This window comes from Mesorhizobium amorphae (assembly GCF_014843845.1).
Taxonomy (GTDB): domain Bacteria; phylum Pseudomonadota; class Alphaproteobacteria; order Rhizobiales; family Rhizobiaceae; genus Mesorhizobium; species Mesorhizobium amorphae_A.
The window spans coordinates 115,218-224,731 of record NZ_JHQS01000008.1; the positions used below are offsets into that span (position 1 = coordinate 115,218).

General features: G+C 63.6%; 112 protein-coding genes, 1 tRNA gene and 1 pseudogene (1 of these 114 only partly in view). 61 read left to right on the forward strand and 53 right to left on the reverse strand.

The window, feature by feature from the left end; all coding sequences use genetic code 11:
• On the reverse strand, nt 1–521 hold the 5' end (the start) of the coding sequence (locus DH08_RS04625; protein WP_192178117.1) for an NADP-dependent malic enzyme. The gene continues 1,759 nt to the left of window position 1, outside the view; only the first 521 of its 2,280 coding nucleotides appear in the window; it begins with the start codon at nt 519–521; its stop codon lies off the left edge, out of view.
• 239 nt (nt 522–760) lie between these two features.
• On the opposite strand from DH08_RS04625, the gene mutS reads away from it, so the two are divergent.
• Nucleotides 761–3,484 (forward strand): DNA mismatch repair protein MutS, encoded by a 2,724-nt coding sequence (mutS, locus tag DH08_RS04630; protein WP_192178118.1) that lies wholly within the window; start codon nt 761–763, stop codon nt 3,482–3,484.
• A gap of 18 nt (nt 3,485–3,502) precedes the next feature.
• Here mutS and DH08_RS04635 read toward each other — a convergent pair whose 3' ends face one another.
• The 3 genes from DH08_RS04635 to DH08_RS04645 all read right to left on the reverse strand — a co-directional run bounded on the left by DH08_RS04635 (nt 3,503) and on the right by DH08_RS04645 (nt 7,384).
• On the reverse strand, nt 3,503–4,348 hold the full coding sequence (locus DH08_RS04635; protein ID WP_192178119.1) for an aldo/keto reductase: 846 nt from the start codon (nt 4,346–4,348) through the stop codon (nt 3,503–3,505).
• A gap of 91 nt (nt 4,349–4,439) precedes the next feature.
• Nucleotides 4,440–4,832 carry a CopM family metallochaperone gene (copM, locus tag DH08_RS04640; protein WP_192178120.1) on the reverse strand — a complete coding sequence of 131 codons (393 nt, stop codon included), beginning with the start codon at nt 4,830–4,832 and terminating at the stop codon, nt 4,440–4,442.
• A 44-nt stretch (nt 4,833–4,876) separates the two neighbouring features.
• Entirely contained in the window at nt 4,877–7,384 is a 2,508-nt protein-coding gene (locus DH08_RS04645) for a heavy metal translocating P-type ATPase (RefSeq protein ID WP_192178121.1), read from the reverse strand.
• 225 nt (nt 7,385–7,609) lie between these two features.
• On the opposite strand from DH08_RS04645, the gene DH08_RS04650 reads away from it, so the two are divergent.
• The 11 genes from DH08_RS04650 to msrA all read left to right on the forward strand — a co-directional run bounded on the left by DH08_RS04650 (nt 7,610) and on the right by msrA (nt 20,323).
• Nucleotides 7,610–8,404 (forward strand): glycosyltransferase family 25 protein, encoded by a 795-nt coding sequence (locus tag DH08_RS04650; protein ID WP_246800682.1) that lies wholly within the window; start codon nt 7,610–7,612, stop codon nt 8,402–8,404.
• A gap of 185 nt (nt 8,405–8,589) precedes the next feature.
• Nucleotides 8,590–11,391 carry a [protein-PII] uridylyltransferase gene (locus tag DH08_RS04655; RefSeq protein ID WP_192178123.1) on the forward strand — a complete coding sequence of 934 codons (2,802 nt, stop codon included), beginning with the start codon at nt 8,590–8,592 and terminating at the stop codon, nt 11,389–11,391.
• A gap of 46 nt (nt 11,392–11,437) precedes the next feature.
• Nucleotides 11,438–13,048, forward strand: coding sequence for a murein biosynthesis integral membrane protein MurJ (murJ, locus tag DH08_RS04660; RefSeq protein ID WP_192178124.1), 1,611 nt, complete (start codon nt 11,438–11,440; stop codon nt 13,046–13,048).
• A 259-nt stretch (nt 13,049–13,307) separates the two neighbouring features.
• Nucleotides 13,308–13,838, forward strand: a complete 531-nt coding sequence (locus DH08_RS04665; protein WP_192178125.1) for a dTDP-4-dehydrorhamnose 3,5-epimerase family protein — start codon at nt 13,308–13,310, stop codon at nt 13,836–13,838.
• A 1-nt stretch (nt 13,839) separates the two neighbouring features.
• A complete protein-coding gene (locus DH08_RS04670; protein ID WP_192178126.1) occupies nt 13,840–15,201 on the forward strand; it encodes a glycosyltransferase family 2 protein in 1,362 nt (453 codons plus the stop codon).
• A gap of 150 nt (nt 15,202–15,351) precedes the next feature.
• Nucleotides 15,352–16,419 carry a tryptophan--tRNA ligase gene (trpS, locus tag DH08_RS04675; protein ID WP_192178127.1) on the forward strand — a complete coding sequence of 356 codons (1,068 nt, stop codon included), beginning with the start codon at nt 15,352–15,354 and terminating at the stop codon, nt 16,417–16,419.
• 250 nt (nt 16,420–16,669) lie between these two features.
• Nucleotides 16,670–17,161, forward strand: a complete 492-nt coding sequence (locus DH08_RS04680) for a universal stress protein (RefSeq protein WP_006206889.1) — start codon at nt 16,670–16,672, stop codon at nt 17,159–17,161.
• A 187-nt stretch (nt 17,162–17,348) separates the two neighbouring features.
• Nucleotides 17,349–17,918 (forward strand): NifU family protein, encoded by a 570-nt coding sequence (locus DH08_RS04685; protein WP_006206890.1) that lies wholly within the window; start codon nt 17,349–17,351, stop codon nt 17,916–17,918.
• A 434-nt stretch (nt 17,919–18,352) separates the two neighbouring features.
• Nucleotides 18,353–19,060 carry a DUF1223 domain-containing protein gene (locus DH08_RS04690; protein WP_192178128.1) on the forward strand — a complete coding sequence of 236 codons (708 nt, stop codon included), beginning with the start codon at nt 18,353–18,355 and terminating at the stop codon, nt 19,058–19,060.
• A 73-nt stretch (nt 19,061–19,133) separates the two neighbouring features.
• Complete coding sequence (locus tag DH08_RS04695) at nt 19,134–19,424, forward strand: pentapeptide MXKDX repeat protein (protein ID WP_192178129.1); 291 nt, start codon at nt 19,134–19,136, stop codon at nt 19,422–19,424.
• 161 nt (nt 19,425–19,585) lie between these two features.
• A complete protein-coding gene (gene msrA / locus DH08_RS04700) occupies nt 19,586–20,323 on the forward strand; it encodes a peptide-methionine (S)-S-oxide reductase MsrA (protein WP_192178130.1) in 738 nt (245 codons plus the stop codon).
• Between the two features lie 129 nt (nt 20,324–20,452).
• Here the strand turns inward: msrA and DH08_RS04705 are convergent, their stop codons facing one another.
• Nucleotides 20,453–21,457, reverse strand: a complete 1,005-nt coding sequence (locus DH08_RS04705) for a cytochrome d ubiquinol oxidase subunit II (RefSeq protein WP_192178131.1) — start codon at nt 21,455–21,457, stop codon at nt 20,453–20,455.
• Nucleotide 21,458: 1 nt separating this feature from the next.
• Complete coding sequence (locus DH08_RS04710) at nt 21,459–22,820, reverse strand: cytochrome ubiquinol oxidase subunit I (protein WP_192178132.1); 1,362 nt, start codon at nt 22,818–22,820, stop codon at nt 21,459–21,461.
• A gap of 228 nt (nt 22,821–23,048) precedes the next feature.
• Between DH08_RS04710 and DH08_RS04715 the strand changes: the two genes are divergently transcribed.
• The gene (locus DH08_RS04715; RefSeq protein ID WP_192178133.1) at nt 23,049–23,975 is read left to right on the forward strand and encodes an ABC transporter ATP-binding protein; all 927 of its coding nucleotides are present in this window, start codon (nt 23,049–23,051) and stop codon (nt 23,973–23,975) included.
• A 14-nt stretch (nt 23,976–23,989) separates the two neighbouring features.
• The gene (locus DH08_RS04720; protein WP_006206179.1) at nt 23,990–24,751 is read left to right on the forward strand and encodes an ABC transporter permease; all 762 of its coding nucleotides are present in this window, start codon (nt 23,990–23,992) and stop codon (nt 24,749–24,751) included.
• Nucleotides 24,752–24,764: 13 nt separating this feature from the next.
• Here DH08_RS04720 and DH08_RS04725 read toward each other — a convergent pair whose 3' ends face one another.
• The 3 genes from DH08_RS04725 to DH08_RS04735 form a co-directional block, all read right to left on the reverse strand.
• Entirely contained in the window at nt 24,765–25,802 is a 1,038-nt protein-coding gene (locus tag DH08_RS04725; RefSeq protein ID WP_192178134.1) for a phosphatidylglycerol lysyltransferase domain-containing protein, read from the reverse strand.
• Between the two features lie 241 nt (nt 25,803–26,043).
• Nucleotides 26,044–26,268, reverse strand: coding sequence for a hypothetical protein (locus DH08_RS04730; RefSeq protein WP_006200566.1), 225 nt, complete (start codon nt 26,266–26,268; stop codon nt 26,044–26,046).
• A 144-nt stretch (nt 26,269–26,412) separates the two neighbouring features.
• Entirely contained in the window at nt 26,413–28,416 is a 2,004-nt protein-coding gene (locus DH08_RS04735; RefSeq protein ID WP_192178135.1) for a PhoX family protein, read from the reverse strand.
• 194 nt (nt 28,417–28,610) lie between these two features.
• Here DH08_RS04735 and DH08_RS04740 point away from each other — a divergent pair, with 194 nt between their 5' ends.
• The 4 genes from DH08_RS04740 to DH08_RS04755 all read left to right on the forward strand — a co-directional run bounded on the left by DH08_RS04740 (nt 28,611) and on the right by DH08_RS04755 (nt 31,804).
• Nucleotides 28,611–28,952: a hypothetical protein gene (locus DH08_RS04740; protein WP_192178136.1), complete on the forward strand. Its 342-nt coding sequence runs from the start codon at nt 28,611–28,613 to the stop codon at nt 28,950–28,952.
• Between the two features lie 9 nt (nt 28,953–28,961).
• Nucleotides 28,962–29,663: a phosphatase PAP2 family protein gene (locus DH08_RS04745; RefSeq protein WP_192178137.1), complete on the forward strand. Its 702-nt coding sequence runs from the start codon at nt 28,962–28,964 to the stop codon at nt 29,661–29,663.
• A gap of 91 nt (nt 29,664–29,754) precedes the next feature.
• The gene (locus tag DH08_RS04750; RefSeq protein WP_192178138.1) at nt 29,755–30,021 is read left to right on the forward strand and encodes a helix-turn-helix domain-containing protein; all 267 of its coding nucleotides are present in this window, start codon (nt 29,755–29,757) and stop codon (nt 30,019–30,021) included.
• Nucleotides 30,022–30,100: 79 nt separating this feature from the next.
• Nucleotides 30,101–31,804, forward strand: coding sequence for a SulP family inorganic anion transporter (locus tag DH08_RS04755; protein ID WP_192178139.1), 1,704 nt, complete (start codon nt 30,101–30,103; stop codon nt 31,802–31,804).
• A 218-nt stretch (nt 31,805–32,022) separates the two neighbouring features.
• Here DH08_RS04755 and iolE read toward each other — a convergent pair whose 3' ends face one another.
• Complete coding sequence (gene iolE, locus DH08_RS04760; protein ID WP_192178140.1) at nt 32,023–32,946, reverse strand: myo-inosose-2 dehydratase; 924 nt, start codon at nt 32,944–32,946, stop codon at nt 32,023–32,025.
• Nucleotides 32,947–33,033: 87 nt separating this feature from the next.
• Entirely contained in the window at nt 33,034–34,029 is a 996-nt protein-coding gene (locus tag DH08_RS04765) for a LacI family DNA-binding transcriptional regulator (protein ID WP_184872203.1), read from the reverse strand.
• Nucleotides 34,030–34,207: 178 nt separating this feature from the next.
• On the opposite strand from DH08_RS04765, the gene DH08_RS04770 reads away from it, so the two are divergent.
• The 6 genes from DH08_RS04770 (at nt 34,208) to DH08_RS04795 (ending at nt 39,412) form a co-directional block, all read left to right on the forward strand.
• Nucleotides 34,208–35,158, forward strand: a complete 951-nt coding sequence (locus DH08_RS04770; RefSeq protein WP_192178141.1) for a sugar ABC transporter substrate-binding protein — start codon at nt 34,208–34,210, stop codon at nt 35,156–35,158.
• A gap of 105 nt (nt 35,159–35,263) precedes the next feature.
• The gene (locus DH08_RS04775; RefSeq protein WP_010909827.1) at nt 35,264–36,385 is read left to right on the forward strand and encodes an ABC transporter permease; all 1,122 of its coding nucleotides are present in this window, start codon (nt 35,264–35,266) and stop codon (nt 36,383–36,385) included.
• Nucleotides 36,385–37,173 (forward strand): ATP-binding cassette domain-containing protein, encoded by a 789-nt coding sequence (locus DH08_RS04780; RefSeq protein WP_010909826.1) that lies wholly within the window; start codon nt 36,385–36,387, stop codon nt 37,171–37,173. Before DH08_RS04775 ends, DH08_RS04780 begins: the two co-directional genes overlap by 1 nt.
• 78 nt (nt 37,174–37,251) lie before the next feature.
• Nucleotides 37,252–38,046, forward strand: coding sequence for a hydroxypyruvate isomerase family protein (locus DH08_RS04785; protein ID WP_192178142.1), 795 nt, complete (start codon nt 37,252–37,254; stop codon nt 38,044–38,046).
• A gap of 34 nt (nt 38,047–38,080) precedes the next feature.
• On the forward strand, nt 38,081–39,097 hold the full coding sequence (locus tag DH08_RS04790; RefSeq protein ID WP_192178143.1) for a Gfo/Idh/MocA family oxidoreductase: 1,017 nt from the start codon (nt 38,081–38,083) through the stop codon (nt 39,095–39,097).
• 30 nt (nt 39,098–39,127) lie between these two features.
• Complete coding sequence (locus DH08_RS04795) at nt 39,128–39,412, forward strand: MurR/RpiR family transcriptional regulator (RefSeq protein ID WP_210328534.1); 285 nt, start codon at nt 39,128–39,130, stop codon at nt 39,410–39,412.
• A gap of 547 nt (nt 39,413–39,959) precedes the next feature.
• On the opposite strand, the gene DH08_RS04800 is transcribed toward DH08_RS04795, so the two are convergent.
• Entirely contained in the window at nt 39,960–40,817 is an 858-nt protein-coding gene (locus tag DH08_RS04800; RefSeq protein WP_192178145.1) for an SMP-30/gluconolactonase/LRE family protein, read from the reverse strand.
• Between the two features lie 113 nt (nt 40,818–40,930).
• Between DH08_RS04800 and DH08_RS04805 the strand changes: the two genes are divergently transcribed.
• The gene (locus tag DH08_RS04805; protein WP_192178146.1) at nt 40,931–41,731 is read left to right on the forward strand and encodes a helix-turn-helix domain-containing protein; all 801 of its coding nucleotides are present in this window, start codon (nt 40,931–40,933) and stop codon (nt 41,729–41,731) included.
• A gap of 375 nt (nt 41,732–42,106) precedes the next feature.
• The gene (locus DH08_RS04810) at nt 42,107–43,297 is read left to right on the forward strand and encodes an adenylate/guanylate cyclase domain-containing protein (RefSeq protein ID WP_345892345.1); all 1,191 of its coding nucleotides are present in this window, start codon (nt 42,107–42,109) and stop codon (nt 43,295–43,297) included.
• A 69-nt stretch (nt 43,298–43,366) separates the two neighbouring features.
• Here DH08_RS04810 and DH08_RS04815 read toward each other — a convergent pair whose 3' ends face one another.
• Genes DH08_RS04815 through DH08_RS04825 form a run of 3 tightly spaced genes read right to left on the reverse strand, consistent with a single transcriptional unit; the run spans nt 43,367 to nt 45,650 of the window.
• Nucleotides 43,367–44,194: a C40 family peptidase gene (locus tag DH08_RS04815; protein WP_192178148.1), complete on the reverse strand. Its 828-nt coding sequence runs from the start codon at nt 44,192–44,194 to the stop codon at nt 43,367–43,369.
• 41 nt (nt 44,195–44,235) lie between these two features.
• A complete protein-coding gene (locus DH08_RS04820; protein ID WP_192178149.1) occupies nt 44,236–45,180 on the reverse strand; it encodes a CHAD domain-containing protein in 945 nt (314 codons plus the stop codon).
• The gene (locus DH08_RS04825; RefSeq protein WP_192178150.1) at nt 45,177–45,650 is read right to left on the reverse strand and encodes a CYTH domain-containing protein; all 474 of its coding nucleotides are present in this window, start codon (nt 45,648–45,650) and stop codon (nt 45,177–45,179) included. Before DH08_RS04825 ends, DH08_RS04820 begins: the two co-directional genes overlap by 4 nt.
• Before the next feature lie 91 nt (nt 45,651–45,741).
• On the opposite strand from DH08_RS04825, the gene DH08_RS04830 reads away from it, so the two are divergent.
• The 4 genes from DH08_RS04830 to DH08_RS04845 are packed head-to-tail and all read left to right on the forward strand — an operon-like array spanning nt 45,742 to nt 49,446.
• Nucleotides 45,742–46,446: a CerR family C-terminal domain-containing protein gene (locus DH08_RS04830; RefSeq protein WP_192178151.1), complete on the forward strand. Its 705-nt coding sequence runs from the start codon at nt 45,742–45,744 to the stop codon at nt 46,444–46,446.
• Nucleotides 46,443–47,396, forward strand: a complete 954-nt coding sequence (locus tag DH08_RS04835) for an HlyD family secretion protein (RefSeq protein WP_192178152.1) — start codon at nt 46,443–46,445, stop codon at nt 47,394–47,396. Before DH08_RS04830 ends, DH08_RS04835 begins: the two co-directional genes overlap by 4 nt.
• On the forward strand, nt 47,393–48,313 hold the full coding sequence (locus tag DH08_RS04840) for an ABC transporter ATP-binding protein (RefSeq protein WP_192178153.1): 921 nt from the start codon (nt 47,393–47,395) through the stop codon (nt 48,311–48,313). Before DH08_RS04835 ends, DH08_RS04840 begins: the two co-directional genes overlap by 4 nt.
• Nucleotides 48,310–49,446, forward strand: a complete 1,137-nt coding sequence (locus DH08_RS04845; protein WP_192178154.1) for an ABC transporter permease — start codon at nt 48,310–48,312, stop codon at nt 49,444–49,446. The genes DH08_RS04840 and DH08_RS04845 overlap by 4 nt, the downstream gene beginning before the upstream one ends.
• On the opposite strand, the gene DH08_RS04850 is transcribed toward DH08_RS04845, so the two are convergent.
• Entirely contained in the window at nt 49,447–50,430 is a 984-nt protein-coding gene (locus tag DH08_RS04850) for a threonine/serine dehydratase family protein (RefSeq protein WP_192178155.1), read from the reverse strand.
• A gap of 214 nt (nt 50,431–50,644) precedes the next feature.
• Nucleotides 50,645–50,968, reverse strand: a complete 324-nt coding sequence (locus tag DH08_RS04855) for a hypothetical protein (protein ID WP_192178156.1) — start codon at nt 50,966–50,968, stop codon at nt 50,645–50,647.
• Between the two features lie 172 nt (nt 50,969–51,140).
• On the opposite strand from DH08_RS04855, the gene mbfA reads away from it, so the two are divergent.
• Nucleotides 51,141–52,124, forward strand: coding sequence for an iron exporter MbfA (gene mbfA, locus DH08_RS04860; protein ID WP_192178157.1), 984 nt, complete (start codon nt 51,141–51,143; stop codon nt 52,122–52,124).
• 7 nt (nt 52,125–52,131) lie between these two features.
• Here the strand turns inward: mbfA and DH08_RS04865 are convergent, their stop codons facing one another.
• Both DH08_RS04865 and DH08_RS04870 read right to left on the reverse strand, forming a co-directional pair.
• Nucleotides 52,132–52,476: an antibiotic biosynthesis monooxygenase gene (locus DH08_RS04865; protein WP_192178158.1), complete on the reverse strand. Its 345-nt coding sequence runs from the start codon at nt 52,474–52,476 to the stop codon at nt 52,132–52,134.
• Entirely contained in the window at nt 52,473–52,805 is a 333-nt protein-coding gene (locus tag DH08_RS04870) for an NIPSNAP family protein (protein ID WP_192178159.1), read from the reverse strand. The genes DH08_RS04865 and DH08_RS04870 overlap by 4 nt, the downstream gene beginning before the upstream one ends.
• 180 nt (nt 52,806–52,985) lie before the next feature.
• Here DH08_RS04870 and DH08_RS04875 point away from each other — a divergent pair, with 180 nt between their 5' ends.
• Nucleotides 52,986–53,660 carry an ArsR/SmtB family transcription factor gene (locus DH08_RS04875; protein ID WP_192178160.1) on the forward strand — a complete coding sequence of 225 codons (675 nt, stop codon included), beginning with the start codon at nt 52,986–52,988 and terminating at the stop codon, nt 53,658–53,660.
• A 4-nt stretch (nt 53,661–53,664) separates the two neighbouring features.
• Here DH08_RS04875 and ligD read toward each other — a convergent pair whose 3' ends face one another.
• Both ligD and ku read right to left on the reverse strand, forming a co-directional pair.
• The gene (gene ligD / locus DH08_RS04880; RefSeq protein WP_192178161.1) at nt 53,665–56,187 is read right to left on the reverse strand and encodes a DNA ligase D; all 2,523 of its coding nucleotides are present in this window, start codon (nt 56,185–56,187) and stop codon (nt 53,665–53,667) included.
• 11 nt (nt 56,188–56,198) lie between these two features.
• Nucleotides 56,199–57,065 carry a non-homologous end joining protein Ku gene (ku, locus tag DH08_RS04885; RefSeq protein WP_192178162.1) on the reverse strand — a complete coding sequence of 289 codons (867 nt, stop codon included), beginning with the start codon at nt 57,063–57,065 and terminating at the stop codon, nt 56,199–56,201.
• 352 nt (nt 57,066–57,417) lie between these two features.
• Between ku and DH08_RS04890 the strand changes: the two genes are divergently transcribed.
• Both DH08_RS04890 and DH08_RS04895 read left to right on the forward strand, forming a co-directional pair.
• Complete coding sequence (locus DH08_RS04890; RefSeq protein ID WP_006200592.1) at nt 57,418–57,564, forward strand: hypothetical protein; 147 nt, start codon at nt 57,418–57,420, stop codon at nt 57,562–57,564.
• A gap of 179 nt (nt 57,565–57,743) precedes the next feature.
• Nucleotides 57,744–58,205, forward strand: a complete 462-nt coding sequence (locus tag DH08_RS04895; RefSeq protein ID WP_192178163.1) for a DCC1-like thiol-disulfide oxidoreductase family protein — start codon at nt 57,744–57,746, stop codon at nt 58,203–58,205.
• Nucleotides 58,206–58,389: 184 nt separating this feature from the next.
• Here DH08_RS04895 and DH08_RS04900 read toward each other — a convergent pair whose 3' ends face one another.
• The 10 genes and pseudogenes from DH08_RS04900 to DH08_RS04945 form a co-directional block, all read right to left on the reverse strand.
• Nucleotides 58,390–58,677, reverse strand: a complete 288-nt coding sequence (locus DH08_RS04900) for a DUF1330 domain-containing protein (RefSeq protein ID WP_192178164.1) — start codon at nt 58,675–58,677, stop codon at nt 58,390–58,392.
• Nucleotides 58,678–58,705: 28 nt separating this feature from the next.
• Nucleotides 58,706–59,404, reverse strand: a complete 699-nt coding sequence (pyrF, locus tag DH08_RS04905; protein ID WP_192178214.1) for an orotidine-5'-phosphate decarboxylase — start codon at nt 59,402–59,404, stop codon at nt 58,706–58,708.
• 17 nt (nt 59,405–59,421) lie between these two features.
• Nucleotides 59,422–60,018, reverse strand: coding sequence for an NADPH-dependent FMN reductase (locus DH08_RS04910; protein ID WP_192178165.1), 597 nt, complete (start codon nt 60,016–60,018; stop codon nt 59,422–59,424).
• Nucleotides 60,019–60,063: 45 nt separating this feature from the next.
• Complete coding sequence (pmtA, locus tag DH08_RS04915) at nt 60,064–60,669, reverse strand: phospholipid N-methyltransferase PmtA (RefSeq protein ID WP_192178166.1); 606 nt, start codon at nt 60,667–60,669, stop codon at nt 60,064–60,066.
• 165 nt (nt 60,670–60,834) lie between these two features.
• Nucleotides 60,835–61,965 carry a molecular chaperone DnaJ gene (gene dnaJ / locus DH08_RS04920; protein ID WP_192178167.1) on the reverse strand — a complete coding sequence of 377 codons (1,131 nt, stop codon included), beginning with the start codon at nt 61,963–61,965 and terminating at the stop codon, nt 60,835–60,837.
• A 224-nt stretch (nt 61,966–62,189) separates the two neighbouring features.
• Nucleotides 62,190–64,106 (reverse strand): molecular chaperone DnaK, encoded by a 1,917-nt coding sequence (dnaK, locus tag DH08_RS04925; RefSeq protein WP_120017640.1) that lies wholly within the window; start codon nt 64,104–64,106, stop codon nt 62,190–62,192.
• 265 nt (nt 64,107–64,371) lie between these two features.
• Nucleotides 64,372–65,165, reverse strand: a pseudogene (locus tag DH08_RS36785) (inositol monophosphatase family protein).
• Nucleotides 65,166–65,237: 72 nt separating this feature from the next.
• Nucleotides 65,238–66,239: an LLM class flavin-dependent oxidoreductase gene (locus tag DH08_RS04935; RefSeq protein WP_192178168.1), complete on the reverse strand. Its 1,002-nt coding sequence runs from the start codon at nt 66,237–66,239 to the stop codon at nt 65,238–65,240.
• Nucleotides 66,236–67,066 carry an arylamine N-acetyltransferase family protein gene (locus DH08_RS04940; RefSeq protein WP_192178169.1) on the reverse strand — a complete coding sequence of 277 codons (831 nt, stop codon included), beginning with the start codon at nt 67,064–67,066 and terminating at the stop codon, nt 66,236–66,238. Before DH08_RS04940 ends, DH08_RS04935 begins: the two co-directional genes overlap by 4 nt.
• Before the next feature lie 81 nt (nt 67,067–67,147).
• Nucleotides 67,148–68,317: an AI-2E family transporter gene (locus tag DH08_RS04945; RefSeq protein WP_192178170.1), complete on the reverse strand. Its 1,170-nt coding sequence runs from the start codon at nt 68,315–68,317 to the stop codon at nt 67,148–67,150.
• A 381-nt stretch (nt 68,318–68,698) separates the two neighbouring features.
• Here DH08_RS04945 and DH08_RS04950 point away from each other — a divergent pair, with 381 nt between their 5' ends.
• Complete coding sequence (locus tag DH08_RS04950; RefSeq protein WP_192178171.1) at nt 68,699–69,265, forward strand: carboxymuconolactone decarboxylase family protein; 567 nt, start codon at nt 68,699–68,701, stop codon at nt 69,263–69,265.
• Nucleotides 69,266–69,358: 93 nt separating this feature from the next.
• A complete protein-coding gene (locus DH08_RS04955; RefSeq protein WP_192178215.1) occupies nt 69,359–70,204 on the forward strand; it encodes a helix-turn-helix domain-containing protein in 846 nt (281 codons plus the stop codon).
• 31 nt (nt 70,205–70,235) lie between these two features.
• Here the strand turns inward: DH08_RS04955 and DH08_RS04960 are convergent, their stop codons facing one another.
• Nucleotides 70,236–71,297 (reverse strand): LLM class flavin-dependent oxidoreductase, encoded by a 1,062-nt coding sequence (locus tag DH08_RS04960; RefSeq protein WP_192178172.1) that lies wholly within the window; start codon nt 71,295–71,297, stop codon nt 70,236–70,238.
• A 222-nt stretch (nt 71,298–71,519) separates the two neighbouring features.
• Between DH08_RS04960 and DH08_RS04965 the strand changes: the two genes are divergently transcribed.
• Nucleotides 71,520–71,948, forward strand: a complete 429-nt coding sequence (locus DH08_RS04965; protein WP_192178173.1) for a DUF6481 family protein — start codon at nt 71,520–71,522, stop codon at nt 71,946–71,948.
• Between the two features lie 108 nt (nt 71,949–72,056).
• Here the strand turns inward: DH08_RS04965 and sugE are convergent, their stop codons facing one another.
• Nucleotides 72,057–72,371 carry a quaternary ammonium compound efflux SMR transporter SugE gene (gene sugE / locus DH08_RS04970; protein WP_192178174.1) on the reverse strand — a complete coding sequence of 105 codons (315 nt, stop codon included), beginning with the start codon at nt 72,369–72,371 and terminating at the stop codon, nt 72,057–72,059.
• Nucleotides 72,372–72,620: 249 nt separating this feature from the next.
• A complete protein-coding gene (locus tag DH08_RS36795) occupies nt 72,621–72,746 on the reverse strand; it encodes a hypothetical protein (RefSeq protein ID WP_006200611.1) in 126 nt (41 codons plus the stop codon).
• 212 nt (nt 72,747–72,958) lie between these two features.
• Between DH08_RS36795 and DH08_RS04975 the strand changes: the two genes are divergently transcribed.
• From DH08_RS04975 to DH08_RS04985, 3 genes are all read left to right on the forward strand, one after another.
• On the forward strand, nt 72,959–73,768 hold the full coding sequence (locus DH08_RS04975; protein ID WP_192178175.1) for a transglutaminase-like domain-containing protein: 810 nt from the start codon (nt 72,959–72,961) through the stop codon (nt 73,766–73,768).
• A gap of 119 nt (nt 73,769–73,887) precedes the next feature.
• Nucleotides 73,888–74,847, forward strand: a complete 960-nt coding sequence (locus DH08_RS04980; protein WP_192178176.1) for a cation diffusion facilitator family transporter — start codon at nt 73,888–73,890, stop codon at nt 74,845–74,847.
• 35 nt (nt 74,848–74,882) lie between these two features.
• Nucleotides 74,883–75,287, forward strand: coding sequence for a GFA family protein (locus DH08_RS04985; protein WP_192178177.1), 405 nt, complete (start codon nt 74,883–74,885; stop codon nt 75,285–75,287).
• 16 nt (nt 75,288–75,303) lie between these two features.
• On the opposite strand, the gene DH08_RS04990 is transcribed toward DH08_RS04985, so the two are convergent.
• Nucleotides 75,304–76,557, reverse strand: a complete 1,254-nt coding sequence (locus DH08_RS04990) for a DNA recombination protein RmuC (RefSeq protein WP_192178178.1) — start codon at nt 76,555–76,557, stop codon at nt 75,304–75,306.
• A gap of 103 nt (nt 76,558–76,660) precedes the next feature.
• Between DH08_RS04990 and def the strand changes: the two genes are divergently transcribed.
• From def to truA, 4 genes are read left to right on the forward strand one after another with little or no spacing between them, the layout of a single operon-like run.
• Nucleotides 76,661–77,191 (forward strand): peptide deformylase, encoded by a 531-nt coding sequence (def, locus tag DH08_RS04995; RefSeq protein ID WP_192178179.1) that lies wholly within the window; start codon nt 76,661–76,663, stop codon nt 77,189–77,191.
• Between the two features lie 4 nt (nt 77,192–77,195).
• Nucleotides 77,196–78,131 (forward strand): methionyl-tRNA formyltransferase, encoded by a 936-nt coding sequence (gene fmt / locus DH08_RS05000; RefSeq protein ID WP_192178180.1) that lies wholly within the window; start codon nt 77,196–77,198, stop codon nt 78,129–78,131.
• On the forward strand, nt 78,128–78,634 hold the full coding sequence (locus DH08_RS05005) for a GNAT family N-acetyltransferase (RefSeq protein WP_006200618.1): 507 nt from the start codon (nt 78,128–78,130) through the stop codon (nt 78,632–78,634). Before fmt ends, DH08_RS05005 begins: the two co-directional genes overlap by 4 nt.
• Before the next feature lie 20 nt (nt 78,635–78,654).
• Nucleotides 78,655–79,422 (forward strand): tRNA pseudouridine(38-40) synthase TruA, encoded by a 768-nt coding sequence (gene truA, locus DH08_RS05010; RefSeq protein ID WP_192178181.1) that lies wholly within the window; start codon nt 78,655–78,657, stop codon nt 79,420–79,422.
• Between the two features lie 29 nt (nt 79,423–79,451).
• On the opposite strand, the gene DH08_RS05015 is transcribed toward truA, so the two are convergent.
• Both DH08_RS05015 and dapE read right to left on the reverse strand, forming a co-directional pair.
• Nucleotides 79,452–80,057 carry a transporter gene (locus DH08_RS05015; RefSeq protein WP_192178182.1) on the reverse strand — a complete coding sequence of 202 codons (606 nt, stop codon included), beginning with the start codon at nt 80,055–80,057 and terminating at the stop codon, nt 79,452–79,454.
• 19 nt (nt 80,058–80,076) lie between these two features.
• Nucleotides 80,077–81,276, reverse strand: coding sequence for a succinyl-diaminopimelate desuccinylase (gene dapE, locus DH08_RS05020; protein ID WP_192178183.1), 1,200 nt, complete (start codon nt 81,274–81,276; stop codon nt 80,077–80,079).
• A 116-nt stretch (nt 81,277–81,392) separates the two neighbouring features.
• Here dapE and DH08_RS05025 point away from each other — a divergent pair, with 116 nt between their 5' ends.
• Nucleotides 81,393–82,415, forward strand: a complete 1,023-nt coding sequence (locus DH08_RS05025; RefSeq protein WP_192178184.1) for a 2-dehydropantoate 2-reductase — start codon at nt 81,393–81,395, stop codon at nt 82,413–82,415.
• A 4-nt stretch (nt 82,416–82,419) separates the two neighbouring features.
• Here the strand turns inward: DH08_RS05025 and DH08_RS05030 are convergent, their stop codons facing one another.
• From DH08_RS05030 to dapD, 4 genes are all read right to left on the reverse strand, one after another.
• Nucleotides 82,420–83,154, reverse strand: coding sequence for a hypothetical protein (locus DH08_RS05030; protein WP_192178185.1), 735 nt, complete (start codon nt 83,152–83,154; stop codon nt 82,420–82,422).
• Nucleotides 83,155–83,168: 14 nt separating this feature from the next.
• Nucleotides 83,169–83,543, reverse strand: a complete 375-nt coding sequence (locus DH08_RS05035) for a DUF805 domain-containing protein (protein ID WP_167480895.1) — start codon at nt 83,541–83,543, stop codon at nt 83,169–83,171.
• The gene (locus DH08_RS05040) at nt 83,536–83,889 is read right to left on the reverse strand and encodes a DUF805 domain-containing protein (RefSeq protein ID WP_192178186.1); all 354 of its coding nucleotides are present in this window, start codon (nt 83,887–83,889) and stop codon (nt 83,536–83,538) included. The genes DH08_RS05035 and DH08_RS05040 overlap by 8 nt, the downstream gene beginning before the upstream one ends.
• A 72-nt stretch (nt 83,890–83,961) precedes the next feature.
• Nucleotides 83,962–84,816 carry a 2,3,4,5-tetrahydropyridine-2,6-dicarboxylate N-succinyltransferase gene (gene dapD, locus DH08_RS05045; protein WP_192178187.1) on the reverse strand — a complete coding sequence of 285 codons (855 nt, stop codon included), beginning with the start codon at nt 84,814–84,816 and terminating at the stop codon, nt 83,962–83,964.
• Nucleotides 84,817–84,961: 145 nt separating this feature from the next.
• On the opposite strand from dapD, the gene DH08_RS05050 reads away from it, so the two are divergent.
• The gene (locus tag DH08_RS05050) at nt 84,962–85,801 is read left to right on the forward strand and encodes an LOG family protein (protein WP_192178188.1); all 840 of its coding nucleotides are present in this window, start codon (nt 84,962–84,964) and stop codon (nt 85,799–85,801) included.
• An 18-nt stretch (nt 85,802–85,819) separates the two neighbouring features.
• Here DH08_RS05050 and DH08_RS05055 read toward each other — a convergent pair whose 3' ends face one another.
• The gene (locus DH08_RS05055; RefSeq protein WP_006200628.1) at nt 85,820–86,527 is read right to left on the reverse strand and encodes a pyrimidine 5'-nucleotidase; all 708 of its coding nucleotides are present in this window, start codon (nt 86,525–86,527) and stop codon (nt 85,820–85,822) included.
• A 150-nt stretch (nt 86,528–86,677) separates the two neighbouring features.
• On the opposite strand from DH08_RS05055, the gene DH08_RS05060 reads away from it, so the two are divergent.
• From DH08_RS05060 to DH08_RS05070, 3 genes are all read left to right on the forward strand, one after another.
• On the forward strand, nt 86,678–87,439 hold the full coding sequence (locus tag DH08_RS05060) for a GGDEF domain-containing protein (protein WP_006200629.1): 762 nt from the start codon (nt 86,678–86,680) through the stop codon (nt 87,437–87,439).
• A gap of 188 nt (nt 87,440–87,627) precedes the next feature.
• Nucleotides 87,628–87,801, forward strand: coding sequence for a hypothetical protein (locus tag DH08_RS05065; RefSeq protein ID WP_192178189.1), 174 nt, complete (start codon nt 87,628–87,630; stop codon nt 87,799–87,801).
• Entirely contained in the window at nt 87,798–89,237 is a 1,440-nt protein-coding gene (locus DH08_RS05070; RefSeq protein ID WP_192178190.1) for a GMC oxidoreductase, read from the forward strand. The genes DH08_RS05065 and DH08_RS05070 overlap by 4 nt, the downstream gene beginning before the upstream one ends.
• Before the next feature lie 140 nt (nt 89,238–89,377).
• Here the strand turns inward: DH08_RS05070 and DH08_RS05075 are convergent, their stop codons facing one another.
• Entirely contained in the window at nt 89,378–89,545 is a 168-nt protein-coding gene (locus DH08_RS05075) for a hypothetical protein (protein WP_192178191.1), read from the reverse strand.
• Between the two features lie 95 nt (nt 89,546–89,640).
• On the opposite strand from DH08_RS05075, the gene DH08_RS05080 reads away from it, so the two are divergent.
• Nucleotides 89,641–90,123: a MarR family winged helix-turn-helix transcriptional regulator gene (locus DH08_RS05080; protein ID WP_192178192.1), complete on the forward strand. Its 483-nt coding sequence runs from the start codon at nt 89,641–89,643 to the stop codon at nt 90,121–90,123.
• A gap of 4 nt (nt 90,124–90,127) precedes the next feature.
• Here DH08_RS05080 and phhA read toward each other — a convergent pair whose 3' ends face one another.
• Nucleotides 90,128–90,961 carry a phenylalanine 4-monooxygenase gene (gene phhA, locus DH08_RS05085; RefSeq protein WP_192178193.1) on the reverse strand — a complete coding sequence of 278 codons (834 nt, stop codon included), beginning with the start codon at nt 90,959–90,961 and terminating at the stop codon, nt 90,128–90,130.
• A 137-nt stretch (nt 90,962–91,098) separates the two neighbouring features.
• Here phhA and DH08_RS05090 point away from each other — a divergent pair, with 137 nt between their 5' ends.
• The gene (locus DH08_RS05090) at nt 91,099–91,575 is read left to right on the forward strand and encodes an Lrp/AsnC family transcriptional regulator (RefSeq protein WP_192178194.1); all 477 of its coding nucleotides are present in this window, start codon (nt 91,099–91,101) and stop codon (nt 91,573–91,575) included.
• 113 nt (nt 91,576–91,688) lie between these two features.
• Nucleotides 91,689–93,254 carry a magnesium-protoporphyrin IX monomethyl ester anaerobic oxidative cyclase gene (gene bchE / locus DH08_RS05095; protein ID WP_192178195.1) on the forward strand — a complete coding sequence of 522 codons (1,566 nt, stop codon included), beginning with the start codon at nt 91,689–91,691 and terminating at the stop codon, nt 93,252–93,254.
• Nucleotides 93,255–93,262: 8 nt separating this feature from the next.
• Here the strand turns inward: bchE and argB are convergent, their stop codons facing one another.
• Together argB and DH08_RS05105 are read right to left on the reverse strand one after the other, a co-directional pair.
• Nucleotides 93,263–94,156 (reverse strand): acetylglutamate kinase, encoded by an 894-nt coding sequence (argB, locus tag DH08_RS05100; protein WP_192178196.1) that lies wholly within the window; start codon nt 94,154–94,156, stop codon nt 93,263–93,265.
• 106 nt (nt 94,157–94,262) lie between these two features.
• A complete protein-coding gene (locus tag DH08_RS05105; RefSeq protein ID WP_192178197.1) occupies nt 94,263–95,759 on the reverse strand; it encodes an amidase in 1,497 nt (498 codons plus the stop codon).
• Between the two features lie 149 nt (nt 95,760–95,908).
• Here DH08_RS05105 and DH08_RS05110 point away from each other — a divergent pair, with 149 nt between their 5' ends.
• The 5 genes from DH08_RS05110 (at nt 95,909) to DH08_RS37075 (ending at nt 98,805) form a co-directional block, all read left to right on the forward strand.
• Nucleotides 95,909–96,448 (forward strand): sigma-70 family RNA polymerase sigma factor, encoded by a 540-nt coding sequence (locus DH08_RS05110; RefSeq protein ID WP_192178198.1) that lies wholly within the window; start codon nt 95,909–95,911, stop codon nt 96,446–96,448.
• Nucleotides 96,445–97,164 (forward strand): anti-sigma factor, encoded by a 720-nt coding sequence (locus DH08_RS05115; protein WP_192178199.1) that lies wholly within the window; start codon nt 96,445–96,447, stop codon nt 97,162–97,164. Before DH08_RS05110 ends, DH08_RS05115 begins: the two co-directional genes overlap by 4 nt.
• A gap of 223 nt (nt 97,165–97,387) precedes the next feature.
• On the forward strand, nt 97,388–97,945 hold the full coding sequence (locus tag DH08_RS05120; RefSeq protein ID WP_192178200.1) for a fasciclin domain-containing protein: 558 nt from the start codon (nt 97,388–97,390) through the stop codon (nt 97,943–97,945).
• 202 nt (nt 97,946–98,147) lie between these two features.
• A complete protein-coding gene (gene msrB, locus DH08_RS05125) occupies nt 98,148–98,651 on the forward strand; it encodes a peptide-methionine (R)-S-oxide reductase MsrB (RefSeq protein WP_192178201.1) in 504 nt (167 codons plus the stop codon).
• 10 nt (nt 98,652–98,661) lie between these two features.
• A complete protein-coding gene (locus tag DH08_RS37075) occupies nt 98,662–98,805 on the forward strand; it encodes an aromatic-ring hydroxylase C-terminal domain-containing protein (RefSeq protein ID WP_428338281.1) in 144 nt (47 codons plus the stop codon).
• A 119-nt stretch (nt 98,806–98,924) separates the two neighbouring features.
• On the opposite strand, the gene DH08_RS05130 is transcribed toward DH08_RS37075, so the two are convergent.
• The gene (locus tag DH08_RS05130) at nt 98,925–100,520 is read right to left on the reverse strand and encodes a DHA2 family efflux MFS transporter permease subunit (protein ID WP_192178202.1); all 1,596 of its coding nucleotides are present in this window, start codon (nt 100,518–100,520) and stop codon (nt 98,925–98,927) included.
• A 21-nt stretch (nt 100,521–100,541) separates the two neighbouring features.
• Nucleotides 100,542–101,723, reverse strand: coding sequence for an HlyD family secretion protein (locus tag DH08_RS05135; protein ID WP_192178203.1), 1,182 nt, complete (start codon nt 101,721–101,723; stop codon nt 100,542–100,544).
• A 145-nt stretch (nt 101,724–101,868) separates the two neighbouring features.
• Between DH08_RS05135 and DH08_RS05140 the strand changes: the two genes are divergently transcribed.
• Nucleotides 101,869–102,600 carry a TetR/AcrR family transcriptional regulator gene (locus DH08_RS05140; protein ID WP_192178204.1) on the forward strand — a complete coding sequence of 244 codons (732 nt, stop codon included), beginning with the start codon at nt 101,869–101,871 and terminating at the stop codon, nt 102,598–102,600.
• Nucleotides 102,601–102,654: 54 nt separating this feature from the next.
• Here the strand turns inward: DH08_RS05140 and yihA are convergent, their stop codons facing one another.
• From yihA to rpmH, 5 genes are all read right to left on the reverse strand, one after another.
• Nucleotides 102,655–103,314 (reverse strand): ribosome biogenesis GTP-binding protein YihA/YsxC, encoded by a 660-nt coding sequence (yihA, locus tag DH08_RS05145; RefSeq protein WP_192178205.1) that lies wholly within the window; start codon nt 103,312–103,314, stop codon nt 102,655–102,657.
• Nucleotides 103,311–103,949 carry a CatB-related O-acetyltransferase gene (locus DH08_RS05150; protein WP_192178206.1) on the reverse strand — a complete coding sequence of 213 codons (639 nt, stop codon included), beginning with the start codon at nt 103,947–103,949 and terminating at the stop codon, nt 103,311–103,313. Before DH08_RS05150 ends, yihA begins: the two co-directional genes overlap by 4 nt.
• A gap of 360 nt (nt 103,950–104,309) precedes the next feature.
• On the reverse strand, nt 104,310–106,124 hold the full coding sequence (gene yidC, locus DH08_RS05155) for a membrane protein insertase YidC (protein WP_192178207.1): 1,815 nt from the start codon (nt 106,122–106,124) through the stop codon (nt 104,310–104,312).
• Between the two features lie 14 nt (nt 106,125–106,138).
• Nucleotides 106,139–106,492: a ribonuclease P protein component gene (gene rnpA, locus DH08_RS05160; RefSeq protein ID WP_192178208.1), complete on the reverse strand. Its 354-nt coding sequence runs from the start codon at nt 106,490–106,492 to the stop codon at nt 106,139–106,141.
• Between the two features lie 16 nt (nt 106,493–106,508).
• The gene (gene rpmH, locus DH08_RS05165; protein WP_008833937.1) at nt 106,509–106,643 is read right to left on the reverse strand and encodes a 50S ribosomal protein L34; all 135 of its coding nucleotides are present in this window, start codon (nt 106,641–106,643) and stop codon (nt 106,509–106,511) included.
• A 275-nt stretch (nt 106,644–106,918) separates the two neighbouring features.
• Here rpmH and DH08_RS05170 point away from each other — a divergent pair, with 275 nt between their 5' ends.
• From DH08_RS05170 to DH08_RS05180, 3 genes are all read left to right on the forward strand, one after another.
• On the forward strand, nt 106,919–108,406 hold the full coding sequence (locus DH08_RS05170; protein WP_192178209.1) for an ATP-binding protein: 1,488 nt from the start codon (nt 106,919–106,921) through the stop codon (nt 108,404–108,406).
• A gap of 218 nt (nt 108,407–108,624) precedes the next feature.
• Nucleotides 108,625–108,701: transfer RNA gene (locus DH08_RS05175), tRNA-Arg, on the forward strand.
• 361 nt (nt 108,702–109,062) lie between these two features.
• Nucleotides 109,063–109,452: a hypothetical protein gene (locus DH08_RS05180; RefSeq protein ID WP_192178210.1), complete on the forward strand. Its 390-nt coding sequence runs from the start codon at nt 109,063–109,065 to the stop codon at nt 109,450–109,452.
• Nucleotides 109,453–109,514: the final 62 nt, after the last annotated feature.

The following is a 109,514-nucleotide window of genomic DNA, read 5'->3' on the forward strand; positions in this document are numbered from 1 at the left end:
GTGCCGTGCTGGTCGTCATGGAAGACGGGAATGTCCATCAATTCGCGCAGCCGCTGCTCGATGATGAAGCATTCCGGCGCCTTGATGTCCTCGAGGTTGATGCCGCCGAAGGAGGGGCCGAGGAAGCGCACGCAGTTGATGAACTCGTCGGCATCCTCGGTGTCGACTTCGAGGTCGATGGAATCGACATCGGCGAAGCGCTTGAACAGCACCGCCTTGCCTTCCATCACCGGCTTGGAGGCGAGCGCGCCGAGATTGCCGAGGCCGAGGATGGCGGTGCCGTTGGAGATGACGGCGACCATGTTGCCGCGCGTCGTGTAGTCGAAGGCGCGGCTCGGGTCCTCGGCGATGGCGCGCACCGGAACGGCGACGCCCGGCGAATAGGCGAGGCTGAGATCGCGCTGCGTCGCCATCGGTTTGGTGGCGACGATCTCCAGCTTGCCCGGGCGGCCCATGGCGTGGAATTCCAGCGCCTCCTGGGCGCTGACGGAGGGGCCGCTGTTTTCGGTTTTCCTGGCCATGATGCTCTTGATTTCCTCGCCGGTGCGGCACCCTTGAGATGGACGCCATGTTTTTGTGAGCTTCCGGATTAAGGCCACACGAGGACGCTGTAAACCGCCAAGCGATCCGGAAAAGCGCTTCTGGCATGTCACGGACTGTCGGCGGTCCGGCGCCGGCAACAGCGGGTGCGGCCGCTTCTTCCCCTGCTTTTCGAGCCGCCGGCATTAAACCCGGCAAGCACATCTGCTAGCGTGCCGGCATGAACATGCACACGCCAACCGAGCCCGACGCCCCAGAGGCGATGACGCCTGCGACAGTTGCCGCTCCAACGCCGATGATGGAGCAGTATATCGAGATCAAGGCGGCGAACCCGGATTCGCTACTGTTCTACCGCATGGGCGATTTCTACGAGCTGTTCTTCGACGACGCCGAGAAGGCGAGCCGGGCGCTCGGCATCGTCTTGACCAAGCGCGGCAAGCACCTGGGCCACGACATTCCGATGTGCGGCGTGCCTGTGCATGCGGCCGACGACTATCTGCAGAAGCTGATCGGCCAGGGATTTCGCGTTGCCGTCTGCGAGCAGATCGAGGATCCGGCGGAAGCCAAGAAGCGCGGCGGCAAATCGGTGGTGCGACGCGACGTGGTGCGGCTGGTGACGCCCGGCACCATCACCGAGGACAAATTGCTGGCGCCGTCGGAATCGAGTTTCCTGATGGCGCTGGGGCGCGTGAAGGGCGGGGCGGAGCATTCATTCGCGCTGGCCTGGATCGAGATCTCGACCGGCGTCTTCCGCGTCGCCGAAACCACCGCCGACCGGCTGCTGGCCGACGTGTTCCGGGTCGATCCGCGCGAGCTGATCGTCGCCGAACCGGTATTCTACGATCCGGAGCTGAAGCCGGTGTTCGACGTCATCGGCCGCGTCGCCAGCCCGCAGCCGCCGTCATTGTTCGATTCGGCCTCGGCCGCGGGGCGCATCGCCCGCTTCTTCGAAGTGGCGACGCCGGACAGTCTCGGCACGTTTTCGCGCGCCGAGCTGTCGGCGATCTCCGGCACGATTGCCTATGTCGAGAAGACGCAGAAGGCCGAACGGCCGCCGCTGTCGCGGCCCGAACGCGAGGAAGCCGGCTCGACGCTGTTCATCGACCCGGCGACGCGCGGCAATCTGGAGCTACTTCGTACGCTATCGGGCAGCCGCGACGGCTCGCTGTTCAGGGCGATCGACCGCACGGTGACCGGTGGCGGCGCAAGACTGCTGGCCGACCGGCTGATGGCGCCGCTGACCGATCCGGCGGCGATCGCGGCGAGGCTGGATTCGGTGTCGTTCTTCCGCTCGGAGACGCGGCTCTGCCAGGCGGTGCGGACGAGCCTGAAGAGCGTCGCCGACATGCCGCGCGCGCTGTCCCGGCTGGCGCTCAACCGCGGCGGCCCGCGCGATCTCGGCGCGCTGCGCGCCGGCTTCGAGGCGGCGGGCGCGATCGCCGAGATCATTGCCGCGACCGCCCTGCCCCAGGAATTGGCGGCAGCGCTCACCGCCATCAAGGCGTTGCCGCGCACGCTCTCAGAGCATCTCAGCCGGGCACTCAGCGAGGAGCTGCCGCTGCTCAAGCGCGACGGCGGCTTCGTGCGCGGCGGCTATCACGCCGAACTCGACGAGATGCGGGCATTGCGCGACGAATCGCGCAAAGTGATCGCGGCGCTGGAGCGCTCGCTGATCGAGGAGACCGGCATCCGCTCGCTGAAGATCCGGCACAACAATGTGCTCGGCTACTACATCGAGGTGACCGCCAACCACCATTCCATCATGACCGGCAGCGACGGCGCCAAGGCGCGCTTCATCCACCGCCAGACCATGGCCAACGCCATGCGGTTCACCACGACGGAACTCGCCGAACTCGAGACAAAAATCGCCAACGCCGCCGACCGGGCGCTGAGCATCGAACTGGCCACTTTCGACAGGCTGACGGCGGAGGTGGTCGGCGAAGCAGACAGCATCCGCGCCGGCGCCGAGGCGCTTGCCGTGATCGACGTCTCGGCGGCGCTGGCGCTCCTCTCGGAAAGTGAGGCCTGGTGCCGTCCTGTGGTGGATTCCAGCCTCGCCTTCGATATCTCCGGCGGCCGGCATCCGGTGGTCGAACAGGCGTTGCGGCGCTCGGGCGAAGGACCGTTCGTCGCCAATGATTGCGACCTGTCGCCGGAAGGCAGCGCGAAGAACGGCGCGATCTGGCTGCTGACCGGCCCCAACATGGGCGGCAAATCGACCTTCCTGCGGCAGAACGCGCTGATCGCCATCCTGGCCCAGACAGGCTCCTTCGTGCCGGCGCAAAGCGCCCATATCGGTGTCGTCGACCGACTGTTTTCGCGCGTCGGCGCCTCCGACGATCTGGCGCGCGGCCGCTCGACCTTCATGGTCGAGATGGTCGAGACGGCTGCGATCCTCAACCAGGCGGGCGAGCGGGCGCTGGTGATCCTCGATGAAATCGGTCGCGGCACCGCCACCTTCGACGGCCTGTCGATCGCCTGGGCGGCTGTCGAATATCTGCACGAGAAGAACCGCTGCCGGGCGATCTTCGCCACGCACTTCCACGAGATGACGGCGCTGGCCGGCAAGCTGCCGCGGCTGCACAACGTCACCATGCGGGTCAAGGAGTGGGAAGGTGACGTGGTCTTCCTGCACGAGGTCGGCAAGGGTGCCGCCGACCGCTCCTACGGCGTCCAGGTGGCGCGGCTCGCCGGCCTGCCGGAAGCCGTGGTCGGGCGAGCGAAGGAAGTGCTGCACCAGCTGGAGGAAGGCGAGGTTTCGGGCAAGGCCAACCGGCTGGTCGACGACCTGCCGCTGTTTTCGGTGGCGGTGAATCGGGAAGCGCCGAAGCCGGTGAAGAACGACGCACTGGGCGAGGCGCTCGGTGCGATCAATCCCGATGAAATGACGCCGCGCGAGGCGCTGGAAGCGCTGTACCGGCTGAAGGGGATGGCGGGGAAGTAGCCCGTCCGCTCGCGTCGATCAGATCATCTCCAGCCCGCGCTTGCGCGTCGGCGGCGGGAAGGCGCGGTCGAGCTCGGCGACATCCTCTGAACTCAGGCTGATGTCGAGCGCGGCGGCGTTCTGGCGCACATGCTCCTGCCTGGTCGCTTTGGGTATGGCGATGACGCCCGGCTGTGCCATCACCCAGGCAAGCGCGATCTGCGCCGGGGTGGCGTTGTGGCGGGCGGCGATGGCCTCGAGTCTGGCGTTGCGCGCCAACGCGCCCTGCTCGACCGGCGAATAGGCCATCAGCGGAATGCCGCGTTTCCGGCTCCACGGTGCGAGGTCGAATTCGGGGCCGCGCCGCGACAGATTGTAGAGCACCTGGTTGGTCTGGACATCGCCGCCGGCAGGCAGGCCGACCAGTTCCTCCATCTCGTCGGTGTCGAAATTGCTGACGCCCCAGTGACGGATCTTGCCGGCCTTCTTCAGTGTCTCGAACGCCTCGACCGTCTCCGCCAAAGGCACGCTGCCCGGCCAATGCAAGAGATAGAGATCGATGCGGTCGGTCGCGAGGCGTTTCAGGCTGCTCTCGCAGGCCCGCTGCACACCGGCGCGAGAGGCGTTGGACGGCAGCACCTTGGAGACCAGGAAGGTGTCGTCGCGGCGCCCGGCAATGGCCTCCGCCACCACCTCCTCGGCGCCGCCGCTGGCATACATTTCGGCGGTGTCGATGAGGGTAATGCCGAGATCCAGCCCTAGCCTGAGTGCGGCAACCTCATCGGCACGGCGACGTGCATCCTCGCCCATTTTCCAGGTGCCCTGGCCGAGCACGACAATGGCTTCGCCCGAGGGTAAAGTGGTGGTTCTGATCGTTGACGGCATGACGTGCTCCAGTTGGCGCCGGATCGCAGCACAGGCGAGCCGTGAAATCCAGACGAGAGTCCTGTCCGAACGTTCGCGGTTACGCCTGCCGCTACTTCACCGGATGGGCGGCGAGCCAGGCCTGCATCTCTTTGATCTCGGCTTCCTGCGCCGCGATGACGCCTTCAGCCAGCTTGCGGATTTCCGGGTCCTTGCCGTTGGCAAGCTCGACCTTGGCCATGTCGATCGCGCCCTGATGATGCGGGATCATGCCGCGGACGAAATCGACATCGGCATTGCCGGTATATTCGATCGCCATCATGTCGGCGTGCATCTTGTCCATCGCCGCCTTGTAGCCCGCGGCCGAAGGGTTTTCCGCGCCCATCGCCATGCCGGACATGTCGTGCTTCATTTCCTCGGATTGGGCCGGAACGCTTTCGAGGAACACCGCGAGCAGCATTCCCGCCGCCATCAGCAAAAGCACAATCTTCTTGGCCAGATTCATCCGTGATCTCCTGTTGAATGGAATGTCGTATTTGGGAGTTTTGCTCAGAGTTTCAACGTTCTCAGCCGCAACGCGTTGCCGATGACCGAGACCGAAGACAGGCTCATCGCCGCCGCCGCCAGCATCGGCGACAAAAGCGTGCCGGTGAGCGGATAGAGCACGCCAGCCGCGACCGGCACGCCGAGCACATTGTAGAGGAAGGCGAAGAACAGGTTCTGGCGGATGTTGCGGATCGTCGCCTGGGCGAGCGTGCGGGCGCGGACGATGCCGTTGAGGTCGCCCTTGACCAGCGTGATCCCGGCGCTTTCGACCGCGACGTCGGCGCCGGTGCCCATGGCGATGCCGACATCGGCGACAGCAAGTGCGGGCGCATCGTTGACGCCGTCGCCGGCCATGGCGACACCGGCGCCTTTCGAGCGCAATTCCTCGACAAGGGCCGCCTTCTGTTCCGGCAGCAGGCCGGCGCGAACCTCGTCGATGCCGAGCTTGCCGGCTATGGCCTTGGCCGTGCGCTCATTGTCACCGGTCGCCATGATGATCCTCAAGCCCCTGTCATGCAGTGCCTTGATCGCCTCCGCTGTCGTCGCCTTGACCGGATCGGCGACGGCGACGATGCCCGCCAGCCTTTTGCCCACGGCAACGAACATCACCGTCTTGCCGTCCGTTTGCAGCGCCGTTGCCTGTTCACCGAGCGGCGCGGTGTCGATGCCGAGATCGGCCATCATCGCCGCGTTGCCGAGCGCGACCTTGCTGCCCGACACCATGCCCGAAACACCCTTGCCGGTGACCGCCTCGAAATCGCTGGCGTCAGCGAGCTTCAGGCCCCGTTCGCCGGCGCCATCGACGATGGCCTCGGCCAAAGGATGCTCCGAGCCCTTTTCGAGGGCGGCAGCGAGCGCCAGCAATTCATTCTCGGCCATATCTTCGACAGCGAAGACGTCGGTCAATCGCGGCCGGCCCTCGGTCAAGGTGCCGGTCTTGTCGACGATCAGCGTATCGACCGAGGCAAAGCGCTCGAGCGCCGCCGCCTCCTTGATCAGCACGCCGGCATGGGCGCCGCGTCCGGTCGCGGTCATGATCGACATCGGCGTCGCCAGGCCGAGCGCGCAGGGACAGGCGATGATCAGCACCGACACCGCCGAGACGATGGCGAAGATGAGGCTCGGCTCGGGACCGAGGATCGCCCAGGCGACGAAGGCGATGATCGCGACCAGCACGACGGCCGGCACGAAATAGAAGGAGACGCGGTCGGCCAGCCCCTGGATCGGTGCGCGTGAACGCTGTGCCTTGGCGACGAGCTCGACGATGCGCGCCAGCGTGGTCTCGGCGCCGACCTTTTCGGTGCGCATGATCAGCGAACCGTTCTTGTTGAGCGTGCCGCCGGTCAGGGCATCGCCTTCCGTCTTTTCGACCGGCAGCGGCTCGCCAGTGATCATCGATTCGTCGACCGCCGAGCGGCCTTCGAGCACGTTTCCGTCGACCGGCACGGCGTCGCCCGGACGAATGCGTAGCCGATCGCCGGCCTTGACCGTGTCCAGCGGCACGTCGGTCTCGGAGCCATCCGCGCCGATCAGCCTGGCCGTCTTCGGCGCCAGGTCGAGCAAGGCGCGGATCGCCGAGCCGGTCTTTTCACGGGCACGCAGTTCGAGAACCTGGCCGAGGAACACCAGCGCGACGATGACGGCGGCGGCCTCGAAGTAGACCGGCACAGTGCTGCCGTGGCCGCGGAACTGATGCGGAAAGATGTCCGGAAACAGCGTGGCGACGACGCTGTAGAGGTAGGCGGCGCCGACGCCCAGCGAAATCAGCGTCCACATGTTGGGGCTGCGGTTGAGGACCGACTGCCCGCCGCGATGGAAGAACGGGAATGCCGCCCACAGCACCACCGGGCTCGCCAGCGCCAGTTCCAGCCAGGTCTTCGTCCGATCGTCGATGAGGCTTTCGAAGCTCAGACCGAGCATCGGCGCCATGGCGATGATCAGCAAGGGCAAGGACAGCACCACGCTGACCCAGAAGCGCCTGGTGAAATCCACCAGTTCAGGGTTCGGCCCCTCGTCGCCGGTCGGTACGCCCATCGGCTCCAGCGCCATGCCGCAGATTGGGCAGGCGCCGGGCTTGTCGCGGATGATTTCGGGATGCATCGGGCAGGTGTACTGCGTGCCTTTCGGCATCGCCTGCGGCGCTGGCCTATCGCCGAGATATTTCGCCGGCTCCGCCTCGAACTTCGCCTTGCAACCGGCCGAGCAGAAATAGAAACCCTGGCCCTCGTGACGCAAAAAGTGCTTAGCGATGGCGCGGTCGACGCTCATGCCACACACCGGATCGGTGGCCGTCAGGTATTTTTCCGGCTCGGCGACGAATTTCGCACGGCAGCGCTCGCTGCAGAAATGGTGGACCTGGCCGCCATGCTCGGCCATCGGCTTGCTGGCGGCCGGATCGACGGTCATGCCGCAGACCGGATCGCGGATGACGGCCGCCGCGCCTGGCGCGGCACCTTTCGCGGAGCAACAGCCTCCGGCGTGCGCGTGGTGACTATGGTCGGAATGGGCCATCCGAAATGCCTCTTATGTCTCGATCTGGTGAGGAGGTAGGGCTTCCAGTAACTGGAAGGTCAAGGGCCAGTGTCGACTTTTCGTGCCGAGGCGGTCGGCGAAAAAATACCGCGCGCGGTTGCGCCCATATGCTAAGGACGCCCACTTCCCGCAATCGCATCGATCCCCGTTCAAATGAAGTGTCTGGTCATCAACCTCGATCGGTCCCGGGACCGGCTTGCCCACATGACGGTGGAGCTGGCCCGCATCGGCGTTGCGTTTGAACGGGTTGCGGCGATCGATGCATGCAATCCATCCGACATGGCCGCGACAGCGCCATACAGGAATTCGTTTCCATCGAACTTGTCCGATGCTGAGATCGCCTGCTTTTTGAGCCACATTGCATGTTGGCGCATCGTTGCTGAAAGCAATGATGCCTACGCCGCAATCCTTGAAGACGATGTGCTGATTTCAGCCGTGGCCCGCCCATTGTTTGCCGACAGCGACTGGATTCCGGCCGATGCCGACATTGTCAAGCTGGAGACAGTCTTCAGCAAGACCTCTGTCTCCAGAATCCACACTTCCGTCGGTTACGGCCATTCCGTGTCCAGGCTCCTGGGGGCGCATCTCGGCACTGCGGGCTATATCGTTTCGAAACGGGCCGCGCGCGATCTTATCGAGGCAACATATGAGCTCGCCGCTCAGGTCGATTGCGTGATGTTCGATCCCGCCTTCCAGACATCGTGGCGCAAGACAACTTATCAGCTCATACCGGCGCTGTGCATGCAGACCCAGTTCCTGAGCGATGACGAAGCAGTGCTGCCGAGCCAGATCATTGATGCGACACCCAGGGCGCTGGCGACGCCTGCGAGCGAAAAACGAAAGAGGTCTACTCCCGAAAAAGTCCTGACCGAGGTCAAACGGACATGGCACCAAGCCAGCAAAGTTTTCCAGCTGGAGCGGGAAATGATCATTCCGTTCCGCTATCATGGCAAAAGTGTCCGTCCGCCCCGTCCTGGGCATCGTTTGAAGGCGCTGTAGACGGTCACGTTTCTCTTTTCATGCCGCGGCCAGGCCTGGCACGACAGCTTGCCGATTTCTGCCGGCTGCGGCAGCGGAAGACCATCCCGTTCGAACACCAGGGCAAGCGTGTTCGACCGCCCCATACCCAGCACCGCGAAAACGCGCTATAGACGCCGCCGAAAAGGCGAGACCGACCTCCGCATATGGCAAAAATATCCCTGAAACTCGACGAGCTGATCGACGGCGACGCCTTGCGCCGCGAGATGACGGCGCTGACCGCGGCAACGGCCGGCGACGGTTCCGGCCAGGCCACGCGAGGCCGCGTCCTCCAGCTTCTCAAGGGCCGGCTCGCCGACGGCCGCAAGGTCGCCGAGACCATGCTGAAGGACGATGGCGGCGGCACCGCCTGCGCCGCCCGGCTGTCACATCTCATGGACGAGATAATCCGCGCGCTCTACGATTTCGCCGCGACCCATGTCTACCGCGTCAAGAACCCGTCTTCTGCCGAACGCATGGCCGTGGTCGCGGTCGGCGGCTATGGCCGCGGCACGCTGGCGCCGGGCTCCGACATCGACCTTTTGTTCCTGCTGCCCTACAAGCAGACGCCGTGGGGCGAGCAGATCGTCGAATACATGCTCTACATGCTGTGGGATCTCGGCCTGAAGGTCGGGCACGCCACCCGCAACATCGACGAGTGCCTGAGGCTGTCGCGCACCGACATCACCATCCGCACCTCGATCCTGGAAGCGCGCTTCCTGTGGGGCGAGCTGAAACTCTATGACGAGCTTCTGACGCGTTTCGACCACGAGGTGGTGCGGACGACCGGCCCCGAATATGTGCAGGCAAAACTTGCCGAGCGCGACGAGCGCCATGCCAAGGCCGGCGAAAGCCGCTATCTCGTCGAACCCAACGTCAAGGACGGCAAGGGCGGCCTGCGCGACCTGCAGACGCTGTTCTGGATCGCCAAGTATTTCTACCGGGTGCGCACCGGCGAGGAACTGGTCGACAAGGGTGTCTTCACCGAAGCCGAATACCGCGAATTCCTCAAGGCCGAGGATTTCCTGTGGGCGGTGCGCTGCCACATGCATTTCCTCACCGGCAAGCCCGAGGAGCGGCTGCATTTCGACATCCAGCGCGAGATCGCCGAGCGGCTGGGCTACACCACCCATCCCGGCCTGTCGGCGGTCGAGCGCTTCATGAAGCACTACTTCCTCGTCGCCAAGGATGTCGGCGACCTGACCCGCATCTTCTGCGCGGCACTGGAGGAGGAACAGGCCAAGCATGTGCCTGGCTTCAACCGTATCTTCCTCACCTTCTCGCGCCGCAAGCGCAAGCTCGCCGGCACGTCCGATTTCATCGTCGACAACCACCGGATCAACGTCGCCGGCGACATGGTGTTCGAGCGCGATCCGGTCAATCTCTTGCGGCTGTTCTGGTTCGCCGACAAGCATGGGCTGGAGTTCCACCCCGATGCGCTGAAGCTGCTCACCCGCTCGCTCGGCCTGGTCAACAAGTCGCTGCGACGCGACGAGGAGGCCAACCGGCTGTTCCTCGACATCTTGACCTCGGACCGCAACGCCGAGCTCAACCTCAGGCGCATGAACGAGGCGGGGCTGCTTGCCAAGCTGATCCCCGACTTCGGCAAGATCGTCGCCATGATGCAGTTCTCGATGTACCACCACTATACGGTGGACGAGCACCTGATCCGCTGCATCGGCGTGCTGGCCGAGATCGAGCGCGGCGACGGCGAGAAGGTGCATCCGCTGTCGCACACGCTGATGCCGGGACTGAAGAAGAGCCGCGAGGCGCTCTATGTGGCGGTGCTGCTGCACGACATCGCCAAGGGACGCCTGGAGGACCATTCGGAGGCTGGCGCGCGCATCGCGAGGCGCATCTGCCCGCATATGGGGCTTTCGGCGGCCGACACCGAAACCGTCGCCTGGCTGGTCGAGAACCACCTCGTGATGTCGATGACGGCGCAGACGCGCGACCTCAACGACCGCAAGACGATCGAGGATTTCGCCTCGATCGTGCAGTCGGTCGAGCGGCTGAAGCTGCTGCTGATCCTGACCGTCTGCGACATCAGAGGCGTCGGGCCGGGCGTGTGGAACGGCTGGAAGGGCCAGTTGCTGCGTACGCTCTATTATGAGACCGAGCTGCTTCTGACCGGTGGCTTCTCTGAAGTGTCGCGCGCCGAGCGCACTGCCGCCGCGCGCGAGCGGCTGGCCGAGGCGCTGGCGGATTGGCCGGCCAAGGACCGCAAGCGCTATGTCGCCCAGCACTACGAGAACTACCTGCTGACCGTGGACCTCGCCGACCAGCTGCGCCACGCCGAATTCATCCGCGAGGCGGACGCGGCGGGCAAGAAGCTCGCCACCATGGTCAAGACCCACCAGTTCGAGGCCGTGACCGAGATCACCGTTCTGGCGCAGGACCATCCGCGCCTGCTGTCGGTGATTGCCGGCGCCTGCGCCGGAGCCGGCGGCAACATCGTCGACGCGCAGATCTTCACCACCTCCGACGGCCGCGCGCTGGACACCATCCTGATCAGCCGGGAATTCGACCTCGACGAGGATGAGCGCCGCCGCGCCGAGCGCGTCGGCAGATTGATCGAGGATGTGCTGTCGGGCAAGAGCTGGCTGCCCGAAATGATCGAGAAGCGCACCAAGCCCCGGCGCGGCGCCAAGGTCTTCCGCATTCCGCCGCGGGCTGAAATCCGCAACACGCTTTCGAACCGCTTCTCGGTGATCGAGATCGAGGGGCTGGACCGGCCTGGCCTGCTGTCGGAGATCACCGGCGCGCTGTCGGATCTCTCGCTCGACATCGCCTCGGCGCATATCACGACTTTTGGCGAGAAGGTCATCGACACTTTCTATGTCACCGACCTGACGGGACAGAAGATCGACAGCCCGACGCGCATGGCCACCATTCACAAGCGGCTGATCGAGACCCTCGAAGGCACCGCGCCGGAGCGCAACGGCAAGGCCAAGGCGGCCGCCGAGTGAGGATCACCATCACTTTGTCCCATTCCCACGGTCAGTCTCCCCGCGCATGAGCCTTGTCAAGAAATTCGCCACCGTCGCTTCCGGCACACTGATGAGCCGCGCGCTCGGTTTCGGCCGCGAGATGCTGATGGCGGCCGCTCTCGGCACCGGGCCGGTCGCCGACGCCTTCAACGCCGCCTTCCAGTTTCCCAACACCTTCCGCCGGCTGTTCGCCGAGGGCGCCTTCAACGCCGCCTTCGTGCCGCTGTTCGCCAAGGAGATCGAGATCCACGGCACCGAGGGCGCCAAGCGCTTTTCCGAAGAGGTGTTCGGCGTGCTGTTCACGGCGCTGCTGGCGCTGACCATCGTCATGGAACTGGCGATGCCGCTGATCGTGCGCTACCTGGTGGCGCCGGGCTTTGCCGACACGCCGGGCAAGTTCGAGACGACGGTCCGGCTTGCGACCATCATGTTTCCCTACCTGATCTGCATGTCGCTCGGCGCCATGATGGCCGGCATGCTGAATTCGCTGCGCCGCTATTTCGCCGCCGCCGTGGCGCCGGTGTTCCTCAACATCATCCTGATCGGCGTTTTGGCCTATGCCTGGTACAAGGGACTGGACGCCCACGCCGTCGGTTTCGGCCTGTCCTGGGGTGTGCTCGCGGCGGGACTGGTGCAGCTCGCCATCGTCTGGGTGGCGGTGCGCCATGCCGGCATCTCGATCGGCTTTCGCCGGCCGAAGATGACGCCCAGCGTCAAGCGGTTGCTGATCCTGGCGCTGCCAGCGGCGATCACCGGCGGCATCACCCAGATCAACCAGCTGATCGGCACGGCGATCGCCTCGGCGCAGGACAGCGCCGTGTCATCGCTCGCCTATGCCGACCGCATCTACCAGCTGCCGCTTGGCGTCGTCGGCGTCGCGGTGGCGATCGTGCTGTTGCCGGAACTGTCGCGGGCGCTGAAATCCGGAAACCTGATCGAGGCGGCCAATCTGCAGAACCGCTCGGTCGAGTTCACGCTGTTCATGACCTTGCCGGCGGCCGTCGCCCTCTGGGTCATGTCGGAGCCGATCGTGCGGCTGGTGTATGAACGCGGCGCCTTTGCCGCCAACCATTCGACGCCGACCGTGGCGGCGATCCTGGCGATCTTTGGCCTGGGCCTGCCGGCCTTCGTGCTGATCAAGGCGTTCACCCCCGGCTATTTCGCCCGCGAGGACACGCGTACGCCAATGATGTTTGCCGCCATCTCGGTGGCGGTGAACGTCGCGACCGCGCTGACGCTGTTCCCGTCCATGGGCGCGCCGGGCATTGCGGTAGCCTCGGCCGTCGCCGGCTGGGTCAACGCGCTGATGTTGCTTGCCGTGCTGATCCGGCGCGGCCATTGGGGTCGCGACCTGCCGCTCTTGAAACGCATTCCCCGGCTGGCGCTGTCGGCGGCGGTGATGGGAGCGGCGCTCTATTTCGCTGAGCACTGGTTGGCCGTCAGGCTCGGCCCGGGTTCGCCACTGGTCGTCAAGGCAACGACGGTTCTGGCACTGGTCGCCGGCGGGGCGGCGCTCTACTTCGTCACCGCCTTCACTACCGGCGGCGCCGATTTCGGCATGATCCGAAGGAACATCAAGCGCGGTTCGGCAAAGGCGACGGCGCCATCGGTCACGGAACAGTCTCCAGATCCGTGAGCCTGATTTCTTCGGGCCGTGGAAGCATCGGCACGGCTTGGTAACACGCGCGCGCAAGCGCAGTGAAAGCAGTCCGCCGTGTTCAGGCGGATGGCGTTGTTGCGGAACCGCGAGTGGCCTCGATGGAAAGCGAGGTTGCCTCGGGCCGAGGCTGAAGCTCCGCGCTGAGCCGCCATCGCCCATTCGGGGTATTGCCTTTGGCGCCGACCGGACATAACGGAAGGGGCAAGCTCAGACTTGCGCTGACGTTGGGGGTTCGATGGAAACGCTGTCGCTCGAAGATTTCATCGATGACGAACCTTGGGGAGACGACGTTCCGTTTCTGGAGGACATTCCGGGCGAAGATCTGGTAGCGGGCGTGCGGATTCAGCGGTTGGTCACAAGAGGCGACAAGCGTGGCGACCTTACGGTCCTCATGTCGGCACTGCTGGAGCCCATTACCCCGCCGCCGCATGTCTATCTGGTATCGGCCGAGGTGGGATCGATCAGGGCATGGGTCTATCACAAGCGACAGTTCGACCGGCTCGCCTATACAAATGGCGACATCAGGGCCGTGCTCTACGATCTACGCAAGGATAGCCCGACATACCAAAAAATAAACGTTCTCGACGTCGGCGCGGCCAACAAGATCCTGCTGACAATCCCGCCCTATGTCGTTCACGGGGTTCAAAACCGTGGCAAGAGCACCGCGACATTCGTCAACATGCCGACGAACGTCTACGACCCTAAAAATCCGGACAAGTCGCGGGTTCGCTTCGATCACCCGGGCATCCCGTACAAATTCGAATAGCATGACGACGTTTTCCGTCATCATGGCCACCTACAATCGCGGCAGGCATATTCTTCCGTCGATACAATCGGTGCTGCGCCAAACCCGCCAGGACTTCGAACTGTTGGTGGTGGGCGATTGCTGCACGGACGACACCGCGGATGTGGTACGGGCGCTTGCGTCCCCTCAAATCCGCTGGTCGACCCTGTCAGAGCGCGGCGGCAGCCAGGCCTTCCCCAACAATGCGGGCATCGAAATGGCGCGCGGGCAATACGTTGCCTATCTCGGTCATGACGATCTCTGGGCTCCGGACCATCTCCAGGCGCTCGCCGATCTTTTCGGAAGGGATCCGCGACCGGACTTTGTCGTAAGCGGCGCGATCTTTCATGGCCCCAGGGCAAGCAATTTTCTGTGGGTGACCGGCATCTTCAGCGAACCGGACGCCGCTATTAAGCACTTCTTCCCGCCTTCGAGTTTCGGCCACCGACGCGACGTTGTCGATCGGATCGGCAAATGGCGCAGTCCGAAAGAGATAACTGCGCCCGTCGACGCGGATTTCATGTTGCGAGCGGCAAAGTCAGGCATGCATTTTGTGTCGACGCAGCGGATCACCGTCCAGAAATTCGCGGCCGGTCACCGCTATCTAAGCTATATGAGCCAAGGCTCGGACGAGCAGGAACGAATGGCCCGGCGAATGGCCCGGCCGGGATTTGAGGGCTATCTGGCCTCCGAACTGACCAAGGCAAAGGCAGCCAACACTTACATGGTCATGGTCCATCCGGACTACGAGCGCTTCGAGAAGGGTCAGCTCGCGACCCAGATTGCGACGAACAAGGGCATCGTCCGCCCGAATCTGAGCAGCCTCAGGAAGCGCGAAGTCATCAAGCAGGACAACTCGCAAAAGGCGCTCGACTGGTCTCCGCTCCAAGCAGGTGGCGACTGGATCCTCTGGGTCGGCTGCAATCCGCGCCCAAAGCTGCTTGTGCCGTTCAAATATGCCGGCAAGGCACGGATTCGCCTGGATATCCAGCATCCTCAACGCGAGGCGCTGAACAGGCTCAAATTGTCCGTAAATGGCCAGCCGGTCGTGGCAAGCATTTCCGCAATGCGCCAGGAGGGCAATCTCTGGAGCGCGCAAGCGACGTTCGAAACGGCGTTGCGAAAGGACGATCATACGATCCTGGAGCTTCATCTCAACAGATTGCAGAGACGCGCAGGCCGCAACGGCATCGGCGTGGCCGACATCGAGGTCACGCCGCTTGGGTGGCGAGGCCTTGTTGCCAAGGGCAAGCGGTTCCTCGCCAGGTCGGCAAGGGGCAATCGGGTGCTCGCCAAGTTGGCAAGGGGCAAGCGCCTGCTCGCCAAGTTCCGCCCGGCCCGCTGATCCCTCTTGCCGCTTTTTTGGTCTTCGTCCATAAGCGCGCCGTCGCAAGACTTTCGCCGCGCGCGGTTTCCAGCCGCGGGATTGGCTCCAAAAAGTCTGCAACTTTTTGGAATCACGCTTATACGGCCCTCCACAAGCCATGAGGACATCATGACCGCCTTCAAACCACTCGTCTTTTCGGGCGTCCAGCCGACCGGCAATCTGCATCTCGGCAACTATCTCGGCGCCATCAAGAAATTCGTCGCCCTGCAGGATACGTCCGACTGTATCTATTGCGTCGTCGACCTGCATTCGCTGACCGCGCAGCTGGTCTATGAGGACCTTGCCGACCAGACGCGCTCGATCACCGCGGCCTTCCTCGCCTCCGGCATCGACCCGAAGAAGCACATCGTCTTCAACCAGTCGCGGGTCATGCAGCACGCCGAGCTTGCCTGGATCTTCAACTGCGTGGCGCGCATCGGCTGGATGAACCGCATGACGCAGTTCAAGGACAAGGCCGGCAAGGACCGCGAGAACGCCTCGCTCGGCCTGCTCGCCTATCCGAGCCTGATGGCCGCCGACATCCTGCTCTATCGCGCCACGCACGTGCCGGTGGGCGAGGACCAGAAGCAGCACCTTGAGCTGACCCGCGACATCGCGCAGAAATTCAACAACGACTTTTCGGACCGCATCGCGGCCCTTGGCGTCGGCGTCGAGATGCAGGTCGGCGAGGAGACGGTGAACGGCTATTTTCCGCTGACCGAGCCGGTCATCGGCGGGCCGGCGGCGCGCATCATGAGCCTGCGTGACGGTTCCAAGAAGATGTCGAAGTCGGACCCGTCGGACCTGTCGCGCATCAATTTGACCGACGATGCCGATACCATCTCGAAGAAGATCCGCAAGGCCAAGACCGACCCGGAAGCCTTGCCGAGCGAGTTGGACGGCCTTGCCGGCCGGCCCGAGGCGGAGAACCTGGTCGGCATCTATGCCGGCCTCGCCGAACTCTCGAAGGCGGATGTGCTGAAGGAATTCGGCGGCCAGCAGTTTTCGGTGTTCAAGCCGGCGCTGGCCGACCTTGCCGTCGACAGGCTGGCGCCGATCGCCGGCGAGATGCGCCGCATCGAAGGCGACCGCGCCTATGTCGACGCGGTGCTGAGGGACGGTGGCGAACGTGCCGGCACCCTGGCGGAATCCACGATGAAGACGGTGCGCGACATCATCGGCCTTTTGCAAGGCTGATCTGTCCCGTCACCATCCCGACTGCCGGCCGCTTGCGGCCGGTCAGCGCGAGTGGCAGATTGCGGCCGAAACCACTCGTTTCCCTGATTTTGAAATTCGCCGGAGTTGGATATCAAGGGCAGTGCGAATTTCAAAATCGGGGAAACGAGCAAACTATTGATTTCTAGTGTCGTTTTTGATTTCGAAGTTCGCTCCGCGCGCGATATCAAAATCAGGCGAACTTCGAAATCACGACACTAGGTAGATAGACATGGTCTCCAAGCGCCTCAGTCGCGAAGCCGGACATCGCCGCAAGTTCCTGGCGATCATCGACGATACGCCCGAATGCGAGCGTGCCGTCGCCTATGCCTCGAAGCGGGCACAGAGCACCAGTGGCGTGCTGGTGCTGCTCTATGTCATCGAGCCGGACGATTTCCAGCACTGGCTGGGGGTCGAGAAGATCATGCGCGAGGAGGCCAACGCCACGGCGCGCACCGCGCTCGACAGCTATGCCAACAAGGTGCGCCAGAAGCTCGGCATCGAGCCGGAGCTGGTGGTGCGCGAAGGCAAACCGACCGAAGAGATCCACAGACTGATCGAGGAAGACCAGGACATCGCCATCCTTGTGCTGGCGGCAGGCGCCGGCAAGGAGGGCCCCGGGCCGCTGGTCGGCGCGGTGGCCGGCAAAGGCGCCGCCTTCCCTATTCCCGTCACCGTGGTGCCGCAGAATCTTTCGGACGAGGAGATAGACAGCCTGGCCTGAGGTATCGATATTCAGGTGAGGCCGGCCTGACCTGAAGCTCAACACACCCAGAAGCGCGTCGCAGGGACGCTGAAAAAACATTCCGCCAGCCAGCCGTTCGGGCGACGCGTTTCGCTTGAATGTCCAGCCGATAGAGCCTATTTAGAACTATTCCAAACTGTTGCCCGACACGGGCATGGAGACAGCCATGTTCATCCAGACCGAATCGACGCCGAACCCGGCGACGCTGAAGTTCCTGCCCGGCAAGGAAGTGCTGCGCGAAGGCACCGCCGATTTCCGCGACGCCGACAGTGCGGCAGGAGCTTCGCCGCTGGCCGGCCGGCTGTTCGAGATCCCGGGCGTGACCGGCGTCTTCTTCGGCTATGATTTCATCACCGTGACCAAGGACGGCCCCGACTGGCAGCATCTGAAGCCGGCGATCCTCGGCGCCATCATGGAGCACTTCATGTCGGGCGCGCCCGTCATGGCCAGGGCCGGCCCCGCAGCCGAGACCAGCCAGACCGGCGAATTCTACGACAAGGCCGACGAAGAGCTGGTCATCACCATCAAGGAACTGCTCGACACCAGGGTGCGCCCGGCGGTTGCCCAGGATGGCGGCGACATCACCTTCCGCGGCTTCGAGAACGGCACCGTGTTCCTGCACATGAAGGGCGCCTGCGCCGGCTGCCCGTCGTCGACGGCGACGCTGAAGCACGGCATCCAGAACCTGCTCAGGCATTTTGTGCCCGAGGTGCAGCAGGTCGAACAGGTCTCCTGAACTACGCGTCGCCTGCCCTGCTGACAAGCAGGGCAGGTTCTCAAAAGCGCTGCAGACGCCCTATGCCAACGCCGCCCGGCAGCCGGGCGGCGTTTTTGCTTGTCGGCCAACCTGCGAATGATCAATTTTGGAAGCTGGCGCTGCCCCTCATTGCCCTGCCGGGCATTTCTCCCCGTGAACGGGGAGAAAGAGGCTGACCACAACCTCAACACCCTTTCCTGCAATGTCGGCGGTTGGCGAAACCATTGATGGGAGCGCCCCTCTCCCCGTCACTATACGGGGAGAGGATGCCGGCAGGCAGGTGAGGGGCGGCGCAAACGTCCGGAGTCTGGCGCAGACCGAAACGACCAATCACGAAGCGGTGAACGATGTAACGAAGCGCCGCGCGCCGGCGAAACCGTTGTCATGGCCCCAGCTTGCAACGGAGACCCAAGATGACTGGATCAAAGGCGATAAGGGGCGCGATGCGGCTTGGCGCCGGTGCGGTGCTGCTCGTGCTTGCCGCGACGGGTGCCGTCTCTGCCCAGCCGCTGACCGTGGTCGAGCTGTTCACCAGCCAGGGCTGCTCGTCCTGCCCACCGGCCAATGCCAATCTGATCAAGGTCAAGGACCGGTCCGGCGTCCTGGCGCTGTCGTTCAACGTCACCTACTGGGACTATCTGGGCTGGAAGGACACGTTCGGCAGAGAAGAATTCACGCAGCGCCAGGTGAATTATGAGCCGGCGCTCGGCCGCTCCGGCCCGTTCACGCCGCAGGTGGTGGTCAATGGCGATGCCGATGCGGTCGGCGCCCGTCCCGGCGAGATCGAGCAGCTGATTGCCAGCAGCGGCCGCATAAAGGGCCCGTCGCTGTCGCTCGCCAACGGCAAGATCGCCATCGGCGCCGGCAAGGCGCCCGCCGGGCGCGCCGATGTCTGGCTGGTGCGCTACCGCCAGGGCGTCATCGAGGTGCCGGTGGCGCGCGGCGAAAACACCGGCCGCACCTTGCCGCATGCCAATGTCGTCCATGCGCTGAAGAAGCTCGGCAGCTGGAGCGGCGCGGCGACGACGTTTTCCCTGCCCGCCGATTCCGGCGGCCTCAGCACCGCGGTGCTGGTGCAGTCGCCCGGCGGCGGGCCGATCCTGGCCGCCGCCACCAACTAGCAATTCGCGGCGCCGCATGAAGCGGCGGCGCACTTCCCGGCCCCCGCGCCTTCAACCCCCAGAGGAGACCATCATGACCCATTTCTCTCGCCTGACGCTGCCGGCACTCGCCTTCGCGCTCTGCTCGACGGCGCTGTTGGCCAGCGGCATCGCCCGCGCCGAGGATGCGATGAAGCCGGCTAACGCCATGGCCACGGACGCCATGAAGCCGGCAACCGACGCCATGAGCACAAACGCGATGAAACCGGCGATGGCGACCGATGCGATGAAGAAGGACTGCATGGACAAGGCCGCCATGGAAACCGACGCCATGAAGAAGGACGAGGCGACCAAGGCCTGCGACGCGATGGGGGCGGCCAACTAGCTTCGGCTCGCCGCCGGCCGCCCCTGGCCATGGCCGTTCCCTGTCCAGGTCAGGGACGGCCCCTTTTTGGGCCGGCCGGGCCGGAACGCGCGGCGCACGGCAATGTGAGACAAGGGCGGGCCATCCGCCATATAATAGGACACCATCATGGGAGATCAGACATGACCGGCATTCATGAAAAAGCCGCGCGGCGATCGGCCAATTTCGCCAGGGGCGCGCTGGCCGCCCTCATCCTGGCGGCGGCGGGTGCCGCGCTGTGGCAGAGCCCGGCCGTCTCGGCCGAGGACGCGGTGGTGATCCCGCCGCCGGCGCTGGACGAGAAGGCCACCAGCGGCACGCAGAAGGCGGTCTTCGCCGGCGGCTGCTTCTGGGGCGTGCAGGGCGTGTTCCAGCACGTCAAGGGGGTGAGCAGCGCCGTTTCCGGCTATGCCGGCGGCAGCCAGGAAAACGCCGTCTACGAGACGGTCGGCACCGGCCGCACCGGGCACGCCGAATCGGTCGAGATCACCTACGATCCGTCGAAGGTCACCTACGGCCAGCTGCTGCAGGTGTATTTCTCGGTGGCGCACAATCCGACGCAGCTCAACTACCAGGGTCCGGACAGCGGCACCCAGTACCGCTCGACCATCTTTGCCGAGAGCGACGCGCAGAAGAAGATCGCCGAGAGCTACATCGCCCAGCTCGACAAGGCCAAGGTGTTTTCGAAACCGATCGTCACCACGCTGGAGACCGGCAAGGCCTTCTATCCGGCCGAAAACTACCACCAGGATTTTCTGACGCTGAACCCGACCTATCCCTACATCGTCTACAACGACCTGCCCAAGGTGGCGAATTTGAAGCAGCTGTTCCCGAAGCTTTATAGCGAGAAGCCGGTGCTGGTGCTTTCGGCCAGTAACTGAGGGTTGGCGGGCGGGCGGGCAGCGACGCCCTCCTTCCTTCCCTTCGTCATCCTAGGGTCTCCGCGACGTCGCTTCGCTCCTGCTCCGCCCTAGGATGACGAAGGATCCTGCCCTCCACCCTTTGTCGTCTCAATCATACGTCAGGTCCGTCGCCTTGCCGCCAAACACGCGGTAGGCATAGAAGGAATAGAAGATGATGATCGGCAGCACGACGACCGTGCCGGCGAGGATGATGGCAAGGCTTTCGGGCGCGGACGCCGCCTGCCAGATGGTCAGCTTGTCGGGCACGACGAAGGGGTAGAACGACCAGGCCAACCCGGCAAAGCCGAGCGCGAAGATGGCGGCCAGGCTCAGGAACGGCGTCAGCGCATGGCGGTCGTCGGGCCTGGGCAGATGGAAGGTCTGCCGCCACAGCCAGACGAACAGCAGCGCCGACAGGATCGGCAGCGGCGACAGATAGAGCATTTGCGGCCAGACGAACCATTTGTCGAAGATGCGCGGGCTGGCGAAGGGCGTGGCCAGCGACACCGCGACCATGCCGAGTGCGGCCAGCACCAGCGCCGTACGCAGCCAGCGCACCGCCTTCCTCTGCAATTCGCCTTCGGTCTTGTAGATCAGCCAGGCGGCGCCCATCGCCGCATAGGCGGCGGCGAGGCAGAGCGCCACCAGCGCGCCGAAGGCCATGCCGCCAAGACCGACATCGAGGCCGAGCACATAGACGCCCAGCATATAGCCCTGCGCCAGCGAAGCGATGATCGAGCCGAGGAAGAAGATGCGGTTCCAGCGATGCTTCCTGCCGGCCGGCACCTTGGCGCGGAAATCGAAGGCGACGCCGCGCAGGATGAGGCCGACGAGCAGCAGGAACGCTGGAATGTAGAGCGCTGTCAGGATGGTGCCGTGCGCCAGCGGGAAGGCGACCAGCAGCAGGCCGACGGCCAGCACCAGCCAGGTCTCGTTGGCATCCCAGAACGGGCCTATTGCCGCGATCATCGTGTCCTGCTCGGCGTCCTCGGCGGCCGCGAACAGGATGCCGATGCCGAGATCGAAACCATCGAGGATGACGTAGATCAGGATGGCGAGGCCCATCAGGCCGGCGAAGATCAGGGGGAGCAAGGTTGGCCAGTCGAAGCTCATGTCACTCTCCCGCTGCCGGTTGCGACAATGCCGCGTTCATGACGCCGGGCAACGGCGAGGCGTCACCGTCCTTGGCCGCCTTCAGCGCCAGGTGCACCAGCACGCCGAGATAGGCGATCAGAAGCAGCACATAGAGGATGAGATAGACGGCCAGCGTCAGCGCGACATGGCTGCCGGCGACCGGGCCGACGGCGTCGGCGGTTTTCAGCACACCGGTGACCAGCCAGGGCTGGCGGCCGATCTCTGTCGTGTACCAGCCGGCGAGCGTGGCAACCCATCCGGAGATTGTCATGGGCACCATCAGCAGCGCCAGCGGCTTGGGCAGGCTGTGGCGGCGCTTGAGGAAGAAGGCCGCCGACCAGGAGACGATCAGCATCAGGACGCCGGTGCCGACCATGATGCGAAAGCCCCAGAACACCGGGAAGACCGGCGGATGGTTGCCGGGATAGTCGTTGAGGCCGGGCACGACGCCGCTGGAGCTGTGGCGCAGCACGACACTGGCGCCGTCGGGAATGGCGAGCTCGAACCTGTTCTCCCTGGCCGCCTCGTCGGGCCACGCGAACAGCACCAGCGGCACGTTGGGGCCGGTGTTCCAGTTGGCCTCCATGGCGGCGATCTTCTGCGGCTGGTGCTCCAGCGTGTTCAAACCGTGCTGGTCGCCGGCGAAGATCTGGATCGGAATCAGGATCGCGGCGGTGAAGACGCCGGTGCGCAACGCCTTCCACATCGATTCGGAACGGTCGCCATAGAGGTAGCGCAGCGCCGACAGGCCGGCGATCAGGAAGGACACCGTCAGGCCGGAGGCCAAAAGCATGTGGACGAGCCGGTAGGGCATGGACGGGTTGAAGACGATCGCCCACCAGTCGACGGCATGCGCCACGCCATCGCGCATCTCGAAGCCGGCCGGCGTCTGCATCCAGGAATTCAGCGCGATGATCCAGAAGGCGGAGACCGTCGTGCCGCCGGCGACCAGCACTGTTGCCAGCGTGTGGATGCGGTTGGAGACGCGGCGGAAGCCGAACAGCATGATGCCGAGGAAGGCGGCCTCGAGGAAAAAGGCGGTCAGGATCTCATAGGCGAGCAGCGGGCCGGCGATGTTGCCGACTGTTTCCATATAGCCCGGCCAGTTGGTGCCGAACTGGAAGCTCATGGTGACGCCGGAGACCACGCCCATGGCGAAGGACAAAGCGAACACCTTCACCCAGGTGAAATAGGCGCGCATCCAGGCGGAATCGCCGGTCGCGTTGTAACGCAACTTGAAGAACAGCAGCACCCAGCCAAGTGCAATGGTGATCGCCGGAAACAGAATGTGGAACGAGATATTCGCGCCGAACTGGATGCGCGACAGAATGAGCGGGTCCATGGCGGGCTCCGGCTGCTGCTTGTTGTCAGAGAATAGGGCGCAAGCCCGACTGGGTCAAAGTGGCTTGGCGTCACGCGGGGCGCGTTGTCGCAGCATCCGGCTGCAAATCGTCAGTTGGACACACTGTCAATGGCCAGAACTGTCAGGTGCGGCATTGACTTCCGGCCGTGCGCACCGACATTCACCGGATTCCGTACAACAACGCGTTTCAGGCAGCCGTTTTCAGCCATGCCATCAATCATATCGATTTCCGGGGTCACCAAGACCTACGCCACCGGCTTCCAGGCGCTCAAGGAAATCAACCTCGACATCCAGCGCGGCGAGATCTTCGCGCTGCTCGGGCCCAACGGTGCCGGCAAGACGACACTGATCTCGATCGTCTGCGGCATCGTCAACCGCTCGTCCGGTACCGTCACAGTCGACGGGAACGATATCACCAAAGACTATCGCGCCGCGCGCAGCCTGATCGGGCTGGTGCCGCAGGAACTGACCATCGATGCCTTCGAGAGCGTGTGGGCGACGGTCAATTTCAGCCGTGGCCTGTTCGGCAAGCCGGCCAACCCGGCCTTCGTCGAGAAGGTTCTGCGCGACCTCTCTTTGTGGGACAAGAAGGACGCCAAGGCGATCACGCTGTCGGGCGGCATGAAGCGCCGGCTGATGATCGCCAAGGCGCTGTCGCACGAGCCGCGCGTGCTGTTCCTCGACGAGCCGACGGCCGGCGTCGACGTCGAGCTGCGCCAGGACATGTGGGAGATGGTGCGCCGGTTGCGCGAGGATGGCGTCACCATCATCCTGACCACGCATTACATCGAGGAGGCCGAGGCGATGGCCGACCGCGTCGGCGTCATCAACCGCGGCGAGATCATCCTGGTCGACGACAAGGCCGAATTGATGCGCAAACTCGGCCGCAAGCGGCTGTTGGTGGAGCTGCGCAGCCCGCTCGCCACCGTCCCCGAAAAGCTCTCGCGCTATGCGCTCGAGCTGTCGCCGGACGGCCAGCAACTGACCTACACCTATGACAACCAGAGCGATCGGCCAGGCGTCGCCTCGCTGCTGCGCGACCTCGAGGCCGCCGGCATCCATTTCCGCGACATGGATACGGAAAACAGCTCGCTCGAGGAGATCTTCGTCAATCTTTTGAGGCAAGAGCCATGAACCTGCGCGCGGCCATGAATCTTCGTGCAGTATGGGCAATCTACCGGGTGGAAATGGCGCGCGCCTTTCGCACCGTGTTGCAAAGCATCATCTCGCCGGTCATCTCGACATCGCTCTATTTCGTCGTCTTCGGCTCGGCCATCGGCTCGCGCATCACCGAGATCGACGGCATCAGCTACGGCGCTTTCATCGTGCCCGGGCTGATCATGCTGTCGCTTCTGACGCAGTCGATCTCGAATGCCTCCTTCGCCATTTATTTCCCGAAATTCGTCGGCTCGATCTACGAGCTTTTGTCGGCGCCGGTCTCCTATCTCGAGATCGTCATCGCGTATGTCGGCGGTGCGGCGACCAAGTCGATCATCCTTGGCCTGATCATCCTGGCGACAGCGTCGCTGTTCGTGCCGCTCCACATCGAACACCCGGTGTGGATGCTCGCCTTCCTGGTGCTGACCGCGGTGACCTTCAGCCTGTTCGGCTTCATCATCGGCATCTGGGCCAAGAGCTTCGAGCAGCTGCAGCTGGTGCCGCTGCTGATCATCACGCCGCTGACCTTCCTCGGCGGCAGCTTCTATTCGATCAACATGCTGCCTGACATCTGGCGCACGGTGACGCTGTTCAATCCGGTCGTCTATCTGATTAGCGGGTTCCGCTGGAGCTTTTACGGCAAGTCGGATGTCTCGGTCGGCATCAGCCTCGGCATGACGGTCGTCTTCCTGCTGATCTGCATAGCGATCGTCGCCTGGATCTTCAGGACCGGCTACCGGCTAAGGAACTGACCGGTCGGCCGCTTCAGATTGCCTTCACCAGCCGCAGCAGCCCCAGCATTTCGACAAAAGTCCCCTTGCGGAAGGCGATATAGGTCGGCTGCTCCCGGCCGTGGAAGCGGCGCTTGAACGCTGCCTGGCCCTGCAAATTGAACTTGGAGCGATTGACCCATGCGGAACCGTAGGCGCGCTGGAAGGTGCCGCGCCAGAAGTTCGATTCGGCAAAGCCGCTGGCTTCGATGTCGACCAGCGGCGACAGACCCAGCGTGACGACGGAAATGCCTTCCTCGCGAAAGCGGTCGACGGCGAATTTGGTCAGGCCGATCTCGGCATGCGGGGTGGCGTCGACATGCTTGCGCTTGAAGGCCGTGGTGTAGCCGATGACCTTGCCGCCGCTGAACAGCGGATCGAAGTCGAGCAGGGCGACGAGCTCGCCATCGGGGCCGCGCAGCACGAAACGGCGCATGTCGATGCCGAGATGGTCGGCGAAGGGCCGGTTGAGGAAGCCCATTTCCCAGCGCTTGACGATGCGCTCGCCGCGCCAGTTCTCGGACAGCCTGGCGATCTCGTCGAGGAAGATGCTGCGCCTGTCTTCCTCGAAGGAATAGCCCTTTTTCAGCAACCAACGCTCGGAGTAGCGCACCGTTTCGTTGCGCTTGCCCGAGAAATCATGGTCGGGCAGCGGCAGCCTGGTGTCGATACCCAGGCGGTTGACCTGATAGCCGAGCGAGGCCAGCACGCGCGCGGTCTCGGCACTGATCTGCACGAACCAGGGACCACCGGCGGCTTCGACGAAACGTCTGATGTAGGCGGGCCGGTCAGGCGGATGGACCACCGGGTCGCCGAGCGCGAAATGGTGCTTCATCTTGGTACCGAAGGCGATGTAGCCGTCGCTGTCGCCGAAATAGGACAGTTTCTGCTGCGCGGCGGTCGAGTAGGCGAGCGAGAAATTGCCATGCCGGCGAACCAGCGCCAAGCGCTCGACATGCGTCAGCTCCTGCCGCGGAACCTTGGGTGCTGCGCCTTCAAGAAGCCTGTCGATGGTGATGCGCAAGGAGGGCATGGCCGATCCGCGTGTCGAAAAGGGAGACCCGCCAGCCCACGGGCCTCGAATCAGTCGCACAGACGCGACCTGATTTATCGATCATATCGCGCATGCGCCATAGAAGGCGCAATCGGCGCCATCTGCAGGGCAATCTCGGCCAAAAGGCGGCGGCTCTATCCCTGAGCCATCACTCGCTCGAGTTGCGCCCCGTGGTCCAACATGCTGCATAGGGGCGCGTGAGCGGCTGTTCCCGTGGACATCAAGCCGACTTTGAATCAAGCCGCCGGAAACCAACGGCTTCCATTAGCATGTCCTCCTCGACCATGCCGGCGTTGTGCAGTGCAAGCAGGGTCAGGGCGATTTCCCGCGCCTCGGCTGACTCGGGATGCGCTTCGCGCCGCTGGCAGGCTTCGTCAAAGACGCGCTGCAGCCTGGCGATATCAGCAGGCTTGAGCAGGCCACGATCATAAATGGATTTCGGCATGGCGATCTCTTGATAAAGACCTAGGGCGCCACGCTTAAATTGCCAATCTTTCCCGAGGCTTGATAGATCCCCGAATAGAAAGGGAGGGATTTCGAGTTGCCGAAATCCCTCCTGCGATTGTCCAATCTCTCCAGTCTGGCCGTGTCAGATCGCGATCTTGCCGCCGCCCTGCTTGGTGATGGCGACCACCGACGGCCGCACCGGCATGTCGGGCTTGAAATCGGGCCAGCGGGTCGACAGGTCCTCATAGTAGGAGGGCCGACCGAAGGCTTCCCAGTCCTCGCCGCCGTCGCCCGGATGCTGGACGGCGACGAAAGCGGTCTGGTCGTCCGGCGCGAACAGCGGGCCGCACATTTCAGCGCCGATCGGCACACGGAAGAACAGCTTTGACGTCGCCCGCGCGGCACCTTCGGTGTCGACCGCCCACAGGCCGTCGGTGCGCCCGGTGGCCTTCGGACCCTGGCCATCGGTGGCGACCCAGAGGCGGCCGGCCGAATCGACGGCGCAATTGTCCGGCATGCCGAACCAGCCATTGGCGGTGGTCGCGGTCGAGAAGGTGGCGCCGACCTCGGCCACCGCGGGATCGCCGCATTTCAGCAGCACTTCCCACTTGCCCTTGGTGGCGGTGAAATCGCCGCCGTCCTCTGATATCTCGATGATATGGCCGAAGGCGTTTTCGGCGCGCGGGTTGGCGGCGTCGACCTGGTCGGCCTTGCGCTTGGAATTGTTGGTCAGCATGACATAGACCTTGCCGTTGACGGCATTGGGCTGGACGTCTTCAGGACGGTCCATCTTGGTGGCGCCGAGCAGGTCGGCGGCGCGGCGCGTCTCGATCAACACGTCGGCCTGGCTGGCAAAACCGTTTTCGGCGGTCAACGGACCCTGGCCGAAAACAATCGGCAGCCATTCGACCGAGCCGTCCTCAGCGAACTTGGCGACATGCAGCGTGCCGTCGTCGAGCAGGTTCATATTGGCGGCACGGTCGTTCGGGTTGAACGTGCCCTTGGTGACGAATTTGTAGACATAGTCGAAGCGCTCGTCATCGCCGAGATAGAAGACGACGCGGCCATCCTTGGCGACGATCGATTCGGCGCCCTCATGCTTGAAGCGGCCCATGGCGGTGCGCTTCCGCGGCGTCGAAGTTGGGTCGTTGACGTCGACCTCGACGATCCAGCCAAAGCGATTGGCCTCATTCGGTTCCTTGGCGAGGTCGAAACGGTCATAGTGCGCGCCCCACTCATAGGCACCTTCGGGAATGCCGAGGCGCTTGTAGTTGGTGGCTTCCTTGTGGTCGGCCGGCAGTTCGCCGGAGAAATAGCCGTGGATGTTTTCCTCGGCCATGACATAGGTGCCCCAGGGCGTGACGCCGCCGGCACAATTGTTGAAGGTGCCGATGACCTTGGTGCCGGACGGGTCGGCACTGGTCTTGAGGCGGTCATGGCCGGCGGCGGGGCCGGACAGCGCCATTTCGGTGTTGGAGCTGATGCGGCGGTTGAGCTTGCCGTCGCGCACGACCTGCCATTTGCCGCCGTCCTTGCGGATCTCGACGATGGTGCCGCCGTGTGCTGCCATCTCGACATCGACCTGCTCCTTGCTGAGCGGTGCGACTTCGAGCGCCTTCTTGCCGTCCTTGTCGACGATTTTCACGATGCCCGGAAACATCAGGTGCGAGTTGGTGTATTCGTGGTTGACGACCAGCAGGCCGTGCTCGGCCGAGCCGTCGATCGGGATATAGCCGACATAGTCGTTGTTGTAGCCGAACTGTTTCAGCTGGGCCTCGGCCGACTGCTTCGTCGGGTCGAATTCAGGCGAATCGGCAAACAGCGGGTCGCCCCAGCGCAGCAGCACATCGGCATCGTAACCGGGTGCTACGTGATGCTTGTCGTCGATACCGGCTTCGAGCTCGTCGAAGGAGAAGGCCGAACCTTCGGCGGCGCGGGCATTGTCGGCGCTGACCAATGCCAGTGGGCTGACGGTGGCGGCAATGGCCGAGACGGCGAGCGAACCTTTCAGAAAACCGCGGCGCGAGAAGCGCGAGGCTATGATCTCGCCCATGGTGCGGTTGTCGGTAGGGTTGGTGGCCGGGCCGTCATTTTCCTCGAGCAGGCTGGTGCGGAAACGGGCGTCGGGGGAGCGATGGTCGGTCATGAGACTTGCCTCTGGCTTTTTGGAGTGGCTGGAGCATGGGTACCTGTTCGACCCTTACAGTCGGCTGATCACACTTTCGTGACATTGTAAGCCGGTTTCAATCACCAGCCGGACCTTGGTGCGATGGACGTTGCTTGACGTCCCAGCACGCTTCGGAAACAAGGGCTGCCACAAGCGTCATTCAGGGGCAAAAAGTGAGTCTTTCCGGATTACTTCAGCTCGGCATTTCGACCGTGATCTTCCTCTTGGCGGCAACGGCGGCCAAGCAATGGGGGCTGGCGCCGAGCCTGGGCAAGATCGTGGTGACGCTGGCGCTCTATTCGCTGGGCAATCTTATCATGCTGAGATTGATCCGAGAATTCGGCATGTCGGTGTCGTTCAGCCTGTCGGCGGTGATCCAACTGGTGTCGGTCAATGTCGTGGCGCTGGTGTTCTTCGGCGAACGCGTCAACGCGCTGCAGGCGACCGGCATCGTGCTGGCGGTCGCGGCGGTGGCGCTGATCATGCTCGGGCCCTATCTGCAAACGCGCCTCTAGCGAGACCCGATGAAGACCTTCGCTCGCACGCTGCTCAACCGCATCGAATTCCCGGTCCTGCTGGCCGGCCTGGTGATCGCCAGCGGGCTGTGGGGGTTCGAGGAATTGATGGAGGTGGCGCGGGCGAGCACGCCGCACGCTTTCGACACCGAAATCCTGCTCGCCTTCCGCAAGGCGGGCCAACCCGACAGCCCGATCGGGCCGCCGTGGCTGGAAGGGGCGATGCGTGACATCACCAGCCTCGGCAGCGCCAGTGTGCTGGTGCTGATCACGGCAGCGGTGATCGTCTATCTCTTGATGATCCGCAGGCCGGCAACGGCGCTGCTGATCTTCGTCGCCGTGGCCGGCGGCGAGGTGTTGTCCAGCCTGCTGAAGGCCGGCATCGATCGGCCGCGGCCGGATCTCGTCTCGCATCTCGTCAACGAGACGTCGTTCTCATTCCCGAGCGGCCACGCCATGCTGTCGGCGGTGACCTATCTGACGCTCGGCTCGCTGGCGGCCCGCTTCCTGCATGGACGGACGACGAAGATCTTTGTGCTCTGCCTCGCGGTGCTGACCACCGTGCTGGTTGGCATCAGTCGCGTCTATCTCGGCGTCCACTGGCCCTCCGACGTGCTGGCCGGCTGGTGCGCCGGCTTCGCCTGGGCCATGCTGTGCTGGCTGGTGGCGCGCGTGCTGCAGCGGCGCAAAGCGGTGACGGATAGCGAATGACCCATGTTTCATCTGTTTATAATGATGCTTGAAACATCATGATCCTTATATTATCCATTGACACTGCAGACTCAGACAAGGGTTCTGGCCGATGATCACCGCCGCGCAGATGCGCGCCGCAAGGGCGCTGGCCGGCATCGATCAGAAGACGCTGGCCGAGCGCGCCGGGGTTTCGCTTCCGACCATCCAGCGCATGGAAGCGAGCGACGGCGTCGTCAGGGGCGTGGTCGACACGCTGATGAAGGTCATCCAGGCCCTCGACGAGGCCGGGGTGGAGCTGATCGGCGAGAACCAGGCCAGCGAGCGCGGCGGCAGGGGCGTACGCCTCAAGCCAGCGCCGCAGAACCCACAGAACTGAGCCCGCAAGAAAGTCGCGACGGCGACCGCCGACATCCTGCCGACGATCCCCGCCGCCTCCGAGACGCGGAAGGCAGTCCATGGATCAGATCCGGCGGGAGACGCATCAACCGGTACGGCCAACTTTCTCTGAACTGTTCACGCCCAAACTGGTGACGGTGCTGCGCGAGGGCTACACGCTCGAGCACTTCAGGGCCGATGCCATCGCCGGGTTGACCGTCGCCATCGTGGCGCTGCCGCTGTCGATGGCGATCGCCATTGCCTCGGGCGTGACGCCGGAGCGCGGCCTCTACACCTCGATCGTCGGCGGCTTCATCATCTCGGCGCTCGGCGGCAGCCGCTTCCAGATCGGCGGGCCGGCCGGTGCCTTCATCGTGCTGGTGGCGGCGACCACGGCGCGGGTCGGTGTCGACGGGCTGCTGCTGGCGACGATGATGGCCGGCATCTTCCTGCTCGTCATCGGCTATCTGAGGCTCGGCACCTACATCAAGTTCATCCCCTATCCGGTGACCGTCGGCTTCACCGCCGGCATCGCCGTCATCATCTTTTCCGGCCAGATCGTCGAACTGTTTGGGCTGAAGCTTGCCGGCAAGGAACCCGGGCCATTGGTGCCGAAGCTGATGGCAGTCGGCGAGGCGGCCGGCACGATCAACCTCTCAGCGACCTTCGTGGCGGTGCTGACCATCGTGGCCATCGCCTTGCTGAAGCGCTGGCGTCCGAAATGGCCGGCGATGCTGATCGCCATCGGGCTCGCCTCGGTCATCGTGGCGCTGCTTTCGCTGCCGGCCGAGACGATCGGCAGCCGCTTCGGCGGCATCCCGCGCAGCCTGCAAATGCCGTCCCTCCCGCCGGTGAGCCTCGACAGGATGATCGACGTGCTGCCGGACGCCATCGCCTTTGCGCTGCTCGGCGCGATCGAATCGCTGCTGTCGGCCGTGGTCGCCGACGGCATGACAGGACGGCGGCATCGCTCCAACTGCGAGCTGGTGGCGCAAGGTTTTGCCAACATCGCATCCAGCCTGTTCGGCGGCATCTGCGCCACCGGCACCATTGCCCGCACCGCCACCAATGTACGAGCCGGCGCGCACGGGCCGGTGGCCGGCATGATCCATGCGGTGATCCTGCTCGTGCTGATGCTGGTGGCGGCACCTTTAGCCAGCTACATCCCGCTCGCCGCGCTGGCCGGCGTGCTGGCGGTGGTGTGCTGGAACATGGTCGAGAAGCAAGCCTTCGCCACACTGCTGCGCACGTCGCGCGGCGACGCGCTGGTGCTGCTGGCGACCTTCCTGATCGTCGTCTTCCGCGATCTCACCGAAGGCATCGTCGTCGGCTTCGTGCTGGGCTCGATCCTGTTCATCGACCGCATGGCCAAGAGCATTGCGGTCGAGGCCGATCAATCGCTGGTGCCGGAGGACATGGCCGACAGCGCCAGCACCTATGATTCCAGCGAGGCCAGCGATGCCGATACCGTCGTCTACCGGATCTCGGGCGCCTTCTTCTTCGGCGCCGCTTCGACCGTCGGCACGGTGCTGGACCGCATCGCCGATCAACGCAAGAACTTCATCCTCGACTGCTCGGCGGTGCCGTTCTTCGATTCGACGGCGGCCAATGTCATCGAGGGCGCGGCCCACAAGGCCAGGCGCGCCGGCGTGCGCTTCATCATCGCCGGCGCTTCGCCGCAGACAAGGCGCATGCTGATCAACCACGGCGTCAAGCGGCCGCTGGTGACCTACGCCGCCTCGATCCGGGACGCGCGGGCGCAGTTGGCCGGGAACCGAGAGTAGCGAGCAAGATTTGCCGGTCGGTGGTCACCTTGTCAGTGCAAGGATGTTCGCCTGTTGAACGTCAACCTTTGACCCCAAGCCGACCTACGTCTTCCACCACGCGAACGGCGGCTTTGCGCCTACATGTCGACCCTAGGACCAGCTTGGCCGCTTCCTGAAAGCAGACATTGTCCTGCGACTACACTAGAGGTCCTGATAGCGCCAGCACTGAACCTCCACTACGCATCTGGTCGGTCGGCGAAAACATCGCACATATGCTCAAAGGCTCGCGCGACGGCGAGACGGGGTGGGGCGACCGCTGGGTCCTGCTCGGCTTCGACCACGAGCCACCCGCCATAGCCTTGATCCCTGACAAAGCGGGCAATTGGGACGAAGTCTACGATCCCATCTCCCGGCACTGTGAATACTCCCCTGCGCACACCGGCATTGAAGCTCAGATCGCCGGTACGGACTTCTTCCAGAACCGGCCTGCGGATATCCTTGAGGTGGATATGGTTGATACGGTCTCCAAAGCGCTCGATCAGTCGGACGTAGTCAAAGCCGGCTGCCACGGCGTGACCGGTGTCAAGCAGCAAGCCTGTCTCTGGTCCCACTTTGTCGAAGATTCCCGAGATCTCGTCGAATGTCTCGGCAACCATCATCAGATGATGATGGTACGCAAGTTTAAGATTGTACTCCTCGGCAAGACGCTTCGCGAACTCGGTCAACCGCGCAGCATACGCAGCCATGTCTGCCTTCGGCATGATTACTCGCTTTGACATCGGAACATCGAGCGGCGATCCCGGCGTCATCATCGCGACCTCGCCGTAAACCATCACTTTGCAATCCATCGCGTGCAGGAGGCCGGCATGGCTGGCGACCGCTTCCATTTCTTCGCCAACGCCATGTTCAGCTAGTTTTCCCGAATGCCAGCCGGACGCCAGGGCGAGACCATGGCTAGCAAGCAGCGGGCTCAAGGTGTTTGCATCTCGCGGAAACTTTCGCCCGAGCTCCACGCCATGATATCCAGCGTCGGCGGCGTCACGCAGGCAGGTTTCCAGCGGTATATCCGCGCCAAGGTCTTCAAGAACGTCGTTCGCCCAGGACAGCGGACTGACGGCTAGTCGCACGTCGGGCGGCAGCAAGATATCAATCTGGGTCATTGCATTCCCTGCATAATGTTCGATTGGAACTGAGAGGCCTCGGCAGGACAACGTTCGCCGTGTCCCCGATTGGCTCTGAGAAGTGGCTCAGGCAGAATTCCTGACGATGAGCTTTCCCGGCAGTGTGACAGTCTCAGGGGGCAGCCGCCCGGTTATCATCTCGATGACAACCTCAACCATTTCGTCCTTCGGCTGCTCGTATGTGGAAAGGCCATAGACCGATGCTCCGCCCAGCTCGTAATTGTCGAAGCCGATGACGGCCATGTCCTGCGGCACACGCAAGCCAAACTGCCCGCGGATTTCGTCAAGCGCGCCGATGGCCAGGATGTCGTTCTCGCACATGAGGACGTCGACCCTATCCTTGGCGTCCGTATTCTGAAGATAGTGGCGAACGGATTCTGCTCCGGCCTGCGCGCTATACCTTTCCGCCGATATCACCGCGGTCTCGTCTACACCCTTCTGTTTCCAGAAATCGATGAAATGATGCCGGCGCCTGAGCGCCGTGGAGAGGGCCGGCGCCCCAGCCATGAAGCCCGGACGCCGGTATCCCTTTTCATAAAGATGATCGACGATCTCCTTCAATGCCAGCTCGGCGTCACAGACAACGGCAGGCACGCCATCGATCTGGCTGTCCCTTGCCAGCACGAACATCGGCGGCATGCTCCGGCCCAGCCGCCTGTCATTCAACGTTTCGCTGCGAAAAGCAGTGCCGAACATGATGATGGCATCGACCTGGCGCTGATCCGCGTTGAGCAGGGCACGCACATGATCGAAGTGATTGTTGATGTTGATCAGCATGGCGACCAGCCCTTCAGCCTGCAGCCGATCGGTCAAAGTCTCCAGGAAGGGCAACTTCTGAGGGTTGGCAAAGTCGTCGACGAAGACCGCCACCTGATGCGTGAGATTGGTGGCCAAGCTGCGGGCGAGGAGGTTCGGCGAGTAGTTAAGCGCCGCTGCAGCCTGCAGAACCCTACGTTTGCTCTCCTCGGTAATCGATGCGCCCGGCGTGAACGCACGGATAACTGTCCATTTTGAGACGCCGGCCGCATCTGCCACGTTCTTCGCCGTTGCCCGCCTTCTCATGAAGCCTCCACAAAATGAAACGTCCATTCCATTTTCTGATTCCGTGAAATGAACGCTTGCTTTTAGCGTATCAAAAGCTATGATGCACGCGTTTGCACCCGGTAGCAAACACTTTTGCACCCGGTAGCATTCGCTTTTTTGCCGCCTCAGGAGGAGACGGCAACGTTAGGAGGAGCAGATGAAATCCATTCTAAAGAGACTCGCAGTCGGTGCCGTCATCCTCGGTGCAGCAGCTTCAGTGGCCATCAGCGCCAGAGCTGAGGATATTTCCATCATCGCGGTCACCCACGGACAGGCGTCAGATCCATTCTGGTCCATCGTGAAGAACGGGATGATGCAGGCCGGGAAGGACAGCAATGTCAAAGTCGACTATCGGGCTCCGGAAACCTTCGACATGGTGGCAATGGGCCAACTGATCGAGGCTGCCGCTAATCAGAAGCCTGCCGGCATCGTCATCTCGGACCCTGACCCGGATGCGCTCGGTCCGGCAATCGAGAAGGCTGTCGCGGCCGGCATTCCGGTGATTTCGATGAATTCAGGCATCTCGGCGGCAGAGAAGCTCGGCATCAAGCTGCATGTTGGTCAGGACGAAGGCCCAGCGGGCATCAAGGTCGGCGAGAAATTGAAATCCCTCGGCCTGAAGCACGTTCTCTGCGTCAACCAGGAAGTGGGCAATGCCGCTCTCGACCAGCGTTGCGCCGGCACCGAAAAGGGTTTTGAGGGCGGCAAGGTGACCGTGCTGCCGACATCGGCCGATCCGGCCGAAATCGAAGCGAAGATCCAGGCCGCACTCACATCCGATCCGTCGATCGACGTGGTGCTCGGTCTCTCGGCCCCGCTCGTCGGCGAGCCTGCGGTCGCAGTCGTCGAGAAGATGGGCGTCGGCGACAAGGTGAAGGTAGCCTCCTATGACCTGTCGGCGGGCTTCCTGAAGGCGGTTGCCGACGGCAAGGCTTTGTTCGCGGTCGATCAGCAGCCCTACCTGCAAGGCTATCTGCCGGTGACGTTCCTCGCGCTCTATGCCCGCTACGGTACGATCCCCGCTGGCAATGTGCCCTCCGGTCCGAGCTTCGTCGAGAAGGACACGGCCGCTTCCGTCATTGAGAAATCCTCCCAGGGCATCCGCTAAGGAGAGCCGGGCGGTCCTCACTTCGGCGGGGACCGCTCAATCTTCGTGCAGGACCGGAAGACCGCGTCTGTACGGCTTGAGCTTGATAAAAATCGGGAGGAAACAATGACTCTGACCAAAGAACAGAGCACGGCCACAAGTCACTCCGATGAGCGACTGAAGAAAGTCTCGACGATGACCGCGCTCCTGCGGCGCCCCGAACTCGGCGCTGTTGCAGGCCTGGTGCTCGTGACCATCTTTTTCTTCTTCACCGCAAATCCGGCGATGTTCACGCTGGCCGGCATCATGAATTTCATGGCACCGGCCGCCCAACTCGGCATTCTTGCCATCGGCGCGGCTTTACTGATGATCGGCGGCGAATTTGATCTCTCGATCGGATCGATGGTGGCTTTTGCCGGGCTGGTCTTCGGCACCGCGCTCGTCGTTTGGCATGTGCCGCTCAGCGTTGCGATCCTGGTTGCCGTCGCCTTCGCCGTCTTCATCGGCGTCACCAACGCGCAGATCACGATGCGCACCGGCCTGCCGTCCTTCATCGTCACGCTGGCGTTCTTGTTCATCCTGCGCGGGCTGACCCTGGTCGGCCTAAAATGGGCGAGCGGCGGCTCCACCCAGCTTCGCGGCATGAAGGAGGCTGCCGCCGGCAGCCCGCTGGCGCCGTTCTTTTCGGGCGACGCCTTTTCCAGCCTGTTCTCGTGGCTCGCCGAGAAAGGCATCATCGAGGCATTTCCGAGCGGCGCTCCGAAAGTGCCGGGCATTCCCGTCGAGATTTTGTGGTTCATAGCGATCGCCCTGCTCGCGACGTGGGTCCTGTTGCGGACGCGTTTTGGCAACTGGATTTTTGCAGCCGGCGGCGATCCGCGCGCTGCCCGCAAATCCGCCGTGCCGGTTGCGCGGGTAAAGACGACGCTCTTCGTGATCACCGCGCTCTGCGCCACGCTGGTTGCCATCCTTACAGTTCTCGATGCTGGCTCGACCGACGCCCGCCGCGGCTTCCAGAAGGAGTTCGAGGCGATCATCGCTGCCGTCATCGGCGGGTGCCTGCTGACCGGCGGCTATGGCTCGGCAATCGGCGCCTTCTTCGGATCGATCGTGTTCGGCATGGTTCTGATCGGACTGACCTACACCTCGATCGACCAGGATTGGTACCTCGTCTTTCTCGGCGGCATGCTGCTGATCGCGGTGATTTTCAACAATGTCATCCGCAAGCGCGTAACGGGAGAACGCTGATGGCCACGTCCCAAACGCCCCTCATTGAGGTCAAGGACATCGTCAAGCATTTCGGCTCGGTCATTGCGCTGAACGGTGTGTCGATGAGCGTGAATGCGCATGAGGTGCTCTGCTTGCTGGGCGATAACGGCGCCGGCAAGTCGACGCTGATCAACACGCTTGCCGGCGTGCACAAGCCGACGTCCGGACAATTCCTGGTCGAGGGGCAGCCCCGGCTCTTTGCGGGACCGCGCGATGCCCTCGATGCCGGCATTGCCACCGTTTATCAGGACCTCGCCATGATCCCGCTGATGTCGGTGACCCGCAACTTCTTCATGGGGCGCGAGCCCGTGGTCGGTTTCGGGCCTTTCAAACGCATGGACATGGAGCACGCCGACAACGTCACACGAGACGAGATGCACAGGATCGGCATCGACGTGCGCGACCCTCAGCAGGCCGTTGGAACGCTTTCAGGCGGCGAGCGTCAGTGTGTTGCGATCGCCCGCGCGGTTTATTTCGGCGCCAAGGTCCTCATCCTGGACGAGCCGACTTCCGCTCTTGGCGTTGCCCAGACCTCCATGGTGCTGAAGTACATCGGCCAGGTCCGCAACAAGGGTCTCGGCGTGATCTTCATCACCCACAATGTCCGTCACGCCTATGCCGTCGGCGACCGCTTCACGGTGCTCAATCGCGGCAAGACGCTCGGCACTTATAGGAAAGATCAGATCGGCATCGACGAGCTCCAGAACCTGATGGCAGGCGGCAAGGAGCTGCAGTCGCTCTCAGAGGAACTCGGCGGAACGATCTGATCGAGAGCTTTTCACATGTCGGTGCGGCGCAATCGCGCCGCACCACTCATCGTCATACCCACAATTCGAGAACCGCCAATGAGTGCATCCACGACCGCTCCCTTTCCCCTCGCAGCCTGCGCCGAGATGCTGTGGCGCGACAAGCCGATCGAATGGCGTGCCTCGCGCCTCAGGGAGATGGGCTTCGGCGTCGGCCTCTGGAATTGGCCGGAGCACGATCTCGCCAAGCTCGAGGCGACCGGAGCGACCTTCACGATCATGAACGGCTATCTTGCGGGCCGTCTGACCGATGATGAAGGTGCGGCCGAACTGATCAGAACGGCCCGCGAGACCGCACAGGTTGGCAAGCGCCTCGGGGTGCAGCGCCTCAACCTGCACGGCACGGGGCTTGGGGACAGGGGCCTCCCAGTTCAGCCCATCGAAGTCGTCACCGGTGCGATGTGGCTGAAGGCGCGTGACACGCTCTGCCGCGTCGTCGACCTAGCCGAGCAGGAAGGTGTCACCTTCACGCTTGAAAATCTCAACCTGCCGGTCGACCACCCAGGCGTGCCCTTTGGCCGTGCCGAGGACACGCTCGCCCTGGTGTCGAGCATCGGCCATGCGCGACTTCGCCTGAACCTCGATCTCTACCACGCCCAGATCGGCGAGGGGAATTTGATCGAACTCTGCCGCAAGTGCCTGCCCTGGATCGGCGAGATCCAGGTGGCGGACGTTCCGGGCCGCTGCGAACCCGGCACCGGCGAGATTAACTGGCGTGGTGTCGCCAAAGCCCTGAAGGCAATGGATTATTCCGGCCCTGTCGGCATGGAAGCCTGGGCCGCCGGCGATCCCGACGCCGCGCTCGAAGCCTTCCGCGAGGCCTTCACGGTCTGACTTACCTCTCCAACCCTTTTTTAGGATTGCTCGAATGCCCAAGAATAAGCCTGTCAGTGTCGGACTCATCGGCGCCGGTCGCATCGGTTCTTTCCACGGTGAGACCGTCGCGTGCCGCCTCGTCGGTGCAGATCTCGTTGGTATCGCTGATCCTGCGCCGGATGCGGCGTCCAACCTCGCTGAGAAGCTCGGCGTCGAAAGCGCCTACACGGATACGGCCGATCTCCTCTCTCATCCGGGGCTCGAGGCGGTGATTATAGCCACTCCCGCGCGGTTCCATACGAACGTCCTCGTGCAGGCCGCCGAAGCAGGCAAGGCGATCTTTTGCGAGAAGCCGATGGCATTGACCCTGGAGGATGCCGACCGGGCAATCGCCGCGGCGGGTTCGGCCGGGGTCCCTCTTCAGGTGGGCTTCAACCGGCGCTGGGATCAGGCCTTTGCTGAGGGGCGAGCAGCGATTGATGCCGGGAAAGTCGGGACGCCGCAGCTCCTTCGCTCTCTCACGCGCGATCCAGGCCCGTTCGGCGCCGATCCGGCGCGGATCCCACTCTGGACCATCTTCTACGAGACGCTCATCCACGACTTCGACACGCTGTTGTGGCTCAATCCGGGCGCGCAGCCGGTAGAGGTGTCTGCTGTAGCCGACGCTTTAGTGCGGCCGGATTTCAGGGAAAACGGCTTCCTTGACACAGCGGTAGTCACAGTCCGGTTCGACAACGGCTCCGTTGCCGTCGCCGAAGCAAACTTCTCGGCACTCTACGGCTATGACATCCGCGGCGAGGTCTTCGGCTCCGGCGGCATGGTGACCATGGGCGACGTTCGTCGCTCCAGCATGACGCTCTTCGACAAGAACGGCCTGTCGAACGATACCTGGCGCCGCGACACCGACCATTTCGTCCAAGGCTACACGGCGCAGCTCGCCTCGTTCGTTCGAGCCTCTCGTACCTGCAAAGTTGAAGGACCGACGGGCGAGGACGCGCGCAACGCTCTAAAAATTGCGCTTGCCTGCATCGAGTCCGTCTCGAAGAAGCAAGCCATTCCGCTGCGATAGAAGCTTCTGGAGCTACAGAGGAGTGTGGTCATGCACGAGGCCATCAAACGACCAAGCGACGTGAGCGAACTCAAAGGCATGATTGCCTCACGGACGATCACACTTCCGGAGCAGCAGGAACAAGTTGCTCGGATGGCACTGGCGAAGCCAGACGTGATAGCTTTTGGCACCGTCGGCTCGATTGCCGCCGAATGCTCCGTCTCGCCCTCTACGGTGGTGCGCGCCGCTACGGGCCTCGGTTTCGCCGATTTTCGAGACTTCAGGGGTTTTTTTCGGCTGCACCTACGGAAGGCAACAAGCCTGAAGGCTGGTTAGCTCCAACCAATGCAGGGATGGATCGGTCAGCGTCAGTCGTGCAGCATTGAAATTATTGAGGAATTTTGTCCGAGAGCGCTACCAAATTGCGCATATTTTACTATATATTTCGATAGCTTATCTGAATTTTGGTAGCGGGAGAGCGCTCCAGTCTTTCAGCCCACTCATCGAGCTACCTGTTCCGGCTTCGCTGCTGCGGTTGGCGAAGCGAGCCCGTCCTCCCTATGAAATCTAGGGTAGGAGTGACTTGCCCTCCGAATGCGGAGATCACAGGTTCGACTCCTGCCGTGTGCCAGTTTCAGCTTAAATATTAAATAGTCAGCGGCGGTAGTCAGATTCAGTCGCTGTCTGTCTTAGCCGCAAAAATTGAGGTGCGTTGCTGCTCGATAGGCTAGGGCACGGAAACTGCCTGTCGGCTGTTGGAAGCAATTCCTCCAAAGCGGTCGTTCCGTTTCCGGCCCCACTGCGGTCACTCGAGAACTGGCAGCGGATGACCGCTTCTGGCGAAAGGTGGAAGTTTCGTAGATCGGCCCCGAGACCTCGGCTTTCAATCGAGGCTCAGCGCCGCCACCTCGCCCTCATTCATCAACGGCACGTAGATGGTCGACTTGCCGTCGGTGCCGATGTCGGCGCTGCCCGGCTTGAAGGTCGCGATCACCTCCGGCGCACCGCCCTCATGATAGCGGTAGAGCGTGCCGGTCATGTAGGCGGTGGCATAGATGCTGTCGCCGATGGCGATGACGCCGTCGAGGTCGGCGAATTTTTGCGCACCGGGCAGCGGCGTGACCGCCTTGGTCACGAGATCGACCGCGAGCAGGCCGCCGGGTTCGGCGGTGCTGAAATCGGGCTTGATGCCCTTGCCCCAGGACGCGACGATCAGCCTGCCTCCATCGGCGAAGACGCCGTTGGGCGAAGCAAGGGCGGCATCCTTGACGAACAGCTCCGGCCGGTCGCCATCGATGCGGTAGATCGTGTCGGCCAGCATGTCGGTGATGTAGGCCTTGCCGGAGGCATCGGCGGTCATGTCGTTGAGGAAGACGGCTTTCGGCACGTCGATGCTCGACAAAAGTTTGCCGCTGGCGAGGTCGACGACGCGGACCTTGGTGATGTCGGCGACGTAGAGCTTTGTGCCCGAAATCGCCATGCCCTTGGGCGCGTCCATGCCGTCGGTCCAGTGTTGGGTGACGATCTTGCCGTCCAGCGACAGCACCGACAGATAACCATTGCCGTCGGCGGCGCCGGGATTGCCGACGATGTTGGAGACGATGATGCGCTGGTTGGCGGCATCGAAGAGTGCGGATTCCGGCTGCTCGAAGCCGGAAGCGCGCCAGATTTCGCCGGCCTGGGCAGGCACCGTCGCAATGCCGACGATGGCGATAAAGGTCGAAATGATGAGGGTCTTCATGGCTAGTCTCCTGTGGTGACGGAGAAGAGCTAGGTTTTTCGATACTTTTCCGGAAGGTCTCTTGGCGCTAGTATCGAAGATCGATACGAAATCGCGCGAAAGAGGTGCATTCCATGAACGGCCCGATCTTCGAGGCGCTGAAGCGGACGCTGAAGGCGAAAGGCCTCACCTATCGCATGCTGGCCGAGCGCATGGGCGTCTCCGAGCCGACGGTGAAGCGCATCTTCCATGAGCGCAACTGCAAGCTCGACCGTCTGGTGGAGATCTGCACCGCTGCCGAGGTCGAGCTGGAGAACGTGCTGGGCGCGATGAACCGGGGGCCGGGGCCGGCCAACCACGTGGCGCCGGAGATCGAGCGCAAGCTCGCGAGCCGGCCGGCGCTGCTGTTCGTCTTCATCATGCTGTCGGAGAAATTCACGCCCGAAGGCATCATGCGCTCGCAAGGCCTGAGCGAAGCTTCGATGTTCCTCTATCTGCGCGACCTCGAGGAGCTCGGACTGGTCGCGCTCGGCCGCGGCCTTTCAACGAGGCTGCTGGTCGAGACGCCGATCCAGTGGAATTTCGAAGGCCCGCTCAGGCCACTGTTCGAGGCGACCAACAAGAATTTCATCGGCTGGGCGATCAACCATCTGCAGCGTGAGGCGACATTCGTCAGTTTCTCCCGGCGGATGCGGCCGGAGACGGCCGAGATGGTCAGACGCGAGGCGGAGGAACTGGCGGAGCGCGCAAAGCTGCTGGCTCATCACGACCAGCACACGACGCCCGAAGACGCGCTTATCGGCTACAAATGGACCTTTGCGTTCGGCGCGACGCCCTTTCCGGCGATCATGCCGGTTGGCCCGCACCCTAGGGATGCCGGTGCTTCCGACCGGCCCGCCGCTGCTGCAAAGGGACGCCGTCCTTTGCCGGCCTGACACGGCCAAGCCTCCGCCTGTCCTGCTTTGGTTTTCACCAAGATCTCTTGTCTGGACGTTTTTGCTCTTTTCAGCCGCGTTTCAAAAATGAAACCACATTCATGATAGAGTTCGCGCACTGATTTGCGAGATTGTAGAGGGCGGGTTTGCCGAATGCGTGACGCGTCCCCGTGAAATCGAAGTGATCCCATGCCGAGCGCGCCAACACTTGAGCTTCGCCGCTTTTCGCGCCTGAAAAATTTGCGGGCGCGCGCAGAACGCCAGGGTGCTGCATTGCAGTTCTGGGCGCGTACGGCATCGCTCGCTGCGATCTCCTGCTTCTTTTCATTGATCAGCCGCTGGGATGCCTCGCTGCTCTTCGTGCTGGCGGGCCTGGTGCTGTTCCAGCTCGTCGGCCTGATCCAGTTTCTCTTTGCGCGCCGTCGCACGGCTCCATGGTGGATCGGGTACCTCGTCGGTACGCTGGACATCGTTCTGTTGACCGTTCTGCTGATAACGCCCAACCCGTTTTCCCTGGAGGTCGCGCCGGCCGCGATGCAACTGCGCGAGGGTAGCTTCAAATTCCTGCTGATTTTCGTATGCCTTGGCGCGCTGACCCTTTCGACACGATTGGCACTCTATCTCGGCGCGCTCGCTGCCTTGACGTGGGCGATAGGCGTGGGATGGGTGATTTTTCATCCGGGAACCGTCATTCCGGCGACGAACCTCTATTCGCTACCGGTGACAGAGCGACTGAACCTCTATCTTAACCCCAATTTCGTCGATACATTCGCGCAGGCGACCAACGTGTTGGTCGTGCTGATTATCGGCGCGATCATGGCGCTGGTCGTCTCTCGTTCCCGACATCTGTCAGAAGACTATGTCAAGGCAGAGCGCGCCCGCGCCAATCTCGCCCGGCATTTTTCGCCCAATGTAGTCGACCAGCTCGCCAGCGATGACGAGCCCTTCGGCCCGGTCCGCCGGCAGGACATCGCGGTGCTGTTCGCCGACATTGTCGGCTTCACACACTATTCCGAGGATCATCCGGCCGAAGCAGTGTTCGAACTTCTGCGTCAGTTCCACCGTCGCATGGAACAGGTCGTTTTCGACCACAATGGCACCGTCGACAACTATATCGGCGATTGCATCATGGCGACATTCGGGGTTCCGCAAGCCAGCCATGACGACGCGACTCGGGCCATCCAGTGCGCTGAAGCGATGATCGCCGCTCTCGAAAACTGGAATGTGCAGCGGGTGTCCAGGGGATACCCGTCGCTGGACGTTCGGATCGGTGCACAATATGGCGCAGTCGTCATCGGTGCGGTCGGCAGCGAGCGCAATCTGTCCTTCGCGGTGGTGGGCGACACCGTCAACGTCGCCAGCCGTTTGCAGGCGCTCTGCCGTGAGCTTCACGCGAATATTTGCTTTGGATCACGACTGATTGAGGCCGCGAAGGCGGAATCGCCCACGACACAGTTGAATGCGCGCGATCATGGACCGGTGAGCATCCGCGGCCGGGACGAACCGGTCCATGTCTGGGTCGAACACAGAGCCGAAAACCAGGGCGCTATCGCGGTTTCGGCATGATGTAGGTCGCCATGTAAACGCCCGCGCCACAGCCGGATAGGGGCATGTCCGGGCCAAGCCCGAAAGCCATCACGTGTCTGAGGCGATTGCGCCAGCCTTCGCGGCTGCGGCGTCTGTGCTTGCCTTATCGTCCCATGTCACCGCCCGGTAGTCGAAACCATATTCCAGTGTCGGCTTGACGATGCGGAAGAAGGGCGACAGGTCGAAGTCGCGCGGCGTGTAGAGTGAGTGGTGGCGGATGTGCAGGATTTCCCGGCGCATATAGCTCGACTGCGCCGAAGCGCGGCCGGGCGCGCGCGTGACCTCGGGCAGGATCGGATAGCGTATCTGGCCATAAGCCTCGGCAATCAGCGTCGAGCAGATCGCTCGCGTCGGGTCGCCGGAGCCGAAGGCCAGCATGCGGCGGCGCCAGCGAACCGGCACCGGCGGCGTCGGCAGGAAAAAGCGCAGCATGTCGAAAATGTTCTTGAGATCGTATTTCAACCCGAGCTTGCCGATCATGAAGGCGACGACCTTGTCGCGGTCTTCCGGCGCCAGGCCGCTCGCCCGGCAGATACGGGTGTTGTAGGTGCGGTAGCGCGACAGCGGCACGGCGACGCAACCCTCGCCGAGGGTGACCTCGATCAGGCGCCGCCGCTCCGACCCGTCCTCGGGTTCCGCCAGGGCGTCGCCGACATAGAAGGCCGCGTGCGACCAGGTCGACTGCGTCAAATACTTGATGACCGCCGAAATCTTTTGGTTGCCCTCGATGAGCAGGATGTCGCCGGGCTGGAGCGTGCGCCGCAGCGTTTCGGCGTCGGACGGCGTGTACGGCTCGTAGCCGGAGGATTCATCCTGAAGCCGGCCGGCAAGCCAGCGGCCAAGGCGATCGAGAAGCGTTTCGGCGGGCGCGGTCATCGTAGATGGCGATTAGCACAGACCGGCGGTGTGGACCATGATCAGCCGGCGACGGGCAAGCCAGCATTTTCCTGGGCCGCGCCGGCCAGGTCTTCGCGCACCTTGCGGGCGAGCTTTTTTGTCGACCGCTTGGGGTTGTCGCCGAACAATTCGGCCGCGTCGGCGAGGCAGGTCTTTCTCAGGCTCTTTTCCGAGCGCTTCAGCAGCTTGGCGAGAAGCTTTGTGTCCTCCGGCGAACCGAGTGGCTCACCATCGGCATCGAGAAGCGCGCGCATGACGAACACGTCGTGCAGGTCGCCCAGCTGCTCGCCCAGTTCGTCGACCGCCTTGCGCCTGGCCTTGATCGGCGTCGGCCACAGCCGGCCGAGCAGCGACAGATGCATGCTGTGGGTCTTGGCCGCCTTGCGCAAATCGTGGAAATCTTCGGCCGCGCCGCGGGAGCCTGCCTTGTCCAGCGCCTTGCGAGCCCGGCGCAAGGTGGCGCGGGCGCCGTCGGCGAGGATATCGGCGGCCTGTTCCGGCTGGTCGGGCAGGACCAGCCTTTCCACGCGTTCGAGGCCCTCTCGGCAAGCCGCCGCAGCAGCGCCGATTGCGGCGTCGAGGCCGGCACCGCCATGCAGGTCATGCTGGCGCAGCACCAACCTGTCACGGACGGGATCGAGGCCACCACCGGCGCTCTGCTCGGGAAAGCTCGTCGCAAGCCGATCGATGGTCTCGATCAGCGCCGTCGCCTCGCGCGGGCCGGCGAGCAGGGCCGACACCTGCTTGTAGCATTGGTTTTCGGTCTGGCAGAACGGTTCGTCCCCGGAACGAACCAAGCGAAGCAAGGCACGCACGCTCTTCAGCCGTTTGCGGGACTTGTGCAGCCCCTGTTCCGGCTTCTCGCGTGCCGTATCAAGATGGCCAAGCGCCTTGCCGATTTCCTCGGCCAGGATGCGCCTGACCTCGCCGGTCAGCGGCAGGCGCGGGTCTATGCGAAAGCTCATGCGGCGATCTCCGGAATCCCCCCAAGGGCGAGCGACGCGTTGTAGAACCTGTGCTCGCCGGTGACTTCCCGGCCGAGCCAATCTGGCAGCATTTCGTCCGGCACGTCTTCCGGCGTCTCGAGTTCAGCGACCACAAGCCCCGCCAGCATTCCGCCGAAGACATCGACTTCATAGAGATAGCCGCGATGCCTAACATGGTGGCGTGTCTTCTCGATGACACGTCCGATGGCGAACGCCCTCATCTCCTCGGCCTCGGCCAGCGGGATCGGATATTCGAACTCGTCGCGCTCGCGCGCCTTGCTGCCGAATTTCAGTGTCAGTTCGGCAGAGGTGCCGTTGCTGATGCGCACGCGTACCGTGCGGCCGGGCGCCGCGGCAAGGTAAAATTGTCGAATCCGGATATCCGCCTCGACCAGCTCACGCCAGGCGGCGCCGGAGACCAGGAATTTGCGCTCGACTTCCTTGCCCATGGCCGGGCACTAAAGCGCGGGCGCCCCGAGATGGCAAGTCGAAGCTGAGAATCAATTTGACTTTAATCAATCGATTGATTAAATACGTCTGATGAGCAAGAAACCGAGCGCCAAACCTTTGCTTCGCGAAGCTTCGCCTGCCGACCAGACACGCGCTGCACTGGTGCATGCGGCACTCAAGCTGTTCGGGCGGCAAGGCTTCGACGGCACTTCGACACGCGAGATCGCGGCCGAGGCGAAAGCCAATATAGGCTCCATCGCCTACCACTTCGGCGGCAAGGAAGGGCTGCGCGCCGCCGCCGCCGACTATATCGTCGACACCATCCAGGTGATAGCCGGGCAGGCTACCGGCGCGGCCCAGGCGGCCTCACCGGCCACTCCCGAGGCGGCACGGGCGCAGCTCTTCACCGCGCTGGAGCGGATGGTGGGCTTCATCGTGGCAAGCCCGCAGGCTGGCGAGATCGTACAATTCGTACTTAGGGAATTGTCGCATCCGACAGCGGCGCTCGATCGCATCTATGCCGGCGTGTTCGAGCCGACGCATCGCCGGCTCTGCCAGGTGTGGGAACAGGCGACCGGCGAGGCGGCCGAAAGCGAGGCTACCCGGCTCACCGTGTTCACGCTGATCGGCCAGGTCATCTATTTCCGCATCGGCCGCGAGGCGGTCATGCGCAGGATGGGCTGGAACGAGATCGGCGAGGCCGAGGCCGCCAAGGTGGTGGCGGTGACGGCGGACAATCTCGGCGCGATCCTCGCCGCCCATAGTCCGGCCGCCCGCAAGGAGGGCAAATCATGAGTTTTCTCTGTTCGCTGCCGCTTGCCGCCCAGCTGTTTGGCGCCTGCGCGCCGGCCGCACCTTTAGCCGTCGGCTATGTCGAGGGCGACTATGTGCTGCTGGCGCCGATCGAGGTGGCGCAAGTCGCGACGGTCGCGGTCAAACGCGGTGACCGTGTCGCGGAGGGTACGCCGGTGGTGACGCTGGAAAGCGCAGACGCAAAGATCGCGGTGGCGCAGGCGGAAGCGGCACTCGCGCAGGCTGAGGCGCAACTTGCTGACTTGCAAGTCGGCAAGCGCCCGGAAGAGATCGCGGTGCTGAAGGCGCAAGTCGACATGGCCAAGGCTCAGGCCACCGACGCCAGGCGCAGATACGACCGCGCCAGCGACCTGTTCAAGCGCGGCACCGGCACGCAGGCCGATTACGACACGGCCTCCGCGACGTTGGAGACCGCCAATGCGCAGGTCGGCCAGGCGGAGGCCAATCTCGCCGTCGGCGGCCTGCCGGCGCGCGCCGAGACGATCAAGGCTGCCGACAACCAGGTCAAGCAGGCGCAGTCGGCGCTGGAGCAAGCGCAATGGCGGCTGTCCAAACGCGTGCTGGCCGCACCCTCGCCCGGCCGCGTCAACGACGTGATCCGCAATCCGGGCGACACCGCCGGGCCAACCGCGCCGGTGATTTCGATGCTGCCGGACGGCGCCGTAAAGCTCAGCGTCTACATTCCGGAAAGCGCGTTCTCATCCGTCAAGGTCGGCACGCTGCTCGGCGTCCATTGCGACGGCTGCGGGCCGGATGTGAAGGCGCGCGTCAGCTATGTCTCGCCCGATCCGGAGTTCACGCCGCCGGTGATCTATTCGCTCGAGAACCGGCAGAAGCTGGTCTATCTGGTCGAGGCGCGGCCGGAGGGCGATGCGGGGCCCCTGCAGCCCGGGCAGATCGTCGACGTCGATCTGGCGGATGGCGCAAAATGAACGCCATCGACGTCCATGGCCTGGTCAAGCGCTTTGGCGACAAGACCGTCGTCGACCATGTGACGATGACGGTGGCCGAGGGCGAGATCGTCGGCTTCCTCGGGCCGAACGGCTCGGGCAAGACGACGACCATCCGCATCATGTGCGGGCTGCTGACACCGGACGAAGGAGAGGGCACCGTGCTCGGCTTCGACATCCGCACCGACAGCCTCAGTATCAAACGCGAAGTCGGCTACATGACGCAGAAGTTCTCGTTCTACGAGGATCTGACGATCGGCGAGAACCTCGAATTCGTGGCCCGGCTCTACCGGCTGAAGCCGGTGGAGGACCATGTGGCGCGGACGCTGGAAGAGCTTGGCCTGACCACGCGCCGCAACCAGCTGGCCGGCACGCTGTCGGGCGGCTGGAAGCAGCGGCTGGCGCTTGCGGCCTGCATCATGCACAAGCCGAAGCTGCTTTTGCTCGACGAGCCGACCGCGGGCGTAGACCCGAAGGCGCGGCGAGAATTCTGGGACGAGATCCACCGGCTGGCGAGCGGCGGGCTGACCGTGCTGGTCTCCACCCATTACATGGACGAAGCCGAGCGCTGCCACCGCATCAGCTACATCTCCTACGGCAAGATGCTGGCCACCGGCACGGTGGACGAGGTGGTGAAGAATGCCGGGCTGACCACCTTCGTCCTGCAAGGCCCGCGCCTCGACCAGGTGGCCGAAGCGCTGCAGGGCCGGCCCGGCGTCGACCAGGTGGCGCCGTTCGGTGCCACGCTGCATGTCGTCGGCTCCGACCGGAAGGCGCTCGAAAAGGCCCTCTCGGATATCGAGAAGAAGCACAAGGGCGTGACGGTGGCGCCGGGAGAGACCAGCCTCGAGGACGTCTTCATCCAGTTCATGTCCGGCTCGAAGGACAATATGGCATGAACAGCCTCTTTTCCTTCGCCCGGCTCGGCGCGCTGCTGATCAAGGAGTTCATCCAGATGCGGCGCGACCGCATCACCTTCGCCATGATGCTGGGCGTGCCGCTGATGCAGCTGGTGCTGTTCGGCTATGCCATCAACAACGACCCGAAAAGCCTGCCGGCCGCACTGGTGGCGACAAGCAGCGACCCCTATACGCGGGCCATGGTCTCGGCGCTGCAGACCACCGGCTATTATCGCTTCGACCATGTCGCGCGAAGTGCCGAGGAAGCCGAGTTCCTGATGTCGCGCGGCGACGTCGCCTTCGTCGTCACCATCCCCGCCGATTTCGCGCGCCGGGTCGAGCGCGGCGACAGTCCGCAGATCCTGATCGAGGCCGACGCCACCGACCCGGCCGTGGCCAGCGGCGCCATCTCGACGCTCGGCACCGTCGCCAACCAGGCGCTGCTTCGGGCGCGCGGCATGCAGGAGGCCGCCGCCGAGAGCGCCAAGGGCCAGCTCGAAGTGGTGGTGCACCGGCGCTACAACCCCGAAGGCATTTCGCAATACAACATCGTGCCCGGCCTGCTCGGCGTCATCCTGCAGATGACGATGGTGATGATGACCTCGATCGCGCTGACGCGCGAGACTGAGCGCGGCACGATGGAGAACCTTCTGGCGATGCCCTCCAGCCCGCTCGAGATCATGATGGGCAAGGTGTTGCCCTATCTGGTGGTCGGCGCGGTGCAGGTGGTGGTGGTGCTGGCGGCGGCAAAACTTCTGTTCGCCATCCCCTTCACCGGCTCGATGTCGCTGCTCTTGACCGCCGTGCTGATCTTCGTGCTGGCGCTGGTGCTGCTCGGCTACACCATCTCGACAATCGCCCGCACGCAGATGCAGGCGCTGCAGCTGACTTTCTTCTTCTTCCTGCCGTCGATCATGCTGTCCGGCTTCATGTTCCCCTATCGCGGCATGCCTAACTGGGCGCAGCTTTTCGGCGAGATCCTGCCGCTGACGCATTTTTTGCGCATTATCCGCGCGGTGATGCTGAAAGGCGCCGAGCTGCCGGCGGTGGCGACCGAGATCGGCTGGCTGGTGGTGTTCGTGGCTTTGTTTGCCGGCGTGGCGCTGGTGCGGTTCAGGCGAACGTTAGACTGATCAAGCTGCAGCCATGATTTCCGCATAGGTGCCGAAATCGACATTGCCGCCCGACAGCACCACGGCGACGCATTTGCCTTTTAGCTCAATCTCGCCAGATGACAGCGCCGCCAGCGCGACGCTGCCGCCGGGCTCGACGACCAGCTTGAGATGGGCCATGGCGTCACGCATCGCCTGTCGCGTTGCCTGGTCGGAGACGGCAATGACGCCGGAAAGGTTTTTGCGGTTGATCTCGAAGGTGATCGCGCCCGGCTCGGCGACGAGAAGTGCATCGCAGATCGATTGATGACCGGGCTCGTTCATCACCCTGGCGCCCTTGGCCAGCGAGCGGCGGGGGTCGTCGAAATGCTCGGGCTCCACCCCCCAGACCGAGGTGCCCGGCGAAGCGTCCTTGACCGCGATCGAAATGCCGCTGGAGAGGCCGCCGCCACCGCACGGGATGACGACCGCGTCGAGGCTCGCGCCAAGCGCCTTTGCCTGGCGTACAAGTTCGAGGCCTATCGTGCCCTGGCCGGCGATGATCCTGGGATCGTCGTAGGGCGGCACAAGAACCATGCCCTGTTCGACGTAGGGGCGAACGACAGTCATGCGGTCCTCGCGGACGCGATCGAAATGCACCACCTCGGCGCCCATCTTGCGGACATTGGCGATCTTCATCGCCGGCGCGTCGGCCGGCATGGCGATGATCGCCTTGACGCCGAACATCGCCGCCGAGGCGGCCACGCCTTGCGCGTGGTTGCCCGACGAAAAGGCGACGACGCCGCGGCTGCGTTCCTCCTCGGTGAGCGACGACAGCTTGTTGTAGGCGCCGCGGAACTTGAACGACCCGGTGCGCTGCAGCGTCTCCGGCTTGAACAGGATGCGGCCGCCGAAACGCTTGTTGAGCTCTTGCGATTCGATCAATGGCGTTTCGACGATCAGGCCGGAGAGTTTTGCTGCGGCGCTGCGGATGTCGGCGATGCCGGGAAGGGTGGGTGTGTTCATGGCAAACCTTGCAGAAAAATGATCTCACTATCGTGCACGGGAAGCCATGCCGGGCGCCAACGAAAAAATGTGACCGTTACAAAGTTTGGAGAGTCCTGACACGCGGGCAGCGCTGCCCCTCATCTGGCTGCCGCCATTTTCTCCCCGTAAACGGGGAGAAGGACGCTGTCGCCGGTGGTTTCGCCCATCACCAGTCTTGCCGCGAACCGACCGTTCATCCCAAAAGTGTCTTCCGCCGTTTGGCTCCGCCGGCCTTGCGCCAGGCGTTGAAGCGATGGGTGGCGGCGGCGAAGGAGATCTTCATCTGCTGGGCGACCGAATAGCGCGACTTGCCGTCGTCGAACATGCGGTAGCAGCATTCGACGCCTTCCTCGGTCAGCTTGCCGTCGGGGGTCTTGTTGTGCGGGTTGGCGGGGTCGAATTTCTCGACCTGCTGCTCGACCAGGCCTTTGAGGCGCTGCAGGTCGGCCTCGATGCTGGCGATGAGATCGAGGACGGGCTTTGGGTCAAAAGGGTGCGCGTGCGGCTTTTCAGTCATCCGTGATTCCTTTGTTTGGCTTGGGTTCGGCTATATAGGTGAACATTCGCCAATAATGAAGACCTCGTGGCAACTGTTCGGTTCAACATTTTTTGAACCCCGGGCGATCGCGATTGACCAGCAACGGATGAAACCATAGTTTAGAACTATTCTAATCTAGGGTGACTTCCTCATGCTTTCACGTGTCTTCGGCTTCGGTCGCCGTTCTTTCGATTCGCTGTCGGAGCAGGAGATCCTGGCGCTGGCCATCTCGTCCGAGGAGGATGACGGGCGCATCTACCGCGCCTATGCCGACGGGCTGGCGGAGAGCTTTCCGCAATCGGCCAAGGTGTTCGAGGCGATGGCGGAAGAGGAAGACGGCCACCGCGACTCGCTGATCGAGCTTTATAGAAAACGCTTCGGCGAGCGCATCCCGTTGATCCGGCGCGAGCATGTGAAGGGCTATTACGAGCGCAAGCCCGACTGGCTGGTCAGGCCGCTCGGTATCGACACTGTCCGCCGGCAGGCCGAGGCGATGGAGCGGCAGGCCTATCTGTTCTATGTCGAGGCGGCCAAGCGCACCGCCGACGCCTCGACCCGAAAGCTGCTCGACGATCTGGCTGCGGCCGAACAGGGCCATGAGAGCTCGGCACACCAGCTTGAACAGGAACATGTGCCGGGCGAGGTCAAGGACGAGGAGGCGAGCGCAGAGCAGCGCCAGTTCATCCTGACCTATGTGCAGCCGGGACTGGCCGGGCTGATGGACGGGTCGGTGTCGACGCTGGCGCCGATCTTCGCCGCGGCGTTTGCCACGCACGACACGTTCCAGACTTTCCTGGTCGGGCTTGCCGCCTCGATCGGCGCCGGCATCTCGATGGGTTTTACCGAGGTGGCCTCCGACGACGGCAAACTGTCGGGCCGCGGCTCGCCGGTGAAGCGCGGGCTGACCGTCGGCATCATGACGACGCTGGGCGGCCTGGGCCATGCGCTGCCCTATCTCATCCCGCTCTTCTGGACGGCGACCGCGGTAGCGGCCGTGGTGGTGTTCTTCGAATTGTGGGCGATCGCCTTCGTGCAGAACCGCTATATGCAAACGCCATTCTGGCGCGCCGCCTTCCAGGTGGTGCTGGGCGGCGCGCTGGTGTTCGCGGCGGGCGTGCTGATCGGGAATGCCTAGCAATCCTTCAACCATTCACCGCCCGGCTATCCTCCGGCGCCTCAGCCCTCTCAGTCAGTCCATAATCACGCACGACGTGGGCGATGCGCAGACGATAGCCGGCAAAGATTCCGCCACGGCCGGCCTTCTGCGCCTGCCTGTGTTCCTCCGTGTTGCGCCAGGCCTTGACCGCGTCCTCGTCGCGCCAGAACGACAGCGACAGGACGCGGTTCGGATCAACCAGGCTCTGGAACCGCTCGATCGAGATGAAGCCGTCGATGCCGTCGAGCAGCGGGCGCAGTTCGGCGGCGATGCCGAGATAGGCGTCGCGCCGGCCCGCCGCCGGCTCGACCTCGAAGATGACGGCGATCACGGCAGCACCAATTTGGCGTGCGGCCCGGAGGCGAGCTTCAGGAACATGCGATCCTCCTTCAGGATGAATTTTTCCCGCTTCGCGAGTTCGTAGTTTGCCTTGCCGGCCGGATCGGCGGCAAGCCTGGCGCGGTAGGCTTCGTAGGCCGCGAGGCTTTCGATGTTGTAGGCGGCATAGGCGGTGGTGGCCGAGCCTTCATGCGGCGCGAAATAGCCGATCAGGTCGGCGCCGCAGCGCGGGATGACCTGCCCCCAGTTGCGCGCATATTCCTCGAATGCCGCCTTGCCGAACGGGTCGATCTCGTAGCGGATGAAACAGGTGATGGTCATTTTCGTCTCCTCGTCGGCTTGGGTCTGTTACGGCGACACTTCGAGCATGGTCGAAACATTGCGCGCTTGCCTGTGCTAGGCAATTCGATGTCAGGAGCGTTGTGGCGGTCATCGCCATCTCCTTGATCTGATCGCAGGATAGTGGTTTTCTCGCGAGGATGCTTCGATGGAGATGAAACTATGCGTGAAGGACCCGACATAGCCCGCATCGCCAGCCTGGTCGGCGATCCGGCGCGAGCAAACATGCTCTCCGCGCTGATGGGCGGCACGGCGCTGACGGCGAGCGAACTGGCGCTGGAGGCCGGCGTGTCGCTGCCGACCGCCTCGTCGCATCTGTCGAAACTAATGGAGGGCGGCTTGCTGACTTTGGCCAGCCAGGGGCGGCACCGCTACTACGGCCTCGCCGGCCCGCAAGTGGCCGGCATGATCGAGGCGATCACCGGCGTCGCGGAAGCCGTCGGTCCCAAGCGGGTGCGGCCGGGCCCGCGCGACGCGGCCATGCGCGTGGCGCGCGTCTGCTACGACCATCTCGCCGGCGAGCAGGCGGTGGCGATGCTCGACCGCCTCGTCGACAGGAACGTTCTGGTTCGCGACGACAAGGAAATCCGCCTCGGGCCGTCGGCCGCCTCGCATTTCGCCGCGCTCGGCATCGATGTCGAGGCCAAGGCGCGCCGGCCGGTCTGCCGCGCCTGCCTCGACTGGAGCGTGCGGCGCTCGCACCTTGCCGGTACGCTGGGGGCAGCGATCCTCGACAAGATCCTCGCCGAAAAATGGGCGCGGCGCGAAAAGGACAGCCGCGCGGTGGTGTTTTCACCGACGGGCAAGCAGGCGTTCGAGAAGGTGTTTTTGGCCTGACGGGCTAGCCGCGCTTGAGTGGCTTACCCAGCTTGAAGAAATCCTTCCACGGATCGGCCTTCGACAATTGCTTTGCCGTCGCCTTGTCGCCGATCGCAAAAGCGTTCGGCGCCAGCCCGGCCTCGATCTCCGGCCAGGTCACCGGCATCGACACCGTCGCTCCCTTCTTGGCCCGCGACGAATAGGGCGCCACCGTGGTCGAGCCGCGGCCGTTGCGCAGATAGTCGACGAAGATTTTCCCCGTGCGCGCCTTCTTCGACAGCGTCGCGGTGTAGCGGTCGGGAGCCGCCTGTTCCAGCGCACGGGCGAAATCATGGGCGAAGGTCTTTGCCTCCTCCCAATCCGCCGACGGTTTCAGCGGCACGACGACATGATAACCCTTGCCGCCCGAAGTCTTGACGAGGTTGGGCAGCGACAGGTCGTCTAGCCGGGCGCGGATGTCGAGGGCCGCCGCACGCACCGCCTTGACGTCGACGCCCTCATCCGGATCGAGATCGAAGACGATCTGGTCGGGCTTTTCCAGTTCGTCAACCGTGCAGCCCCAGATATGGGTCTCGACCACGCCGTACTGGACCAGCGCGGCGAGGCCGTCGAAATCCCGGATGAACAATATCTCCTCGCCGTCCGTCGGATCCTTCATCCTCAAGATCTTGTCGTGCATGCCGGCCGAAGCGTGCTTCTGGAAGAAGCGCTGGCCACCAATGCCGTCCGGCGCCCGCACCAGGCTGAGCGGCCGGCTGACGACGAATTGTTCCATGCGCGGCCAGACCAGCGCGTAGTGATCGAGCAGACCCTGCTTGGAAACCTTCTCGTCGGGCCACAGCAGCTTGTCCGGGTGCGAAAGCTTCACCGAGGTCTTCGCGGTTCCGGCCGACGCGGCCCTCGGTGCTACCTTGGCGCCATCCACCTTCGAGTTGCTCCCGGTCTTGCCGGTGGCTTGCTTCGGCTTTTCCTGCACGACTTCCTCCGCCGGCTTGTCCTCACGCAATCCCTGGAACGAGGCGTGGCGGATTATACGGTCGGATGTCCAACTGCGGAACTCCACTTCGCCGACGAGTTTGGGCTCGACCCAGACCAGCCCCTTGCCTTTCGGCACGGCGGCGGAGAAAGGCGAGGTTTTTGCCTTGAGGCCGTCGAGCCGCTTCTTCAGATCCGCGGCCACCTTGCCGGAGAAACCGGTGCCGACGCGGCCGGCGTAGTGCAGTTTGCCGCCTTCGTGATAACCAACCAGCAGCGAGCGCAGGCCACGTCCGGTCTTGTCGGATGGCAGATAGCCGCCGATGACGAATTCCTGGCGCAGCGTGCATTTCGACTTCACCCAGGTCAGACCGCGGCCGCTGCGGTAAGGCGCATCGGCGCGTTTCGAAACGACGCCTTCCAGGCCCATCCGGCAGACATGCTGCAGCATGACCTTGCCCGGTTCGGCGAAATGGTCACTGAAGCGCAGCGCCGGCTGCTCGGACTGATCGCCGACCAGTTCAGCCAAGGCCTGCTTGCGTTCGACCAGCGGCTCGCTGCGCAGATCCTGGCCGTTGAGCCGCATCAGGTCGAAGGCATAGTAGACGAAACGATCCGCCCGGCGGGCCGACAGGTCCGCCTGCAGCAGGGCGAAAGACGAGACGCCGCTGTCGGCGAGCACGACGACCTCGCCATCGATGATGGCGTCCCGGCACTTCAGGCTGGCAAGCGCGGCGATGACTGGGCCGTCGAATTTCCCGGTCCAGTCGAGACCGGCGCGGGTCAGCAGCCTGACCTCGCTGCCGGCAAGCTGGGCCTGCATGCGATAGCCGTCGAACTTCACTTCATGCAGCCATTCCTCACCGGAAGGCGCGTCCTTCTGCAGGGTGGCGAGACTCGGTTCGATGAAGCCGAGGCGCTTGGCGTGACCGGCTTTCGCCCTGCCGGCGACCGGCCTGTTGGAATGCCAGACCTCGGCCTTCTTTCCTTTCGCCGTCTTGCCTGCGCCCACCTCCTCGACCGTCAGGCCCGACTTCACCGATTTCGGTTCGTCGTCCAGAATATCCTCGCCGGGGCGCGCGGCGGCATCGTCGGACTTGATCAGCAGCCAGTTGTCGCGCTTTTCGCCGGAGCGAGGCTTCAGCCTGACGAGATGCCAGCGGCCATGCAATTTGTGGCCCTCCAGCTCGAAGCCGATATGGCCCTTCTTCATCGCCTTGGCCGGATCCATCTCGGGCACCCATGTGCCTTCATCCCAGACGATGACGGAGCCGCCGCCATACTCGCCCTTGGGAATGGTGCCTTCGAACGGCGCATAGTCGATCGGATGGTCCTCGACATGCACGGCCAGCCGTTTCTCGTGCGGGTCGAGGCTCGGACCACGCGTCACCGCCCAGCTCCACAACACGCCGTCATGTTCGAGGCGCAGGTCGTAGTGCAGCCGGGTCGCCGCATGTTTGTGGATGACGAAGATGCCGCCGGCCTTTTTCCCGGCTCGCGAGACCTTGCCCGCCGGCTCGGTGGTTTTCTGGAAGTCGCGCTTGGCGTGGTATTGTTCGAGGCCGGCCATGGGTTGGCCTCCTAAGCCGATTTACGCCTGCCGTCGGCAGCCTTCGGCCTGGCAGTTTTCGCCGAACGCTTCGCCGGATTTTTCCCCTTTCCCGCGCCGCGGTCCGCCGAGAGGCTCTTCTTCAGCGCATCGAAAAGGTTGACGACATTGGAGGGCTTGGGCGCCGCCTTTGGCTTCGGCGCCTTCCTGCCGGCCTTCTTGGCGCGGATCAGTTCGAGCAGCGCATCCTCGTATTTGTCGTCGAATTTCGAGGGATCGAACTTTGCTTTCTTCTTGTCGATGATGAGCTCGGCCAGATCGGTCATCTCGTCGTCGGTCTTCACCGCCTTGATGTCGCCGAAGACGGTGTCCGGCTGCCGCACCGTGTTGTCGTAACGCAGCGTGGTCAGCACCATGCCCTTGCCCAACGGCTCGATTACCACCGGCCGTTCCCGCTGGTAGAGCACGATGCGGGCGAGCCCAGCCATTTTCTTGCCCGACATGGCGTCGCGGATGACGGCAAAAGCTTCCTCCGACACCTTGTCGGCCGGCGAAACATAATAGGGCGTGTCGAGATAGATCTGCTGGATCGAGGCTTTGTCGACGAAGCCGTCGAGGCTCATCGTGTGCGAGGTCTCGATCTGCACCGCCTCGATCTCATCTTCCTCGATATGGACGAACTCGTCGTCATCGACCTCATAGCCCTTGATCTCGTCGCCTTCTTCCAACGGCTTGCCGGTTTCGGCATCGACATAGATACGTTTCACCGTATTGCCTGTCTTGCGGTTGAGGATGCGGAACGAGACCTTTTCGGTATGGGTCACGACATTGGTCAGTTCGATGGCGCAGGTGACCAATGACAGCTTGAGATAGCCCTTCCAGGCGGGACGCGGCGCCATGACGAGTTTCCTGTTCAATGCGGTTCAACCGAGAACGGGCAGGGCGCGTTCAGGTTCCGGCACAAGCCCGAACGCTTGTTGGCGCGCGCACGGAAATTTCGTCTGGGGCCCAAGCGTTGAAACAGAACCGCGCCCAAGCGACATCCATACGAAACATATGTGATGCAAAAGTCACACAAGCCGAAATGGCGACAGACTGCACGGAAACACCCCGAATCAGCCGCATTCCGGCCACGAACCAGGGCGTTTCGGACCAGAAATTAACATCACGTTCACCGACTATTCACGCCTCGACGCTATCATCCCAGGCAATTCGGAAGGGACATCCGAAATCGGGACAGGGACAGGGAAAATGAAGTTCTGGAATCACATCGCCGGCTACGCCGTCGCCCTCCGCGAGTTCGTCGCGCCGACCTATCGGCCGGAGCGCTATTACATGCGCGGCCCGGGCCCGGCCTGCGCCCGCCGCGGCAATTCGCTGGGCATCAGCGCGCACTGATCATGACCGTCGAAAGCCGTCATGACAGCCGGATCTGCAAACCGGCCGACAATCATCGCGCAACTACCTACCGCGCCGAGCGCCCCGCGCTGGCCGACAGACGGCGTGCGACAACGGCAGGGCTTTGATGCAGCCATCGGCTGGCTTAGTGTCCAAGGACATGAGCAGCCGAGGCAATCGTGACCGACGTCATCAAGCCAACCTCCCTTCCTGAACCTGCCCCTCTTCCTGAATCCTTCGACGCATCCCATCCGCTGATCGTCTTCGATGGCGTCTGCGTGTTCTGCTCGGGTTTTGTCCGGATGGTGATTCGCCTCGACCGCAAGCAGCGCTTCCGCTTTGCTACCGCGCAGTCGCCGTTTGGCGAGGCGCTGTTTCAAAAATATGGACTGCCGACCGACAGCTACGAGACCAATCTGGCCCTCATTGACGGCGCCGCCTTCACCCGACTCGACAGTTTCGTCGCCGTGATGGCCGAACTGGGCTGGCCGTGGCGGGCGGCCAAGCTCCTGCTGCTTTTGCCACGCCCGCTGCGCGACTGGCTCTACGATCGCATCGCCAAGAACCGCTACGCCCTGTTCGGCAGAAGGGACAGCTGCGAGATCCCGTCAGCGGAGATGCGGGAGCGGCTGATTGGCTAGAGCAATTGCAGGAAAAGTGCGTAGCGGTTCCCGTCTGGAATTGCGTAAAAACAAAGGGTTAGAGCGGCTCAACAATTCTATCAAACGTTGAACCGCTCATCTATCAAACGTTGAACCGCTCAGGGCCGGCCGCCATCATCGGCGGCTATTGTTCGCAATCGCGGCTGTCGCCTCTCGATGGATCTCAGATGCCTTCGACCAGCACGATCTCGCCGTCCGCCACCTTCTGCCGGATCGTAACAGCACGCTGATATTCCGGCGAGTGGTAGCAATCGTGTGCCGCGGCAAGTGACGGAAACTCGATGATCACGTTGCGGGCGCGACCGGGGCCTTCGGCCTTTTCATGCTCGCCGCCACGCGCCAGGAACGTCGCGCCGAACCGCTCGAAGGCCGGTTTGGCGGCGGCGACATAATCCTTGTAGCCCTCTGCGTCACGCACATCGACGCGGGCGACCCAGTATCCTTTAGGCATTCGTCTTCTCCGGAATTGGTCTTGTGTCTTACGCCGAGCGCATTTCGTCGAGGATCGCTGCTGCGGCCGCTCGCCTGTCGGCGGCGCCGACGATCGGCCGCCCGACGACGAGGTGGCTGGAGCCGTTGCGGATCGCCTGCGCCGGCATCACGACGCGCTTCTGGTCGCCATGGTCGCTGCCCTTCGGCCGTATGCCCGGCGTCACCACGGCCATGCCGGGGCCGACGATCCGGCGCACCGCCTCCGCCTCCTCGGCGGAACAGACGACACCGCCCATGCCGGCATGCAGCGCCTGTTCGGAGCGCCGCAGCACCAGAGTGTGCGGGTCGTATTCATAGCCGGCGTCGATCACGTCCTGTTCGTCCATCGAGGTCAGCACGCTGACCGCGAGCAGGCAAAGCTCGCTGCCCCTGGCGGCTTCCACGGCCGCCCGCATCGCCTTGGGATAGGCATGGATGGTCAGCATGGTCATGCCCATCTTGACGATGTTCTCGACGCCCTTGGCCACCGTGTTGTCGATGTCGAGCAGCTTCATGTCGAGGAAGATCTTCGTTCCCCCGCTGGCGAGCTCGCGGGCGAAATCGAGCCCGCCGGCGAAGGCGAGCTGGTAACCGATCTTGTAGAAGGAGACGATGCCGTCGAGCTCGCGCACTGCCTGCTCGGCCTCGCGCAGCGTCGGCAGGTCGAGGCCGACGATCAGCCTGTCTCGCATCGTCTCGGCGTGCATGGCGTCCTCGGCGTCGGTCACGCCTCGATCCGGGTGGACAGCATGCGCGAGGTTTCGATCAGTGTGCGGCATAGGCGCTCCATCGATTGGCGTAGTCTCTCATCCCTGAAATGTCCATCGTCGCCGAAGGCCTCGCTGGCGCCCGACACCGAGCATTCCGCTGTTACCACCTCCATCTGACAGCGCACCAGCACGGCGCGCAGATGGTTGATGCAGCGTATGCCGGCGAACTTGCCGTCGGAGGAGGAACACAGGCCAGCCGGCTTGCCGGGGAAAGGCCGGAACGAGCGGCCACCATCCCTGCGTATCCGGCTCACCCAGTCGATGCTGTTCTTGAGCAGCGGCGGCAGCGAACCATTGTATTCCGGTGTGGCGATCAGCAGCCCGTCATGCGCGGCGATCAGCCGGCCGAGCTTCATGGCGTTTTCAGGGACGCCCTTTTCCTTCTCCAGGTCCTCATCCATGATCGGCAGCGGATAATCGCCGAGCGAGATGCGGGTCACCTCGGCGCCCTGCATGGCAAGCTCCTTCTGCGCCACATCGGCGGTCCTGCCGCTGAAGGCGCCTGACCTGACCGAGCCGGCGAAGACGAGGATTTTCGGAACTATCGGCATTGGCCACCCCTGTCATGGGCAGGTATAGGCCAGATGCAGTTCAAATCAATGTGCCTCGCGCCGGTAGGTCCAGAGCTGTGTCGGCGGGATGTTGCGGATGATGAAGTCGAAATGCTTGACCGTATAGTCGCCGCGGCCGGGCGGGATCGGCGACAGCGGCCCGTAGGTCAGCTGCACGATCGGCCTGCCTGCCGGGATGCGGTCGAGCAGGCTTTCGATATAGGCGATGCGCTGCGCGACCGGGAAGTTGAGCAGCGGCACGCCGGAGACGACCGAATCGAACACCATGTCGCGCTTGTCGCCGAGCGTCGCGTTGAGATTGAAGGCGTCGCCCTCGATGACGTTGACGCCTGGATAGAGCTGGCGCAGATGGCGCACGAAATCGGTCGAATATTCGACCGCATAGAGATTTTCGGGTTTCACGCCGAGCGCCAGGATGGCGCGGGTGATAACGCCGGTGCCGGGGCCGACTTCGAGCACCGGCAGTCCGGATTTCGGGTTGACGATGGACGCCATCTTGCGGGCGGTGATGGAGCTGGTCGGCACGATGGAGCCGACCGCTTTCGGCTTGTCGATCCAGCCCTTGAAGAATTTCAGCTCGTCGTCGAACTTCTCCGCCAGCGACTTGCGCAATCCGGGTCCACGTGCCATGCGAGCTCTCCTCAACGGCTCCCCCGAAACGCTACTTAGCAGCTACGGGGTTCAAGACAAGGCTCGAGCCGGTATAAGGTGTTGATGACGCTTGGGAAGCGTCGCGGTGCATGTCGCCCAAAAGTGTGTAGCGGTTTTGGGACAGCGACAATGAAGCTAAGGGCATCAGCGATCGCCGAAGGACTCGAAGAAGTCTTTCATGCGGGCGAAAAAGCCGCTCGACTGGGGCGAATTGTCCTGTGAAGACAGCTGCTCGAATTCCTCCAGCAGCTCGCGCTGGCGGCGCGACAGGTTCTGCGGCGTCTCGACCGCGGTCTGGATGTAGAGATCGCCGACATTGGGCTGGCGCAACACCGGCATGCCCTTGCCCTTGAGCCGGAACTGGCGGCCGTTCTGGGTGCCTTCCGGCACCTTCACCTTGGTCTGGCTGCCGTCCAGCGTCGTCACCTCGAACGAGCCGCCAAGCGCTGCCGTCATCATCGAGATCGGCACCTTGCAGTAGAGATCGGCGCCGTCGCGCTGGAAGAATTCATGCGGCTTGACCGCCAGGAAGATATAGAGATCGCCCGACGGGCCGCCGCGCAGGCCGGCTTCGCCCTCATTGGCAAGCCGGATGCGGGTGCCGTCCTCGATGCCGGCCGGGATGTTGACCGACAGCGAGCGCTCCTCGGTGACGCGGCCCTGTCCGGCGCATTTCGGGCATGGGTCCTTGATCGTCTGGCCGCGGCCCTGGCATTGCGGGCAGGTGCGCTCGATCGAGAAGAAGCCTTGCGTGGCCCGTACCTTGCCGTGGCCGTTGCACATGGCGCAGGTGACAGGCTGGGTACCGGGCTTGGCGCCGCTGCCCGAGCATTCCGCGCAGGACATGGAGGCCGGCACGCGGATCTGCGCGGTCTTGCCGGAAAAGGCCTCTTCCAGCGAGATTTCCATATTGTAGCGCAGATCGGCGCCGCGTTCGCGGCCGCCCGAGGAGCGGCGCTGGCGCCCGCCCATCATGTCGCCGAAAATGTCCTCGAAAATGTCGGCGAAACCGCCGGCGCCAAAGCCCTGCGCGGCGCCATTCATGCCGCCCTGCTCGAAGGCGGCGTGGCCGAAACGGTCATAGGCCGCGCGCTTCTGCGGGTCCTTCAGCGTTTCGTAGGCTTCGTTGATTTCCTTGAACTTGTGCTCGCAGGCATGATCGCCTGGATTGCGATCGGGATGGAACTGCATGGCGAGCTTGCGGAAAGCGCTCTTGAGCTCCTTCTCGTCGGCGCCCTTTTGTACGCCCAGCGTTTCGTAGAAATCAGCTTTCATCTTTTCCCGCTGTCCGGATGCTCAACGTCTTGATGCATACTTTGCGTCGTTTGCCGGCATGTTGCTTCGATTTAGGAGCGATGCTGCCCGGATGCCAGTGCCGACTTGGGGGCAGCCCGTGTTTTTCCGTCACTTTTTCGGCGAAGCCCGCACTTTTTCAACTTGGGTTGCAAAAAAGCCCGGCCTTGCGCCGGGCTTTTTCGCTTTATCTGCCGTCGGACGGCTCAGGCCGACTTCTTCTTGTCGTCGTCCTCGTCGATTTCCTCGAAATCGGCGTCGACCACATCCGAATCCTTGGCGGCGTCCGCCTTGGCGTCGGCCTCCGCGGCTTCCTTCTGCGAAGCCTCGTACATGGCCTGTCCGAGCTTCATCGAGACTTCGGCAAGCGCCTGCGACTTGGCCTCGATCTCGGCCGCGTCGTCGCCTTCGGCCGCCGTCTTCAGCGCCGCGATCGCATCGGCAATCGCCGTGCGGTCGGTCTCCGAGACCTTGTCGCCATATTCCTTCAGCGACTTCTCCGACGAATGCACCAGTGCTTCGGCCTGGTTGCGGGCCTCGACCAGCGCGCGCCGCTTCTTGTCGCTCTCGGCATTGGCCTCGGCGTCCTTCACCATCTTCTCGATGTCGGCGTCCGAAAGGCCGCCCGACGCCTGGATGCGGATCTGGTGCTCCTTGCCGGTGCCCTTGTCCTTGGCCGAGACGTTGACGATGCCGTTGGCGTCGATGTCGAAGGTGACCTCGATCTGCGGCACGCCGCGCGGTGCCGGCGGAATGCCGACGAGATCGAACTGGCCGAGCATCTTGTTGTCGGCCGCCATTTCGCGCTCACCCTGGAAGACGCGGATGGTCACCGCCGACTGCGAATCCTCGGCGGTAGAGAACACCTGGCTCTTCTTGGTCGGGATCGTCGTGTTGCGCTCGATCAGGCGGGTGAACACGCCGCCCAGCGTCTCGATGCCGAGCGAAAGCGGCGTCACGTCGAGCAAGAGCACGTCCTTGACGTCGCCCTGCAGCACGCCGGCCTGGATGGCGGCGCCAAGGGCCACGACCTCATCCGGGTTGACGCCCTTGTGCGGCTCCTTGCCGAAGAACTGCTTCACGATCTCCTGGATCTTGGGCATGCGGGTCATGCCGCCGACCAGGACAACCTCGTCGATCTCACCGGCCTTCAGGCCGGCATCCTTGAGCGCCGCCTTGCAGGGGTCGATCGTGCGCTGGACGAGATCCTCGACCAGGCTTTCGAACTTTGCCCTGGTCAGCTTCAGCGTCAGGTGCTTCGGTCCGGTCGCATCGGCGGTGATGAAGGGCAGGTTGATCTCGGTCTGGGTCGTCGACGACAGCTCGATCTTGGCCTTCTCGGCCGCCTCCTTGAGGCGCTGCAAAGCGAGCTTGTCGTTCTTCAGGTCGATGCCCTGTTCCTTCTTGAACTCGGTTGCCAGGTACTCGACCAGGCGCATGTCGAAGTCCTCGCCGCCGAGGAAGGTGTCGCCATTGGTCGACTTCACCTCGAACACGCCGTCGCCGATCTCGAGCACCGAAATGTCGAAGGTGCCGCCGCCAAGGTCATAGACGGCGATGGTCTTGCCTTCCTTCTTGTCGAGACCGTAGGCAAGGGCGGCCGCGGTCGGCTCGTTGATGATGCGCAGCACTTCGAGGCCGGCGATCTTGCCGGCGTCCTTGGTCGCCTGGCGCTGGGCATCGTTGAAATAGGCCGGAACGGTGATGACCGCCTTCTCGACCTTCTCGCCGAGATAGGCTTCCGCCGTTTCCTTCATCTTCTGCAGGATCATGGCCGAGATCTGCGAGGGCGACTGCTTCTTGCCGCCGGCCTCGACCCAGGCATCGCCATTGTCGCCCTTGACGATCTTGTAGGGGACAAGCTTCTTGTCCTTCTCCGTCACCGGATCGTCATAGCGGCGGCCGATCAGGCGCTTGACCGCGAAGATGGTGTTTTCAGGATTGGTGACCGCCTGGCGCTTGGCCGGCTGGCCGACGAGGCGCTCGCCGTCGCCGCTGATGGCGACGATGGAAGGGGTCGTGCGCGCGCCTTCCGCATTCTCGATGACCTTCGGCTCCTTGCCATCCATGATGGCGATACAGGAATTGGTCGTTCCAAGATCGATACCGATTACTTTTGCCATTGTTCTGGTTCTCTCCGCTAAGCAGGCTCTCAGGACCCGTGAAGGCGTTCCGACGAAAGCCCCTGTTCACAAGAAATTCCGTTCCGGCTACCGGCGTTCCGGCGCCGAACGGCTTGGCGCGTATATAAGAACAGGCTGCACGGCGCGCAAGCATTCTGCGCAAGGCTTCCACCATCATACCGGTGGGCAGGCAGCGGACCAATTGTCGCCGCCTGCGATGCACACCGGACGCGACGCGCAAAATCAAAAAACATTTACAGCCGGATCAGGACTTGAACGCCTCGGAACAGAGAGATTGCAACTTGGGGTAGATTGCAGACCCGGATGCAATCACCAGCGTCCCATCCCGCAGCACAGTCGTCGGGTCGGGCCTGAGAACCGTACCGCCGGCTTCCTCCACCAGCAGCATGCCGGCCAGACAATCCCAGGCGTTCATATGCTCCTCGACATAGCCGAGCAGCCGGCCGGAGGCGGCATAGGCGAGCATCAGGGCGCCCGAGGCGTTGCGGAAGAAGACACCGCCCTCCGCCATGATCAGCCGGATCAGCACGGCGACATGTTCGGTCGCCGCCCGGTTCGAAAGCCCGGTTCCAACCGAACCTTCGCCCAGGCTCGTGGCCTGGCTTGCCTTGATCGGCCGGCCGTTGACGAAGGCGCGGCCGCCGCGGTGGCCGTGGAATGTTTCGCCGGTCGCGGGTTCATGGATCACGCCGACGACGGTCTCGCCATCCCTGGCGCAGGCGATCACCACGGCCCAGGCTGGAATGCCGCGCACGAAGTTCGCGGTGCCGTCGATCGGATCGATCACCCAGACATAGCCGGTCGACCGGTGACCGCTTCATGTTCCTCGCCGACAATGCCGTCCTTTGGGTAGTCGGCGGCGATTGCGGCGCGAATGAACAACTCCACCTCGCGATCGCCATCCGAGACCAGGTCCTGATGGCCCTTGCTCTCGATGGTCAGGTTTTCGAGGTCGCGAAAGTATCGCAGGCCGAGTTCGCCGGCGCGTCGCGCCAGCTCGATGGCAAAGCGCATGCGCGCGTCAAGGTCGTTTGTCACGGGATGCTCAATCCAGCGGAAGGATGCTTGCCCTTAGCAGACGGGCGCTATCAGCAAAAGCGCTGAGCTGCCTCAGGCCGCTTGCGACAGCGATTTGTGGACGTCAGCCAGCATCTCGAATGAGCGCACCCGCGCCGCATGGTCGTAAATCTGCGCCGTTACCATCAGTTCGTCGGCGCCGGTGCGGCGCACGAAGGCGTCGATGCCTTGCCCGACCGTTTCCGGCGAACCGACGACGGCGCAGGACAGCGCCTGGCCAAGCATGGTTTTCGCCATCGGGTCGAGGCCGGCTTCGTAGCCTTCGACCGGCGGTGGCAGCCGGCCCGGCCGTCCAGTGCGCAGATTGACGAAGGCCTGCTGCAGCGAGGTGAACAACAGCCGCGCCTCAGCGTCGGAGGGCGCGGCAAAGACATTGAGGCCGAGCATGACATAGGGCTTGTCGAGCTGGTCGGACGGCTGGAAGCGCGAGCGGTAGATCTCCAGCGCATGGTCGAGCTCGGCCGGCGCGAAATGCGAGGCGAACGCATAGGGCAGGCCGAGCATGGCGGCGAGCTGCGCACCATAGAGGCTGGAGCCGAGGATCCAGACCGGCACCTGCTGGCCTTCGCCGGGCACGGCGCGCAGACGCTGGCCCTCCTCGGCCGGCAGGAAATAGCCCATCAGCTCGACGACATCCTGCGGGAAATTGTCGGCGCCGGCCTCCAGATTGCGGCGCAAGGCCCGCGCCGTTCCCATGTCGGTGCCGGGCGCGCGGCCAAGGCCGAGATCGATGCGGCCGGGATAAAGCGCCGCCAGCGTGCCGAACTGCTCGGCGATGACCAGCGGCGAATGGTTGGGCAGCATGATGCCGCCGGCGCCGACGCGGATCGTTTTTGTGCCGCCCGCGACATGGGCGATGACGACCGCGGTCGCCGCACTGGCGATGCCCGGCATGTTGTGGTGCTCGGCCAGCCAGTAGCGCTTGTAGCCGAGACGCTCGGCGTGGCGGGCGAGATCGAGGGAATTGGCCAGCGACTGCGATGCATTGCTGCCTTCGACGATCGGCGACAGGTCGAGGACGGAAAGGGCGGTCATGCGATCTCCACGATTTTCTTGTCCCGCAGCTTGGCCTCGAAGGTGGCCCGGTCGGGGATGACGATTTCGAGCTGGCTTTCCAGCACGTCGGCGAGTTCGGCGGCTGTCGCGATTTCTCTTTGCTCGGTGCGGCCGCCAAGATGATGCGTCGACAGCCGGTTGTTGCGCAGCGCATAGCGCCGGTCGGGCAAGGCGCGCGCCGCGATCACCGTTGACAGGAAATGCGAGTCCGGATGGGTCGACAGGAAATGGCTGCTGACCGCGTAGTCGATCTCGTAGCTTTGCTGCATGTCGAAACGGTAGATGGTGTGCCAGCCGCCGCCGATATCGGCCTGCAGGCGGAAATGATCGGAGGCCTCTGTGATGCGGAAAGTCTCATACGGGGTCTGCTGCTCGAGCCCGGGCTCGAGCAGCAGCGGCGCCGTCAGCGTCAACCCGCCGAAGCCGACATCGGCGATGTAAGTTAGTCCATCGAGCTCTATGCGGAGCAGCATGTGGCTGCGCGCGGTGACGGCATCGTCGGGCTGGCCCCACAGCACCCGCGCGGCAAGGCCGCTGACCTCGAAGCCGAGCGCCTTCAGCGCATGCATGAAGATCAGATTGTGCTCGTAGCAATACCCGCCGCGGCCGCGCGTGAAGATCTTGTCCTGCAGCGAGGCGAGATCGAGCTTCACCGGAGTGCCCAGGAACGGGTCGAGATTTTCGAACGCGATCGCTTGTGGGTGCTGCCGATGCAAAGCCGTCAGCGCCTCCAGCGACGCGTCTGTCCGGCCACGGTAGCCGATGCGGGCGAAATAGGCGTCGATGTCGAAGGAAGCGTCGGTCATGGAAGGAAGTCCGGCTTGACCGGGTCGATATAGGCACTCCACCCCGAGACGACAAACAGGCGGCAAACAATTGCCCGTCGTCTATGCCCGCGCCTTGTCGGTCTCCTCGGCCGGATCCTCCTCGACGACTGCGCTGTGTTGCGCCGCCAGGAAGTTGCCGACATGGCTGAGACCGTCGAAATGGTCGCAGAACACCTTGATGACGACCAGCAGCGGCACCGCCATCAACGCGCCGACGAATCCCCACAGCCATGACCAGAAGGCGATGGCGATGAAGACCGCCACGGCATTGATCTCCAGCCGCCGGCCGACCACCATCGGCGTCACGAACTGGCCTTCGACGACGTCGCACAGCAACACGAAGGCGGGCGCAAGAAGCGCGAAGGAGATGCTGTCGAAGCTGATCAATGCGATGACCGTGACGAGCAAAAGCGTGATCAGCGCGCCGACATAGGGCAGGAAGTTGAGCAGTGCCGCCGCCGCACCCCAGACCTGCGGGTTGGGCATGCCGAGCCCCCACAGGCCGAGGCCGATCACCGTGCCGAGTCCGGCGTTGATGACGGCGATGGTGAGCAGATAGTGCGAGATCTCGTGCTCGACGTCGTAAACGACACGCAGCGCCCGCTTCTTTTCGCTGAGGCTGGTAAAGGACTGGATGATCTTCTCGTAGAACATCGTGCCTGAGGCGAGCAGGAACAGCGACAGCACGAAGACGATGGTGATGCTCGTGCCTGCCGACAGGATGTTGCCAGCTGCCGAAGACAGGATGCCCGACTGCGCGAAGGTTACCTTTTGCACGCCCGGTTCCTGTGAGGTCTCGGTCAGCCCCTCCAGCTGATGCGCAATCTGCATGACCCTTTCGAGCGGGCGCTTGAGTTGCGCCAACCGTTCCGTCAGCTGCTGGCCGATCGACGAGGTGTTGTTGATGAGGTCGATGACGGGGCCGCTCAACAGATAGCCGGCGCTGGCGAGGAAGACGACCGACAATAGCACCAGAAGCGTTGCCGACAACACGTCGGGCACGCCGTGCTTGCGCAGGAAGCGCACGATCGGCGTCAGGGTCAGCGCCAGCAGGAAGGCGAGGATGACCGGCATGAAGAAGGCACGCGCGAAATAGAGCGCGTAGATGACCATCAGGATGAAGATGCCGATGAGCAGCGACCGCATCAGGCGAACATCCGCGCGGGCTTCGGCGCGCGGATCCGGGCTTTCGGCAGCGCCTGCGCCCGAGGCTGACGGTTCGGCCTTCATCGTTTCCCCTCGAGCGCACCGCAATCGGTGCGGTTCATCGGCGGAAACGCCCTCGTCAAGCCAAAGTTCCGTTAGCCGGCAACGACCGCGATGCGGACTTCGCCATGGCTATGCGGGCGCTGCCACCGCGGCGGAGGCCCGGTTGAAAGCAGGAGGCTGTTGAGCGTTGGGCCGACTCGGGTCTCGCTCCGACCACGGCGCGTCGATGGCGATATTACATCGCGTGTAATTGAGACGGCGCTGCCGGTGGGTCTAACACGAGCAGACTTTCGCGAAACCAGACGCAAGCACCGGATCGAAAGGTGCACGGCGATTTCCAATTGATCGCAATGCTTTGGCACAACGCGAAGGTGTGTGTGCAACCTTGGAAAGGACGTTACAATGCAAAGATTCAACCTTCAGACAATCGAGACTGCGCCGGAGAAATCCAAGCCTACGCTGAAGGCGTTGGAAGAAAGATTTGGCTTCCTTCCGAACGCTATAGCGACGATGGCGAACAATCCGGTCCTTCTCAACGGGTTCGTCGCCATCTTCGGCAGCTTTCACGGCGGCAGCTTCGACGAGATCGAGAAGCAGGTCCTGCTGCTTACCAACGCGGTGACGATCAAATGCCCCTGGACCGTTGCCGCGCACTCGACATTCGCCATCGAAGACGGCATTGCCGAAAGCGAAGTCAACGCGATCCGTGCAGGCAGGTTGCCGAGGGATCCGAAATACGCAGCACTTTCGGCACTGACAAAGGCCTTGATCGAGAACAAGGGAAACGTGACCGATGCGGACATCGACAAGTTCATCTCGGCTGGGTACTCGAAGGCCCAGATACTTGAGGTCGTAACCGGCGTCGGCGTTTCCACGATGGCGGCAACCACCGCGAATATGGCCGGCACGCCGATCGATGAACGCTTCCAGGCGCAGGCATGGTCTCCCGCGTCTGCGATAGCGGCCTGAGCCGCCGACGGCGCATGGACTGATGCCATGCGCCGTCGAGCAGTAGACGCAGGCCAATGGCCGCGGGTCGTGGGGGTGCAAGGACAGTTGACTATGAAACCGTCGAATCCCGGAACCAGCATGACACCCGACCTGGGCACGCTCTTGCGCCACTGGCGTGATCTGCGCGGCAGCAGTCAGCTCGATCTATCCCTCGATACCGGCATTTCGCAAAGGCAGATCAGTTTCATCGAAAGTGGACGCAGCGTTCCCAACCGCGAGACCTTGATGGCGCTCGCCCGGGCGCTCGATGTGCCTTTGCGCGACCGTAACACATTGCTGCTCGCCGCAGGCTACGCGCCGATGTTTTCCGAAGGCGCATGGGACTCCATGGAAATGAAGAGCGTCACCAATGCCTTAACCCGCATCTTACGGCAGCATGAACCCTTTCCAGCGTTGGTCATGGACAGATACTGGAACGTGCTCATGACCAACGAAGCCGCGCCGCTCTTCTTCAGCTGCTTCTTCGATATGGCCACTCGGAAAGGGCCGCGCAACGTGTTGCACCTCATGTTCGATCCCGAGGGCATGCGCCCGTTCGTCGCCAATTGGCACGATGTGGCGCGGAGCCTGTTCGAGCGCGTCTATCGCGAATCCATCGGCCGCGTTCTCGACGAAAAGACCAAGGATCTGCTGGCGGCGCTGCTCGCCTATCCGGACGTGAAAAGTGAATGGAAGAACCCCGTGCCGATCGGCTTCATGCCGGTCATTCCGCTGAGTTTCATCAGGCACGACCATGTCTTGAATTACTTTTCGATGGTCACCACGGTAGGCACCCCGCAAACCGTTGCCGCTCAGGAACTGCGCATCGAGTGTCTGTTCCCGGCGGACGAGGCGACCGAGACCCATCATGCCGCGATGATGGACATAGCCCGTGCGAATCAGGAAACGGCGCAATAGAACGAGGCCCGCGAATGCGGGCCCGCTGGGATCAGGCGGCGGGCGCCGTGGCCGCTGGCACCGAATTTGCCGTCTCCTTGCGCACGATCGGCGCCACCCTGGTGCCGTACAACTCGATCGCCTTCATGATCTTGGCATGCGGCATGGCGCCGATCGCCATCTGCAGCAGGAAGCGGTCATTGCCGAAGATCTTGTGCTGGGCGACGATCTTTTCCGCCACCTGCTCCGGATTGCCGACGAACAGCGCGCCGTTCGGGCCGCGCGACTGGTCGAAATGCGCCCGCGAGGTCGGACCCCAGCCGCGCTCGCGGCCGATGCGGTTCATCACCTCGGCCTGCGGCCCGTAGAAATCATCAGCCGCCTTTTCGGTGGTCTCGGCAATGAAGCCGTGCACGTTGAGGCTGGTGGCGAGGCTTGCCGGGTCGTTCCCGGCGCGTCTTGCCGCCTCGCGGTAGACCTCGAACAGCGGCGCGAAGCGCACCGGCTCGCCACCGATGATGGCGAGCGCCAGGGGCAGGCCGAGCGCACCCGCGCGGGCGGCAGACTGCGGCGTCCCACCGATCGCGATCCAGATCGGCAGTTTTTCCTGGAAGGGACGCGGATAGACGCCGCGGCCGTTGATCGGCGCCCGCAGATTGCCCGACCAGGTCACTTTGACGCTGTCTCGGATGGCCAGCAGAAGGTCGAGCTTCTCGGCGAAGAGCTCGTCATAGTCCTCGAGATTGTAGCCGAACAGCGGGAAGGATTCGATGAACGAGCCGCGCCCGGCCATGATCTCGGCCCGGCCGCCGGACAGAAGGTCGAGCGTCGCAAACTGCTGGAAGACACGCACCGGATCGTCGGAGGACAAAACGGTGACCGCGCTGGTCAGTTTGATGCGCTTCGTCCGCTCTGCCGCCGCGGCCAGCGCCACGACGGGTGCCGAGGCGGCATAGTCCGGCCGGTGATGCTCGCCCAGCCCGAACACGTCGAGGCCGACCTGATCGGCCAGCTCGATCTCCTCGATCAGATTGCGCAGACGTTCATGCGGTCCGATGGCGCCGGGACCCGGTTCCGGGCTGACATCGGCAAAAGTGTAGAGACCGAGTTCCATGGCATGTCATCCCAGCGTTTTGATTTTCGGGCTAGAGGTAGCGATCGGCCGGCGGCACCGCCAGAGGGTCGGACGGTGAACAGTGCATGTCGATTTCGGCTGCAAGGAGCGTCTCCCGGCTGCAACAGCCCAGAATTTCATGGCTGGCATACCGTTTTGGCGCTTGAACTCTCGGTTTTCGCGCGTATGTAAGCGTCGCGAATTGACTTCAGGGAAGTGGACTTGGCTATCTACAGGGAAAAAGACATTTTCGAGCGGCGCAATGCCGCAAACGAGGCAAAGAAGGCGCTTCTGGAGCGTTTCAAGTCAAAGCCGGCGGCAGATGATCCTGCGGTGCTGGCGCGACAGGCCGAACGCAAGGCAATCCTCGAGGCACGTGCGACACGCGAGGCCGAAAAGGCCAGGCTGAAGCAGGAGAAGCTTGCGCGCGAAGCGATCGAGAAGGCCGAGCGCGAGGCAGCCGCTGAAGCGGCCCGCATCGCTGCTGAAGAGGCAGCACAGGCCGAGGCGAAGATTCGGGAAGCAGAAGAAAACGAGCGCATTGCCCGTCTGCTTGCCGACGAAGCCGAACGCAAGGCCAAGCGCGACGCACGCTACGCGGCACGCAAGCAGCGCACCGGCAGGACGCCTCCGGGCTTCTCCGCCCGCTAGCTTTCGGCGCGATCGACTCAGATCGAATGCCAGGGCCGCCCGCAGCGGCCCTGAACGCGTTTGTGCACCCAAAATTTGTCAGGCATGGGAGCGGGCGGCCTGCCTGCGTCAGGCTGCGAGCTTCAACCCCATGATGCCGCAGACGATGAGCGCGATGCAGCCGAGCCGGATCGCGGTAGCCGGCTCGCCGAGCAGCCAGATGCCGAGCAGCGCCGTGCCAACGGTGCCGATGCCAGTCCACACCGCATAGGCCGTGCCGACCGGCAGCGCCTTCAGCGCCAGGCCGAGCAAGCCCAGGCTGACGATCATCGAGGCAACGGTGAGGACTGTCGGCAGCGGCTTCGAGAAGCCATCGGTGTATTTGAGGCCGATCGCCCAACCGATCTCGAACAGACCGGCGAAGAACAGGAAAATCCACGACATCGGGAGCGCTCCATTCGGTGCGTGCCGCCCAAAAGTGAATGGCGGTTTGGGATAACGACACGCACACAGCAACACTTGATGGCGGGTCGTCCCGGCCGGATTTCGGAGAAAGCGCGAGGTCGTCCTCGCCGCTTCTATTTAGGAAGCTTCACCTGCCGATCAACAAAACACCGGCAGCATTGTTCATGCCGCCGGTTTGTAATCTGCGCCGAAACGGATTGGCCGGGATTAGAAATGTCCCCGAGCCGCCTACTTTTCCTTGAGCCTCATCGCCTTGACCGGTGGCGCCTTGAGCGCCGGGGCTGCGGCGGGCTTCTTCGCATCCTTCTTCGGCTTGCGGGCTTCCTTGCCCGCCTTCATCGCACCTTTAGCCATGATTCGCTCCTCCAATTGGTGGCCCCGAAGTGAAACAAGAGATTGGTCCGACTGCAAGAGCCTGTTGCATCTCGGCGCGCCAGTTGAGGTCCTGTCAACGCATTTTCTATTTTCCTCGTCAACGGCCCAGGACCATGCGATGGTCTTGGCCGCACTGCAGCATCAATCCGGCTTTCGCCGGATGACGATCAGGCAGGCCGGTCAGGACGAGAATGCGAATTCACATCGGCTGCGAGATGAGCTTCGACTTTCCGCAGGAAACACCTTTAATCGCGATGCTCAATGTCCACTATTCCAGGGCATCCGATCTCGAACGGCCGGATTTCATCACCTCCAATCCACCGGTGCCGATCGAAAGCTATCGCGACAGCTTCGGCAATTGGTGCAACCGTTTTGTCGCCCCGCCCGGGCGCTTCACCTTCGGCACCGACGCGGTGATCCGCGACCCCGGCACCTTCGAGATGGGCGACCTGATGGCTTGGCAGCACGAGGTGCGCGACCTGCCGTCGGACACGCTGCTGTTCCTGCTGCCCAGCCGCTATTGCGAGAGCGATGTGCTGGCAGACGAAGCGTGGCGGCTGTTCGGCCACACGCCGCTCGGCGTTCGACGTGTCCAGGCGGTCTGCGACTTCGTCCACAACCACATCGTCTTCAACTACGGCAATGCGCGGCCGACGCGCACGGCAGCCGAAGCCTATCGCGAACAAAGCGGTGTCTGCCGCGACTTCGCGCATCTCGCGGTCGCCTTCTGCCGGGCGCTGAACATCCCGACCCGCTACTGCACCGGCTACATCAGCGACATCGGCACGCCAAAACCATGGTCGAGCATGGACTTCGCCGCCTGGATGGAGGTCTATCTCGGCGGCCGCTGGCATGCATTCGATCCGCGCAACAACGCGCCACGTATCGGCCGCATCCTGATCGCGTCCGGCCGCGACGCCGCCGATGTGCCGCTGACCCATATCTTTGGGCCGGGCACGCTTGCCGGCTTCAAGGTATGGACCGACGAGGTCGTCGAGTAGCGGCTCGCGGTGCCCAACTGCCCTCTGAACGACTGGACCGTCTGCACGTTGTGAATGCCTGTGGAGCTTTGGCGGGTTGGCCGCTAGGCTCTCGGGAGCATCGGACAGGGTAGAAAACCATGGCGGCGCATGGCGGGTCGAGGAAGGTCATCTATGCGGCGCTCGCCGGCAATCTTACCATCGCGCTGACCAAATTCGCCGCCGCCTTCTTCACTGGCAGCTCGGCCATGCTGTCGGAGGGCGTCCATTCGCTGGTCGACACAGGCAATGGCGGGCTGCTGCTCTACGGCATGCATCGCGCCGCCCGACCGCCCGACCTCATGCATCCGCTCGGTCACGGCCGCGAGCTCTATTTCTGGAGCTTTATCGTCGCACTTCTCGTCTTCGCGCTCGGCGCCGGCGTGTCGTTCTACGAAGGCGTAATGCACATCATGGCGCCCGAGCCGGTCGCCAACGTCAAGGTGAATTATATCGTGCTTGGCCTGGCGTTCCTGTTCGAAGGCAGTTCGTGGTGGGTGGCGCTGAAGGAATTTCGCAAGCAAAAGGGCGGGCTCGGCTGGCTCAAGGCGGTACAACTCAGCAAGGATCCGAGCGTCTACACTGTGCTGTTCGAGGACAGCGCGGCACTTCTCGGCCTGGTCGTCGCCTTCGCCGGCATATTGGCGGCGGAACTGCTCGACATGCCGGAACTCGACGGCGCCGCCTCGATCGGCATCGCCATGATCCTCGGCGCCACCGCCATCTTCCTGGCGCGCGAAAGCAAGGGCCTGCTGCTGGGCGAAACGGCATCGCCGGAAGTGCAGAAGAAGCTGCTGGCCATCGCCCAACAGGACCCCGCGGTGCAGCGGGCGAACGGCGTTCTGACCGTTCACCTGGGACCGGAAGAGATCGTCGCCGGCCTGAGCATCGAGTTCGAGGATCATCTGTCGGCGCCCGAGATCGAGGCCTGTGTCGAGCGCCTCGAGGCGCGGCTGAAAAAGGAGATGCCGGAGATCACCCGGTTGTTCGTCAAGCCGCAGACCGCTGGCACATGGGAGCGGCGCCGCAAGGCTATGGCCGAAGCCTCGGGCGAGGACTAGGCTTGGTAGAAATGGACTCTTGAGGAGGAAGGCGGATGAAGATCGACGGCGGGTGCCATTGCGGCGCCATAACCTACGAGGCCGAGGTCGATCCGGAAAAGACCTCGATCTGCCATTGCACGGACTGCCAGAAACTAACCGGCACGGCATTCCGGGTGACGGTTCCGGCACCGGAAAGCAGCTACAGGATCACCAGCGGCACACCGAAGGTCTATATCAAGACCGGATCCACTGGCGCCAAGCGTGCCCAGGGCTTTTGCGGCGAGTGCGGATCGCACCTCTATGCGACATCGGTCGGCGATGGCCCGAAGATCTACGGCATCAGGGTCGGCACGGCGCATCAGCGCGAGGACCTGGTCCCGAGGAAACAGGTTTGGCACCGCTCGGCATTGCACTGGTTGCCGGAATTTGAAGGCATGACGACCGTCGAGGAACAGTAGCAGCCGGCCCGGCGGCTCAGTCGTCGCCCTCGACCACTCGCAGCCGCAACTGGCCGGTCTTGGAGTCGGCGACGCGCGCACCGGCCTCGACCTTGCCAGCACTGGGGCGCGGTGGCTCGGCTTCGCCTTCGGCGAACTCCAGCGCCTCGATCTTCTGGCCGCGCTTTGTCACTTTCGATGTAGAAACGAGGATGTCGTCGATGTCCTTCGTCGCCTGGCCGAAATGCGTCTGCAGCCGGCGCACCCGCTCGTCGACGCGCGCAACGTCCTCCATCAACCTGATGACCTCGCCCTGGATCAGATGCGCCTGCTCGCGCATGCGGGCATCCTTGAGGATCGCCTGGATGACCTGGATCGACAGCATCAAGAGCGACGGCGAGACGATGATGACGCGGGCGCGGTGCGCCTTCTGCACCACCGCCTCGAAATTCTCGTGGATCTCGGCGAACACCGATTCCGAGGGCACGAACATGAAGGCGGTGTCTTGGGTCTCGCCCTGGATCAGGTATTTTTCGGCGATATCGCGGACATGGATTTCGATGTCGCGGCGGAACGCCTGTGCGGCGACTTTCTGCAGGTCGGTGCCGTCGGCGGCGCGGATCGCATTCCATGCCTCCAGCGGGAATTTTGCGTCGACGGCCAGTGAAGGCGCGCCGTTCGGCATCCTCACCAGGCAGTCGGGCCGGCTGCCGTTCGACAAGGTCGCCTGGAATTCGTAGGCGCCATGCGGCAGGCCGTCGGCGACGATCGCCTCCATGCGCGACTGGCCGAAGGCGCCGCGCGTCTGCTTGTTGGAGAGGATCGCCTGTAACTGCACCACCTGGCCGGCGAGCGACTGGATGTTGCCTTGCGCCGTATCGATCACCGCCAGCCGCTCCTGCAGCTTGGCCAGGCTCTCATGCGTCGATTTGGTCTGCTCGGTCATGGTCTGGCCAAGACGCCCGGTCATCGCATCAAGCCGCTGGCCGATCGACTGGGTGAGTTCGGCCTGCCGCGCGCCGAACACTTCGGCGATCGCGCCCATGCGGCCCTGCATCTCGGCCTGGCTCTGCAGAATGCCGGCCATCCGCGCCTCGGCATCGCGGGCGTGGTCGGCGGCTTCCGCGGCCGCCACCGCGCGCGCCCTGGCCGACCGCCACAGCGCGACGACCAGCGCCAGGAACAAGCCGACAAACAGGATTGTGCCGAAGGCCAGCGCATGGCCTAGCGTGAACGTGCTGGCGCCGAGCCGGACGACGGGTTCGGAAAGGATGGTGCTCAGGTCGTTCATGCCGCCAGCATAGATGATTCGGTCCGCCGGCACAGATCAAAACGTGAACGGCCTCGGATTGTCCCCGTTGACGCTTTTCGCATGACGTCTTAGGTGAGACGCCATGTCGATCAAGCCGCTTATCATTCTTCCCGATCCCGTCCTGCGCCAGGTTTCCAACCCGGTCGAGCGCGTCGACGCGCCTTTGCGCAAGCTGGCCGGCGACATGCTGGACACCATGTATGACGCGCCCGGCATCGGTCTCGCGGCAATTCAGATCGGCGAGCCGCTGCGCCTGCTGGTCATCGACCTTGCCAAGGAAGACGAGCCGCCGGCGCCGCATGTCTTCATCAATCCGGAGATCCTCGAAAGTTCCGACCAGCGCTCGGTCTACGAGGAAGGCTGCCTGTCGATCCCGGACTATTATGCCGAGGTCGAGCGCCCGGCCTCGGTGCGGGTGAAGTACCTCGACCGCGACGGCAAGCTGCAGGAGATGCAGGCCGAGGGCCTGATGGCGACCTGCCTGCAGCACGAGATCGACCACCTCAACGGCGTGCTGTTCATCGACCACATCTCGAAGCTGAAGCGCGACATGGTGGTGAAGAAATTCAAGAAGCTCGCCAGGGACAAGGCGCCGGGCAAGATGGTGGGATAGGGGCATGCCCCTTCGCGTCATCTTCATGGGCACGCCGGAGTTTTCCGTGCCAACGCTGCGGGCGATCGCCGAGGCCGGTCACGAAATAGCAGCCGTCTACACGCAGCCGCCCCGCGCCGCCGGACGGCGCGGGCTGGAACTGACGCCGTCGCCGGTGCAGCGCGAGGCGGAGCGGCTGGGCATCGAGGTGCGGACGCCGACCTCGCTGAAGGGTGAGGCGGAACAGCAGGCATTCGCCGCCCTGCGCGCCGATGTCGCAGTGGTCGTCGCCTATGGGCTGCTGCTGCCGAAGGCGGTTCTGGAGGCAACCCGGCTCGGCTGCCTCAACGGCCATGCGTCGCTTCTGCCGCGCTGGCGGGGTGCTGCTCCCATCCAACGCGCCATCATGGCCGGCGACGCCGAAACCGGCATGATGGTGATGCGGATGGAGGAGGGCCTCGATACCGGTCCGGTGGCAATGGTTGAAAAATGCGCCATCGCACCCGATATGACGGCCGGCGAGCTGCATGACCGGCTGATGGACATGGGCGCTTCGCTGATCGTGGAAGCATTGACGCGGCTGGGGATAAATTGTCTGACATTTACCCAACAGGCGACGGCGGGGGTGACCTACGCCAAAAAGATCGATAAATCGGAGACACGCGTAGACTGGACGCGGCCTGCCGGCGAAGTCCACAATCACATTCGCGGCCTCTCGCCCTTTCCGGGCGCGTGGTGCGAGGTCGACATTGGCGGCCGCATAGAGCGGCTGAAACTGCTTCGCTCGACGCTTACGGATGGCGTCGGCGAGTCGGGAGGAATTCTCGATGACCGGCTGACGGTCGCCTGCGGGTCAGGCGCAATCAGGTTGGTCGAAGTTCAACGGGCGGGCGGAAGGCCCACCACCGCGCAGGAGTTTTTGCGCGGAGCCAAGATCGAAAAAGGAACGAAACTCTCATGAGCATGATGTCGATACGCGCGGCGACGCCGCGGGATCGCGAGGCGATCCGCCTCGTCGAGGAACATGCATTCGGCCAGCAGGCGGAGGCCGGGCTGGTCGACGCGCTGGTCACCGGCGGCGATGCCGTCGTCGAGCTGGTGGCGGAAGAGGACGGCCAGGTGGTCGGCCACATCCTGTTTTCCAGGCTTTTCGTGGGCAACGGCGGCAAGAGCTTCCCGGCGGTGGCGCTGGCGCCGCTGGCCGTCGAGCCGTCCTTCCATGGCTCGGGCATTGGCGGCGCGCTGATCCGCGAGGCGCATATCCGCCTCAAAGACGCCGGCGAGAGCCTGGCTGTGGTGCTCGGCGATCCGGCCTATTACGGCCGCTTCGGCTACACCCACGCCCGCGCCGAAAACTTCGAAAGCGAGTATCAGGGCGAAGCGCTGCAGGCACTGGCCTGGGGCGATGCGCCTGAAGCCGGCAAGCTCGTCTACGCTTCGGCCTTTACCGCACTCGCCGCTTAAGCGGCGAGTGCACTTCGCATATGCCGCGTTTTCGCCTCGACATCGAATATGACGGCAGCCAATTTGCCGGCTGGCAGCACCAGGCGGATCAGCCTTCGGTGCAGCAGGCGATCGAACAGGCGATCGAAAGATTCTGCGGCGAAGAGGTAAGGTTGCGTGCCGCCGGCCGCACCGATGCCGGCGTGCATGCGACCGCCCAGGTGGCGCATGTCGACCTCGCCAAGGCGTGGCCTGGCGACAAGGTGCGCGACGCCGTCAACGCCCATCTGCAAATGGCGGGCGCCCGCATAGCCCTTCTCAAGGCAGCGGCCGTCCCTGACGGCTTCGACGCGCGCTTCTCGGCCACCGGCCGCCACTATCTCTACCGCATCCTCAACCGGCGCGCGCCCTCGGCGCTGGAAAAGGGCAAGGTCTGGTGGGTGCCGAAGCGGCTCGACGCCGCCGCCATGCACGAGGCGGCCAAGCTGCTGCTCGGGCGGCATGATTTCACCACCTTCCGCTCGACGCAGTGCCAGGCCGACAGCCCGGTCCGCACGCTCGATCGTCTTGACGTCAGCCGGCAGGGCGATTTGATCGAGGTCAGGGCCTCGGCGCGTTCCTTCCTGCACAACCAGGTGCGCTCGATGGTCGGCTCGCTCAAGCGCGTCGGCGACGGCAGTTGGAGCGCCGCCGACCTCAAGGCAGCGCTCGACGCGCACGACCGCGCCGCCTGCGGCCAGGTGGCGCCGCCCGACGGGCTTTTCCTGATCGGCGTCGACTATCCGCAGACGTCCGCAGAAGCCCGGTAGGCTCGACCAGCGGGTTCGGTTCAGAAAGATCAGCTCTCGATGCTGGTCGGTATGGTGATGCCGAGCAGCGCCTGCAGCCCGAACAACACGGCCAGCGACGCCACGAACATGCCGGCAAAGACAGCCGTGCCGACTGCCGCGCCCCTGCCGATGACGGCATTGGTCATGCGCCAAGTCAGCACCATCGACAGCGCAAACAAAACCAGCGACACCAGCCCCGAAACTTCGTCGGTCGACGGCAGGAAAAGCCTGATTAGCGCCGACGGCAGCATCAGCCAGGCGATGATCGCCGATGCCCAGTTGCTGGCGACGACATAGTGGACGAAGCGGCCGCCAAGGCCGAGGCGCGGCGCGACCAGCGCCAGGCCGACCAGCGGCAGCACCCAGGAGCCGATGTCGACGGTCGCCAGCCGCAGAAGCATGCTGAAGCGCCCGGCGAATGCGTTCGGGTCACCGATCTCGTTGGCGATGCCGACCCAGCCGACGATCAGCGCCGGCGCCGCCACGACTATGGCGAAGAAGGAATTCCAGAAACCGTCGGCCGAAAGGTCGAGCAGGCGCAGGCCGTCGGCCTTGCCGAGCATCAGCCGCCAGGCGCCGGCCAGCGAAGCGTAGGTTTCATCGGCCGAAAGCATGATCACACCGAAAGCATGGTTAGGCTGCGCCTCGCTCGAACCAGTCTTCGATGAAGCGCTGGTAGATCTGCGTCAGCGTCTCGAGGTCGGCAAGCGCGACGCGCTCATCGACCATGTGCATGGTCTTGCCGACCAGACCGAATTCGACCACCGGACAATAATCCTTGATGAAGCGGGCGTCCGAGGTGCCGCCCGAGGTCGACAGCGCCGGCTTCCTGCCGATGGCCGTCTTGACCGATTGGCTGAGCGTTTCGATCAGCCGGTCGTCGCGGGTGAGAAACACATGGCTCGGCCGGTCGCGCCAGACAATATCGTAGTCGACCGGCGTTTTCTTGCCCGGCCGGTATTTTGTGCGCCCGGCCGCCTGGTCGAGCCGGTTGTGGATCTCGGCCTGGATAGTCTCGGCCGTCCATGTGTCGTTGAAGCGGATGTTGAAGGTCGCCGTCGCCTTCGCCGGGATGACGTTGGTGGCCGGGTTGCCGACGTCGATGGAGGTCACTTCCAGATTGGTTGCCTGGAAATCCTTCGTTCCCTCGTCGAAGGCTGGATAGAGCAAGGCATCGACCAGGCTCATCAGCCCGCGCACCGGGTTGTCGGCGAGCTGCGGATAGGCGGCGTGGCCCTGCCGGCCGTTGACGATGATGCTGCCGGACAGCGAGCCGCGCCGGCCGATCTTGATCATGTCGCCGAGCGCGTCCGGATTGGTTGGTTCGCCGACGATCGAGGCATCCCATTTCTCGCCCTTGCCGGCGGCCCATTCGAGCAGCTTTGTCGTGCCGTTGATCGCCGGGCCCTCTTCGTCGCCGGTGATCAGCAGCGAGACCGAGCCCTTCGGACCACCATTCTCCTCGACATGACGCGCCACTGCGGCGATGAAACAGGCGATGCCGCCCTTCATGTCGACGGCGCCGCGGCCATACATCTCGCCATTGGCGATGTCGGCGGCGAAGGGCGGGTGCGTCCAGGCGGCCTCGTCGCCGACCGGCACCACATCGGTATGGCCGGCGAACATCAAATGTGGCCCGTTGCCGGAGCGCCGCGCATAGAGGTTTTCGATGTCCGGCGTGCCGTCCTCCGAAAACACCGGGCGCTCGACCGAGAAGCCCAGCGGCTTCAGCATGTCTTCCAGCGCGCCGAGCGCCCCGCCTTCGGCGGGCGTCACCGAGGCACAGCGGATCAGGGCGGCAAGGTTTGCGGCGGGGTCGGTCGGCAAATTCATGGGCAAAGCGATAGTCGAAAGCGGAAGGCCTGTCACGGCCAGACATCATGGCCGGCCATGGCGCCGACAATATGGTTTTCATGCCGTATAGTTGCGGGCCAATAAAGGACTATCGCATGGCCAACAACGACAGCATGGTCGCAATCGCCGGCGCCGGCAGCCTCGGCTGCTATGTCGGCGGCTGTCTGGCGCTGGCCGGCCGGCGGTTAATTCTGCTGGCACGGCCACGCATCGGAGATGTGGTGCGCAAGTATGGTTTGCGGGTCACCGATCTCGACGGCCGCGACCGCTGCGTGAGCCCGGAGGCGCTGTCGGCGACAGCCGATCCGGCGGCCGCCCTGCGCGACGCCGAGGTGATCCTGGTGACGGTCAAGAGCGGCGCGACGCAGGAGATGGCTGCGCTGATCGCCGCCCATGCCCGCCCGCACGCAGTGGTCGTCAGCCTGCAGAACGGTGTCGACAATGCCGACAGGCTGCGGGCCGGGTTGGCCGGCCAGCAAGTGCTTGCCGGTATGGTGCCGTTCAACGTCGTCCAGTCGTCCGACGGCGACGTGCCGCTGCGCGTGCACCGTGCCAGCGAGGGCAAGGTGATGATCGAGGACGGCGTGGCCGGCCTGGCCGAATTGCTTGCTGTCGAGGGGCTGACGGTCGAAACCCGAGGCGACATGACGGCGGTGCTGTGGGGCAAGCTGTTGATGAACCTGAACAACGCGCTGGTGGCGCTGTCCAACCTGCCTTTGGCTACCGAACTCGCCGACCGCCGCTGGCGGCTGATCCTGGCTGGCCAGATCGGCGAGGCGCTGGCGGCAATGAAGGCTTGCGGCATCAAGCCCGCACGGATTGCCGGCTTGCCCCCTGCGCTGATGCCAAAAGTGCTCCGCCTGCCGGACTGGCTGTTCAGGCGGCTGGCGCGGCGCATGCTGGCCATCGACCCCGAGGCGCGCTCCTCGATGTGGGACGATCTGCAGCGCGGCCGGCCGACGGAGATTGGCGAGTTGCAAGGCGCGGTGCTTGGCTTGGCGGAAAGGGCAGGCATATCGGCGCCCGTGACAGCACGCGTCGCGGCTTTGGTGCGTGAAGCCGAGCGGCAAGGGCACGGCTCGCCCGGGCTGACCCCGGAAGCGGTCAGGGCGGCCTGAACGATCAGGATTGGTTCTTTTTCCCTGGTCGACCATCCTGGGGCCGGCCTTCGATCAGGGTGATCTTCTGCCAGATCTTGCGCGACAGGTTGGAGGCCAGGTTCTCGATATCGTTGACGCCGTCGATGACGACGTCGTCATTGACGGACTGGGCGAACAGAGCGGCGATCTTGCCGGTGATCGACAGCATTTCCGAGCAATAGTCGAGATAGCGGGCGAGGTCGGCGGCGTTGGTGATGCGGACCGGCGAATGCGCGGTCGGCTTGAAACTGGCGGAAAGCGTGGCCGGGTCCTTGGTCAGCTGGTGCATGTCGATGACATGGATCAGCGAGCGCAAGCCGTGCAGCTGGCGAAACACCTGCTTGCGCTTGATGCGCTCCTCCGACCGGATCAGCGCCAGGAAGCCGACAATGGCGAGGATGACCATGTTGAGCGAGGCTTCGATGCCTTGCACCGACTGCACGGCGTCGCCGGGTTTGGAAATGCGGTCGAACGGCAGGACGGTGCCGACGAACAGGAACATCAGCGTCCCGGCGACGACGGCGGCGACGATGAGGACGCGCAGCCACCAGATCGGCGCTTCCAGCGCCTTGGCGCCCTTTGCCAGGTCGCGTGACAAGGAGACCAGCTCGGCGGCGACGCCGCGCAGGCCGGCATCGGGAAAACGCTCGGCGACGCGCTCCTCAAGTTTTTCGGCGGTCTCGATGATCAGTTTCGGGTCAAGCGTGCGGTAGCGCATCGACCGGTCCCCCGTCAGTCGGCCGGCGCGTTGGTGCGCCTGCCGTAGCGGTTGGGTCCAGGCTGCCCGGGAAACAGGCAAAGCACCAGGAAGGCGATGATCGAGACGACCGGCACGAACAGCACCAGCGCCGCGATGCCAGGCTTGTCGAGATCGTGCAGCCGCTTCACCGCCAGCACGATGTTCGACCACAGCGAGGCGATGAAGGCGACGAAGAAGATGAACGACCACATGTTGCTCTCTGGCGAACCTTCCGCCACCAGCGTGAAGCGGTAGAGCGGAAAGGCCTGCACGATGGCCACCAGCAGCCCGCCGAGAAAATAGGCCGCGCGGCTGACGCGGCCTGAAGTTTTGAAGAAAAGCCAAATGAGGTCGGATTTTTCAGGCAAGCGGGTCCGGTCCATACTGATTGGCGCCCCTGGTGCCTTCGAGAATACCAAGCTCGACCAGCATCCAGATGCCGCCGATGATCGGCACGAGCCCGATCAGCGACCACCAGCCCGACTTGTCCCGGTCGTGCCAGCGTTTGGCGTAGACGGCGAAAACGCTATAGAGCATGGCAAGCGCGTAGATCACATACACAAAACCATAAGGCTCGCCGTTGAATGTCGTGCCGATGATGTTGTCGATAATCGCTGCAACAAGCGCGCCGACGAATATCACGCCAACGCAGGCCCAGAGCTTGCCGCGATTTATGCGGCCTTCATAGCTGGTCAGCAGGAACTTCCAGTCCATGTCACCCCTCCATCTCGAACCAGCGCGACGGATTGTCGCGCTGGCGGAGGGTGCGTCCGTTTCCGGAAAAGATCAATCGCGCAGCAATTCGTTGATCGAAGTCTTGGAGCGGGTCTTGGCGTCGACGCGCTTGACGATGACGGCGCAGTAGAGGCCGGGCCCGGGCTCGTTGTTCGGAAAAGCCTTGCCCGGCAGCGATCCGGCGACGACCACCGAATTGGGCGGCACTTCGCCATAGAAGACCTCGCCGGTGGCGCGGTCGACGATCTTGGTCGACTGGCCGATGAACACGCCCATGCCGAGCACCGAGCCTTCACGCACGATGCAGCCCTCGACCACTTCCGAACGCGCGCCGATGAAGCAATTGTCCTCGATGATGGTCGGGCCGGCCTGCATCGGCTCCAGCACGCCGCCGATGCCGACGCCGCCCGACAGATGCACGTTCTTGCCGATCTGGGCGCAGGAGCCGACCGAGGCCCAGGTGTCGACCATGGTGCCTGAGTCGACATAGGCGCCGACATTGACGAAGGACGGCATCAGCACCGCGCCCGGCGCGACATAGGCGGAGCGGCGCACGATCGACGACGGGACGGCCCGGAAGCCGGCCTTTTCGAAGTCGACGGCACTCCAGCCGTCGAACTTCGACGGCACCTTGTCCCACCACACCGCTTCGCCCGGACCACCCTTGATGATCTCCATCGGGTTGAGCCGGAACGACAGCAGCACCGCTTTCTTCAGCCACTGGTTGACGTGCCACTTGCCGTCGGCCTGGCGCTCGGCGACGCGAGCGGTGCCGCGGTCGAGCAGGTCGAGCGCCGACTGGATGGCGTCGCGCGTTTCGCCCCGGGTCGCGGTCGAAATCGTGTCGCGCTCCTCGAAGGCCTTCTCGATGGTCTCTTCGAGGCTCGCCAGATCAGTCTTCGACATGATTTCGCTCCGTTACCAAGCTGTTAAGGGGCAGCGCCTTAACCTGTTTTGAAAGTCGCGCGGACCCTATGTTAAGGCTTATTGGGGGTCAATCGTGAGTGCGCCATGGGACGGCGCAAGTGAATTATTGGGACGGGTAGAGCAAATGACGCCAATGGAAAAGGCGGGGTGGACGCCGCTGCCGCATTCGGACGAGGATCTGGAGCGCGCAAAGAGCGTGCCGGACACGCCGCAGACGCGCGCCGACACCTACCGTCTGGCCTGGAACGACCCCGAGTTCATGACACGGCGCGAATTGCGCGCGGTGCGGCTGCAGCTCGAGCTTCTGAAGCCGGAGATGATCCTCGCCGAACGCGGCATCCGTTCGACCGTGATCCTGTTCGGCGGCGCGCGCATTCCCGAGCCCGGCGGCGAAGCCTGGGCGGCGAAGAACGAGACCCAGAAGAAGAACCTCGAGCTGAACAGCCGCTATTACGAGGAGGCGCGCAAGTTCGCCCGCCTCTGCTCGCAGCAGTCGGCCACCTCCTACTACCGAGAATTCGTCGTCGTCACCGGCGGCGGGCCTGGCGTCATGGAAGCCGGCAACCGCGGCGCCGACGATGTCGGCGCTCCGTCGATCGGCCTCAACATCGTGCTGCCGCACGAGCAGGCGCCGAACGCCTATGTGACGCCCGAGCTCTGCTTCAACTTCCACTATTTCGCCCTCCGCAAGATGCATTTCGTCATGCGCGCCAAGGCGGTCGCGGTATTCCCCGGCGGCTTCGGCACGATGGACGAATTCTTCGAGACGCTGACGCTGATCCAGACCGGGCGCATGGAGCGCGTGCCGGTGATCCTGTTCGGCAAGTCCTTCTGGCAAAAGGCGATCGATCTCGATTTCCTGGCCGAACAGGGCACGATCACGCCCGGCGACCAGGACATCATCGATTTCGTTGACACCGCCGACGAGGCCTGGGGCATTATCAGCCGCTTCTACAATCTCTGAGCGTAGCTGGCCCGCGTCTCAGGCGGGCACTTCGACGATCGCCGTGAGAAAACTGGCTAGATCGTCGGTGACGAAATCGACGTCGTCCTCGTTGGCCGGGTCGCGTTCCCAGATCTCCGAGAAGGTCGGTTCGAAATTGCGCGGCACCACCAGCACCGTAGTCATGCCGAGCGATTTCGGCACGGCCAGATTGCGGGCAAGGTCCTCGAACATCACCGCATTGTGGCCGGTGACGGCGTGCAGCTCGGCAAACCGCTCATAGGTCTGGCGTGCCGGCTTGGGGTTCAGCCCGGCCGCGACGATGTCGAAGATGGCGTCGAAATGCTCGAGTATGCCGAGTTGGCGCGCGGTGCGTTCGGCATGCCTGCGATCGCCATTGGTGAAGATGAACTTGCGCCCGGGCAACTGGCGGATGGCGGCTCCGAGGACCGGATCGGGCACCAGCCACGAATAGTCGATGTCATGGACCTTTTCGAGAAAATCGTCGGGGTCGATGCCGTGGCGCGTCATCAGGCCGTTCAGCGTCGTGCCATACTCTAGGTAGAGTTCCTTCTGCAGCTTGCGCGCCTCGTCGCGCGGCAGCGTCAGCAGCTCTCCGACATAGGCGGTCATCTTCACGTCGATCTGCGCAAACAGGTTCGAATGGTGCGGATAGAGCGTGTTGTCGAGATCGAACACCCAGTCGGTGACATGGGCGAAGCGTGCGGGGTCAGGCAGCGTGGTCATGCCTCCTTATGGCACGCTGGTCAGGTGCTTATCCACAACTTATGCGCGTCGAAAGATGTGAAAGTGGGGCCTCGTTTCAAATTTTAAGCATCGCCGAAAGGTGGTCTTCAGGGCTTGCTGGGCACACAAGCGGTTCTGTGGGAGCCAGCGATGAATCGCCTAATTCTGAAATCCGCCGCCGTCGCTTTCGGCTCGGTAGCAGTCTCGCTTTTGTTGACGCTGATCATCGTCCCCGCACTGGGCTTCCCGATCAGCCGCACGATCTGGCTGACCTCCACAGTCTGCCCACTGGCCCTTGCCTGGATCGCCAGTGCAACCACCTTCTGGCAGAGCGAGAGGTTGAAAAGCGCGCATCGCGAACTCGCCCGGGCACACGCCCAGCTTGCCGCCGCGCACCGGCGCCTCTCGGAAAAGGCCAGCCGCGACGACATGACCGGCATGCTCAACCGCGAGAGCTTCTTTGCTGCGCTCGACGGCTCGCGGCGCAAATCCGATCGCGGCGCGCTGCTGATCATCGATGCCGACCACTTCAAGAAGATCAATGACAGCTTCGGTCATCTGACCGGCGACGACGCGCTGCTCTTGATCGCCGCCGCCATCGAACGCGGCGTGCGCAGCGGCGACGTGCTCGGCCGCATCGGCGGCGAGGAATTCGCCGCCTTCCTGACCGGCGCCACCGAACAGGAGGCCAAACGCGTCGCCGAGCGCATCCGCCGGGAGGTCGAACTGATCCGCTTCCGTCCCGTCGACGAGCGGACGGTTCCGCTGACAGTCAGCATCGGCGGCACCACCTGCGGCGAAGGCATCGGCGTGTCCGACCTGATGCGCGCCGCCGACCGCCGGCTCTACGAGGCCAAGCATCGTGGCCGCAATCTCGCGATCCTCGACCGCGATGTCCCGGAAGCCGCCTGAGGCCCACAGCGCATCAGTGCCTCTACCGGCGATCCGAAAATCCTAACCTTGTTTGTACTCAACCAGCCCGGTTACCCGGTTGTAGCAGGTCTTCCGGCGAGGTTGGCACGAAACTGGCTTTTCCTGACGGGCGTGTGCCGTTCAGGGAATGCCATGCGTGGATCGAAGCCCCCATCGAAAGACGTGCCATGACCTTCTTCACCGGGAATTTCTTCACCAGAAAAATGCCGCGCCGCATGATCGTGCAGATGCTCATCGCACTGCCGGCATTGTCGCTGTTCCGCAACCAGGCTGCCGTCGTCGACCCCGACGAGATCGTCGAGGTCAATGGCTGGATCCTCAAGCGGAGCGACGTCGCATGATTTTCGACAGTTACGAGGCCTTTCGCGCGGCCAACTTTACGGCCAAGGTCTGCATCCTCGGTTCCGGTCCCGCCGGCACGACGATCGCCAGAAAGCTTGGCGCCGCGGGCATTCCGGTTGTCGTGCTGGAGGCGGGCTCGCGCGAGTTCAGCGACGAGTCACAGGATTTCTATCGCGGCACCACGGTAGGCGATCCCTATTTCGACCTCGACATCACGCGGCTGCGCTTCATGGGCGGCTCCTCGAACCATTGGGCCGGCTGGTGCCGCGTGCTCGACAGCCAAGATTTCGAGCCCAAGGCCTGGACGCCGGACACCGGCTGGCCGATCAGCCGTGCCGATATCGAGCCCTATCTGCCTGAGGTGCACGACATCCTCGAGCTCCCCGACTTCCGGCCGGATGTGCCGATTTCGGACGACATCCGCTGGATACAGCTGATCAAGAGTCCGGCTGTACGCTTTGGCGAAAAATTCGCCGACGAACTGGACGCGAGCAGGAACATCGCCGTGGTGCTCAACACCTATGCCACCGAGCTCGCCGGCGACGGCAAGCGGGTGACCGACGCCAGGCTGTGGTCGAACGGCCAGGACGCCGGCGCCTTCAGTGCCGATTATTTCATCACCTGCACCGGCGGGCTGGAGAATTCGCGGCTGCTTCTGTGGTCGAACCAGCGCTCGAATGGCGGCGTCGTGCCGAACGCCACCGCGCTCGGCCGTTACTGGATGGAGCACCCGACCTTCGAGGGCGGCAATGCCATCCTCGCCGACTACGGCGAGTTCGAGGTCGATGCCGACAACGAGGCCTTCTTCTCGCCGACGCTGGCCGCGATGGAACGGCTGCAGATCATGAATTTCGGTATCAGGCTGATCGAAACGCCCTATCCCCATGTCAAGCGACTGATCGCCGACCTTGCCTGCACGGCGCCTGACATGGCCGAATGGATGTCCTCCAGGCTCAGCCAGAACCTGCGCTGCGCCGCCCAGCTCTATGTCGCCTGGGAACAGGCGCCTCTGGCCTCGAACCAGATCGAACTGTCGAAGACCGATATCGACCATGCCGGCGTGCCGCGCATCGAACTGCATTGGAAAAAGTCGGAACTGGAACGCCGCACCTTGCTGGAGGGGTTGAGACTGTTCGGCACGACGCTGGCTCAGAAGAATCTCGGCCGCGTTCGCATCGCCGACTGGATCGGCAATGGCGGGGACTATCCGACCAACGAGGAAACCGCCGGCCATCATCATATGGGCGGCACGCGCATGGGAACGGATGTGACTAGAAGCGTCGTCGACGCCAACTGCAAGGTCCATGGCATGGACAATCTCTATGTCGGCGGCTCTTCGGTGTTCTGCACGTCAGGCGAGTGCAACCCGACGACGACCATCACCGCACTGGCCTGCCGGTTGGGTGACCACCTTAGTAAGGTGATCGCCGTCTAGCGCAATTCCAGGAAAAGTGCGCAGCGGTTTTCCGTCCGGAATTGCGTACTTGGAGCGGGCCCAAAAAAACAGGCGGCGCCGGCACCCGGGAAGGCGGCCGGCGCTGCCTTGGGCGCGCCTTTGGGAAGATCGTACTGAGGTTAGAAGCCGTACACAGCAATGCGCACCAGCACGGCCGCGGCGGCCAGCGCCACCAGCAGGATGCCGAGGCCGATGGGCGACCCCCAGCCATACCATTCCATGGCCAGCTTGGCGTATTTGAACTCCTCCTCATGCGAGAGAGGGGCGCGGTGTTGGATCAAGCTCATCTTTTCACTCCTTGTTGGCGGCGGGTCCTTGCCTTGCGCAAGTCACAGCCGCATATTGATGCAGTCGTCTTAATGTTAGACAGATTGATAGTTAGATGATCGAAATAAATTCGTCAACCAAAAATCGCGCCGAAATGGCCGAGGCGATCAGCCTCGCCATCATGCGCTGGCAGGATACGACGCAGGCCTATGACGAGGCGGTGGGCGCAAAGCTTGGGCTGAACGTGGCCGAGCGGCATTGCCTCGGGCTGCTCTATGGCGGCCCGCAATCGGCAGGCGCGGTCGCGGTCGCGACGGGCTTGACGCCGGCCGCCGTCACCGCGCTGATCGACCGGCTGGAGGCACGCGGGTTCCTCACTCGCACGCGCAGCCTGGAAGACAGGCGCAAGGTGGTCATCGAGGCGACAGAGCGCACGCGGGACCTGTCGGCGCGCTATTACGGCGCCATTGCTCAGGAGGGGCAAAAGATGATGGCCAGCTTCAGCGATGCCGAACTGGCCGCCATATTGCGTTTCACCACCGCGGCACTCGACCTGCAGCGCGAGCAGCTTGCCCGTCTGAAGACCGAGACCGCCTGAGTGGTCAGACGGCTGCCGGGTCGAGCGCCGGCTTGCCCTTGCTGCGTCCGACGATGCCGGCCATGTCGGCGGTCTGGAAGGCATCGCGCAGGACATCGAAGGACGGCAGCACGAAATAGGCGCGCTGGAACTTGTCGATCTCGTAGCCGGTGCGCATTACCGTTTCGAGGTCGAAGGGCACATGATGCGCGTCCTTGCCCTCGACCGCGAATTGCAGCTCGGTGAAGGATGACATCAGCCCGGCGCCAAAGGCCTTCAGCGGCTGGCCGGCTTCCTGCATCAGCCCGTATTCGGCGGTGTACCAGTACAGGCGGGTGATCATCTCGTCGCCGCCGAGCGCGATCACGTCCTCGGCGTTCTGGCCATACATCTGCATGAAATCCGCGAAGACCGGCTGAGTCAGGATCGGCACATGGCCGAAGAAGTCGTGGAACATGTCCGGCTCGACAATGTAGTCGAGCTCATCTCGCGTCCTGAGCCAGTTGGTCACCGGGAAGCGGCGGTTGGCGAGATGGTCGAAGAACGGCGCGGCGGGGATCAGCCCCGGCACGGCCACGATTTCCCAGCCGGTGAGCTTGCGCAGCTTTTCGCTGACCGCATCGAAGTCCGGGATCCTGTCAAGCAGGCCAAGAGCTGCAACACCGTCGAGATAGGAGTGATGGGCGAGCTTCCGCGTCAGCTTCGTCTGGCGGTCGCACAGCGTGCGCCACACCGCCTGCTCGTCGGCGCTGTAGTCATAGCCCTGCGCCACGGTGAAATCGGCGCGGCAGACCGAATAATCGCCGCGCAGCCCCTGCGCCGCACATTCCCTTGCATAGTCGGCAACGCTCATTGTCATGGCTCTTCTCCTCATGAATTCATGGCCAATCGTGGAGCAATTCTAGCCCGAGACGGCGAGGCATATCCGCTTTGATGATGGCCTAAACGCAGCATTGGAGGTAAAAGGCGCTATCGGAAAGCTGTTGGAGAGTGAAAATGCCTCAGTTTGACGAATTCGAAATCAGGATGCTCGACATCCTGCAGCGCGACGGACGCAAGCCGGTGTCGGAGCTCGCCCAGGAAATCGGCCTGTCGACAACGCCTTGCGCGCGCCGCTTCGAGGCCCTGCAGGACACCGGCGTCATCAAGGGCTTTGCCGCCGTCATCAGCCGTCGCGCCGTCGGCCTGACGGTCGAGGTGTTCATCCAGGTGCGCCTGGTCAGCCATAGCGACGGCTCGCCGGAAAGCTTCATCGCCGCCGTTCAGCGCATGGACGAGGTGTCCGCCTGCTGGACGATGACCGGCGACCACGACTTCCTCCTGCATGTCATGGTGCCGTCGGTTGACGAGCTCAACCACTTCGTCATGCACCGGCTGATGCGGCTTGAGGGCGTGCGCGACGTTCACACCCAGCTCGTGCTGCAGAACATCAAGGGCCCGGGCCATGTGCCGCTCGCGCATTTGCGCCGATAAGGTTCCTACTGGCATTTCTGCGGGAAAGCTGCACGCAAACTGCGCAAGAGAGCCAACTCGCCATCCAGATCGCCGGGTAGGACACGCGGACCACCGTTGCAAAGGGGTCCGCCATGCACATCGTGCTGATCAATCCGCACACCGCCATCGGCAGCCGCGTGCCGGACGACCATCTGCCGCCGCTCGGGCTCCTGGCGCTGGGCGGTCCACTGCTCGACGCCGGCCATCTTGTGCGCCTCGTCGATGCGGAATTTGGTCCGATGCCGCTTGCCGTACTCATCCTCGACGCCTTGGGCGGCCAGCCAGACTGCGTCCTCATCGGCCATTCCGGCTCGACCTCGGCGCATCCGACGGCCTTGCGCATCGCGCAGATGATCAAGGCTCAAGCCCCGGCGACAATCGTCATCTATGGCGGTGTGTTCCCGACTTATCACTGGCGTGACATTCTCGCTGAAACGGATGTCTCCGACTTCATCGTGCGCGGCGAGGGCGAGGCCACTATCGCAGCACTCATCGGGGCTCTGGAGCGGCGCGAGCCGCTGTCTGAGGTGCATGGCATCGCCTTTCGCGACGATTTGCGCCGCCCCTTCGCCACCCAGCCGGCGAAGACGATCGCCAATCTCGACGATTATCGCGTCGGCTGGGAACTGATCGACCACCGCCGCTACAGCTATTGGGGTGGCAAGCGCGCCGTGGTCATGCAGTTCTCGCGTGGCTGCCCGCATCTGTGCAACTATTGCGGCCAGCGCGGTTTCTGGACCCGCTGGCGGCACCGCGATCCAGAAAAGTTCGCGCAGGAGATCGCCTGGCTGCATCGCGAGCACGGCGTCGAACTGATCAACCTCGCCGACGAGAACCCGACGGTTTCGAAGAAGGCATGGCGCGCGTTCCTCGACGCGCTGATCGCCGAGAACGTGCCGGTGCTGATCGTTGGCTCGACCCGCGCCGACGACATCGTGCGCGACGCCGACATCCTGCATCTCTATCGCAAGGCAGGCGTCATCCGCTGGCTGCTCGGCATGGAAAACACCGACGAACAGACGCTGCAATTGATTCGCAAGGGCGGCAGCACCTCCTCCGACCGCGAGGCGATCCGGCTGCTCAGGCAGCATGGCATCCTGTCGATGGCGACCTGGGTGGCCGGCTTCGAGGACGAAGGCTTACGCGACCTCTGGCGCGGCTTCCGCCAATTGATCGCCTATGACCCGGACCAGATCCAGGCGCTCTATGTCACCCCGCACCGCTGGACGCCGTTCTTCCGTATCGCCAGGGACCGCAAGGTGATCCAGCTGGACGCCCGCCTTTGGGACTACAAGCACCAGGTTCTGCAGATGACCCGACTCAAACCCTGGATGCTGTTCTTCAGCGTCAAGCTGATTGAGCTGGCGGTACAGTCGCGACCGAAGGCGCTGGCGCGCATCCTGTTCCACAAGGATCCCGAGCAGCGCCATTCGATGCGCTGGTACACGCAGATGGGCCGCCGCGTCTGGTTCCGCGAGGTCTGGGGTTTTCTCGTCCGCGACCGCCGCCTGAAGGACGGCCCGACGCTGGCCGAATTCTGGGGCGCGCCGCAGGATGCCGAGGAGGAATCGATGATTGTCCAACGCCCGGCACGGAAGCCGGCCATTCCCGGCATGGCCAATCTCGAAGCTCCGGCTGCGAAAAGATTAGCCGGCTGACAAGCCCGTTACGGCACGATCAGCGTGCCGGCGCCGTGCTCGGTGAACAGTTCCAGCAGCACCGAATGCGGCGTCTTGCCGTTGAGGATGACGACGCCTTCGACGCCGCGCTCGATCGCCTCGATGCAGGTCTCGACCTTGGGGATCATGCCGCCCGACACCGTACCGTCCTTGATCAGCGCCTTGGCCTCGGCCACCGTCAGCTCATCGATCAACTTCTTGTTCTTGTCGAGCACGCCGGGCACGTCGGTCAGGAACAACAGGCGCGAGGCCTGGCAGGCGCCGGCGATGGCGCCGGCGAAAGTGTCGGCATTGATGTTGTAGGTATGACCGTCGCGACCAGGCGCCACCGGCGCCAGCACCGGGATCATCTCGGAGCGCGCCAGGAGATCGAGCAACGTGCGGTCGACCTCCACCGGTTCGCCGACGAAGCCGAGGTCCAGCACACGCTCGATGTTGGAATCCGGGTCGATCATGGTCTTGCGCGCCTTTTCGGCGAACACCATGTTGCCGTCCTTGCCGCACAGGCCGATCGCCCACTCGCCCTCGGCATTGATCAGTGCCACGATCTCCTTGTTGATCGAACCGGCCAGCACCATCTCGACGATCTCGACCGTCTTCTGGTCGGTGACGCGCAGGCCGCCCTCGAACTTCGATTCGATGCCCATCTTGTTGAGCATGGCGCCGATCTGCGGCCCGCCGCCATGGACGACGATCGGGTTGACGCCGGATTGCTTCAACAGCGCGATGTCGCGGGCAAAGGCCTTGCCGAGCTCGATGTCGCCCATGGCATGGCCGCCATACTTCACCACCACCGTCTTGTTCTCGTAGCGCTGCATGTAGGGCAGAGCCCTGGAGAGCAGCGCGGCCTGCATTTCGGCGGTGGCGGCGATGTCCGTCATCGGTATGGATCCCAGCTTGGCATGAACGGCGGCGTCTTAGCGGGAATTGGCGCAGGCCGCAAACGGCTTTGCTGTCACAAATCGATGAAATCGCGTGCTGCGGGACCTAGGCCGGCGCCTTGAGCGGTGCCCGCCGCTTCTGCCAGCCGGAAATCTTCTCCATCTGCGCGGCGAAGGACAACAGCGTCTCCTCGTCGCCTGGGCGTCCGGCGGCCTGGATGCCGAGCGGCAGCCCGGCCGCGGTGACATGGACGGGTAGCGCAATCGATGGCTGGCCGCTGACATTATGGATCGCCGGCCAATGGGTGAACCACAGGCTCTTGTCCATCAATTGCCCGAACAGCGACTTAATCTTCAAAAGCCGGGTGAGGTGCATCTTGTCCAGCATGTTTTCGATGAATTCGTCGGCGCCCTTCGGGTCCATGCCGCCGCAGGCGAGCGGCGGGTGCGCGATGATCGGCATCAGCACGGCGTCATACTGCGCGGTCTCGCTGATCAGGCGGCGCGACGTTGCATGCAGCCGCTGCAGGATCTCATAGATCTCGCCGGCGGGAATGATCTCGCCGAAGCGGCTGAGCACGCGCGTGGCGCGCTCGATATCACCGGCAACAGAGCGGCCGACGCGCAAGGCCTCGGCACGCATGGTGCCGGCCACGGCGGAAGCCACCGTCTTGCAGAAATCGGCCATGAAGTCGCGATCGATATAGGGCAGGTCGATCTCCTCGACCGTATGGCCGCCCTCGCGCGCCAGCGCCACCGCCGTGTCCAGCGCCGTCAACGTCTCGGCCGAAATCGGCAGGCCGAGCGGCGATTTCCGGTAGGCGGCGAGCTTGAGCTTGCCGGGATCGCGCGCCGCCGCGGCGGCAAAACTGCCTTTCGGCGACGGTGCGGCATAGGGTGACAGCGGATCGGCGCCGTGGGTCAGGTCGAGCAGCAGCGCCGTATCGCGGACCGAGCGGGCGACCGCGTGGTCGACGACCATGCCGTACCAGCTCTCGCTGACCAGCGGCGTCAGCGGCACGCGGCCGCGCGAGGTTTTCAGCCCGACCAGCCCGCTGCAGGCCGACGGCACCCGGATAGAGCCGCCACCGTCCGAGGCATGCGCCGCCGGCACCACGCCGGCCGCCACCAGCGCGGCGGCGCCCCCGGACGAGCCGCCCGTCGTATGGCCCGTATTCCACGGATTGCGGGTGATGCCGAACGCGGCCGACTCGGTCATCAGCCTCAGCCCGTGCTCGGGCGAGGTGCTGGTGGCGATCGGAATGAGGCCGGCGGCAAGATAGCGCTCGGTTATCACCGAATTGAAGTCGGCGGTGAAAGCCGGAATGCGGCTGCCGCCATGGGTCGGCACGCCTTTGATGGCGATGCCGAGATCCTTGATCGCGAAGGGCACGCCGGCAAGCGGCAGCTTGCGGTCGACGGTTTTGGCGCGCGATCGCGCCGCGTCGTAGAGCGGCTCGGCGATGGCGTTGATATCAGGGCGAGTCGCCTCGGCCCGCGCGATCGCCGCATCGACAAGCTCCTGCGGCGAGACTTCTCCTTGCTTTACCAGCCCGGCCAGGCCGGTTGCATCCTGCTCCCACAACACCCGTTCAACCGACATCGCCGCCCTCTCCCGCCTGGCCGGAGGCTAGCCGCAGGCGATTTCCTTGGCAACGGCGCATGATTTGTCGGGGCAAGCAGGCGCGCCTGGGTGGTGAACAACATCGTTTCCGCGATTGCAAATATAACGCAATCGCCTAATTTGCGGGCATGGCGCCGCAGGACATCAGCAAGCTGATCGTCCGGACTTCGATGAAGGACCGGGCCGCGTTCGATCTGCTCTACAGGCAGACAAGCGCGAAACTTTTCGGCGTCTGCCTTCGTGTATTGAACGACCGGGGAGATGCGGAAGAAGCGCTTCAGGAAGTCTTCGTCAAGATATGGACCAAGGCGGACCGTTTCGCTGTCTCTGATCTGAGCCCGATTTCCTGGCTGGTGGCCATTGCGCGCAATCATGCGATCGATCGCATCAGGGCGCGGCGGATGCCTGCCGCCCATATCGACGCCGCGCTCGACGTGGCCGATCCGGCGCCGGGACCGGAGGCCATGGTTGTGGCGGGCGGTGAGTCCGAACGCATCTACCATTGTCTCGATGAACTGGAAAAGGACCGGGCGGCGGCCGTCCGGGGCGCCTATCTCAACGGCGAAAGTTATGCCGAACTTGCGGAGCGCCATCGCGTGCCGCTGAACACGATGCGTACCTGGCTGCGGCGCAGCCTGTTGAAGCTCAGGGAATGCCTGGAAAGATGACGCTGGCAGAGGACAACGGACCGGAACGTGGAGGCGACGACCTGTTCGCCGCCGAATACGTTCTTGGCGTGCTCGCCACGGACGAGCGCCAGATCGCGGCCCGCCGCATCGACACCGAAGCCGGTTTCGCCCGCCTGGTCGACAGCTGGGAAGTGCACTTTTCGCCGATGGCCGCCGCCTATCCCGAGATAGAGCCTCCGGCCTCGGTCAAACCGGCGGTCGACCGCCGGCTGTTCGCCTCCTCGTCGACTGCGACACAGCCAAGCGCCGGTCTCTGGTCGAGCCTTGGCTTCTGGCGCGGCCTTGCCGCGGCCGCCGTCGCTGCGCTCGCCATCTACGTCGCCGTGCCCTACCTCAACCCGCCGGTCGTTGCACCGCAGGAGCGGCTTGTCGCCTCGCTGGCGGCCGACGGCAGCGACGTCAAATATCTCGTTGTCTATGACGCGGCGCGCCGCGATGTCGGCCTGTCGCTGGTTTCCGGCGAGCGTGCCGCCGGCAAGGACTTCGAGCTGTGGATGATCGAGGGCAAGAATGCCCCGGTCTCGATGGGCGTCATCCCGGCTGGCCAGACCACGCACCTGGCCGTCACGCCGGCCGTCCAGCAGAAGCTCGCGCAAGGCGCCGTGCTTGCCGTCAGCGTCGAGCCGACAGGTGGCTCGCCGACCGGCCAGCCGACCGGGCCTGTCGTCGCCGCGGGCGATCTCAAAGGCATATAATCCCCCATTTTTGACTTGCGGTCCTAAGCAGATTTCAAATCTATCTGCCACGGCAGTTGGTTCCTGCAAGCATGCAAGCTGGCAAAAGATCGTACGGGGAGATTCAATTTCATCAGCCTTCGAGGCAAAACTTTTTTGTCGATCGACGAAACTCACGCCTTTCTGCCCCGTATCTCCTTGCGTTCCCAACAATGGGAAACAATATCCAGAGGAGATAGAAATCATGCGTAATCTCGCCACCCTTTTGCTTGCCGGCACGATCGCCGTTTCCGCGCTCGGCGCTGCAGCCTATGCCGCCAATCCGATGGTTGGGGGCGCCCCGATGTATGCCAAGAAGAACATCATCGAGAACGCCGTCAATTCGAAGGACCACACCACGCTGGTTGCAGCCGTCAAGGCCGCTGGCCTGGTCGACACGCTGCAAAGCGCCGGTCCCTTCACTGTTTTCGCGCCGACCAACGAGGCCTTCGCCGCGCTTCCAGCCGGCACCGTCGAAACGCTGCTCAAGCCCGAAAACAAGGACAAGCTCACCAAGATCCTGACCTGCCATGTTATCGGCGCCAAGGCGCTGGCGGCTGACGTGACCAAGATGGTCAGCGATGATGGCGGCGCGCACAAGGCCAAGACCGCCGGCGGTTGCGAACTGACGCTCAAGGCCGATGGCGGCAAGGTCACCGTCACCGACGAGAACGGCAACGTCGCCAATGTGACGATCGCCGATGTCGAGCAGTCGAACGGCGTCATCCACGTCATCGACAAGGTTCTCTTGCCGAAGATGTAACAAAGGGCCCGCTGCCGGCGAACTGGCAGCAAGCAACCCTGCCGATCGCGCGGGTCAATGACCCGCGCAATCGGCAAGCGTTCGCTCCGCAGCGTTGCTCCAGGGATGGAGCCGGTGCGGAGTGTTCGTTTTCAGGACCGTCACCGGCTTTTGATTTCCGGCTGGCAGTCTAATCTGGCAAATTGATAGCAGGAGGAATGGCATGACCCGTCGCGACTTTCTCTGGAGCGGTGCTGCCGCCATGGCATTGTTGGCCGGCACGGCGGCAATGCTGCGCATGGGAGGCCCCAAGGATGCGCTGGCGGCCGAGACCTTCGAGGTCACCAAAACCGACGCCGAGTGGCACGCCATCCTGTCCGACGCGGCCTACAACGTGCTGCGCAAGGAAGGCACGGAATACCCCGGCACCAGCCCGCTGCTCAACGAGCACCGCAAGGGCGTTTTCGCCTGCGCCGGCTGCGACCTGCCGCTCTATTCGTCCGAGACCAAGTTCGATTCCGGCACCGGCTGGCCGAGCTTCTGGCAGGAGATCCCCAATGCTGTCGGCAAGACCGTGGACCGCTCGCTCGGCATGACCCGCACCGAAGTCCACTGCCGCCGTTGCGGCGGCCATCTCGGCCATGTCTTCGACGATGGCCCGCCGCCGACCGGCCTGCGCCACTGCATCAACGGCGTCGCACTGACCTTCAAGCCGGCTGCGGCCTAGATCAGGCGAAATTGCGGCTATGAGGCGAGCGGTTACTGCCCCCGGCGCCGTACTTATCCGGCCCGACGGCTATGTGGCCTGGGTTGGCGGGCCAACGCCGACGCCGCTGGCCGACGTGCTGACCAGATGGTTCGGACCGCCTGGCGCGGCATAGCACCGGAATAGCCCATGTCCTGATATGGAGGGATGGTTTGATCTTTTAGCATGACCCCGGAAATCGTTTCCAATTTCCGGGGTCATGCGCGAGAGCGCCAGGCGGGGGTTCCGGCGCTCTCAATGGCCTCCGCCGGCACTGCCGCCCTGTCCGGCCGGCTTGCGGATGAACAGGACGAAAAGCCCCAGCGTCGCGAACAGCGCCGTCAGCATGAAGAACACGTCCATGAAGGACAGCAGCGCCGCCTGCTGCTGGACCATGCCCGACAGTTTGGAGATCGCTGCCTTGGAGGCATCGAGCCCGGCGGTCTGCTCGAAGTTGAGCGTCATGTTTTGCAGCTTGGTCTGGGCCTCGGCACTGCCCCACTGCACATGCTCGGCAAGCCTTGCATAGTGGAAGGCGTTGCGGTCGATCAGCACCGTGTTGATGAGGGCGAGGCCGACGGCGCCACCGAGATTGCGGGTGAGGTTGAACAGGCCCGACGCATTCTTCAGCCGATCCGGCGGCAACGTGCCCAGCGCGATGTTGTTGATCGGCACCATGCACAGCATCATCGAGCAGCCACGCAGGATCTGCGGGATCAGCAATTCATAAAAATCCCAGTCGGCGGTCAGATGCGTCATCCACCAGGTGCCGGTCGCGAAGCCGAAGAAACCGATCATCATCATCAGCCGCAAATCGATCTTGTTCGACAAGATGCCGGCAACGGGCGCGGTGAGGAACATCGCCAGGCCGCTGACGAACAGCGCCTCGCCGATCATCATCGAATCGTAGCCGCGGATACGGCCGAGGTAGACCGGGTACAGGTAGGTGAGGCCGTAGAGGCCGATGCCGACGACGAAAGAGAACAGCGAGCCGAAGGCGAAGTTGACGTTGCTGAAAGCCCTGAGGTCGACGATCGGCTCCTCGGCGGTGAAGACGCGCCAGAAGAACACCACCGCGCCGACGGTCATGATGATGGCGCAGGCGAAAACCGCCGGCTCCTGCAGCCAGTCGTGGTTCGGGCCTTCCTCCAGCACATATTCCATGCAGCCGAGGAAGGCGGCCATGCCGATCAGGCCCCACCAGTCGAACTTGCTGAACAGCTTGAGGTTCGGCTTGTCGAAATCGATCAGCGACCAGGCCGCCGTCGCCACCAGGATGCCCGGCACGACATTGATCAGGAACAGCCAGTGCCAGGACATGGCGTGGCTGATATAGCCGCCGACCGTCGGGCCGATGGTCGGCGCCAGCGTCGCCACCAGGCCGATCATCGGCGAGACGAAGGCGCGGCGCGACGGCGGGAAGATGGTGAAGGCGGCAGCGAAGACGCTGGGGATCATGCCGCCGCCGATAAAACCCTGGATGGCGCGGTAGACGATCATCTGGTCGATGTTGGTGGCCGTCGCCGCCAGCGCGCTGGCGGCGGTGAAGCCCGCCGCCGAAACCGTGAACAGCACGCGCGTCGACAGCATCCGGCTGAGGAAGCCGGACAGCGGGATCATCACCACCTCGGCGATCAAATAGGCGGTCTGCACCCACGGGATCTCGTCGGAGCTGGCGCTGAGGCCCGCCTGGATCTCGGACAGCGAAGCCGAGACGATCTGGATGTCCAGGATTGCCATGAACATGCCGAACACCATCGCCAGGAAGGCGATGACGCGGCGAACCGGTATGTGGTCGGCCTGCGCCGGAATGGCCGGTACCGATCCTGCGGTCAGGGTTGCGGTCGCCATGACACTGCTCCCGAGGTTCGCTTACTTCGAGGCAGCCGGCGCGGTGCGGCTGTCGACGGCGACGACGACGCTGAGGCCTGCCCGCAGCCTGCCGGTCTTCAGGACGTCCGCCGGCACGTCGATGCGCACCGGGATACGCTGCACGACCTTGGTGAAGTTGCCGGTCGCGTTTTCCGGCGGCAGCAGCGAGAACACGGCACCCGAGGCCGGCGCCAGCGACGACACCGTGCCCTCGAAATCCTGGCCGTCGGTCGCATCGACCGAAATCCTGACCTTTTCGCCGGGCACCAGCCGGGCAAGCTGCGTCTCCTTGAAGTTGGCGACGATGTAGAGCTTGTCCATCGGCACGATGACCGCGAGCTTCTGTCCGGGGCTGACAAGGTCGCCCTGCTCGACCGAACGATTGCCGACGACGCCGTCATAGGGCGCCTTGAGCACGGTGAAGGAGAGGTCGCGTGCCGCCTTGTCGTGGCTGAGTTGCAGCGAGGCCAGCGTGCTGGCAGATTCGGCGCGCTGCGCCTCGAGCACGCCGATATTGGCCTGCGCCGCCGCGATCTGGGCGTCGGCACCGACAAGCGCGGCCTTGGCCTGATCGAGGGCGGTCTGGGCGTCGTCGAGCTGCGCCTGCGTGCCGACATGCGTCTTCAGCAATTGCGCCGCGCGCTGCTGGGCGCGACCGGCATTGTCGGCCGCGGCTTGATCGGCGGTCTTCTGCGCCTCAGCCTGCTGGAGCGAGGCCTGTGCAGCCTTAGTCTGCGCGTCTATGCGGTCGAGCGTCTTGCTCAAGGTGGCGATCTGCGCCTCAGCCTGGGCTACGGCTATCTTGTAGTCGCCGGAATCGATCGTCAGCAGCGGGTCGCCGGCCTTGACCTGCTGGTTCTCGTTCACCTTGACCTGGTCGACATAGCCGGAAATCTTCGGCGAGACGAACGCCATGTCGGCCTGGACATAGGCGTCGTCGGTTGAGATCATGAAGCGGCCGTCGGTCCAGTAATCATAGCCGTACCAGGCGCCGGCGCCGAGCAATCCGAGCCCGATGATGGGCAAAAGCAGGGAGCGCACCGAGCGCTTCTTCTTCGCCGGCGCCTCGGCCGGTGCGTCGGTGACGGGCTGCAAGGGCACTTCCGGCGCTTCGGTCGACGGCGCGACCTTGGCATTGGGGAATGGACGGACTTCGGCGGTGACGGGCGCGTTCGAGGACATGATATCTCTCTATCGGACTATATAAGGGAAACCTGTTAGACTGAACCGTTCGGTTCGATATGGGCGTTGACTTAGCGCCAAAACGGGCCCATATCAAGGGCAATCGAACCGTTCGGTTCGAATTATTTTGCGAGGTGTGACTTTTATGGCCGAAACACTATCCGACGCCGGCAAGGACCAGTGCGATGTGCTGGACAGCCTGCGTCGCGGTCGCCCGGCGGCCGGACAGGATCCGGTCAAACGCAGCCAGATCATCGAAGGCGCCCGCCGCGTCTTCATCGACAAGGGCTTCGAAGCCGCGTCGATGAACGACATCACGCGCGAGGCCGGTGTCTCCAAGGGCACGATCTACGTCTATTTCGCCAACAAGGAAGAGCTGTTCGAGGCGCTGATCGAGGAAGAGCGCGGCACGATCTTCAAGAATATGTACGACATGCTCGACCGCGCCGACGATCTTCGCCAGACGCTGGTGAAGTTCGGCAAGGTGCTATCGCTCAAGATCACATCGGCCAAGGTGATTCAGGCGCAGCGCACGGTGATCGGCGCGGCGGACAGGATACCCGACATGGGCGCGCGGTTTTACGAACGCGGCCCGAAACGCGGCCATGACAGGGTGGCGGCTTTTCTCAATGCCGCGATCGAACGCGGCCTGCTCAAGATCGACGATGTCGATCTTGCCGCCTATCAGTTCACGGAACTGTGCCTGGCCGGCCTTTTCCGCCAATGCATGTTCGCCTACCGTACCAAGGCCCCGAGCCAGGAGGAAATCGACCATGTCGTCAGGTCGGGTGTCGCCATGTTCCTGAAGGCCTACGGCACCGAAAGGCTTGCCGAGGAAGAAAGCCACCAGATGATTGCGCTGGAGGCGAAGCGCTGACTTGTTGGCGCAATTCCGGACGGAAAACCGCTACGCACTTTTCCTGGAATTGCTTTAGCCACCATTGGCGGCGAGCACGATCGCTGCGCGCAATTCCTCGAGGCCCTCGCTCTTCTCCGACGATGTCGCCAGAACGAACGGAAACGCTGCCGGCCGCTTCTTGATCTTGGCAAGCGTCTCCTCAATCAGCCGCGGCACGCCGGCCGCCTTGATCTTGTCGGTCTTGGTCAGCACGATCTGGTAGGACACAGCCGCCTTGTCGAGCAGCGACAGCACTTCGTCGTCCTTGGCCTTGATGCCGTGGCGGGCGTCGATCAGCACATAGACGCGTTTCAGCGTCACGCGGCCCTTGAGATAGTCGAAAACCAGCTTCGTCCAGTCGTCGACCTTTTCCTTCGGCGCGCTCGCATAGCCGTAGCCCGGCATGTCGACCAGCGCCATCGGCGGCAGGTCGGTGCCTTCGCCAGAAAACCCGCCCGGTACGAAATAGTTGAGCTCCTGCGTCCGTCCCGGCGTGTTGGAGGTGCGCGCCAGCCCCTTCTGGTTGACCAGCGCGTTGATCAGCGACGACTTGCCGACATTCGAACGGCCGGCGAAGGCGATCTCCGGCGGCCCCTCCGGCGGCAGGAATTTCATCGCCGGCACGCCGCGGATGAAGATCCAGGCCTGCGTGAACAGTTCGGGAGCGATCACGGTCTTGTCCAGGGCGTTCAAACGGCGGCCTCCAGCCGGGCAATGTCTGCGCCCCTGATGGCATTGAGGTTGCGGCTGATCTTGTCTACCGGCCAGTTCCACCATGCCGCCATCAGCAGCCGCCGGACTGTCTTGTCGTCGAAGCGCATTTTCACCACCTTGGCCGCATTTCCGGCAACGATCGCATAGGGCGGCACGTCGTGCGTGACAACCGACTTTGCCGCAACGATGGCGCCATGGCCGATCGTCACACCGGGCATTATCACCGCGTCCATGCCGATCCATACATCATTGCCGAGCACCGTGTCGCCGCGTATTTCCTTCGACCATGTCCTTGGGTCGAAACCCTCTTCCCAGCCATGGCCGAAGATGTTGAACGGATAGGTCGAGAAGCCGGACATGGCGTGGTTGGCGCCGTTCATGATGAAGCGCGCGCCCTCGGCGATGGCGCAGAACTTGCCGATGATCAGTCTGTCGCCGATGAACGGGTAGTGGTGCAGCACGCAGCGCTCGGCAAATTTGTCGGGCCCGTCCGGGTCGTCATAATAGGTGAAGTCGCCGATTTCGATGTTCGGCGCGTTGACCAGCCCTTTCAGGAAACCGACGCGCATATGCATCGGGATCGGATGCTTGATGTTTGGGTTGGGTCCGCTCATGGCCTGGCTCCGTATCATCTCGGGCAGGTCCAAAATAGCGTGATTTGGGGCGAGATAAACCGGGGTCCCGCGAAGGACGACAGGACCCCGGTCGCCGGGACGGCCTCCCAAACACCGGCGCGTCTGCGCCGGAAGCCGTCACCGTGGCGTGGTGTCTTGCCGCGACTGATAACATGACGATCGGCAAAACCCCTTCGCCGCTTCCCTCGAGACGGCGTGCCGCCGCGCGCTGCGAGGTCGCAACACAACAGCTACGGCGCGCGGCGAGCCGGAGTTTCGCCGGTTACAGAATGTGATCCGGCAGCAAAAACCCCGGACGAACCGGGGTTTTCGAAACCTTGTGGGGGTCGGGGGCGCCCGCTATTCCGCGGGCGAGGGTTTCTTGCGGAACAACGCCACCAGATTGTCCCATAGCTCGATCTTGGCGCCCTGGCGCTTCATGATCACGCCTTGCTGCAGGATCGACAGCAGGTTGTTCCAGGCCCAGTAGATGACCAGGCCGGCGGGGAAGCCCGCCATCATGAAGGTGAAGATCACCGGCATCCAGGTGAAGATCGCGGCCTGCGTCGGGTCCGGCGGCGTCGGGTTCATGCGCATCTGCAGGAACATGGTGATGCCCATGACCAGCGGCCAAACGCCGATCATCAACATATGCGGCAGCGTGATCGGAATGAGACCGAACAGGTTGAACAGCGATGTCGGATCGGGTGCGGCCAGATCCTGGATCCAGCCGAAGAACGGTGCGTGCCGCATCTCGATGGTGATGTAGAGCACCTTGTAGAGCGCGAAGAACACCGGGATCTGCAGCGCCACCGGCCAGCAGCCGGCGATCGGATTGATCTTCTCCGTCTTGTAGAGCTCCATCATCGCCTGCTGCTGCTTCATCTTGTCGTCCGCGTATTTCTCGCGGATCTCGAGCATCTTCGGCTGCACCTTCTTCATGTTCGCCATCGACGCGTAGGACTTGTTGGCGAGCGGGAAGAAGATGGCCTTGACGACGACGGTGGTGGCGAGGATGGCCAGGCCGAAATTGCCGAAGAATTTGTAGAGCGTGTCGATCAGCCAGAACATCGGCTTGGTGATGAAGTGGAACCAGCCCCAGTCGATCAGCAGGTCGAACCGCTTGATGTTGCGATCCTCGGCATAGGCATTGATCTTGGCCACTTCCTTGGCGCCGGCGAAGACCTCGGTCTCGACGGTTGCCGACTGGCCGGCGTCGACATTGATCGGGTCGGTCAGGAAGTCGGACTGGTAGCGATGCCGGCCATCCTCGAAATAGGCATAGCGTGGCTGGAACGGTTGCTTCTCGGTCGGCACCAGCGTCACCGCCCAGTACTTGTCGGTGATGCCGAGCCAGCCGTCGGTCGACTTGCCCGGCTGGAACTGCTTGTCCTTTTCGATGGACGCGTATTTGTGTTCCTGCAGGCCTTCCGTACCGGTGAAGCCGATCAGGCCCTCATGCAGCACATAGATGCTGGCGACGGCCGGCTTGTCGAAGCGGGTGACGCGGCCGTAGTTGAACAGCGAGACGGCGGTGGCGCCGGAATTCTGCACCGTATCGGAAACGGTGAACATGTAGTTGTTGTCGACCGAGAAGGTGCGCTTGAAGGTCAGGCCCTTGTCGTTCGAATAGGTCAGCGTTACCGGCGTCGCCGGCGTCAGCGTTGCATTGCCGTCAACCTTCCACACCGTGTCCGCGCCCGGCACCGCGCCGGTCTTGTCGTTGCCGACAAAGCCGATCTCGGCAAAATAGCCATTGGGCAGCACCGACGGGTTGAGCAGTTCGATCTCCGGCGAATTCTTGTCGACCGTTTCCGTGTAGTGCTTGAGCTTGAGGTCGTCGAGGCGCGCGCCGGTGAGGTTGATCGAGCCCTCGAGGCTCGGCGTGTCGATCTTGACGCGCGCCGTCGCCGCCAGCGCCTGCTCGCGGCTGGCCGCCGTGACGGCTTCGCCGCCGGGCGCGTTGGGAATGGCGCCCTGCGGCGGCACCGGCGTTCCGGCAGCACCTGGATTGGCGCCTTCGGCGGCCTTCTTCTGCTCAGCCACCCGCTGCTCTTCGATGCGGGCCGCCTCGCGCTGGGCTTCGACGCGCGGGTTCATGTAGAACACCTGCCAAAGCGTCAGGATCAGCACCGACAGCGCGATGGTGATGAAGAAGTTACGATTGTTTTCCATCGAAAGCCCTTGGCCTATCGTGTTCCGCGCAGTCGGCGTGAGAGTTCGGCCTTCAACTGGCCGAACGGAATGGTAAGCACATCTTCACGCCCGACGATGACATAGTCATTGCCGGGCGCCATGTCATCGGCCGCATGCGTGCGCACGGCTTCCCTGAGCCGCCGCCTGACGCGGTTGCGGACGACCGCATTGCCGACCTTCTTGGTGACGGTGTAGCCGACGCGCGGCGCAAGGTCGTCGCCACGGTCGAGAACTTCAACGAGAAAAAGCCGCCCGCGCCGCTTTTCACCGCGGCGGACGGCCAGAAAATCCGCGCGCTTCAGAAGCCGCTTGGGATTTGGTCCCACTGGCTTGCCGGTTGCGGGCAACGATCTCGTCTTCCGTTCAGGCGCTGAGCCGCTTGCGGCCGCGGTTGCGGCGAGCTGCGACGACGCCGCGACCACCCTTGGTGGCCATGCGGGCACGGAAACCGTGCCGGCGCTTGCGGACGAGTTTAGACGGTTGGTAGGTACGCTTCATTTGTTTTAATACCGCGGGGTGCGGCCCTTCTTGATTCTGTCACTGTGTAACAGGAGCTTTGCCGGGCCGGTTTAGGCGCGATCGAAACCGCGCCGGGACGAATGGCCCGAGCGTGAGCGGGCTTATAGAAAGAAGGGTTTTGGAAGTCAATCCGGGGCAGCGGGCCGGGTTGTCGCGGTCTTTCGGGCGACCATATTTGATCGCCCAAGGATGAAATTGGCAAAAAAGCCGCAATCGCCTAATCTTGGCTGTTCAAGTGTTTGTGAAGACGCTGCATGAGTGAAGCCCTAGCCACGGACGAAAAAGCCGGACCGGTGACCACCGCCGCCCGTACGGTGCCGCTGTCGCGTGGGCTGTCGACCAAGCTTCTCCTGCTCACCATCGTCTTCGTGCTCTTGGCCGAAGTCCTGATTTTCCTGCCCTGGATCGCCAGCTACCGGTTGAGCTGGCTGAAGGAGAGGCTGGGCACGGCGGCCGCGGTATCGGTCGTGCTGGTGCAGGGCGAGCCCAATTCGCTGTCGCGCACCGCCCAGAACGACGTGCTGATGGCGATCGGCGCCAAGGCGATCGCCGTGCGCGACGGCGGCGTCTCCAGGCTCCTGGTGGTGTCCGACATGCCGCCGCAGGTCGACGAGCACATCGACATCGCCAGTGTCGGCCTGGTCGAGGGCATGAGAGGTGCACTCGACACGCTGTTCTTCGGCGGCAATCGCATGCTGCGCGTTTTCGGGCCGGTGGGCGAGAGCGACAAGGAATTCGAGCTGATCATGCCCGACTACGCCTTGCGCAACGCCATGCTCATCTATTCGCGCAACGTCGCCTTCGTCTCGCTGCTGATCTCGCTGTTCACCGCCATGCTCGTCTATGCCGCGATCGACCTGATCATGATCGGCCCGATCCGCACCATGACCCGTTCGATGCTGTCCTTCTCCGAGGCACCCGATGACCCCGGGCGGATCATTCGTCCGGCCGCCCGCGCCGACGAGATCGGCGTTGCCGAGCGCGAGCTGTCGCAGATGCAGGAACGGCTGCAGAAGATGCTGACCGAGCAGAAGCACCTCGCCGATCTCGGCCTCGCCGTGTCGAAGATCAATCACGACATGCGCAACATCCTCGCCTCCGCGCAGCTGATCTCGGACCGCTTGCGGCAGGTGAAAGATCCAACCGTGCAGGCCTTCGCGCCAAAATTGCTGCGCGCGCTTGACCGCGCCGTGTCCTATTCCGAAGGCGTGCTGGCCTATGGCCGCACCCAGGAGCCGCCACCCTCGCGCCGGCGGCTGCGGCTGCGCCAGCTGGTCGAGGACGTGCACGGCCTGCTCGACATCGAGGAAGGCATCGAGTTCGTCAATGCCGTCGAGCTGGCCTTCGAGGTCGACGCCGATTCCGACCAGCTGTTCCGCGTGCTCACCAATCTTTGCCGCAACGCCGTGCAGGCGATGGCGGCGGACACCGAGGACGCCGTGGTGCGCCGGCTGGCGGTATCGGCCGAGCGCATGGGCAGCGTCAGCCGCATCACCGTCACCGACACCGGCCCCGGCCTGCCCCCGAAGGCGCGCGAGAACCTGTTCGCGGCGTTCCGCGGCTCGGCCCGCAGCGGCGGCACCGGCCTCGGCCTGGCCATCGCCTACGAGCTGATCCGCGCCCATGGCGGCACGGTGGAGCTGGTAGAGAGCATTGGCGGCCGCACCACCTTCGCCGTCACCATCCCCGACCAGCCGGTCCGGTTCGACCAGGCTCGCGGCAGCCTGCGCCGCCCGGCCTGACCGAAACGAATTCCAGGAAACCAGGAAAGGTGCGCGACGGCTTTCCGCCCGCAATCTGCAGGAACAGGCAGCCGGTCAAATCGCCTGCCCGAAATGCCTGCGACAAAACTTTTGCCGGATCGGCTTGCTTTTCGGAAATTCAGTCGCTAGGGAACACGTCTCGTCGCGACCGGTCGTCACGATCGGATCGCGGGGCTATGCAAAGCATGGCCTGTTGCGCGCCCGTAGCTCAGCTGGATAGAGCACCAGACTACGAATCTGGGGGTCAGGAGTTCGAATCTCTTCGGGCGCGCCAACTATCCTCCTACCCCGACCGCAGTCACCTCTTCGTGCCAGTCATTCGGCGCGAAACACGCGGATCATCCTAAGCCGCCCCCCGATCGTAATCCGGAGATGGAGCCAGTGACGTCAAGGCGCCGGCTCCAACGATTACGCAGCGAAACGACCAAAGGTCGCGCAGACTGGCTGGTCGCGTCGGTATTCGGACCGAAACCGGAGGCCCTGCGTTTGGCCCGTCCGGCGGGACAGTTGCGCCAAGGCCGGCGTATGGTTGGCGAGGGGTCCTTTCGTCCGCCGCATCGCCAGACGATGATCACCGCACTGCCGCAAAAGAGGCGCAACATTTCCCGATCAGCTGATGATTGGAGGAATGATAGATGAGGCGCGAGGTAGTTCTTGGCGTATTGACTGCGGCCAATTTGGTTTTGCTCTTGGGAATCGGGTTGACGCAAGTTTTGCCGGCGACCGCACAGGGCGGCATGGGCATCCTTCGCGGCAGCGCCTTCGAACTCGTGGACCCCCGGGGGCGGGTGCGCGCCAGCCTGTCCATCCAGCCCGAGGTCGAAGGGGCGAGCGAAACCGTGCTGTTCCGGCTGATCCACCCCAACGGCCAGCCCTCGGTAAAGATCAGTGCTTCGATGACCGGAGCGGGCTTAAGCTTCGTCGGAGGCGACGACGAGAGCTACATTATCCTCGAAGCGGACGGGCCCGAAAGCCGGCTCAAGATGGTGGAGCAGGGCGGGCGCGAGCACCTGGTCTCGCCCTAGGTCCAATCGACATTCAGGATTCAAATTTGCGTTGAGGCATGATTCATAGGCTTCCAGATTCG

What these genes read in the sequence shown, in the direction of transcription:
- mutS (WP_192178118.1), top strand. Translation starts at nt 761, where the DNA reads ATGAACATGCACACGCCAACCGAGCCCGACGCCCCAGAGGCGATGACG.
- DH08_RS04635 (WP_192178119.1), bottom strand. Translation starts at nt 4,348, where the DNA reads ATGCCGTCAACGATCAGAACCACCACTTTACCCTCGGGCGAAGCCATT.
- copM (WP_192178120.1), bottom strand. Translation starts at nt 4,832, where the DNA reads ATGAATCTGGCCAAGAAGATTGTGCTTTTGCTGATGGCGGCGGGAATG.
- DH08_RS04645 (WP_192178121.1), bottom strand. Translation starts at nt 7,384, where the DNA reads ATGGCCCATTCCGACCATAGTCACCACGCGCACGCCGGAGGCTGTTGC.
- DH08_RS04650 (WP_246800682.1), top strand. Translation starts at nt 7,610, where the DNA reads ATGACGGTGGAGCTGGCCCGCATCGGCGTTGCGTTTGAACGGGTTGCG.
- DH08_RS04655 (WP_192178123.1), top strand. Translation starts at nt 8,590, where the DNA reads ATGGCAAAAATATCCCTGAAACTCGACGAGCTGATCGACGGCGACGCC.
- murJ (WP_192178124.1), top strand. Translation starts at nt 11,438, where the DNA reads ATGAGCCTTGTCAAGAAATTCGCCACCGTCGCTTCCGGCACACTGATG.
- DH08_RS04665 (WP_192178125.1), top strand. Translation starts at nt 13,308, where the DNA reads ATGGAAACGCTGTCGCTCGAAGATTTCATCGATGACGAACCTTGGGGA.
- DH08_RS04670 (WP_192178126.1), top strand. Translation starts at nt 13,840, where the DNA reads ATGACGACGTTTTCCGTCATCATGGCCACCTACAATCGCGGCAGGCAT.
- trpS (WP_192178127.1), top strand. Translation starts at nt 15,352, where the DNA reads ATGACCGCCTTCAAACCACTCGTCTTTTCGGGCGTCCAGCCGACCGGC.
- DH08_RS04680 (WP_006206889.1), top strand. Translation starts at nt 16,670, where the DNA reads ATGGTCTCCAAGCGCCTCAGTCGCGAAGCCGGACATCGCCGCAAGTTC.
- DH08_RS04685 (WP_006206890.1), top strand. Translation starts at nt 17,349, where the DNA reads ATGTTCATCCAGACCGAATCGACGCCGAACCCGGCGACGCTGAAGTTC.
- DH08_RS04690 (WP_192178128.1), top strand. Translation starts at nt 18,353, where the DNA reads ATGACTGGATCAAAGGCGATAAGGGGCGCGATGCGGCTTGGCGCCGGT.
- DH08_RS04695 (WP_192178129.1), top strand. Translation starts at nt 19,134, where the DNA reads ATGACCCATTTCTCTCGCCTGACGCTGCCGGCACTCGCCTTCGCGCTC.
- msrA (WP_192178130.1), top strand. Translation starts at nt 19,586, where the DNA reads ATGACCGGCATTCATGAAAAAGCCGCGCGGCGATCGGCCAATTTCGCC.
- DH08_RS04705 (WP_192178131.1), bottom strand. Translation starts at nt 21,457, where the DNA reads ATGAGCTTCGACTGGCCAACCTTGCTCCCCCTGATCTTCGCCGGCCTG.
- DH08_RS04710 (WP_192178132.1), bottom strand. Translation starts at nt 22,820, where the DNA reads ATGGACCCGCTCATTCTGTCGCGCATCCAGTTCGGCGCGAATATCTCG.
- DH08_RS04715 (WP_192178133.1), top strand. Translation starts at nt 23,049, where the DNA reads ATGCCATCAATCATATCGATTTCCGGGGTCACCAAGACCTACGCCACC.
- DH08_RS04720 (WP_006206179.1), top strand. Translation starts at nt 23,990, where the DNA reads ATGAATCTTCGTGCAGTATGGGCAATCTACCGGGTGGAAATGGCGCGC.
- DH08_RS04725 (WP_192178134.1), bottom strand. Translation starts at nt 25,802, where the DNA reads ATGCCCTCCTTGCGCATCACCATCGACAGGCTTCTTGAAGGCGCAGCA.
- DH08_RS04730 (WP_006200566.1), bottom strand. Translation starts at nt 26,268, where the DNA reads ATGCCGAAATCCATTTATGATCGTGGCCTGCTCAAGCCTGCTGATATC.
- DH08_RS04735 (WP_192178135.1), bottom strand. Translation starts at nt 28,416, where the DNA reads ATGACCGACCATCGCTCCCCCGACGCCCGTTTCCGCACCAGCCTGCTC.
- DH08_RS04745 (WP_192178137.1), top strand. Translation starts at nt 28,962, where the DNA reads ATGAAGACCTTCGCTCGCACGCTGCTCAACCGCATCGAATTCCCGGTC.
- DH08_RS04750 (WP_192178138.1), top strand. Translation starts at nt 29,755, where the DNA reads ATGATCACCGCCGCGCAGATGCGCGCCGCAAGGGCGCTGGCCGGCATC.
- DH08_RS04755 (WP_192178139.1), top strand. Translation starts at nt 30,101, where the DNA reads ATGGATCAGATCCGGCGGGAGACGCATCAACCGGTACGGCCAACTTTC.
- iolE (WP_192178140.1), bottom strand. Translation starts at nt 32,946, where the DNA reads ATGACCCAGATTGATATCTTGCTGCCGCCCGACGTGCGACTAGCCGTC.
- DH08_RS04765 (WP_184872203.1), bottom strand. Translation starts at nt 34,029, where the DNA reads ATGAGAAGGCGGGCAACGGCGAAGAACGTGGCAGATGCGGCCGGCGTC.
- DH08_RS04770 (WP_192178141.1), top strand. Translation starts at nt 34,208, where the DNA reads ATGAAATCCATTCTAAAGAGACTCGCAGTCGGTGCCGTCATCCTCGGT.
- DH08_RS04775 (WP_010909827.1), top strand. Translation starts at nt 35,264, where the DNA reads ATGACTCTGACCAAAGAACAGAGCACGGCCACAAGTCACTCCGATGAG.
- DH08_RS04780 (WP_010909826.1), top strand. Translation starts at nt 36,385, where the DNA reads ATGGCCACGTCCCAAACGCCCCTCATTGAGGTCAAGGACATCGTCAAG.
- DH08_RS04785 (WP_192178142.1), top strand. Translation starts at nt 37,252, where the DNA reads ATGAGTGCATCCACGACCGCTCCCTTTCCCCTCGCAGCCTGCGCCGAG.
- DH08_RS04790 (WP_192178143.1), top strand. Translation starts at nt 38,081, where the DNA reads ATGCCCAAGAATAAGCCTGTCAGTGTCGGACTCATCGGCGCCGGTCGC.
- DH08_RS04795 (WP_210328534.1), top strand. Translation starts at nt 39,128, where the DNA reads ATGCACGAGGCCATCAAACGACCAAGCGACGTGAGCGAACTCAAAGGC.
- DH08_RS04800 (WP_192178145.1), bottom strand. Translation starts at nt 40,817, where the DNA reads ATGAAGACCCTCATCATTTCGACCTTTATCGCCATCGTCGGCATTGCG.
- DH08_RS04805 (WP_192178146.1), top strand. Translation starts at nt 40,931, where the DNA reads ATGAACGGCCCGATCTTCGAGGCGCTGAAGCGGACGCTGAAGGCGAAA.
- DH08_RS04815 (WP_192178148.1), bottom strand. Translation starts at nt 44,194, where the DNA reads ATGACCGCGCCCGCCGAAACGCTTCTCGATCGCCTTGGCCGCTGGCTT.
- DH08_RS04820 (WP_192178149.1), bottom strand. Translation starts at nt 45,180, where the DNA reads ATGAGCTTTCGCATAGACCCGCGCCTGCCGCTGACCGGCGAGGTCAGG.
- DH08_RS04825 (WP_192178150.1), bottom strand. Translation starts at nt 45,650, where the DNA reads ATGGGCAAGGAAGTCGAGCGCAAATTCCTGGTCTCCGGCGCCGCCTGG.
- DH08_RS04830 (WP_192178151.1), top strand. Translation starts at nt 45,742, where the DNA reads ATGAGCAAGAAACCGAGCGCCAAACCTTTGCTTCGCGAAGCTTCGCCT.
- DH08_RS04835 (WP_192178152.1), top strand. Translation starts at nt 46,443, where the DNA reads ATGAGTTTTCTCTGTTCGCTGCCGCTTGCCGCCCAGCTGTTTGGCGCC.
- DH08_RS04840 (WP_192178153.1), top strand. Translation starts at nt 47,393, where the DNA reads ATGAACGCCATCGACGTCCATGGCCTGGTCAAGCGCTTTGGCGACAAG.
- DH08_RS04845 (WP_192178154.1), top strand. Translation starts at nt 48,310, where the DNA reads ATGAACAGCCTCTTTTCCTTCGCCCGGCTCGGCGCGCTGCTGATCAAG.
- DH08_RS04850 (WP_192178155.1), bottom strand. Translation starts at nt 50,430, where the DNA reads ATGAACACACCCACCCTTCCCGGCATCGCCGACATCCGCAGCGCCGCA.
- DH08_RS04855 (WP_192178156.1), bottom strand. Translation starts at nt 50,968, where the DNA reads ATGACTGAAAAGCCGCACGCGCACCCTTTTGACCCAAAGCCCGTCCTC.
- mbfA (WP_192178157.1), top strand. Translation starts at nt 51,141, where the DNA reads ATGCTTTCACGTGTCTTCGGCTTCGGTCGCCGTTCTTTCGATTCGCTG.
- DH08_RS04870 (WP_192178159.1), bottom strand. Translation starts at nt 52,805, where the DNA reads ATGACCATCACCTGTTTCATCCGCTACGAGATCGACCCGTTCGGCAAG.
- DH08_RS04875 (WP_192178160.1), top strand. Translation starts at nt 52,986, where the DNA reads ATGCGTGAAGGACCCGACATAGCCCGCATCGCCAGCCTGGTCGGCGAT.
- ligD (WP_192178161.1), bottom strand. Translation starts at nt 56,187, where the DNA reads ATGGCCGGCCTCGAACAATACCACGCCAAGCGCGACTTCCAGAAAACC.
- ku (WP_192178162.1), bottom strand. Translation starts at nt 57,065, where the DNA reads ATGGCGCCGCGTCCCGCCTGGAAGGGCTATCTCAAGCTGTCATTGGTC.
- DH08_RS04890 (WP_006200592.1), top strand. Translation starts at nt 57,418, where the DNA reads ATGAAGTTCTGGAATCACATCGCCGGCTACGCCGTCGCCCTCCGCGAG.
- DH08_RS04900 (WP_192178164.1), bottom strand. Translation starts at nt 58,677, where the DNA reads ATGCCTAAAGGATACTGGGTCGCCCGCGTCGATGTGCGTGACGCAGAG.
- pyrF (WP_192178214.1), bottom strand. Translation starts at nt 59,404, where the DNA reads ATGCACGCCGAGACGATGCGAGACAGGCTGATCGTCGGCCTCGACCTG.
- DH08_RS04910 (WP_192178165.1), bottom strand. Translation starts at nt 60,018, where the DNA reads ATGCCGATAGTTCCGAAAATCCTCGTCTTCGCCGGCTCGGTCAGGTCA.
- pmtA (WP_192178166.1), bottom strand. Translation starts at nt 60,669, where the DNA reads ATGGCACGTGGACCCGGATTGCGCAAGTCGCTGGCGGAGAAGTTCGAC.
- dnaJ (WP_192178167.1), bottom strand. Translation starts at nt 61,965, where the DNA reads ATGAAAGCTGATTTCTACGAAACGCTGGGCGTACAAAAGGGCGCCGAC.
- dnaK (WP_120017640.1), bottom strand. Translation starts at nt 64,106, where the DNA reads ATGGCAAAAGTAATCGGTATCGATCTTGGAACGACCAATTCCTGTATC.
- DH08_RS04935 (WP_192178168.1), bottom strand. Translation starts at nt 66,239, where the DNA reads ATGACCGCCCTTTCCGTCCTCGACCTGTCGCCGATCGTCGAAGGCAGC.
- DH08_RS04940 (WP_192178169.1), bottom strand. Translation starts at nt 67,066, where the DNA reads ATGACCGACGCTTCCTTCGACATCGACGCCTATTTCGCCCGCATCGGC.
- DH08_RS04945 (WP_192178170.1), bottom strand. Translation starts at nt 68,317, where the DNA reads ATGAAGGCCGAACCGTCAGCCTCGGGCGCAGGCGCTGCCGAAAGCCCG.
- DH08_RS04950 (WP_192178171.1), top strand. Translation starts at nt 68,699, where the DNA reads ATGCAAAGATTCAACCTTCAGACAATCGAGACTGCGCCGGAGAAATCC.
- DH08_RS04955 (WP_192178215.1), top strand. Translation starts at nt 69,359, where the DNA reads ATGAAACCGTCGAATCCCGGAACCAGCATGACACCCGACCTGGGCACG.
- DH08_RS04960 (WP_192178172.1), bottom strand. Translation starts at nt 71,297, where the DNA reads ATGGAACTCGGTCTCTACACTTTTGCCGATGTCAGCCCGGAACCGGGT.
- sugE (WP_192178174.1), bottom strand. Translation starts at nt 72,371, where the DNA reads ATGTCGTGGATTTTCCTGTTCTTCGCCGGTCTGTTCGAGATCGGTTGG.
- DH08_RS36795 (WP_006200611.1), bottom strand. Translation starts at nt 72,746, where the DNA reads ATGGCTAAAGGTGCGATGAAGGCGGGCAAGGAAGCCCGCAAGCCGAAG.
- DH08_RS04975 (WP_192178175.1), top strand. Translation starts at nt 72,959, where the DNA reads ATGCGAATTCACATCGGCTGCGAGATGAGCTTCGACTTTCCGCAGGAA.
- DH08_RS04980 (WP_192178176.1), top strand. Translation starts at nt 73,888, where the DNA reads ATGGCGGCGCATGGCGGGTCGAGGAAGGTCATCTATGCGGCGCTCGCC.
- DH08_RS04985 (WP_192178177.1), top strand. Translation starts at nt 74,883, where the DNA reads ATGAAGATCGACGGCGGGTGCCATTGCGGCGCCATAACCTACGAGGCC.
- DH08_RS04990 (WP_192178178.1), bottom strand. Translation starts at nt 76,557, where the DNA reads ATGAACGACCTGAGCACCATCCTTTCCGAACCCGTCGTCCGGCTCGGC.
- def (WP_192178179.1), top strand. Translation starts at nt 76,661, where the DNA reads ATGTCGATCAAGCCGCTTATCATTCTTCCCGATCCCGTCCTGCGCCAG.
- fmt (WP_192178180.1), top strand. Translation starts at nt 77,196, where the DNA reads ATGCCCCTTCGCGTCATCTTCATGGGCACGCCGGAGTTTTCCGTGCCA.
- DH08_RS05005 (WP_006200618.1), top strand. Translation starts at nt 78,128, where the DNA reads ATGAGCATGATGTCGATACGCGCGGCGACGCCGCGGGATCGCGAGGCG.
- truA (WP_192178181.1), top strand. Translation starts at nt 78,655, where the DNA reads ATGCCGCGTTTTCGCCTCGACATCGAATATGACGGCAGCCAATTTGCC.
- DH08_RS05015 (WP_192178182.1), bottom strand. Translation starts at nt 80,057, where the DNA reads ATGCTTTCGGCCGATGAAACCTACGCTTCGCTGGCCGGCGCCTGGCGG.
- dapE (WP_192178183.1), bottom strand. Translation starts at nt 81,276, where the DNA reads ATGAATTTGCCGACCGACCCCGCCGCAAACCTTGCCGCCCTGATCCGC.
- DH08_RS05025 (WP_192178184.1), top strand. Translation starts at nt 81,393, where the DNA reads ATGGCCAACAACGACAGCATGGTCGCAATCGCCGGCGCCGGCAGCCTC.
- DH08_RS05030 (WP_192178185.1), bottom strand. Translation starts at nt 83,154, where the DNA reads ATGCGCTACCGCACGCTTGACCCGAAACTGATCATCGAGACCGCCGAA.
- DH08_RS05040 (WP_192178186.1), bottom strand. Translation starts at nt 83,889, where the DNA reads ATGGACTGGAAGTTCCTGCTGACCAGCTATGAAGGCCGCATAAATCGC.
- dapD (WP_192178187.1), bottom strand. Translation starts at nt 84,816, where the DNA reads ATGTCGAAGACTGATCTGGCGAGCCTCGAAGAGACCATCGAGAAGGCC.
- DH08_RS05050 (WP_192178188.1), top strand. Translation starts at nt 84,962, where the DNA reads ATGACGCCAATGGAAAAGGCGGGGTGGACGCCGCTGCCGCATTCGGAC.
- DH08_RS05055 (WP_006200628.1), bottom strand. Translation starts at nt 86,527, where the DNA reads ATGACCACGCTGCCTGACCCCGCACGCTTCGCCCATGTCACCGACTGG.
- DH08_RS05060 (WP_006200629.1), top strand. Translation starts at nt 86,678, where the DNA reads ATGAATCGCCTAATTCTGAAATCCGCCGCCGTCGCTTTCGGCTCGGTA.
- DH08_RS05065 (WP_192178189.1), top strand. Translation starts at nt 87,628, where the DNA reads ATGACCTTCTTCACCGGGAATTTCTTCACCAGAAAAATGCCGCGCCGC.
- DH08_RS05070 (WP_192178190.1), top strand. Translation starts at nt 87,798, where the DNA reads ATGATTTTCGACAGTTACGAGGCCTTTCGCGCGGCCAACTTTACGGCC.
- DH08_RS05075 (WP_192178191.1), bottom strand. Translation starts at nt 89,545, where the DNA reads ATGAGCTTGATCCAACACCGCGCCCCTCTCTCGCATGAGGAGGAGTTC.
- DH08_RS05080 (WP_192178192.1), top strand. Translation starts at nt 89,641, where the DNA reads ATGATCGAAATAAATTCGTCAACCAAAAATCGCGCCGAAATGGCCGAG.
- phhA (WP_192178193.1), bottom strand. Translation starts at nt 90,961, where the DNA reads ATGACAATGAGCGTTGCCGACTATGCAAGGGAATGTGCGGCGCAGGGG.
- DH08_RS05090 (WP_192178194.1), top strand. Translation starts at nt 91,099, where the DNA reads ATGCCTCAGTTTGACGAATTCGAAATCAGGATGCTCGACATCCTGCAG.
- bchE (WP_192178195.1), top strand. Translation starts at nt 91,689, where the DNA reads ATGCACATCGTGCTGATCAATCCGCACACCGCCATCGGCAGCCGCGTG.
- argB (WP_192178196.1), bottom strand. Translation starts at nt 94,156, where the DNA reads ATGACGGACATCGCCGCCACCGCCGAAATGCAGGCCGCGCTGCTCTCC.
- DH08_RS05105 (WP_192178197.1), bottom strand. Translation starts at nt 95,759, where the DNA reads ATGTCGGTTGAACGGGTGTTGTGGGAGCAGGATGCAACCGGCCTGGCC.
- DH08_RS05110 (WP_192178198.1), top strand. Translation starts at nt 95,909, where the DNA reads ATGGCGCCGCAGGACATCAGCAAGCTGATCGTCCGGACTTCGATGAAG.
- DH08_RS05115 (WP_192178199.1), top strand. Translation starts at nt 96,445, where the DNA reads ATGACGCTGGCAGAGGACAACGGACCGGAACGTGGAGGCGACGACCTG.
- DH08_RS05120 (WP_192178200.1), top strand. Translation starts at nt 97,388, where the DNA reads ATGCGTAATCTCGCCACCCTTTTGCTTGCCGGCACGATCGCCGTTTCC.
- msrB (WP_192178201.1), top strand. Translation starts at nt 98,148, where the DNA reads ATGACCCGTCGCGACTTTCTCTGGAGCGGTGCTGCCGCCATGGCATTG.
- DH08_RS05130 (WP_192178202.1), bottom strand. Translation starts at nt 100,520, where the DNA reads ATGGCGACCGCAACCCTGACCGCAGGATCGGTACCGGCCATTCCGGCG.
- DH08_RS05135 (WP_192178203.1), bottom strand. Translation starts at nt 101,723, where the DNA reads ATGTCCTCGAACGCGCCCGTCACCGCCGAAGTCCGTCCATTCCCCAAT.
- DH08_RS05140 (WP_192178204.1), top strand. Translation starts at nt 101,869, where the DNA reads ATGGCCGAAACACTATCCGACGCCGGCAAGGACCAGTGCGATGTGCTG.
- DH08_RS05150 (WP_192178206.1), bottom strand. Translation starts at nt 103,949, where the DNA reads ATGAGCGGACCCAACCCAAACATCAAGCATCCGATCCCGATGCATATG.
- yidC (WP_192178207.1), bottom strand. Translation starts at nt 106,124, where the DNA reads ATGGAAAACAATCGTAACTTCTTCATCACCATCGCGCTGTCGGTGCTG.
- rpmH (WP_008833937.1), bottom strand. Translation starts at nt 106,643, where the DNA reads ATGAAGCGTACCTACCAACCGTCTAAACTCGTCCGCAAGCGCCGGCAC.
- DH08_RS05170 (WP_192178209.1), top strand. Translation starts at nt 106,919, where the DNA reads ATGAGTGAAGCCCTAGCCACGGACGAAAAAGCCGGACCGGTGACCACC.
- DH08_RS05180 (WP_192178210.1), top strand. Translation starts at nt 109,063, where the DNA reads ATGAGGCGCGAGGTAGTTCTTGGCGTATTGACTGCGGCCAATTTGGTT.